Source organism: Pararhizobium sp., assembly GCF_965279435.1.
In the GTDB taxonomy this organism is placed as follows: Bacteria; Pseudomonadota; Alphaproteobacteria; order Rhizobiales; family Rhizobiaceae; genus Pararhizobium.
The window spans coordinates 3,837,144-3,949,928 of record NZ_CBDIHY010000003.1 but is presented as its reverse complement, the minus strand read 5'-3'; the positions used below and the strand labels follow the sequence as shown (position 1 = coordinate 3,949,928).

At 59.3% G+C, this 112,785-nt stretch carries 106 protein-coding genes, 1 pseudogene and 1 riboswitch (2 of these 108 running past the window's edge); of the genes and pseudogenes, 55 read left to right on the top strand and 52 right to left on the bottom strand.

The genetic code is table 11. From position 1 onward, the window contains the following. From ACQY8Q_RS24975 to ACQY8Q_RS24965, 3 genes are all read left to right on the top strand, one after another. Window positions 1-629 carry the 3' portion of an ABC transporter ATP-binding protein gene (locus ACQY8Q_RS24975; protein ID WP_428429870.1) on the top strand. Its footprint begins 1,093 nt before the window's first position, so the window shows 629 of its 1,722 coding nt (coding positions 1,094-1,722); the start codon falls outside the window, past its left edge; it ends in the stop codon at window positions 627-629. Between the two features lie 70 nt (window positions 630-699). Then, the gene (locus ACQY8Q_RS24970) at window positions 700-1,314 is read left to right on the top strand and encodes a DUF1236 domain-containing protein (RefSeq protein ID WP_428429150.1); all 615 of its coding nucleotides are present in this window, start codon (window positions 700-702) and stop codon (window positions 1,312-1,314) included. A 66-nt stretch (window positions 1,315-1,380) separates the two neighbouring features. Then, a complete protein-coding gene (locus tag ACQY8Q_RS24965; protein ID WP_428429149.1) occupies window positions 1,381-1,545 on the top strand; it encodes a hypothetical protein in 165 nt (54 codons plus the stop codon). A 28-nt stretch (window positions 1,546-1,573) separates the two neighbouring features. On the opposite strand, the gene ACQY8Q_RS24960 is transcribed toward ACQY8Q_RS24965, so the two are convergent. Next, the gene (locus tag ACQY8Q_RS24960; protein ID WP_428429148.1) at window positions 1,574-1,975 is read right to left on the bottom strand and encodes a hypothetical protein; all 402 of its coding nucleotides are present in this window, start codon (window positions 1,973-1,975) and stop codon (window positions 1,574-1,576) included. A 29-nt stretch (window positions 1,976-2,004) separates the two neighbouring features. Between ACQY8Q_RS24960 and ACQY8Q_RS24955 the strand changes: the two genes are divergently transcribed. Then, a complete protein-coding gene (locus tag ACQY8Q_RS24955; RefSeq protein WP_428429147.1) occupies window positions 2,005-2,244 on the top strand; it encodes a DUF6894 family protein in 240 nt (79 codons plus the stop codon). Here the strand turns inward: ACQY8Q_RS24955 and ACQY8Q_RS24950 are convergent. From ACQY8Q_RS24950 to ACQY8Q_RS24925, 6 genes are all read right to left on the bottom strand, one after another. Next, window positions 2,234-4,285, bottom strand: coding sequence for an acyltransferase family protein (locus ACQY8Q_RS24950; RefSeq protein ID WP_428429146.1), 2,052 nt, complete (start codon window positions 4,283-4,285; stop codon window positions 2,234-2,236). The genes ACQY8Q_RS24955 and ACQY8Q_RS24950 overlap by 11 nt on opposite strands. Before the next feature lie 227 nt (window positions 4,286-4,512). Beyond that, window positions 4,513-5,550, bottom strand: a complete 1,038-nt coding sequence (locus ACQY8Q_RS24945; protein WP_428429145.1) for a sulfate/molybdate ABC transporter ATP-binding protein — start codon at window positions 5,548-5,550, stop codon at window positions 4,513-4,515. 14 nt (window positions 5,551-5,564) lie between these two features. After that, window positions 5,565-6,449 (bottom strand): sulfate ABC transporter permease subunit CysW, encoded by an 885-nt coding sequence (gene cysW / locus ACQY8Q_RS24940; protein ID WP_428429144.1) that lies wholly within the window; start codon window positions 6,447-6,449, stop codon window positions 5,565-5,567. Next, complete coding sequence (cysT, locus tag ACQY8Q_RS24935) at window positions 6,439-7,296, bottom strand: sulfate ABC transporter permease subunit CysT (protein WP_428429142.1); 858 nt, start codon at window positions 7,294-7,296, stop codon at window positions 6,439-6,441. The genes cysW (ACQY8Q_RS24940) and cysT (ACQY8Q_RS24935) overlap by 11 nt, the downstream gene beginning before the upstream one ends. 6 nt (window positions 7,297-7,302) lie before the next feature. Continuing rightward, window positions 7,303-8,328 (bottom strand): sulfate ABC transporter substrate-binding protein, encoded by a 1,026-nt coding sequence (locus ACQY8Q_RS24930; RefSeq protein ID WP_428429141.1) that lies wholly within the window; start codon window positions 8,326-8,328, stop codon window positions 7,303-7,305. Window positions 8,329-8,523: 195 nt separating this feature from the next. Next, window positions 8,524-8,799 (bottom strand): membrane lipoprotein lipid attachment site-containing protein, encoded by a 276-nt coding sequence (locus ACQY8Q_RS24925; RefSeq protein WP_428429140.1) that lies wholly within the window; start codon window positions 8,797-8,799, stop codon window positions 8,524-8,526. Between the two features lie 326 nt (window positions 8,800-9,125). On the opposite strand from ACQY8Q_RS24925, the gene ACQY8Q_RS24920 reads away from it, so the two are divergent. The 6 genes from ACQY8Q_RS24920 (at window position 9,126) to ACQY8Q_RS24895 (ending at window position 18,329) form a co-directional block, all read left to right on the top strand. Further along, on the top strand, window positions 9,126-9,686 hold the full coding sequence (locus ACQY8Q_RS24920) for a DUF924 family protein (RefSeq protein ID WP_428429869.1): 561 nt from the start codon (window positions 9,126-9,128) through the stop codon (window positions 9,684-9,686). 187 nt (window positions 9,687-9,873) lie between these two features. Continuing rightward, window positions 9,874-12,378: a mechanosensitive ion channel family protein gene (locus tag ACQY8Q_RS24915; protein ID WP_428429868.1), complete on the top strand. Its 2,505-nt coding sequence runs from the start codon at window positions 9,874-9,876 to the stop codon at window positions 12,376-12,378. Window positions 12,379-12,604: 226 nt separating this feature from the next. After that, on the top strand, window positions 12,605-15,166 hold the full coding sequence (locus ACQY8Q_RS24910) for a GcvT family protein (protein ID WP_428429139.1): 2,562 nt from the start codon (window positions 12,605-12,607) through the stop codon (window positions 15,164-15,166). 309 nt (window positions 15,167-15,475) lie between these two features. Beyond that, window positions 15,476-15,739, top strand: coding sequence for a hypothetical protein (locus ACQY8Q_RS24905; protein ID WP_428429138.1), 264 nt, complete (start codon window positions 15,476-15,478; stop codon window positions 15,737-15,739). Between the two features lie 178 nt (window positions 15,740-15,917). Continuing rightward, window positions 15,918-16,751 (top strand): response regulator, encoded by an 834-nt coding sequence (locus ACQY8Q_RS24900; protein ID WP_428429137.1) that lies wholly within the window; start codon window positions 15,918-15,920, stop codon window positions 16,749-16,751. Window positions 16,752-17,084: 333 nt separating this feature from the next. Continuing rightward, window positions 17,085-18,329, top strand: a complete 1,245-nt coding sequence (locus ACQY8Q_RS24895; protein ID WP_428429136.1) for a diguanylate cyclase — start codon at window positions 17,085-17,087, stop codon at window positions 18,327-18,329. Between the two features lie 52 nt (window positions 18,330-18,381). Here the strand turns inward: ACQY8Q_RS24895 and ACQY8Q_RS24890 are convergent, their stop codons facing one another. From ACQY8Q_RS24890 to ACQY8Q_RS24880, 3 genes are all read right to left on the bottom strand, one after another. Beyond that, window positions 18,382-19,386, bottom strand: coding sequence for a GlxA family transcriptional regulator (locus ACQY8Q_RS24890; protein ID WP_426227881.1), 1,005 nt, complete (start codon window positions 19,384-19,386; stop codon window positions 18,382-18,384). Window positions 19,387-19,820: 434 nt separating this feature from the next. Next, a complete protein-coding gene (locus ACQY8Q_RS24885; RefSeq protein ID WP_428429135.1) occupies window positions 19,821-20,024 on the bottom strand; it encodes a hypothetical protein in 204 nt (67 codons plus the stop codon). A gap of 191 nt (window positions 20,025-20,215) precedes the next feature. Beyond that, window positions 20,216-20,410, bottom strand: a complete 195-nt coding sequence (locus tag ACQY8Q_RS24880) for a hypothetical protein (RefSeq protein ID WP_428429133.1) — start codon at window positions 20,408-20,410, stop codon at window positions 20,216-20,218. Between the two features lie 197 nt (window positions 20,411-20,607). On the opposite strand from ACQY8Q_RS24880, the gene ACQY8Q_RS24875 reads away from it, so the two are divergent. Further along, window positions 20,608-20,778 (top strand): hypothetical protein, encoded by a 171-nt coding sequence (locus ACQY8Q_RS24875; protein ID WP_428429132.1) that lies wholly within the window; start codon window positions 20,608-20,610, stop codon window positions 20,776-20,778. A 199-nt stretch (window positions 20,779-20,977) separates the two neighbouring features. On the opposite strand, the gene ACQY8Q_RS24870 is transcribed toward ACQY8Q_RS24875, so the two are convergent. From ACQY8Q_RS24870 to ACQY8Q_RS24845, 6 genes are all read right to left on the bottom strand, one after another. Continuing rightward, complete coding sequence (locus ACQY8Q_RS24870; protein ID WP_428429130.1) at window positions 20,978-22,483, bottom strand: tripartite tricarboxylate transporter permease; 1,506 nt, start codon at window positions 22,481-22,483, stop codon at window positions 20,978-20,980. Window positions 22,484-22,492: 9 nt separating this feature from the next. Beyond that, complete coding sequence (locus ACQY8Q_RS24865) at window positions 22,493-22,954, bottom strand: tripartite tricarboxylate transporter TctB family protein (protein WP_428429129.1); 462 nt, start codon at window positions 22,952-22,954, stop codon at window positions 22,493-22,495. Window positions 22,955-23,089: 135 nt separating this feature from the next. Beyond that, window positions 23,090-24,073, bottom strand: coding sequence for a tripartite tricarboxylate transporter substrate-binding protein (locus tag ACQY8Q_RS24860; protein ID WP_428429128.1), 984 nt, complete (start codon window positions 24,071-24,073; stop codon window positions 23,090-23,092). Window positions 24,074-24,276: 203 nt separating this feature from the next. Beyond that, complete coding sequence (locus ACQY8Q_RS24855; RefSeq protein WP_428429126.1) at window positions 24,277-25,632, bottom strand: sigma-54-dependent transcriptional regulator; 1,356 nt, start codon at window positions 25,630-25,632, stop codon at window positions 24,277-24,279. After that, a complete protein-coding gene (locus tag ACQY8Q_RS24850; RefSeq protein WP_428429125.1) occupies window positions 25,629-27,449 on the bottom strand; it encodes a sensor histidine kinase in 1,821 nt (606 codons plus the stop codon). Before ACQY8Q_RS24850 ends, ACQY8Q_RS24855 begins: the two co-directional genes overlap by 4 nt. A 108-nt stretch (window positions 27,450-27,557) precedes the next feature. Beyond that, window positions 27,558-27,803, bottom strand: a complete 246-nt coding sequence (locus ACQY8Q_RS24845; RefSeq protein WP_428429123.1) for a hypothetical protein — start codon at window positions 27,801-27,803, stop codon at window positions 27,558-27,560. 119 nt (window positions 27,804-27,922) lie between these two features. Between ACQY8Q_RS24845 and ACQY8Q_RS24840 the strand changes: the two genes are divergently transcribed. Continuing rightward, complete coding sequence (locus ACQY8Q_RS24840; RefSeq protein WP_428429122.1) at window positions 27,923-28,807, top strand: LysR family transcriptional regulator; 885 nt, start codon at window positions 27,923-27,925, stop codon at window positions 28,805-28,807. 18 nt (window positions 28,808-28,825) lie between these two features. Here the strand turns inward: ACQY8Q_RS24840 and ACQY8Q_RS24835 are convergent, their stop codons facing one another. From ACQY8Q_RS24835 to ACQY8Q_RS24785, 11 genes are all read right to left on the bottom strand, one after another. Further along, entirely contained in the window at window positions 28,826-29,872 is a 1,047-nt protein-coding gene (locus ACQY8Q_RS24835) for a DNA topoisomerase IB (RefSeq protein WP_428429121.1), read from the bottom strand. A gap of 78 nt (window positions 29,873-29,950) precedes the next feature. Beyond that, entirely contained in the window at window positions 29,951-31,993 is a 2,043-nt protein-coding gene (locus tag ACQY8Q_RS24830; protein WP_428429119.1) for an ASKHA domain-containing protein, read from the bottom strand. 16 nt (window positions 31,994-32,009) lie between these two features. Then, window positions 32,010-32,312: a hypothetical protein gene (locus tag ACQY8Q_RS24825; RefSeq protein WP_428429118.1), complete on the bottom strand. Its 303-nt coding sequence runs from the start codon at window positions 32,310-32,312 to the stop codon at window positions 32,010-32,012. A gap of 8 nt (window positions 32,313-32,320) precedes the next feature. Further along, complete coding sequence (locus ACQY8Q_RS24820) at window positions 32,321-32,656, bottom strand: hypothetical protein (RefSeq protein ID WP_428429117.1); 336 nt, start codon at window positions 32,654-32,656, stop codon at window positions 32,321-32,323. Window positions 32,657-32,672: 16 nt separating this feature from the next. Then, the gene (locus ACQY8Q_RS24815; RefSeq protein WP_428429116.1) at window positions 32,673-33,653 is read right to left on the bottom strand and encodes a methyltetrahydrofolate cobalamin methyltransferase; all 981 of its coding nucleotides are present in this window, start codon (window positions 33,651-33,653) and stop codon (window positions 32,673-32,675) included. A 95-nt stretch (window positions 33,654-33,748) separates the two neighbouring features. Next, window positions 33,749-34,843: a methylenetetrahydrofolate reductase gene (locus ACQY8Q_RS24810; RefSeq protein ID WP_276118049.1), complete on the bottom strand. Its 1,095-nt coding sequence runs from the start codon at window positions 34,841-34,843 to the stop codon at window positions 33,749-33,751. A gap of 2 nt (window positions 34,844-34,845) precedes the next feature. Beyond that, window positions 34,846-35,424 carry a methylenetetrahydrofolate reductase C-terminal domain-containing protein gene (locus ACQY8Q_RS24805; RefSeq protein ID WP_428429115.1) on the bottom strand — a complete coding sequence of 193 codons (579 nt, stop codon included), beginning with the start codon at window positions 35,422-35,424 and terminating at the stop codon, window positions 34,846-34,848. Then, entirely contained in the window at window positions 35,417-35,719 is a 303-nt protein-coding gene (locus tag ACQY8Q_RS24800) for a virulence factor (RefSeq protein ID WP_428429114.1), read from the bottom strand. The genes ACQY8Q_RS24805 and ACQY8Q_RS24800 overlap by 8 nt, the downstream gene beginning before the upstream one ends. A 112-nt stretch (window positions 35,720-35,831) precedes the next feature. Next, window positions 35,832-36,608: a formyl transferase gene (locus ACQY8Q_RS24795; RefSeq protein ID WP_428429113.1), complete on the bottom strand. Its 777-nt coding sequence runs from the start codon at window positions 36,606-36,608 to the stop codon at window positions 35,832-35,834. Between the two features lie 18 nt (window positions 36,609-36,626). Then, on the bottom strand, window positions 36,627-37,271 hold the full coding sequence (locus ACQY8Q_RS24790) for an exopolysaccharide biosynthesis protein (protein ID WP_428429112.1): 645 nt from the start codon (window positions 37,269-37,271) through the stop codon (window positions 36,627-36,629). Window positions 37,272-37,395: 124 nt separating this feature from the next. Continuing rightward, window positions 37,396-38,016, bottom strand: a complete 621-nt coding sequence (locus ACQY8Q_RS24785; RefSeq protein ID WP_428429111.1) for a DUF1638 domain-containing protein — start codon at window positions 38,014-38,016, stop codon at window positions 37,396-37,398. Between the two features lie 39 nt (window positions 38,017-38,055). Between ACQY8Q_RS24785 and ACQY8Q_RS24780 the strand changes: the two genes are divergently transcribed. After that, window positions 38,056-38,214, top strand: coding sequence for an entericidin (locus ACQY8Q_RS24780; protein WP_318411142.1), 159 nt, complete (start codon window positions 38,056-38,058; stop codon window positions 38,212-38,214). 76 nt (window positions 38,215-38,290) lie between these two features. Here the strand turns inward: ACQY8Q_RS24780 and ACQY8Q_RS24775 are convergent, their stop codons facing one another. After that, the gene (locus tag ACQY8Q_RS24775; RefSeq protein ID WP_428429110.1) at window positions 38,291-38,989 is read right to left on the bottom strand and encodes a corrinoid protein; all 699 of its coding nucleotides are present in this window, start codon (window positions 38,987-38,989) and stop codon (window positions 38,291-38,293) included. Between the two features lie 371 nt (window positions 38,990-39,360). Here ACQY8Q_RS24775 and ACQY8Q_RS24770 point away from each other — a divergent pair, with 371 nt between their 5' ends. From ACQY8Q_RS24770 to ACQY8Q_RS24750, 5 genes are all read left to right on the top strand, one after another. Beyond that, window positions 39,361-40,932, top strand: coding sequence for a trimethylamine methyltransferase family protein (locus ACQY8Q_RS24770; protein ID WP_428429108.1), 1,572 nt, complete (start codon window positions 39,361-39,363; stop codon window positions 40,930-40,932). Between the two features lie 107 nt (window positions 40,933-41,039). Continuing rightward, complete coding sequence (locus ACQY8Q_RS24765) at window positions 41,040-41,741, top strand: ferredoxin (protein ID WP_428429107.1); 702 nt, start codon at window positions 41,040-41,042, stop codon at window positions 41,739-41,741. A 64-nt stretch (window positions 41,742-41,805) separates the two neighbouring features. Further along, the gene (locus ACQY8Q_RS24760; RefSeq protein ID WP_428429106.1) at window positions 41,806-42,555 is read left to right on the top strand and encodes a phosphodiester glycosidase family protein; all 750 of its coding nucleotides are present in this window, start codon (window positions 41,806-41,808) and stop codon (window positions 42,553-42,555) included. 79 nt (window positions 42,556-42,634) lie between these two features. After that, entirely contained in the window at window positions 42,635-43,156 is a 522-nt protein-coding gene (locus ACQY8Q_RS24755) for an RNA polymerase sigma factor (protein ID WP_428429105.1), read from the top strand. After that, a complete protein-coding gene (locus tag ACQY8Q_RS24750) occupies window positions 43,156-45,297 on the top strand; it encodes a vWA domain-containing protein (RefSeq protein ID WP_428429104.1) in 2,142 nt (713 codons plus the stop codon). Before ACQY8Q_RS24755 ends, ACQY8Q_RS24750 begins: the two co-directional genes overlap by 1 nt. 86 nt (window positions 45,298-45,383) lie before the next feature. On the opposite strand, the gene ACQY8Q_RS24745 is transcribed toward ACQY8Q_RS24750, so the two are convergent. Continuing rightward, window positions 45,384-45,731, bottom strand: coding sequence for a hypothetical protein (locus ACQY8Q_RS24745; protein WP_428429103.1), 348 nt, complete (start codon window positions 45,729-45,731; stop codon window positions 45,384-45,386). Between the two features lie 194 nt (window positions 45,732-45,925). Between ACQY8Q_RS24745 and ACQY8Q_RS24740 the strand changes: the two genes are divergently transcribed. After that, window positions 45,926-46,945 carry a hypothetical protein gene (locus ACQY8Q_RS24740; protein ID WP_428429102.1) on the top strand — a complete coding sequence of 340 codons (1,020 nt, stop codon included), beginning with the start codon at window positions 45,926-45,928 and terminating at the stop codon, window positions 46,943-46,945. A gap of 63 nt (window positions 46,946-47,008) precedes the next feature. Here ACQY8Q_RS24740 and bmt read toward each other — a convergent pair whose 3' ends face one another. Both bmt and ACQY8Q_RS24730 read right to left on the bottom strand, forming a co-directional pair. Further along, window positions 47,009-48,028, bottom strand: a complete 1,020-nt coding sequence (gene bmt / locus ACQY8Q_RS24735; RefSeq protein ID WP_428429101.1) for a betaine--homocysteine S-methyltransferase — start codon at window positions 48,026-48,028, stop codon at window positions 47,009-47,011. A gap of 78 nt (window positions 48,029-48,106) precedes the next feature. After that, on the bottom strand, window positions 48,107-49,372 hold the full coding sequence (locus ACQY8Q_RS24730; protein ID WP_428429100.1) for an O-antigen ligase family protein: 1,266 nt from the start codon (window positions 49,370-49,372) through the stop codon (window positions 48,107-48,109). Between the two features lie 395 nt (window positions 49,373-49,767). Between ACQY8Q_RS24730 and ACQY8Q_RS24725 the strand changes: the two genes are divergently transcribed. Beyond that, a complete protein-coding gene (locus ACQY8Q_RS24725) occupies window positions 49,768-51,039 on the top strand; it encodes an acyltransferase family protein (protein ID WP_428429099.1) in 1,272 nt (423 codons plus the stop codon). A 12-nt stretch (window positions 51,040-51,051) separates the two neighbouring features. Here ACQY8Q_RS24725 and ACQY8Q_RS24720 read toward each other — a convergent pair whose 3' ends face one another. From ACQY8Q_RS24720 to ACQY8Q_RS24705, 4 genes are all read right to left on the bottom strand, one after another. Then, window positions 51,052-52,095 (bottom strand): quaternary amine ABC transporter ATP-binding protein, encoded by a 1,044-nt coding sequence (locus ACQY8Q_RS24720; RefSeq protein WP_428429097.1) that lies wholly within the window; start codon window positions 52,093-52,095, stop codon window positions 51,052-51,054. After that, window positions 52,088-52,996, bottom strand: a complete 909-nt coding sequence (locus tag ACQY8Q_RS24715) for an ABC transporter permease (protein WP_426130134.1) — start codon at window positions 52,994-52,996, stop codon at window positions 52,088-52,090. Before ACQY8Q_RS24715 ends, ACQY8Q_RS24720 begins: the two co-directional genes overlap by 8 nt. 308 nt (window positions 52,997-53,304) lie before the next feature. Continuing rightward, window positions 53,305-54,303, bottom strand: a complete 999-nt coding sequence (locus ACQY8Q_RS24710; RefSeq protein ID WP_113247812.1) for an ABC transporter substrate-binding protein — start codon at window positions 54,301-54,303, stop codon at window positions 53,305-53,307. Between the two features lie 765 nt (window positions 54,304-55,068). Continuing rightward, entirely contained in the window at window positions 55,069-55,212 is a 144-nt protein-coding gene (locus tag ACQY8Q_RS24705; RefSeq protein ID WP_426130139.1) for a hypothetical protein, read from the bottom strand. Between the two features lie 246 nt (window positions 55,213-55,458). On the opposite strand from ACQY8Q_RS24705, the gene ACQY8Q_RS24700 reads away from it, so the two are divergent. After that, window positions 55,459-56,913 (top strand): cobyric acid synthase, encoded by a 1,455-nt coding sequence (locus ACQY8Q_RS24700; RefSeq protein ID WP_428429095.1) that lies wholly within the window; start codon window positions 55,459-55,461, stop codon window positions 56,911-56,913. Between the two features lie 12 nt (window positions 56,914-56,925). Here the strand turns inward: ACQY8Q_RS24700 and ACQY8Q_RS24695 are convergent, their stop codons facing one another. Beyond that, window positions 56,926-58,716, bottom strand: a complete 1,791-nt coding sequence (locus tag ACQY8Q_RS24695; RefSeq protein ID WP_428429867.1) for a chloride channel protein — start codon at window positions 58,714-58,716, stop codon at window positions 56,926-56,928. A gap of 239 nt (window positions 58,717-58,955) precedes the next feature. After that, window positions 58,956-59,350, top strand: a riboswitch (cobalamin riboswitch). A 173-nt stretch (window positions 59,351-59,523) separates the two neighbouring features. Here ACQY8Q_RS24695 and cobU point away from each other — a divergent pair. The 5 genes from cobU to cobO all read left to right on the top strand — a co-directional run bounded on the left by cobU (window position 59,524) and on the right by cobO (window position 66,680). Further along, a complete protein-coding gene (cobU, locus tag ACQY8Q_RS24690) occupies window positions 59,524-60,048 on the top strand; it encodes a bifunctional adenosylcobinamide kinase/adenosylcobinamide-phosphate guanylyltransferase (RefSeq protein WP_428429094.1) in 525 nt (174 codons plus the stop codon). Between the two features lie 3 nt (window positions 60,049-60,051). Next, window positions 60,052-61,116: a cobalamin biosynthesis protein CobW gene (gene cobW, locus ACQY8Q_RS24685; RefSeq protein WP_428429093.1), complete on the top strand. Its 1,065-nt coding sequence runs from the start codon at window positions 60,052-60,054 to the stop codon at window positions 61,114-61,116. A 193-nt stretch (window positions 61,117-61,309) separates the two neighbouring features. After that, entirely contained in the window at window positions 61,310-65,443 is a 4,134-nt protein-coding gene (cobN, locus tag ACQY8Q_RS24680; protein ID WP_428429092.1) for a cobaltochelatase subunit CobN, read from the top strand. Continuing rightward, on the top strand, window positions 65,443-66,024 hold the full coding sequence (locus ACQY8Q_RS24675; RefSeq protein WP_428429091.1) for a dimethylsulfonioproprionate lyase family protein: 582 nt from the start codon (window positions 65,443-65,445) through the stop codon (window positions 66,022-66,024). Before cobN ends, ACQY8Q_RS24675 begins: the two co-directional genes overlap by 1 nt. A gap of 11 nt (window positions 66,025-66,035) precedes the next feature. Next, entirely contained in the window at window positions 66,036-66,680 is a 645-nt protein-coding gene (gene cobO / locus ACQY8Q_RS24670) for a cob(I)yrinic acid a,c-diamide adenosyltransferase (protein WP_428429090.1), read from the top strand. A gap of 12 nt (window positions 66,681-66,692) precedes the next feature. On the opposite strand, the gene ACQY8Q_RS24665 is transcribed toward cobO, so the two are convergent. The 3 genes from ACQY8Q_RS24665 to ACQY8Q_RS24655 all read right to left on the bottom strand — a co-directional run bounded on the left by ACQY8Q_RS24665 (window position 66,693) and on the right by ACQY8Q_RS24655 (window position 68,080). Beyond that, window positions 66,693-67,478: a TSUP family transporter gene (locus tag ACQY8Q_RS24665; RefSeq protein WP_428429089.1), complete on the bottom strand. Its 786-nt coding sequence runs from the start codon at window positions 67,476-67,478 to the stop codon at window positions 66,693-66,695. 125 nt (window positions 67,479-67,603) lie between these two features. Beyond that, window positions 67,604-67,867, bottom strand: coding sequence for a DUF1488 domain-containing protein (locus tag ACQY8Q_RS24660; protein ID WP_428429088.1), 264 nt, complete (start codon window positions 67,865-67,867; stop codon window positions 67,604-67,606). Between the two features lie 48 nt (window positions 67,868-67,915). Then, window positions 67,916-68,080 (bottom strand): hypothetical protein, encoded by a 165-nt coding sequence (locus ACQY8Q_RS24655; protein ID WP_428429087.1) that lies wholly within the window; start codon window positions 68,078-68,080, stop codon window positions 67,916-67,918. Window positions 68,081-68,604: 524 nt separating this feature from the next. Between ACQY8Q_RS24655 and ACQY8Q_RS24650 the strand changes: the two are divergent. The 6 genes and pseudogenes from ACQY8Q_RS24650 to ACQY8Q_RS24625 form a co-directional block, all read left to right on the top strand. Further along, window positions 68,605-69,006, top strand: a pseudogene (locus tag ACQY8Q_RS24650) (cobalamin biosynthesis protein); the annotation flags it as partial. A gap of 116 nt (window positions 69,007-69,122) precedes the next feature. Further along, complete coding sequence (cobA, locus tag ACQY8Q_RS24645) at window positions 69,123-69,965, top strand: uroporphyrinogen-III C-methyltransferase (protein ID WP_428429086.1); 843 nt, start codon at window positions 69,123-69,125, stop codon at window positions 69,963-69,965. After that, window positions 69,962-71,266, top strand: coding sequence for a cobyrinate a,c-diamide synthase (locus ACQY8Q_RS24640; protein ID WP_428429085.1), 1,305 nt, complete (start codon window positions 69,962-69,964; stop codon window positions 71,264-71,266). The genes cobA and ACQY8Q_RS24640 overlap by 4 nt, the downstream gene beginning before the upstream one ends. Continuing rightward, window positions 71,263-72,267, top strand: coding sequence for a threonine-phosphate decarboxylase CobD (gene cobD, locus ACQY8Q_RS24635; protein ID WP_428429084.1), 1,005 nt, complete (start codon window positions 71,263-71,265; stop codon window positions 72,265-72,267). Before ACQY8Q_RS24640 ends, cobD begins: the two co-directional genes overlap by 4 nt. Window positions 72,268-72,279: 12 nt before the next feature. Further along, window positions 72,280-73,263 carry an adenosylcobinamide-phosphate synthase CbiB gene (gene cbiB / locus ACQY8Q_RS24630; protein WP_428429082.1) on the top strand — a complete coding sequence of 328 codons (984 nt, stop codon included), beginning with the start codon at window positions 72,280-72,282 and terminating at the stop codon, window positions 73,261-73,263. A gap of 149 nt (window positions 73,264-73,412) precedes the next feature. Further along, window positions 73,413-73,841: a L,D-transpeptidase gene (locus ACQY8Q_RS24625; protein ID WP_428429081.1), complete on the top strand. Its 429-nt coding sequence runs from the start codon at window positions 73,413-73,415 to the stop codon at window positions 73,839-73,841. 60 nt (window positions 73,842-73,901) lie between these two features. Here ACQY8Q_RS24625 and ACQY8Q_RS24620 read toward each other — a convergent pair whose 3' ends face one another. Continuing rightward, on the bottom strand, window positions 73,902-74,927 hold the full coding sequence (locus ACQY8Q_RS24620) for a zinc-dependent alcohol dehydrogenase family protein (RefSeq protein ID WP_428429080.1): 1,026 nt from the start codon (window positions 74,925-74,927) through the stop codon (window positions 73,902-73,904). A gap of 115 nt (window positions 74,928-75,042) precedes the next feature. Between ACQY8Q_RS24620 and ACQY8Q_RS24615 the strand changes: the two genes are divergently transcribed. The 8 genes from ACQY8Q_RS24615 to ACQY8Q_RS24580 all read left to right on the top strand — a co-directional run bounded on the left by ACQY8Q_RS24615 (window position 75,043) and on the right by ACQY8Q_RS24580 (window position 82,727). Next, entirely contained in the window at window positions 75,043-75,948 is a 906-nt protein-coding gene (locus ACQY8Q_RS24615; RefSeq protein ID WP_428429079.1) for a LysR substrate-binding domain-containing protein, read from the top strand. A gap of 133 nt (window positions 75,949-76,081) precedes the next feature. Further along, a complete protein-coding gene (locus tag ACQY8Q_RS24610; protein WP_112834592.1) occupies window positions 76,082-76,366 on the top strand; it encodes an acyl carrier protein in 285 nt (94 codons plus the stop codon). Window positions 76,367-76,590: 224 nt separating this feature from the next. Next, window positions 76,591-77,076 (top strand): 3-hydroxyacyl-ACP dehydratase FabZ family protein, encoded by a 486-nt coding sequence (locus tag ACQY8Q_RS24605; protein ID WP_428429078.1) that lies wholly within the window; start codon window positions 76,591-76,593, stop codon window positions 77,074-77,076. A gap of 2 nt (window positions 77,077-77,078) precedes the next feature. Next, the gene (locus tag ACQY8Q_RS24600) at window positions 77,079-78,284 is read left to right on the top strand and encodes a beta-ketoacyl-ACP synthase (protein ID WP_428429077.1); all 1,206 of its coding nucleotides are present in this window, start codon (window positions 77,079-77,081) and stop codon (window positions 78,282-78,284) included. Window positions 78,285-78,296: 12 nt separating this feature from the next. Further along, complete coding sequence (locus tag ACQY8Q_RS24595) at window positions 78,297-79,580, top strand: beta-ketoacyl-ACP synthase (protein ID WP_428429075.1); 1,284 nt, start codon at window positions 78,297-78,299, stop codon at window positions 79,578-79,580. A gap of 53 nt (window positions 79,581-79,633) precedes the next feature. Then, window positions 79,634-80,662 carry a zinc-binding dehydrogenase gene (locus tag ACQY8Q_RS24590; RefSeq protein WP_428429074.1) on the top strand — a complete coding sequence of 343 codons (1,029 nt, stop codon included), beginning with the start codon at window positions 79,634-79,636 and terminating at the stop codon, window positions 80,660-80,662. Window positions 80,663-80,673: 11 nt separating this feature from the next. After that, complete coding sequence (locus ACQY8Q_RS24585; protein ID WP_428429073.1) at window positions 80,674-81,606, top strand: lipid A biosynthesis lauroyl acyltransferase; 933 nt, start codon at window positions 80,674-80,676, stop codon at window positions 81,604-81,606. 407 nt (window positions 81,607-82,013) lie between these two features. After that, window positions 82,014-82,727, top strand: a complete 714-nt coding sequence (locus ACQY8Q_RS24580; RefSeq protein ID WP_428429072.1) for a PAS domain-containing protein — start codon at window positions 82,014-82,016, stop codon at window positions 82,725-82,727. Window positions 82,728-82,774: 47 nt separating this feature from the next. On the opposite strand, the gene ACQY8Q_RS24575 is transcribed toward ACQY8Q_RS24580, so the two are convergent. The 3 genes from ACQY8Q_RS24575 to ACQY8Q_RS24565 all read right to left on the bottom strand — a co-directional run bounded on the left by ACQY8Q_RS24575 (window position 82,775) and on the right by ACQY8Q_RS24565 (window position 84,388). Next, window positions 82,775-83,125: a VOC family protein gene (locus tag ACQY8Q_RS24575; RefSeq protein WP_428429071.1), complete on the bottom strand. Its 351-nt coding sequence runs from the start codon at window positions 83,123-83,125 to the stop codon at window positions 82,775-82,777. Between the two features lie 12 nt (window positions 83,126-83,137). After that, a complete protein-coding gene (locus tag ACQY8Q_RS24570) occupies window positions 83,138-83,536 on the bottom strand; it encodes an SRPBCC family protein (protein WP_428429070.1) in 399 nt (132 codons plus the stop codon). A gap of 72 nt (window positions 83,537-83,608) precedes the next feature. Next, window positions 83,609-84,388, bottom strand: coding sequence for a DUF6597 domain-containing transcriptional factor (locus tag ACQY8Q_RS24565; RefSeq protein ID WP_428429866.1), 780 nt, complete (start codon window positions 84,386-84,388; stop codon window positions 83,609-83,611). Window positions 84,389-84,667: 279 nt separating this feature from the next. Between ACQY8Q_RS24565 and gndA the strand changes: the two genes are divergently transcribed. Then, window positions 84,668-86,098 carry an NADP-dependent phosphogluconate dehydrogenase gene (gene gndA, locus ACQY8Q_RS24560; RefSeq protein WP_428429069.1) on the top strand — a complete coding sequence of 477 codons (1,431 nt, stop codon included), beginning with the start codon at window positions 84,668-84,670 and terminating at the stop codon, window positions 86,096-86,098. An 86-nt stretch (window positions 86,099-86,184) separates the two neighbouring features. Here gndA and ACQY8Q_RS24555 read toward each other — a convergent pair whose 3' ends face one another. Further along, complete coding sequence (locus ACQY8Q_RS24555) at window positions 86,185-87,222, bottom strand: LacI family transcriptional regulator (protein ID WP_428429068.1); 1,038 nt, start codon at window positions 87,220-87,222, stop codon at window positions 86,185-86,187. A 492-nt stretch (window positions 87,223-87,714) separates the two neighbouring features. Here ACQY8Q_RS24555 and ACQY8Q_RS24550 point away from each other — a divergent pair, with 492 nt between their 5' ends. The 9 genes from ACQY8Q_RS24550 to mgrA all read left to right on the top strand — a co-directional run bounded on the left by ACQY8Q_RS24550 (window position 87,715) and on the right by mgrA (window position 98,433). Beyond that, window positions 87,715-88,950 carry an ABC transporter substrate-binding protein gene (locus ACQY8Q_RS24550; protein ID WP_428429067.1) on the top strand — a complete coding sequence of 412 codons (1,236 nt, stop codon included), beginning with the start codon at window positions 87,715-87,717 and terminating at the stop codon, window positions 88,948-88,950. Between the two features lie 123 nt (window positions 88,951-89,073). Then, window positions 89,074-89,976 (top strand): carbohydrate ABC transporter permease, encoded by a 903-nt coding sequence (locus ACQY8Q_RS24545; protein ID WP_428429066.1) that lies wholly within the window; start codon window positions 89,074-89,076, stop codon window positions 89,974-89,976. Continuing rightward, complete coding sequence (locus tag ACQY8Q_RS24540; RefSeq protein ID WP_428429065.1) at window positions 89,969-90,907, top strand: carbohydrate ABC transporter permease; 939 nt, start codon at window positions 89,969-89,971, stop codon at window positions 90,905-90,907. Before ACQY8Q_RS24545 ends, ACQY8Q_RS24540 begins: the two co-directional genes overlap by 8 nt. Before the next feature lie 10 nt (window positions 90,908-90,917). Then, entirely contained in the window at window positions 90,918-91,997 is a 1,080-nt protein-coding gene (locus ACQY8Q_RS24535) for an ABC transporter ATP-binding protein (RefSeq protein WP_428429865.1), read from the top strand. 99 nt (window positions 91,998-92,096) lie between these two features. Continuing rightward, window positions 92,097-94,565, top strand: coding sequence for a beta-mannosidase (locus ACQY8Q_RS24530; RefSeq protein WP_428429064.1), 2,469 nt, complete (start codon window positions 92,097-92,099; stop codon window positions 94,563-94,565). A 9-nt stretch (window positions 94,566-94,574) separates the two neighbouring features. Continuing rightward, window positions 94,575-95,264, top strand: coding sequence for a D-lyxose/D-mannose family sugar isomerase (locus ACQY8Q_RS24525; protein WP_428429063.1), 690 nt, complete (start codon window positions 94,575-94,577; stop codon window positions 95,262-95,264). A 22-nt stretch (window positions 95,265-95,286) separates the two neighbouring features. Continuing rightward, a complete protein-coding gene (locus ACQY8Q_RS24520) occupies window positions 95,287-96,048 on the top strand; it encodes a sugar phosphate isomerase/epimerase family protein (protein WP_428429061.1) in 762 nt (253 codons plus the stop codon). Window positions 96,049-96,078: 30 nt separating this feature from the next. Further along, a complete protein-coding gene (locus ACQY8Q_RS24515; RefSeq protein WP_428429864.1) occupies window positions 96,079-97,212 on the top strand; it encodes a Gfo/Idh/MocA family protein in 1,134 nt (377 codons plus the stop codon). 189 nt (window positions 97,213-97,401) lie between these two features. Then, entirely contained in the window at window positions 97,402-98,433 is a 1,032-nt protein-coding gene (gene mgrA / locus ACQY8Q_RS24510; RefSeq protein ID WP_428429060.1) for an L-glyceraldehyde 3-phosphate reductase, read from the top strand. An 80-nt stretch (window positions 98,434-98,513) separates the two neighbouring features. Here mgrA and ACQY8Q_RS24505 read toward each other — a convergent pair whose 3' ends face one another. From ACQY8Q_RS24505 to ACQY8Q_RS24490, 4 genes are all read right to left on the bottom strand, one after another. After that, entirely contained in the window at window positions 98,514-99,533 is a 1,020-nt protein-coding gene (locus tag ACQY8Q_RS24505; protein ID WP_428429059.1) for a sulfate/molybdate ABC transporter ATP-binding protein, read from the bottom strand. Next, entirely contained in the window at window positions 99,530-100,360 is an 831-nt protein-coding gene (gene cysW / locus ACQY8Q_RS24500; protein ID WP_428429863.1) for a sulfate ABC transporter permease subunit CysW, read from the bottom strand. The genes ACQY8Q_RS24505 and cysW (ACQY8Q_RS24500) overlap by 4 nt, the downstream gene beginning before the upstream one ends. Before the next feature lie 65 nt (window positions 100,361-100,425). Further along, window positions 100,426-101,253, bottom strand: a complete 828-nt coding sequence (cysT, locus tag ACQY8Q_RS24495) for a sulfate ABC transporter permease subunit CysT (protein ID WP_428429058.1) — start codon at window positions 101,251-101,253, stop codon at window positions 100,426-100,428. A 92-nt stretch (window positions 101,254-101,345) separates the two neighbouring features. Then, the gene (locus tag ACQY8Q_RS24490; protein WP_428429057.1) at window positions 101,346-102,323 is read right to left on the bottom strand and encodes a sulfate ABC transporter substrate-binding protein; all 978 of its coding nucleotides are present in this window, start codon (window positions 102,321-102,323) and stop codon (window positions 101,346-101,348) included. Window positions 102,324-102,833: 510 nt separating this feature from the next. On the opposite strand from ACQY8Q_RS24490, the gene ACQY8Q_RS24485 reads away from it, so the two are divergent. Further along, window positions 102,834-103,940 carry a TRAP transporter substrate-binding protein gene (locus ACQY8Q_RS24485; protein WP_428429056.1) on the top strand — a complete coding sequence of 369 codons (1,107 nt, stop codon included), beginning with the start codon at window positions 102,834-102,836 and terminating at the stop codon, window positions 103,938-103,940. Window positions 103,941-104,369: 429 nt separating this feature from the next. On the opposite strand, the gene ACQY8Q_RS24480 is transcribed toward ACQY8Q_RS24485, so the two are convergent. Beyond that, entirely contained in the window at window positions 104,370-106,145 is a 1,776-nt protein-coding gene (locus tag ACQY8Q_RS24480) for a TRAP transporter large permease (RefSeq protein WP_428429055.1), read from the bottom strand. Then, on the bottom strand, window positions 106,142-106,717 hold the full coding sequence (locus ACQY8Q_RS24475; protein ID WP_426130201.1) for a TRAP transporter small permease subunit: 576 nt from the start codon (window positions 106,715-106,717) through the stop codon (window positions 106,142-106,144). The genes ACQY8Q_RS24480 and ACQY8Q_RS24475 overlap by 4 nt, the downstream gene beginning before the upstream one ends. Before the next feature lie 359 nt (window positions 106,718-107,076). On the opposite strand from ACQY8Q_RS24475, the gene ACQY8Q_RS24470 reads away from it, so the two are divergent. After that, a complete protein-coding gene (locus tag ACQY8Q_RS24470; RefSeq protein WP_428429862.1) occupies window positions 107,077-108,687 on the top strand; it encodes a glycoside hydrolase family 43 protein in 1,611 nt (536 codons plus the stop codon). 141 nt (window positions 108,688-108,828) lie between these two features. Further along, a complete protein-coding gene (locus ACQY8Q_RS24465; RefSeq protein WP_428429054.1) occupies window positions 108,829-109,179 on the top strand; it encodes an RcnB family protein in 351 nt (116 codons plus the stop codon). 66 nt (window positions 109,180-109,245) lie between these two features. Here the strand turns inward: ACQY8Q_RS24465 and zigA are convergent, their stop codons facing one another. Both zigA and znuA read right to left on the bottom strand, forming a co-directional pair. Continuing rightward, window positions 109,246-110,451, bottom strand: a complete 1,206-nt coding sequence (gene zigA, locus ACQY8Q_RS24460; protein ID WP_428429053.1) for a zinc metallochaperone GTPase ZigA — start codon at window positions 110,449-110,451, stop codon at window positions 109,246-109,248. Between the two features lie 95 nt (window positions 110,452-110,546). Then, window positions 110,547-111,536: a zinc ABC transporter substrate-binding protein ZnuA gene (gene znuA, locus ACQY8Q_RS24455; RefSeq protein WP_428429052.1), complete on the bottom strand. Its 990-nt coding sequence runs from the start codon at window positions 111,534-111,536 to the stop codon at window positions 110,547-110,549. Window positions 111,537-111,640: 104 nt separating this feature from the next. Here znuA and ACQY8Q_RS24450 point away from each other — a divergent pair, with 104 nt between their 5' ends. Together ACQY8Q_RS24450 and znuB are read left to right on the top strand one after the other, a co-directional pair. Then, window positions 111,641-112,564, top strand: coding sequence for an ATP-binding cassette domain-containing protein (locus tag ACQY8Q_RS24450; protein WP_428429051.1), 924 nt, complete (start codon window positions 111,641-111,643; stop codon window positions 112,562-112,564). Then, window positions 112,557-112,785, top strand: the start of a protein-coding gene (gene znuB / locus ACQY8Q_RS24445) for a zinc ABC transporter permease subunit ZnuB (protein ID WP_426236056.1). It continues 605 nt past the right edge of the window; the window shows 229 of its 834 coding nt (coding positions 1-229); it begins with the start codon at window positions 112,557-112,559; its stop codon lies off the right edge, out of view. Before ACQY8Q_RS24450 ends, znuB begins: the two co-directional genes overlap by 8 nt.

The window sequence follows — 112,785 nt, the reverse complement described above, 5'->3', positions numbered from 1 at the left end:
TTGCTTTCGTCGGTCCTTCAGGTGCCGGCAAGACGACAATCTGCGCTCTCTTGCCGCGTTTCTACGAGGTGACCGGCGGTTCCATCACCATTGACGATATCGACATCCGCGACATGAGCCTGCGGTCGCTACGCAATCATATCGGCATCGTCAGCCAGGATGTTTTCCTGTTCGCAGGGTCGCTGCGCGAAAACATCGCTTATGGAAGGCTGGATGCCAGCGAAGCGGATATTATCGAAGCGGCCAGAAAGGCGCGGCTCGAAAGCGTCATTGCCGACCTGCCGCAGGGGCTGGATACGGTTGTCGGTGAGCGCGGTGTGAAATTGTCGGGCGGACAGAAGCAGCGACTGGCAATTGCCCGCATCTTCCTGAAGAACCCGCCGATCCTGATCCTCGATGAAGCGACATCGGCGCTCGACACCGAAACCGAGCGTGCCATCCAGCAATCTCTTTCGGAATTGTCGAAGGGACGAACGACACTGGTTATCGCCCATCGGCTGGCGACGATCACCCAGGCAGACCGTATTCTCGTCGTCAACGAGGGAGCGATTGTTGAGGATGGGAGTCATGCTGAACTCCTGAGCAAGAACGGTCTCTATAGCCGCCTCAGTCAGTTGCAGTCCGGGTAAGACGCGCGTTGCAAGGGAACCTTGGTGACGGTCGGGCGTTGTGTGTCCACTGTTCAAAAAGGAGAACAACATGCGGTGGATCTCAAAGCCCTTGTTCGCGGGTGCGATGCTTCTGACGGGAGCCGGCTTCGCTTCGGCCGGTATGATGGCAACAACGGCAACGGACCTGACGGTCTATTCCGGACCAGGCGCGGATTACCCCTCCGTCGGTATTGCCACGCGCGGCAGCGCCGCAGCGCTGGATGGTTGCCTTGAGGGCGAAAGCTGGTGCCGCATCGACGTCAACGGTCTGCGCGGTTGGGTATACGCGAAGGAACTGACGGTCGATTACGATGGCGCGCCTGTCATCATTCAGGAGCGCCGCGCTGATCTCGGGGTTCCGGTGGTGACTTATGAAAAGACCGTGGTCGTGGATGGTCCTGCATCTCCGGGGCCTGGCGATGAACTGATTGGCACTGTCGATAGCAGCGGTGCAATCATTCCGCCGCCGGAAGTCCGCACCTATATCGATGGCACACCGATGGATGCCGTTGCCTATGACGGTGAAGTGGTTGTCGGAGCGACACTGCCCGGTGACATGGTGATCACCCAGGTGCCGAATTATCAGTACAGTTATGTGCGCATCAACGACCGGCCAATGCTGGTCGATCCGCAGAGCCGGCGCATTGTCTATGTGTATGAATAAGCTGAATGCAAAGCAGGCCGCGTTAAACGCGGCCTGCTTTGCTGTTATCATGATGCGGAGTGAAGGATGACCTCTCGCACGCTTATGGTCGGGGTCATCGCGCTCATCGTCGGTTCGATCCTGAGCATCCTTGCTGTTCAATATTTCTCACCGGACGAAAGTGCTACGAGCACTGTTCCGCCGGACCCGCTGGTTGTTGCACCGGAAAATGCAGCCGAGCAAACCAAATAGCCGCCGCGCCTCTTTCGCGGCATTATCCTTACCCGGTATGCGCGACTGGAAAATCCTGCCGCAGGGCTGTCTCACATGCTCTGGTCAATACCACAGGGTCCCGTTCTCCGCTCTGATAGAGCCGGACAATAGCGGCGGCGCAAATCTGCATGTCTGCGTCCGAGCCCGTGGTCTGATGCGTCTTGCAAAACTGATCGAAAACCTGCCGCAACGCATCAATATCCTCGGTGCAGAGGGCATCGGCATGCGGATTGAAATATGCCATTGTGGTTCCTCCTTTGAGGATGGACGTTTTGTCCGGGTCCGTATTCGATAGAAAAACGGCCGTTATGGCTGCAGTGTAGCGCGATTTGAATTCGGCGCTATTCACTAAGACATGTGTTGCGGTGCCACGAAAATTCTTTTGATAGGCAACCTTTTGCGTCCTCATGCTTTTTCCCTCTACACGGGGAAAATGCTATGGCCGCTTTCTATTTCAACGTAATCGATAATGACGGCACAATTCCGGCCGATGACGCTTTCGATTTTCCGGATCTGATCGCGGCAATTCGTCAGGCAAAGATCGTGCTGGCCGAAATGGCACTCGATGGGCTGCCGGAGGATCCGGTCAAGGCGCTGGAAATCGAAGTGCTGAATGCCGATCACAGGCCGGTCGTCAGAATGAAGCTCGAATTGCAAATCCAGTGGTCTACCGCGTAACCGGTGCAGTGGCAATATTTCGTACTGCAATGGTCTGAACGGCTTTCAGTATCGCTGGAACAACCAGCCCAGCCCCCGTATCGGACGGGTGATCGTCATCGAAATAAAACACCTTGTCGGCGCTCAGACTGTTGATGCAGCGATCTTTCAGGAAGCTGTTGCAGAAATAATCAGCAGGCCGGACGCGGAAAAGGTTGGGATGGGAGATCGCATCGAAGGCGGCGATGACTGCGTCATTTCGCTGCTGGTACCGGTCATGGCTGGTGCTGAATTCAAGATTCTGAATGCCCGCCATCGCCGTTTTTGCAACGATATCCGGAACGTTCCACCCAGCCTCAGGGATCGGGTAGACCAGCACGACGTTGTGGCCCGAATCGAGATAAGCCCGGATGTCATCAACATATTGCTTCAGCACCCGTGCCTTGCGCGCCGGATCATCCTGTTTGGCGTGTTCGTCCAGTCGGTCGAGCAGATCGACATAGGTGGGCTGCAGCGCTTCAACGCCACCCTCGCCATTGTCGAAGGGCATGCCGTCGATATAGAGGCTCCAGCGGCTGGCCATGATGATGGTCTGCATGCCGCTCGTGCGGATATAATCCTCGATGCCGGTGAAGAACGGGTTGCAACGCAACTTGTATTTCGGATTGGACACATAGAATCCGGAAAAGCCGACACAGGCCGAATGCGCCATCACATAGAGATCGACATTGGCAGCATCAAAGCTGCGCAGCGCCTCGCCACCGAGGGCTCCAGCATGAGAATCGCCGATCAGGATGGTCTTGCTGCTGGCCGAGTGTTTCGTCAGGCAATCCCTGATGGGATGAGGCAGGGAGGCCTCGCCCTTGTCGAACAGGCAGGTATCCATGACGGGATCGTGTCGCTCCTGTTCGGCAAGAGCGGTCAGTGCAGCCTGTGGCAGGCGGAACTGCAGGCCGTTGCTGGACGTGCCATAAAATCCGATGCCGATGAAAAGCAATGCCGTTACGCCGCTGGCGCTGAGAATACGGGCAGGTGTCGGTAGCATCCGTGCGGTGCCGGTCGTGCGGAAAGGTGTTTCGATGAACCGCCAGGACAGATAGGCGAGGCCAGTGGAGGCAAGCGCCAGGATGCTCATCAGCACCAGCGACGGTTCCGTGATGCTGCGGATACGCGCGAAGGCAAAGACCGGCTGGTGCCAGAGATAGAGGCTGTAGCTGATCAATCCGATGCCGACCAACGGGCGGGTCGAGAGCAGCCGGGCGGTCACTGTACCCTGTGATCCGAAGAGGATGATCAGCACGGCGCCCATAACGGGGACGAGCGCGTAGAGGGAGGGGAAGGGCGTCGTTTGGTCGTAGTTGAAGATCGAAAAGACGATGATACCCAGTCCGCCAAGCGACAGGATGTTGCTCTTGTATTGTTTGCCATCCGTCAGCAGGAAGGCGCACAGCGAACCCGCAAGCAGTTCCCAGGCGCGGGTGTTCGGCAGGTAGAAATTGGCGGTCTCGAAATTGACCGAGCCGTATTGGGCAAGCAGCAGGCTGGCCAGCGCCACGGCGGCAATGGCGGCGATCAGCGCCTGCCTTCCGAACCGCCACAGCGCCATGACAAACAGCGGAAACAGCATGTAATACTGTTCCTCGACGGCAAGGCTCCAAGTGTGCAGCAGCGGTTGCTCTTCCGATGCGGCCGCGAAATAGCCGCCGCTTTGGTGCCAGAAAAAGAAATTGGAGGCGAACAGGCAGACGGCGATGATGCTGCGGGCGAAGCTTGCCATCTGCTCCGGCAGCATCCACGCCCAGGCGAACGGCAGGCAGCACAACAGCACGAAGAACAGCACCGGCAGAATGCGGCGGGCCCGGCGCTCGTAGAATTTGAGCAGCGAGAAATGGCCCTTGTCGCGTTCCGCGATGATGATCGAGGTGATCAGGTAACCGCTGATGACGAAGAAAATGTCGACGCCGACGAAGCCGCCGCTGAATTGTTGAAATCCGGCGTGAAACAGCACCACGGGTATAACAGCGACAGATCGGAGGCCGTCGATTTCGCGTCGATAGTTCATGGCTGGCCCCGGCGAGATCCAAATGCTGGATTGCTTCGCAAGGATGCGACGGCTTGATGGCGCGGATCAAGCCTGTCGTTTGAAAAAGAGTGGGAAACCAAGAGCATATGCTGGCGAGCAGATGTTTTTTGGGCGCTAATTGACCTGCTGAAGAAATGCGTACCCTGCGTTAGCCTTAGAAACGGCCGGCGCAGGGTACCGTTATGTCTGTTGAGCGGATGTCGTTCCTAATCCCGGAACAGTTTCCAGCGAGTCGGCCGGAAGGCGATGCGGGACCGGTCGGAAGTGATTTTTTCCGGCGGCAGTTCGATTTCGACCTTATTGTGGGCGGCACCGATGTTGAGTTCGACATGGCGCGTTCCGGCAACGCGGCGTGTCACCGTGACGAGGCCCGTAATGCAGCCGTCGCTGCTATCGAGCAGTTCGATGTCATGGGGGCGGAAATAGAGCTGGCCGGGACCATCGGCTTCTCCCTGTGCGCTGACGCCGATCGGGCGGTCCTCGATCCAGAGCTGGCCGTTTTCGACCCGTACCGGCAGGATGTTGGACTCGCCGATAAAGCCGAAAACAAAGGGAGAGTTTGGCGTGTCGTAGATTTCGTCCGGGGTGCCGATCTGTTCGATCTTGCCCTTGCTCATTACAACAACACGGTCGGCGAGTTCCAGCGCCTCGTCCTGGTCATGGGTAACGAAGACGGTGGTGTGGCCGGTGCGATCATGGATTTCGCGCAGCCAGCGGCGCAGTTCCTTGCGCACCTGCGCATCGAGCGCGCCAAACGGCTCGTCGAGCAGAAGCACGTTCGGCTCTACCGCCATGGCGCGGGCGAGCGCCACGCGCTGCCGCTGCCCACCGGAGAGTTGCGCCGGGTAGCGTTTTTCAAGGCCACTCAGCTGGACGAGATCGAGCAGCTCGAGCGCACGCTTGCGAATGTCGGCCTTGGAGGGCCGGCGGCCGGCCGGGCGGATCGTCAGGCCGAAGGAGACGTTATCGAGCACCGTCATGTGGCGGAACAGCGCGTAATGCTGGAACACGAAGCCGATATTGCGCTGCTGCACCGTCTTGCGTGAGGCATCCTCGTTGCCGAAATAGACTGTGCCTTCGGTCGGGCTTTCAAGGCCTGCAATCAGCCGCAGCAGCGTCGTCTTGCCGGACCCCGAGGGGCCGAGCAGGGCGATCAGCTCGCCGGAGCGAATATCGAGCGAGACGTCGTTCAGCGCCGGAAAGCGGCTGAATTCCTTGCGTATGTTTTGAACGCGAACTTCCATATGGACTTGACCTTTCAGTGCCGGCGGCTGGCTGCGATCTGGGCGCTGTACTTCATTTCAAGCAGCGATTTCAGAACGAGGGTGACGAGAGCCAGCAGGGCGAGAAGCGTTGCAACGGCGAAGGCGGCAACGAAATTATATTCATTGTAGAGGATTTCCACCTGTAGCGGCATGGTGTTGGTCAGTCCGCGGATATGCCCGGAAACGACGGAGACCGCGCCGAATTCGCCCATGGCCCGGGCGTTGCAAAGCAGGACCCCGTAGAGCAGCCCCCATTTGATGTTGGGCAGCGTCACATACCAGAAGGTCTGCCAGCCGCTTGCTCCCAGAGAAAGGGCAGCTTCCTCGTCGCTGGTTCCCTGTTCCTGCATCAGCGGGATCAGTTCGCGGGCAACAAAGGGGAAGGTGACGAAGACAGTCGCCAGCACGATGCCGGGAACGGCAAACAGGATCTGGATGCCGTGGCTCTGCAACCAAGGCCCAAGCAGGCTGTGAGAGCCGAACAGAAGCACGAAGACCAGGCCGGAAATGACCGGCGAAACCGAGAAGGGCAGGTCGATCAGGGTGGTCAGGAACGCCTTGCCCTTGAACTCGAACTTGGCGATCGCCCATGCCGCGGCAATACCGAAAACGAGGTTGAGCGGCACGGCGATGACGGCGACCAGCAGCGTCAATTTGATGGCGGCAAAGGTTTCCGGGTCCGCCAGGACGGTCAGGAATTCGCCGGGGCCATTGCGCATCGCTTCGGTGAACACGGCTGCGAGCGGCAGAACGAGGAACAGAGCCACGAAACAGAGCGCGGTGCCGATCAGGCCGTAGCGTGCAAACCGGCTTTCGGAGGTGGCGACCCGGACCAGTTCGGTGTTTCCGGTGCCGGTTGTTGTGACATCATGAGCCATAGCCGTACCTCCTTCTGCTCCACGCCTGGATCATGTTGATGATCAACAGCATGGTAAACGAGATGATCAGCATGACGGCGGCGATAGCGGTTGCTGCCGGATAGTTGAATTCTTCCAGGCGGATGACGATCAAGAGAGGGGCAATTTCCGAGATATAGGGAAGGTTGCCGGCGATGAAGATGACCGAGCCATACTCGCCAACGCCACGGGCAAAGGCCAGCGCAAAACCGGTCAGCACGGCGGGTGCAAGCCCCGGCAGAAGCACGCGGCTGATGGTCTGGAAGCGATTGGCACCCAGCGTGGCGGCTGCTTCCTCAACTTCCTTGTCGATTTCTTCCATGATCGGTTGCACTGTTCTGACGACGAAGGGTAGGCCGACGAAGACCAGAGCGAAGACGATGCCGATTGGCGTGAAGGCGATCTTGATGCCAAGCGGCGCCAGGAGGCTGCCGATCCAGCCGTTCGGCGCGTAAAGCGTCGTCAGCGCGATACCGGCAACGGCGGTCGGCAAGGCGAAGGGCAAATCGACCATGGCGTCGATGATGCGCTTGCCCGGAAACCGGTAGCGCACCAATACCCAGGCGAGGATAACGCCGAAGACGACATTGATTAGAGCTGCGGCGAAGGCGGTGCCAAAACTGATGCGCAGGGCGTTGACCGTGCGCTGGTCGGTGGCGAGCGTCCAGAATGTGCCCCAGCCCAAGGAGCTCGAGCGCCAGGCGAGACCGGAGAGAGGAATGAGAATGATGAGTATGAGCCATGACAAAGTAACGCCGAGCGCCAATCCGAATCCCGGAATGACGCTCGGCTGTCTGAATTGCCACAGCGAAGCTGTGCGTGTGGTCATAAAGTCTTATTGCCCCGGCTTGTAGATCTGATCGAACAGTCCACCATCTCCAAAATATTTTGGCTGAGCTTCCTTCCATCCGCCGAATTCGTCAATAGTGACGAGCTTTACATCGGCAAATCGCTTGATGTCATTTGGATCGGCGACTTCAGGCTTGAAGGGGCGATAAAAATGTTTGGCGGCGATCTTCTGGCCGACATCCGAATAGAGGTACTGCAGATAGGCTTCCGCCACCTTGCGTGTGCCCTTGGCATCGACATTGCCATCGACCAGCGCCACCGGCGGTTCTGCCTTGATCGAGATTGTCGGGGTGATGATGTCGAATTTGTCGGGGCCGAGTTCTTCAAGCGACAGATAGGCTTCGTTTTCCCAGGCGATCAGGACGTCGCCCAGACCGCGCTGCACGAATGTCGTGGTCGAGCCGCGAGCGCCGGTGTCGAGCACCGGAACATGCTTGAACAGATCAGTGACAAATTCCTGAGCCTTGGTGTCGTCGCCGCCATTGGTTGCGCGGGCCCAGGCCCAGGCGGCCAGGAAGTTCCAGCGTGCGCCGCCCGAGGTTTTCGGGTTTGGCGTGATCACCTGGATATCGTCTTTGACCAGATCACCCCAGTCCTTGATGCCCTTCGGATTGCCCTTGCGGACGAGGAAAACGATCGTCGAGGTGTAGGGAGCGCTGTTGTTTTCGAACTTCGTCTTCCAGTCCGCCGGTATCTTGCCGGTTTCCTTGGCGATCGCGTCGATGTCGGCTTCAAGCGCCAGCGTTACGACGTCGGCTTCGAGCCCATCGATGACCGAGCGGGCCTGCTTGCCGGACCCACCATGTGACGTCTGGATCGTCACCGTCTCGCCCGTATCGGTCTTCCACTTTTCAGCAAAGGCCGCATTGAAATCCTTGTAGAGTTCGCGGGTCGGGTCGTAGGAGACATTGAGGATCGTCGTATCGGCGAACGCAACGCCCAGCCCGCCGATCTGGATGCTGGAGGCGAGAAGCGCCACCGTAAAGAATTTCGTGAGTTGTTTCGCTCGCATGTCTACCTCTCCATTGTTAGCAGGCATACTCTATTCATTAAGTGGGATATTATAACGCAGAACTTTCCCTTTGCGCGTGCAGCCGGAGAAAGTCCTGCTCTTGGCACGGCATTATATCGAAATCATTTGCCTCAGAGCAGCCATGACTGTCCGTTCTTGGGAATAAGTTACCACGCTAACTCTGATGGCGGAACGTCAATCGTACGGGAAACCGATAAACCCGCGGCGGCGCGCAACCAGCTTCAGCGACCGGTCTGGCATGACCATATACGTCTCTTCGATCCGTTCGCCGTAAGGCCCGTAGAAATTGTTGTGAAGGGTACTTCCGACCGGCGCTTTCCGAAGCTTGGTGCGGGGCTGGCCGCCATAGGTGATGCTGCCGGGAATAGGTTCCGGGCCGCGATAGGACTGCGTCTCGACGCAGGAGGTTAGAAACAGGGCGGCAAGGGCCGCAACGATCATTTTTTTCATTGTCGAACTCCCAACCGGGATCACCGGATCCCTTCCATCTTTGACATAACGTCTCTGTGCTGATTTTCCAGCCTTTCGGTGCTTGCCCGGCTATCCTCTTGCGGACCGTTATTCCAGACCCGTTCGGCTGAGTGTTGGGAGCCGTGACGTTGGAGACCGGCGGCGTGAACATCGCTGTTTTCGCAGCGACAGATGTCATGGCAAATGCGTGCGAAACTGCTATCTGCCGTGGTAACGCCGAAATTGCATGTGAAACAGCCCACCGGCCCGATAAACCGTGTGACGATGCCAAGCCTTGCTGGCGCATGAATGAAGAGGAAAGAGCTATGGCGGAAACCGTCGGCATATCTACACCGGAAGATGTTTTGTCGTTCTGGTTCGACGAGTTGCAACCGCAGGATTGGTTCAAGCCGCATCCGGATCTCGATAGCCAATGCGAACAGCGTTTCCGATTGGCGCATCTGCAGTTGGCGCGTGGCGTTCCGCCGGAATGGCGTGCCACACCGATCGCCCGGCTTGCCACCATCGTTCTGTTCGACCAGATGCCGCGTAATATGTATCGCGGTACGCCGCTTGCGTTTGCGACCGACGGCCTGGCTTTGCGGGAGGCGGCTCTTGCGCTCGAAGCGGGAGCGGATACCGGCCTTTCAGTTGATCAGCGCGTCTTTCTTTATCTCCCGTTCGAACATTCTGAAAATCTTGCCGATCAAACGCGCTCCGTGGCGCTTTTCACGGATCTGGGCGATGCCAACTATCTGGATTATGCCATCCGGCACCGCGAGGTCATTCACCAGTTTGGCCGCTTCCCCCATCGCAATGCGATTTTAGGACGTGTTTCTACGCCGGCGGAAATCACGTTTCTCTCTCAACCCGGGTCAAGATTTTAACCTGACCGGTTGCCGTCAGATGGCGGAAAGTCGGAAATCCGATTTTGCATCCGGATGCGGCCCGGCCTATGGAACGCCAAAATATCCGCGCTGCACCCCGATTCTGCTCTAGGGTGCGGTCTGCCGGAAAAGGGATATGTGATTGCCGATGTTGTCGAAGTTCTTTGCCGCCTTGCTGGGTTTGTGGATGTTTGCCGCATCAGGGGCTGTGCTCGCTCAGGAGCCGGCCGCCCAAGCCACACCGCAGCAACCGGTTGCAGCAGTGGCGAGCCCACAGGCGCAGGCCGCCGAGCAGTTGGACGTGGCTCGCAAGAACCTTGCACGGCTTGCCGACCAGACAAAAAATGCCGCAGATGACGATAGCCGTCTCGCCGAACTGAAGGTCGAGGTCGATGCGGCGACCAAGCAGATCATTTCGATATCGGTCGCTACCCGCCCGCGTCTGGATGAAATCAAGGCGCGTCTCGCCGAACTGGGCGACCCGCCAGCCGATGGAGCGCCGCCGGAGACGGATGTCGTTGCGCAGGAACGCAAGCGCCTCCTTGCCGAGCGGGGTGAAATCAATGCCCTGACGGGAACGGCCGAAGACCTGTCGATCCAGGCAACCAAATTGTCCAACGGCATCACCGCCACCCGGCGTGCGCTCTTCAGCAACACGCTTCTTAAGCACACCGATATCAATGGTCCAATGGTGATGGACGCCATGGCATCGCTCACGCTGGAACGGCAGGCCTTTAGCCGCACGGTCGGCAGCTGGTTGACGTTTGCGTGGAATTTCAAGCGTTTGCAGCTGCTCTCGGCCTTGTTTCTGTCGCTCTGCGCAGCCATCGTGCTGCTGGCCGGCACGCGAAAATTGTTTTTCCCGTTGATCCATCGCGAAGCTCTCGGCGAAGAGCCGGGCTATATCACCCGCCTGTCGGTGGCCTTCTGGTCAACGATGATACCGACGGCGGCAATGGCGGTGTTTGCGGCCACGAGTTATTTCTTCCTTCAGGCTTTCAAGGTGCTGCGGCCTGATATCGCACCGATCATATCGATCACGTTGGCAATCTGCGTCGCGCTACTGTTCGTTTCGACCCTGTCGAATGCCGTTCTCGCGCCCAAGCAAAGCGCCTGGCGCCTGGTGCGCGTTTCCAATCGTGGTGCGCGGCTTTTGGCGCTGTCGATCTTTGCCATGGCCGTCGTCAATGGCCTCGACTATCTCGCCGGCACGATCAGCGAGGTCATGGGCTCGCCGGTGGTCCTGACGGTGGTCAAAAGCCTGATTGCCACGATCATCATCGGTGTCATCCTGATGGCGATGTCTCTGATCAAGCCGATAGTTCCGGCTGGGGAGACGCCGGACGGGCAGGGCAAGCCCTGGCCCCGGGCCGTTTCGCTGCTGTTTGTTTCCACTGGCATATTGCTGATCCTTGCGGCGCTGGCGGGTTATGTCGGCCTTGCTCGCTTCATCGCCACCCAGATCGTCATGACCGGTGCCATTCTGGTGACGATGTATATTGGCATCCTGACCGGCAAGGCCGTTGCCAAGCAGAACGCGCTCGCCGACACGGTCGTTGGCCGCTATCTCGAAAAACGTTTCGGGATGGGACAGGTGGCTCTGGACCAAACCGGTCTGGCCGCAGGCCTTGGCATCTACGTGCTGGTGGTCTTGTTCTTCATTCCGCTCATCCTGCTGCAATGGGGTTTCCAGATCGCCGACATCGAGGCGTGGGCGTACCGCATATTCACCGACATCAACATCGGCAGCATCAAGATCTCGATCGTCGGCATATTGGCCGGGATACTGCTTTTTGCAGGCGGCTATGTTGTCACACGCTGGTTCCAGCGCTGGCTCGACGGCAATGTCATGGCGCGCAGCCGCGTCGATACGGGCGTGCGAAATTCCGTCAAAACCGGCATCGGCTATCTCGGCATCGGTCTTGCCGGCCTGATTGGCATTTCTGCGGCAGGGTTTGATCTGTCGAGCCTTGCGCTTGTTGCCGGTGCCCTGTCCCTCGGCGTCGGTTTTGGCCTGCAGAACATCGTTTCCAATTTCGTCTCGGGGCTTATTCTTCTCGTCGAGCGGCCGTTCAAGGTGGGAGACTGGGTGGTTACAGGAACCACCGAAGGTTTCGTCAAGCGCATCTCAGTTCGCGCCACCGAGATCGAAACCTTCCAGCGCCAGACGATCATGGTGCCGAACTCGCTGTTCATCAACGCCTCCGTCGGCAACTGGACGCACAAGAACAAGCTCGGCCGTTCGGATATTCCGGTGATTGTCAGCTATAACAGTGTGCCGCGACAGGTGATGGACACGCTGTTGCAGATCGCCGCTGCCCATCCGCTGGTCTTGAAAAACCCGGAACCGCAGGCTGTCTTCACGGCCTTCGGCGATGCGATCATGACCTTCGAACTGCGGGTCTACCTGGCCGATATCGTCAATGGCAACGGTGTGCGCAACGATCTCCGGTTGGCGATCTACGAACGGTTCAAGGATGAAGGTCTTGGCGCACCGTTCCCCAAGGAAGAACTGGAGCCGGAGCCACTGCCGCCAGGCCCGGAAGCCGATGCGCTGGCCCTGCAGGCAGAGACGGCTGGTCCTCCTGTTCCCGCAGAGGGAGCGCCGCTCCCTGCGGAAGCCTTCAAACGCAGCGGAACGCAACGGCGCCCCCGGCGGGTGAGCGTCGATGGAGCAGCTGACAAGGACTGAGATATTGTTGGTTAGCGATAAGAGCGATGGTTGCCCAGCCAGTCGGCGCAACCATCGTCTGCTATTCCGGTTTTCGCGGTTAAATGCAAACCGAGCGCCGATACTTCCAATCGGCACGCGAAAGGCCTCTGGTCGTGCAGCATGATGATTATGTCGTAGACAGGCTCTAGTCTGAGTGGCGCAAACTCTAAAATCCGTTTTCAGTCTTCAATCAGGGTCGTGGGCAATGGCAGAATTTCCGCAAAAGGCGAAGGTCGTCATCATCGGTTTGGGTGGCATCGTGGGTGCGTCGATCGCCCATCATCTCATCGAGCGCGGATGGGACGATATCGTCGGCATCGACAAGTCGGGTATTCCGACCGACATCGGTTCGACGGCGCATGCCTCGGACTTCTGCTACACGACCAGCCACGACTATCTCTCTGTCTGGACCACCCAGTACTCGATCGATTTCTACGAGAAGATGGGCCACTACGCCCGCATCGGCGGTCTCGAAGTCGCGCGCACCGGCGACGACACCTGGATGGAAGAGATCAAGCGCAAGCTGTCCTCCGCCAAGGCTTTTGGCACCCGCGCCCATTATGTTTCGCCGGCCGAAATCAAGCAGATGTTTCCGCTGATCGAGGAAGATCAGGTGATGGGCGGGCTGTTTGATCCGGATGCTGGCCTCGTCGTTCCGCGTTCGCAGACAGTTGCCGGCAAGCTGGTGGATACTGCGGAAAAATCCGGCAAGCTGCAGGTCTACGGCAACACGCCGGCGAAGTCTCTGATTGTCGAAGGTGGTCGCATCAAGGGCGTCGTCACCCATCGCGGCACGATCATGGCCGATCACGTCATCGTCTGCGCTGGTATCTGGGGCCGTCTGATTGCCGAAATGGTTGGCGAGGATTTGCCAGTCATGCCGGTCGACCATCCACTGACATTCTTCGGTCCCTACAACGAGTTCGAAGGCACAGGCAAGGAAATCGGCTTCCCGCTTCTGCGTGACCAGGGCAACTCCGCCTATATGCGCGACACGGGCGACCCGAAGACCACCGAGGGTGGCCAGATCGAGTGGGGGTACTACGAGACCACCAATCCGCGCCTCTGCCACCCGCGCGACATTCTGGAAAAGCACGAGGCGCGGCTGTCGCCCTCGCAGCGTGATCTCGACATGGAGCAGATCCTCGAGCCGCTTGAGCGCGCCATGGAGTTGACGCCGATCCTAGGCGAACTCGGCTATAATGAAAGCCACTCGTTCAATGGCCTGCTGCAAGTCTCCGCCGGCGGCGGCGCGTCCTGCGGCGAAAGCCAGAAGGTGCGGGGCCTCTGGTATTGCGTTGCCATCTGGGTCAAGGACGGCCCCGGTTACGGCAAGCTGATTGCCGACTGGATGACCGACGGACGCACCGAGATCGATCACAACTCGATCGACTACGCGCGCTTCTATCCGCACCAGCTGGAAGAGAAATTCATCGAGGGCCGCACCTACGAGGCTGCGCAAAAAATCTACTTCCCGGCCGTACACAACCGCGAACCCTATGCCTCCGGTCGCAATATCAAGCGCTCGCCGTTCTACGAGCGTGAGAAGGAGCTTGGCGGTTACTTCATGGAACTCGGTGGCTGGGAGCGTGCGCACGGTTATGCCGCCAACGAGCATCTCCTGGAAAAATACGGCGACAAGGTTCCTGTGCGCGAGAACGAGTGGGACAGCCGCCATTTCTGGCGCGTTTCCAATGCCGAACATCTGGCGATGACCGACGATTGCGGCATCGTCAACCTGTCGCACTTCCACATGGTCGATATCGAGGGGCCGGATCATGTCGAGCTTCTCGAATGGCTGTGCGCTGCAAAAATCGGCGGCGACGGCAATATCGGCAAGGGGATCTATACCCACTTCCTCGATGACGAGGGTATGGTGCGTGCCGACTTCACCGTCATCCGCATGGCCGATCGTGGCCGGCTGATCAACGGTGCCGATGCCGGCCCGCGCGATTTCCACTACATGAAGCGCATTGCTGCGGACCGCGGTCTCGATGTCACCATCACCGATGTGACCGAGAAATTTATCACCATCGGCATCTGGGGGCCGAACGCCCGCGATACGCTGAAGAAGGTCGTTGCTGATCCGGACGGGCTCGACGCGGAAAACTTCGCCTTCGCCGCGATCAAGCAGATAGAGATCGGCGGCAAGCCGGTGACTGCCTTCCGCATCTCCTATGTCGGCGAGCAGGGCTGGGAACTGCACATGGAGTACGAGGACGGCCTTGCTGTCTGGGATGCGCTCAGGGCAACCGGCGTCATGGCCTTCGGCGTCGAGACCTATGCGAACTCACGCCGCATGGAAAAGAGCCTGCGCCTGCAGAATGCCGACCTTCTCACCCAGTACAACCTCATCGAAGCCGACCTTGCCCGCCCAAAGGTCAAGGAAGCCGATTTCCGCGGCAAGGCGAAACACCTCGAGTACAAGGCACGCGAGCACCAGCCCGCCATGCTCTGCACGCTTTTGATGACGGAAAATACCGACAAGACCGGTGTGAAGCGCTACCCGCTCGGCAACCTGCCGGTCATGGACCCCGCAACGGGCGAGGTGCTGATCGACGACCTCGGCCGCCGTTCCTACACGACCTCGATCGCCTTCGGCCCGACCGTCGGCAAGAACATCGCGCTGGCCTATCTGCCGCACGCCTACTGCCAGGTGGGCCGCAAACTGACCATCGAGTATTTTGCTGAGACCTATCCGGTCGAGGTGGTTGGGATTGGTTATAAACCGCTCTACGACCCGGAAAACCTGAAGCCGAAGAGCTGATCTTTATCCGATAGAATGCAAGCAATGCCGGCGCATCCACTCATTCGAGCGGATGCGCCTTTTTTCATATCGGTAGTCCCTACGTATTTTCATCGCGAACTGGCGCCGCATCCCTTTGTCCGGTTGAAGGATGAACGCCGGTTATCCAGACTATTCAGCCTCTATTCAGCCGCCCCGCAATATTTATCATGCAATTTCACTCGTGTGCGTTAGTCTAATGCGGGGTGAAAAGGCCTCTTGTCTTTCCGGGTTTATCATTCGGAGCGGCGGGATGCCCAAAAAGGGGCGGCGCCATAGCGCTGATTGGCAATGAAAACATTCGTAAGTGCATGTGTTCTGACTGTCATGATGGCCCTTCCGGCAGTGTCCGCGACGGTGACCAATAAGGATGCCGATGCTGCGGTGCTTGTCGTTGTAGAGGGTGAAAGCCGGATGGAAGTCGCCATCAGCGCAGGCGGCACGGAATCGATCTGCCCCAGCGGCTGTTTCATCACGACGCCGAGCGGCGACCGCATTGGCTTGCAGGGTGATGAAACCATCGAGATCGTCAACGGCTCGGCCGTCGTCAAATAATACTGTCCGGGCTGCTCTTAAAGGTCGATACAGCCACCTGTTTCTCATCGTGGAGGCGGACTTTTGCCCGCCTTGCTTTTACCGGAACGCAACCTGCTATTTCAGCAGGCAATTAACGACTGCGAAAACCTTTCTGCGTAGCTTGACCCCGGGGACAATCTTTTCAGGTAGGCAATCAATGTCATTTTTTGGCGTGTCCGGAATGTACTATTCCGGTGAATCCTTGCAGCAGCATCGCATCGTGCTGGCCGAGGATTCCAATCTCTTCGCCGCCATGGTCTCCAAGAGACTGAAGGAACTTCTCGATATCGATGTGATCGTCTGCCGCGATTATGACGATCTGCAATTTTCGGTCGAGAACGCCTCCTTTCCAGCGACACTCGCCATTTCCAACATCAACCTGCCCGGTGCCGAAAACGGCGAGGCTCTATCCTATCTGATCGACATGAGTGTGCCGACGATCGTCTTTACCGGCACCTTCCAGGAAAGCACCCGCGAGACCATCCTTGCCAAGGACATTGTCGACTATGTCATCAAGGACAGCGTGTTCGCGGTCGATATGCTGGCAGAATCCGTCTGCCGCTTCCTGACCAATCACAAGCACCATGTCTTGATCGTCGATGACAGCCCGACGGCGCGCGCGCTTTTGACGACGCAGCTGAAGCGTTACAATTTCCGCACCAGCTCTGCCGAAAGCGGCGCTGCCGCGCTTGAACTGCTAAAGAAACACTCGGACATCGGCTTGGTGATCACCGACTACAACATGCCCGATATAGACGGCTTCGAGCTGACCCGCCGTATCCGTGGCGCCTATGGTCCGCATCAGCTGCGCATTATCGGCGTGTCGTCCTCGGCCAACCGGCTGTTGTCTGCGCGCTTCCTGAAGGCGGGCGGCAACGATTTCATGCTGCGTCCGTTCGTCAATGAAGAGTTCTATTGCCGGGTCAACCAGAACCTCGACACGTTGACCAAAATCCAGACTTTAGGCGCAAAAATTGCAAAGAAGGCCTGAATATAATTTATAGTTGCGTAATTAAAAATTAGCGTTGCCGGAAATACGACATTTTTGTGTTTCCGGGGTCAAATCTTGATCATCCAGCTGCGGATTTAACCAAATCGCAAGCGCATGCCGGTTCAATGTACATAAGGGACAAGGGGCTTGCTCTGCTTCAATCAGGGCGATTATCCGCATAACGATAATGTATGAGAGCCGGCGTTCGGTAAACCGAACCCCTTTGGCTCACTATAGGATTGATAGGACGTGAGCTTTCGCAAGGCGCCGGCGCGGGGAAACCATATCCAGAAACATTCGGGTAAACGAATGCTTCTGGTCGAGGATTCCCGTATGTTTGCTACGGTTCTCAAGCATGGCCTGGAGACTGCGCACGGCGTCGAGGTCACCCATTGCGGCTCCCTTGAAGCGCTGCGCCAAGCGGTTGAAGCCGGCGACTGCGATTATTCCGTCGCTGTTCTCGATCTCAATCTGCCGGACGCGCCGAACTGCGAAGCACTAGAATATGTGATTTCCCAGAACATCGCTGCGATCGTCTTCACCGGCTCGTTCAACAGCAGCACCCGCGAGGACATTCTCTGCCGCAAGGTGGTCGATTGCGTCATCAAGAGCCAGCCCGATTCAATCAGTCATGTGATCTCGGTCGTCGACCGGGCACTGACCAATGTTAAGACGAACGTGCTGCTGGTCGATTCCGATCCGGTGTCGCGGGCGGAGCTCTTGAGCCAGTTGCGCCAGCAGCAGTTTTGCGTGACGCCAGCGAGCGGCGGCACCGAAGCATTGCATCTAATTGATACCAATGATTGTTTCGACCTCGTCGTCACCGACTTCGCCCTGTCCGACATGTCGGCCTACACACTGCTTGGTGAACTGCGCCAGCGCTATGGCGAGGATACGCTAAGCGTGATTGCGCTTGCGAGCGCTGACGACCGTCAGCATGCGGCGCGTTTCCTTCAACGTGGCGGGACCGAATTCATCCAGAAGCCATTTCTGGTGGATGAGTTCAACAGCCGGGTGTTTCAGGTTGCCAGCATCCAGAAGCGCATCCAGACCCTGCATGGCATTGCTGCGCGCGACTATCTCACCGACATCTACAACAGGCGCTATTTTTTCCAGCACGGGCCGCGGCTTGTCGAGCAGTGCTTGCGCCGGGGCGAGACGACCTCGATTGCCATCCTTGATATCGATCATTTCAAGCGCTTGAACGATACGTACGGCCACGAGGTTGGCGACCTAGTGCTGAAAGCCGTCGCCAAGCGCCTGCGCGGACTTGTCGGAGAAGAGCATCTGCTTGCTCGTCTCGGCGGCGAAGAATTCGGGGTGCTGTTCAACGGGCTCGATGTGGCGGCCGCCAGTGATTTCTGCGAAATGTTGCGGCTTGATTTGGCGCAGGCAAAGGTGATTGCCGACGATGAGGAATTATCGGTCACGGTGTCGATCGGCCTTGCCACCATCGAAGGGCTTGAAACCTTCGACAACTATTTGAACGCTGCCGACCAGTTTCTCTATATGGCGAAATATGACGGCCGAAACCGCATCGTCTCGGAACTGACCCTGCTCAAATCCATGGCATCGTAAGGGCGGCGCCAGCCTATTACCACCGCGCCGCTGTTGTTTTGAGATGCGATGTCTAGCGCGCTGCCTGCAGCGTCAGCTTGCGCTCGGCGCGCTCCTGCTGGGGCGAGCGATTGTAGAGTTCGCGATAACACTTCGAAAAGTGCGACGCCGAGACGAAGCCGCAGGCGACCGCAACTTCGACCACCGGCATGGCCGACTGCACCAACAGGTGCCGGGCTCGGTCGAGACGGATCTCCAGATAGTAGCGGGCAGGAGAGCGGCCCATCTCCTGGCGAAACAGCCGTTCGATCTGGCGGCGTGACAGGCCGGCGCCATCGGCGATTTCCAGCAGCGATAGCGGTTCGGACAGGTTGCCTTCCATCAGTTCGATGATCGACAGCACCTTCGCATTCTGCACGCCGAGACGGGCGCGAAGCGGCAGACGCTGACGGTCATGCGGGCCACGGACGCGGTCCGTCAGAGCCTGTTCGCAAACGCGGTTGACGAGGTTCTCGCCAAAATCCTGATCAATCAGGTTCAGCATCATGTCGAGTGAGGCTGTGCCGCCGGCGCAGGTGTAGATATTGCTGTCGATCTCATAGAGGTCGGCATAGACATCGACCTGTGGGAAGGTTTCGGCAAAGCCCGGCAGGTTTTCCCAGTGGATAGCGCAGCGCTTGCCCGTCAACAGGCCGGCGGAGGCCAGCACATGGGCGCCCGTACAGAGGCTTCCGACCGAGACACCGCGATTATAGAGTTCGCGCAGCCAGGCATTGACCGACTTGTTGTTGAAATCTTCGACATAGATGCCGGAACAGACCAGCACCATCGACGGGCGGTTTTCTCCGCCGAGGAATTTCCGCTCGTCGGCAAGCGAGGTGTTGACCTCCAGGCCGATACCGCTCGATGAGAGCACCTGGGTGCCGTCGGTCGAGGAAAGCCGCCACGTATAGGCTTCATAGCCCAGCATACGGTTGGCAATGCGCAGCGTCTCGATCGCTGCGGAAAACGGCAGCATCGAGAAGTTGGGCACCAGGAAGAAGACGAGAGATCGCTTTTTGGTCAGTGGCTTGTTCATCGAAGGTCCCATGCGCCGCAGATGTCGCATTTGTCACGTGGAGAAGCGCCATCGAGCTTTCCTGAATGCGACATTGACATGGACGCCAGCGACTGGGAAGAAATAAATAATGGCTCTGATAAGCAACCTGACGCTAGAAGCGGCAAAATGCTCAGAAAACGTCCGAAACCTTCGTTATCAGCGACGGAAATGTCGCATTCGCATCTTGCGCCTCCGGGTTGCAGCCGGAGTATACGACCCGTTTCCGGATGTGTTGCCGACGGTTTGCGACCTAGTATTGGGGCGGCAGACGGTGTCGGAAATAGGCCACACGGATTGTGATGTCCCAAACAAGCAAAAAAGGGCATTCCGCCATCATGGTCGAAATGCCCTTTGCTAAACACGATTGACGGGTTGTCGACACGGCCGATCGTCAGAGGCCATTTTTGCCCGCATCATCTCGTCGATGTGGCAGCATTGGTCCTGTCGGCGGACGGGAAGCCGATATCCTTCAATGTATCGTAGGAGAGGCCTTCCAGAGCCCGCTCGGCACGGCGACGCTTCCACGAGGCGACAGCACGCGCACGCAGGCCGAAAAGGGTCGAAGCGAAGTACGAATGCCTTGGCTTGGAGGTATGTTCTGACGTTAAGAATGCCATTTTTGTGGTTCCTTTTGACTGGGAGGTATCAAAAGGTCGCGACCATGAAAGAGTAATGCCGGATGGCCATTCATCATTCAAGCGAATATAATTGATCTCTTACATCAATAATCATGATGTATCTTGGACGTGGAATGCCTTTGCGGTATGGCTTCAGGCCTTAGCAAATACCGCTGTTTCTGAAGGCATTTCTAGGATTTTTTCGCTGATTTCTGCGAAACATCCATGACCGGCAGGGGGGGCGTTTCGCCGGCGGCCTGCGCGTTCATGGTTGCCTTGACCATATCGAGCGTTGCCTCTGGCGGTGTTCCCTTCGACATTTCGGTCTGAACGCGCCGCAGCCAGAGTTTGAGCTGTGCGTCGCTGAAAATTGGGCCGGATGTCATTTCGGGGTTCTCTGAATCGAATAGAAGACAAGTATGCTCATGATTTTTGCACTGTCAAACCGTGCACATGTACCCTCAAATTCTAGGGGATTTCTAATGATCCACTGGCAATTTTCATTGACGATTATCCACAGTTGAAAATAAGGGCAAAAATAGACCACGATGACGTGTCAATCGTGACAAGGCTGGAGTAACCGATGAAACCACAATCTCATATCGTCGATCTTCTCAGTGCCGCAAAACAGCTGGCCGACAACCAGTGCAACACCCTGTTGAGCTACATTATCAACATGGCGATGATCGAAGCCTCGACAGGGGCAGGCATTCAAAAAAATGAAGGCGGCAAGAACAGTGCCGACGCAGCATAAGCATTGATACCGGTAACGAGCAGGTGGCCATTAAACACCAATAGCCGATGGCTCAAATCATTGGGACTTTTTGAAGGGCTGGTCGAGAGACCGGCCTTTGTTCATTTCTGTGTGGCCCGTCTGTTCGGTGGATCCCCGGCAGGTACTACCTGCCGGGGATAGGTGAAGGTCGTCGACATTCGTGTCGAGCGCTTAGGGATCAATCCTCTTCCTGGAATACCGCTTCGCGCTTGGCCTTGACTGCAGGCAGGAAGACCACGACCAGAACGGCAAGGGCGATGAGCAGCAGGATGGCGCTGATCGGCCGCGTGACGAAGGTCGTTGCATCGCCGCGCGACAGGATCATCGCCCGCCGCAGGTTTTCCTCCAGCAGCGGCCCGAGCACGAAGCCGAGCAGCAGAGGTGCTGGTTCGCAGCGCAGCTTGACCAGCGCATAGCCTGCCAGACCGAAGAATGCGACGGCATAGAGGTCATAGACGTTGGAATTGACGCTGTAGACCCCGATCGAGCAGAAGGCCATGATGATCGGGAAAAGCACGTAGTAGGGGATCGTCAACAGCTTTACCCAGAGGCCGATCAGCGGCAGGTTGAGGATCACTAGCATCAGGTTGCCGATCCACATCGAGGCGATGATGCCCCAGAACAGCGCCGGTTGCTCGACTGCAACGTTCGGGCCAGGCACGATGCCCTGAATGATCATCGCACCGACCATCAGCGCCATCACCGGATTGGCGGGAATGCCGAGCGTCAATAGCGGGATGAACGAGGTCTGCGCACCGGCATTGTTGGCCGATTCGGGGCCGGCGACACCGGCAATCGCGCCATGGCCGAACTCTTCCGGATGCTTCGACATGCGCTTTTCCACCGTATAGGAGGCAAAGGCCGCGAGAATGGCACCGCCACCGGGCAGAATGCCAAGTGCCGAGCCGATGGCCGTGCCGCGCAACACGGGTGCGACCATCTGCTTGAAATCGTCGCGGGTCGGCAGAAGGCCGCTGACCTTGGCCATCAGCACGGTGCGGGTCTTTTCGCCCTCGAGATTGCGCAGAATTTCGGCGACGCCGAAGACACCGACAGCGACGGCGACGAAGTTCAACCCGTCGGCATATTCCCGGATGCCAAGCGTGAAGCGCGGTGTGCCGGTATAGATGTCGGTACCGACCAGACCCAGCAACAGACCGAGCGCCACCATGGCCAATGCCTTGACGATCGAGCCATGGGCCAGCGCAATCGACGAGACAAGGCCGACGATCATCAGCGAGAAATACTCTGCTGCGCCGAATTGCAGGGCAATGGCCGTCAGTGGCAGAGCGAAGATCGCAACCAGAAAGGTCGAGACCGTCCCGGCGAAAAACGATCCGAGCGCTGCGATAGAAAGGGCGGCACCGGCCCGGCCTTTGCGAGCCATCTGGTAGCCGTCGATAGCGGTGACGGCGGACGAGGATTCGCCGGGCATGTTGATCAGGATGGCAGTGGTCGAACCGCCGTATTGCGCACCGTAATAGATGCCGGCGAGCATGATTAGCGAGGAGACGGGCTCAAGCTGAAAGGTGATCGGCAGAAGCATGGCGATGGTTGCGGTGGCGCCGATGCCGGGCAAAACGCCGATCAATGTGCCGAGCAGCACGCCGATCAGGCAAAAGAGCAGATTTTCGGGCGAGCCGGCCGTGGTGAAACCGAGTGCGAGATTGCTGAAAAGATCCATCGTGATGTCCTACAATCTGACCCAGGGGCCGAAGCGCTGAAAGGGCAGGCCGAGCGCGTAGCTGAACACGGCGACTGAAAAGATCGTCAGCGCGACCGACAGCGCCAGCGCCGTCAGCGGCTTCATGCGTTGCGAAGCGAAGCAGGCGATCAGGGCAGTGAAGAACAGCGATGGCACAAAGCCCAGACCGCGCACGGTTAGTCCGAAAAAGATGGGCGCCGGAAGGATGAACAGCATGCCGCGCCAGGCGACCGGCCCGATCGGCTCGCCTTCGACGCGGGTCGATTGAACAATGATGATGACGCCAAGTAGCGTCAGGATGAGTGCGAGGACGAGCGGAAAATAGCCTGGTCCCATCTTGAACGCCGTGCCGAGATCAAGGCCGAGGCTTTGGAAGACGAAGAAGCCGCCCAGTGCGATGAAGAGCGCGCCGCAGAGCGCATTGGTGGTGTCGAAGGATAAGGATTTCATGATGCCTCCTTTGTTTCCGCCCGGTTTTCCTCTGCCCATCGTCTCATCGCCTAGCTGTCGAATGATATTGGGCAGACGCCTTCCTCTTTCAGGAAAGAGGAAGGCGGAAGGGCATATGACCTATCGCGGGCGTGATCAGTCGGCGTACTGGCCGGCGGATTCGATCACCGGCTTCCAGCGGGCGATCTCGGTCTCTAGCTTGGTCTTGAGCGCAGCCGGTGTCGCTTCGGCTTCCGAGGATGGAACCGTGCCGAGTTCGGCGAAACGTGCAACGACATTCGGGTCTTTCAGGGCAACCTGAAGCGCCTTCGACAGGCGTTCGGTGGCTTCTGCCGGTGTACCCTTTGGCGCGTAGACGCCATGCCAGATGCCGACCTGGAAGTCAGCCAGGCCGCCTTCGATCGCTGTTGGAACGTCCGGCAGAACCGGCAGACGTGCAGGCGAGGTGACGGCATAGGCCTTGATGGTGCCGCCAAGGATCTGCTTGGTGGTGTTGGTGGTCTGGTCGCACATGATGTCGACCTGGCCGCCGAGCAGGTCGGTCATCGCCGGGCCGGTTCCCTTGTACGGAACGGTAACGACTGGTGTTTCGATGGCGCTCATGAACATCATGCCGCAGAGATGCGAGGCAGCACCAATGCCGGCATTAGCGACGGTGACCGTGTCCTTGTTGGCCTTGACATAGTCGATCAGGCCCTTGAGGTCCTTTGGCTCAAAATCCTTGCGGGCGACGATCGTCATCGGCACGTCGGTGACAAGACCGACATATTCGAAGGCGTTCAGGGTGTCATAGGCAAGCTTGCGGTAGAGCGTGGCGCTGGTCGCCATGCCGATATGGTGGAGCAGAACCGTGTAGCCATCCGGATCGGCCTGGGCCACGCGGCCGGCACCGAGCGAGCCACCGGCGCCGCCGACGTTCTCGACGACGATCTGCTGACCGAGATCCTTCGACATGGATTCGGCAACGAGGCGCGCAACGGTGTCGGTCGGGCCACCAGCCGAGAAGGGAACGACCATGGTGATCGTGCGATCCGGGTAGGTCTGGGCATGTGCGGAAAGGGAAATAAGCGAAACAGCAGCAAGGGCCGTCATGCCAAAAATGGCTGTCAGGGTTTTCATCGAAGTCCTCCCGGATGAAATATGTTGCCAGCCGGCGAAGCTCCTCCCGCGCCGATTCTGGATGCGTCATTTGTGGAGCAGGACGGCGAAGCGGCAACCATTCAGCGAGCACATTCGCGGAATTTCGCAAGGAGTGCGGTGCAGCATGGGTAAGATCGGGAACATATGCCGCAAAGTGTGGGTGGATATCCACCCACTAGGGATCAGGCAGCGTAGTCGTCATCCCCGATGGACAGCTTTTTGTCGAGCCCGTATTTCTGCATTTTCTCGTAAAGGGTCTTTCGCGATATCCCCAGCAGCTCATAGACGGGCCGCAGTGCACCCCCATGGGCGGACAGGGCGCTAGCGATAATACCGCGTTCGAAGTCGGCGACCTTGTCTGCCAGCCGCTGTTTTTCCGGCCGCGTCTGCGCTTCATCCGGCTTCAGGTCGAGCCCGAGGACCAGCCGGTCGGCAGCGTTGCGCAGCTCGCGGACATTGCCAGGCCAGGCGCGTTCGGCGATCTCGGTGATCAGGCTCGGGTGCACGTCGATATCATTGCGCATGTAACGGGCTGCAGCTTCCCGGACCAATTGCAGGAACAGAAGCGGGATATCGGCCTTTCGTTGCACCAGCGCCGGGACATGCAGTGTTGCAACATTCAGGCGATAGAGAAGATCGGCGCGAAAACGGCCGGCTGCGACTTCCGCTTCGAGATTGACCTTGCTGGTGGCAATAAACCGCACATCGAGCGGTACGACCTCGTTGGAGCCAAGCCGGGTGATCACCCGTTCCTGCAGCACCCGCAGGAACTTGGCTTGCAGATCAAAGGGCAGGGAGCCGATTTCGTCCAGCAGGATGGTGCCGCCACGGGCATGTTCGAATTTGCCGTAGCGTGGCCGCAGCGCTCCTGGAAAAGCACCGGCTTCGTGGCCGAACAGTTCACTCTCGATCAGGTTTTCCGGCAGGGCGGCGCAGTTGATGGCGACGAGCGGCCGGTCGGCGCGGGTGCTGATGTCGTGCAGCGCCCGGGCAACGACTTCCTTGCCGACGCCGGTTTCGCCGATGATCAATGTGTCGGCATCGGTGGCGCCGATGGCGCGCAGGCGGTAGCGCAGCTCGACCATCGTCTGTGTTCGGCCGGGCAATCGTGCCTCGATATCGTCGCGCTTTCCCGCGACTGCGCGCAAGCGGCGATTTTCGAGGACAAGGCTGCGCCGGTCGAGTGCGCGGCGGGCGATGGCTGCCAGATGCTGGGCGGTGAACGGCTTTTCGAGGAAATCATAGACACCTTCGCGCATCGCCTTGACAGCCAGTTGCACATCACCATGACCTGTGACGAGGATGACCGGGATTTCGGCGTCGACCTCGCGGATTCGCTGCAACAGTGTCATGCCATCCATGCCGGGCATGCGGATATCGCTGATGACGACACAGGAAAAGCTGTAGCCGATCAGTTCCAGCACATCCTCGGCGCTGGAGAAGGTATCGACGTCCAGCCCGAACAGGCCAAGCGCCTGCGCGGTGGAGCGGCGCATGTCCTCTTCGTCATCGACCAGCAGCACGCGTGCATCGCTCACTCGGCGGCCTCCTGCGCTGCTGTTGCTGCTTCCAGTTCGATACGGAACACGGCGCCCCCCTCCGGGTGATCTGAGACGGAGAGACTGCCGCCGAAATCCTTGACGATGTTGTAGGAGATCGAGAGACCGAGACCCAGCCCCTTGCCGACGCTTTTGGTGGTGTAAAACGGGTCGAAAATACGCTCGGTGATCGCAGCCGGCACGCCCGGTCCGTGATCCCTGATCGTCAGGACAATCTTTTCATTCTGACGTTCCGTCAGGACATGGATGCGCCGGTCGGCAAGACCTTCGACCGCATCCGCCGCATTGGTGATGATGTTGACGAGGACCTGCTGCAGCCGGACGAAACCGGCGTGGACCATGACGGCATCGCTCCCAAGCTCGATCAAAAGATTGGCATCGGCTGTGTTCAGGCGGGCAGAGACGATCTCCAGGGTATCGGCGATGACGGCGTCGAGCGCGACCGATCCGAGCTTTTCGTTCGGCTTGCGGGCGAAATTACGAAGGTGGCGGCTGATCGAGGCCATGCGGTCGATCAGACCGGAAATGCGCCTGATATTGTCGCGGGCTTCCGGCACACGCTCCAGATCGATCAGCATCGCGGCACTATCGGCATAGGTCTTGGCAGCGGCCAGCGGCTGGTTGAGTTCATGGGAGAGGGCGGCCGACATTTGGCCGAGACCTGCGAGCTTGCCCGCCTGGATCAGATCGGCCTGGGTCTTGCGCAGTTCCAGTTCGGTCAGGCGCCGTTCGGCGATCTCTTCCTCGATGCGTTGATTGACGAGAGCGAGGTCGGCGGTACGTTCCTCGACCCGGTTTTCCAGCTCGTTATGCGCTTCGGTCTGCATGCGCATGCGCTCGGCAAGGCGGGCCCGGCGTTGCATGACGATGGCGAACAAAAGGCTGGCAAGGCCAAGAAAAAGCACGATCGCGATGATAGTAGTGCGCGCCTGGGCGCGAACGGAGGCCGTATCCATCAAGACATTCACGGTCCAGTCGGCTTCGGGCATGTATTGTGATAGGACCAGATACTCCCGGCGCTGCGCCGTGGTCAACGTCATCAGATCATGATTGCCGAGCGTGCTGCGGGTGATTGGCAATGGCGTGATGTCTGTCTCGGCATAGCGCCGCGAAGCCTCGGTGCGTTTCAGGCGTTCGCTGTTCAGCGGCAGGGTGCTGGAATAGAGCCATTCCGGACTGCCGGTCATGAAGACGATGCCCTCAGGATCGGAGACGAAGATCTTGTACTCGCCGCCGCGCCATGAAGCCTCGATGGAGCTGATATCGACCTTGAAGACGATGACGCCGCTAATGCGGCCGTCGATAAGGATTGGCGAGGCGAAAAAGTATCCGCGAACAAACGACGTTGTGCCCAGCGCGTAAAAGCGTGACTGCTTGCCCTTTGCGGCATCCTGGAAATAGGGACGATAGCTGAAGTTCTGGCCGATGAAGCTTGTCTTCAAGTCGTAGTTGCTGGCGGCAATGGTGTCCCCGTCGAGGGTTATGACGTAGATATCGGAGGATTCCAACAGGCCATTGATCTCCTTGAGGTAGACATTTGCCGCATCGCGCAGGGCCTTGTCATCAGGGTGGGCGATCAGTTCCTTGATGTCATCATGATCGGCAATCAAGGCCGGCAGGGGCTCATAGCGGCTGAGATGACCGCTGAGCGCCGAGACCGCGAGGCGCAAAGCCGAGCTTGCCTGCAGCGATGCCTCGTCCATATAGCTGCGCGTTGCCAATGCTCCGCCCTGGAAAACCACGGCAAACAGCAACAGCGGCGCAAGACAGAGGGCAGCAAGCAGGCGGTATTTCACGGATTAAAGGCTCCTCCCTCGTTTCCGGCCAGCGGCGATGCCGCCACCGACTGCGAGTTTAGAGGTCTGCGCGAAAGTTTCCAAGGGCCCTTGTCGGGCCACCGGCGGTTAAGGCTGCTTCACCGGGATGACAGTACCATCGGAAAAAGCCAGATCCTGTTGTAGACTGGCCGGCAGATGGGCTATTTCGCGCCGGGTTGCCTCGCGCGTTTGTGCGATCTTGCGGGTGTGGTGAACGTCGGTCAGTTGCTGGACGAGCGGCGCAAACATTTGGTGCATCGTGAATGCGAAGCCGTCGGCTTGCAGCCGAATAGAGTTTTTTTCAACCGGTGCCGTGTCGTGGTGCAGGGACATTGGAAGCTCCTTTCGTCACGTCTTCGATGTTTGCAACTTGACTATCGGCCTCCGTTGAGGTTCAATCAAACGAAATGAAGTGATGTTGTTGTTCAGAAAATCTGATCCGTGAGGCTCCCATGAATATGATGATGCGGCATGTCCTTCCGCTTCTCGAACTGGACATCCTGAAAACCTTCGTCGCCATCGCCGAGACCGGAAATTTCACCACGGCGGCCGAGACCGTGTACCGCACACCGTCGGCGGTCTCGATGCAGATCAAGAAACTCGAGGAGATTCTCGGCTGCGTTCTGTTCCTGCGTGACGCCCGTTCGGTATCGTTGACGCCGAAGGGCGAGGTGCTGCTCGGGTTTGCCCGGCGTATGCTGGCGCTTAACAACGAGGCCGTGTCGCGCTTTCTTTTGCCGGACATGAATGGTGTCGTGCGGGTTGGTGCGCCGGAAGATATCGGCGAGCGCATCCTGCCGGAAGTGTTGAAGCGGTTTTCCGAATCCTATCCGAATGTCACAGTCGATGTGACCATCGGCACCAGCAGCGTCATGCGCAAGCGGGTCGAAGAACACCGGATGGACATCGCCATCTTCAACAGTATGGCGGGTGAAAACACCGGTGGCGGTGAGATCCTGATTTCCGAAAAGCTGGTCTGGGCCGGCATAAAATGCGGAACGGCGCACACGCGCGAACCGTTGCCGATCTCGATGTGGGAAGACGGCTGTGTCTGGCGCGCCGATGCCGTGGAACAGCTGACGCAGTCCGGCCGAAAATTCCGTGTGGCGTTTCTAAGCGCCCATACGACGGGACAGCGCGCCGCCATTCAGGCCGATCTCGCGATCGCCCCTTTGCCGCGCTATCTCGTCCAGGGTGATCTCGTGGCGCTCGGCGAGGCGGAAGGCCTGCCGGAACTCGGCCATTACAATATCGGCCTGCAGGTGGTCGATAATGCGTCACCGCCGGTTCTGGCCGTGGCCGAGCATGTGCGCACCGCGTTCGTCGGATTGCAATAATCGATCCGAGGGCGGCGCCTATGTGCCGCCCTTCTTCAGCCAGCGCTGCACCCGGATTTCGTCATCATCCATCCAGCGCGTCAGCTTCTCGCTGCGGCTCGGCCGCATTTTCATCAGGCCTGCGAGCGCGCCAATTTCGAAATCCTCAAAGACTTTCGGATGGATATAGGACGAGCGGCAGACGGCGCGGGTGTTGACCAGCCGGGCGGCAACGCTGTCCACCACATCATTGATCTGCCGCTTCAGTTGCCTCTGGCTCTGACCCGGCTCGATTGCCGCCAGAGCCTTTGCCGCCATCCGCGTGGCGCCCCAGGTGCGGAACTGCCGTGACGAGAAATCGGCGCCGGAGGCCTCGCGGATATAGGCGTTGACGTCCTGCGAGCGGATCGCATGTCGCCCACCATCCTCATCGAGATATTGAAACAGCTGTTGGCCGGGCAATTCCTGCAGCATGCGGATTGCCTTGGTAATGCGCGGGTCGCGGTGAGTGAGGCGCCACTCCTTGCCGGATTTTCCCTTGAAGTTGAAGTGGACGCTGGAACCTTCGATCTTCACATGACGATTGCGCAGTGTCGTCAGGCCATAGGAGCCGTTTTCTTCGGCATAAGTGGCATTGCCGACGCGGATATAGAGATTGTCGAGCAGCCAGACGATCGTCGCTAGCGCCTTGCCCATGCCGGGCTTTCGCAAGCGCAGGTCAGTATCGACCTTCTCACGGATTTTCGGTAGCCGCGCGGCGAACTCCGGCAGTTGCGCAAATTTGCTCTTGCCGCGTTCGGCCGACCATTCGGGATGGTAGCGGTATTGCTTGCGCCCACGCGCATCCCGGCCGGTTGCCTGCAGATGTGACTGCGGATCGACAGAAATCAGCACGTCGGTATAGGCGGGCGGAATGGAGAGCGCTGCGATCCGGTCCAGTTCGGCCCGGTCCTCGATCCGCTTTCCGTTGGCATCGTAATAGAGAAAGGCCCGCTTGCCCGGCTTGCGGGTGATGCCGCCGTCGAGATTGGAGAGATAGACGAGCTCGACCGCCGCCTTCTGCATGGCGTCGCGCGAGCGTTGCATCTGTCTTTGCGAGAGCATCTGATCCACGGTCACGCAAAAACGCCGCCGGGATCATTTGGTTCCCGCTGTCTAACGCGGTTATTCGCGGCTGCGGCGCCTGCGGCGGCCGCCGCCGTCACCACCATCGTCGGACATCACCTTGCGCTCCGGCAAAGTCACTGCCGCAGACAGCTTCGGGAAGGTATCGACCTTGTTCGGAAGCGCCATCGCATAGACGAAATGCTCCTGAAATTTTGATTCAAGTGCCGTCTCTATCTTCTCGATTTTGCTGACAGTTTGCTCGATCTCGCGGCGATGGCCGCGGTTGAGCAGCGCCATCAGCGCACCGGTCCCGGCGGCATTGCCGACTGCCTTGACCTCGGAGAGATCGCAATCGGGGATGAGGCCGAGCACCATGGCGTATTTCGGATCGATGAAGGAGCCGAAGGCCCCGGCAAAGCGGATCGTATCGACATGCTCTATCTCGAGCTTTTCCATCAAAAGCTTGATGCCGGCATAAAGGGCAGCCTTAGCAAGCTGGATGGCGCGCACGTCGTTCTGCGTCACCGTAATGCGCTGGTCGCCGTCATGCAGCAAATACGAGAAAGTGCGGCCATTCTGCAGGATACGCGGGCTCTTGGCCGCCATGCTGCCATCGACGACGCCGTCTTCGGATATGATGCCGCAGAGATACATCTCGGCGACGACCTCGATAATTGCGGAGCCGCAGATGCCGGTGATGCCAACGGCCGTGGCTTCCTCGGCAAACCCCTCTTCATCCGACCATTTGTCGACGCCAATGATGCGGAACTTCGGCTCCAGTGTTTCCGGATCGATGCGGACGCGCTCGATGGCACCCGGTGCTGCGCGCTGTCCCGAAGAAATTTCGGCGCCTTCGAAGGCCGGGCCGGTCGGCGAAGATGCGGCGACGACGCGGTCCTTGTTGCCAAGCACGATTTCGGCGTTGGTGCCGACGTCGACCAGCAGCATCATCCGGTCCTGGCGATAGGGGCCTTCCGCCAGTGTTGCGCCTGCGGCATCGGCACCGACATGGCCGGCGATGCAGGGGAGCATGTAGAGACGGGCGCCGCGATTGACGTCGATATCGATCTCATGCGCCCAGTATTGCAACGCGCCGGAAACGGCGAGCGCAAACGGCGCCTGGCCAAGCTCGGTCGGGTCGATGCCGAGGAACAGGTGGTGCATGATCGGGTTGCCGACGAAGACCATGTCGAGAATATCGTGGCGATCGACCTCGCCCTCGGCGCAGACCTTGCCGATCAGGACATTGATCGCCTCGCGAACAGCCTTGGTCATGGCTTCCCGGCCATCCGGGTTCATCATCACGTAGGAAACGCGGCTCATCAGGTCTTCGCCGAAGCGGATTTGCGGGTTGGACGTGCCGGAAGATCCAACGATGCGGCCGGAAAGCAGCGAAACCAGATGCATGGCAATGGTCGTCGAGCCAATATCGCAGGCGATACCATAGGCTTCGTTCTTCAGCCCTGGCCAGAGGCCGACGATGAAGGGGCGCGACGAGTCCATATCGCGGTGGATGGCGGCGGTGACGCCCCAGTTGCCCTTGCGCAGGATGCCTTGGATCTGCGGAATCAGGTGCGGCGCGATCAAGAGATCCTTCCAGCCCCAGTCCTTTTCCAGCATGACCTTCAGCCGGTCGAGATCGCCGAGTGGCTTGTGCATGTCGGGCTCATCGACCTCGACATAGCAGAGCTGCACGGCGGCATTGCGCTCGATCACGCGGTCGGTCGCGGCCTTGCGCACGACCTGCGCGTTGATGACCGTATCCTGCGGCACGTCGATGACGAGATCGCCGAGAATTTGCGACGAACAGGACAGGCGGCGGCCGTCCGGCAGGCCGCGAATGCTCTCGTAGCGCTCTTCCTTTGGTCCCTTGACGGAGATGTGGTCAAGCGAAGAGACGATCTTGTGCTTGGCAAAATTGCCTTCCTGCACCGAGACCTGACAGCGGCCACAGGTTGCCCGGCCGCCGCAGACGCTTTCGACATAGACGCCGAGTGATCGCGCAGCGTCCAGCACCGGCGTGCCGACGGGGAAACGGCCGCGTTTGCCGGATGGCATGAACAAGACGAGAGGATCGGACGAGTTGGAAGTTGTACTCATATTACAAAGATGCTTTCTACGTAGAGAGCTTCGCATAGACGACAGCTGCAACCATGACCGTGCCGACGAAGATCGAGCTGCCCCATGAATAGAGCGTTACAATCTGCTCTTGCCGCGCTGGGGCCACTTTTTGCGAGAGCAGGAAAAGGAGCCCAACAAATGAGAGGACGATCAGCGCAAGCAAGGTGAAGGCCACGTAACTCTGCAAAATCTCATTGAATCGGGAGAATTCACCCGGTTCGTTCAAAACAAGATATCGAGTGGCCAGAGCCAGCGTGACGATGAAAGCCGCCAACCAAACCTTTTGTTTAAAGGTCATTATCGCCTCTAATTGAGGCGCAGCGCATTGGCGCGCACCCGCTTGCCGTAAGGTTTCAGCGCTGCAACTGCAACACGGTCTGAGGCACCAGCCAATCCGGCGCAGGTGCCGGTGGCGAGCGCGGTGGCAGTAATCATGCCCTCATTGATCATCGCGACGCTGACGGCCATGATGCTTTCTGTGGTGGCGGAAAGTTTTTCGGTGATCATCCGGCTGACCTCCGCCGTGCCGCTGGGGGAGCCGCCGGAGAGGGCAAAATCCTGCAGGCGCGAGGATATGACTATCGGGGCCTGGAACCACAGGCTGGCGAATTCGTCGAGAAGGTCGGCACTGAAAAACATCATGTCTCTTTTCTGGCGGTTATTCCGCCTTTGCGTCGGCCGGTTCTTCTGTCCGGGGTCCGGCGCGTCCAGCACGGCCACCACGGCGGCCACTGGAGGCGCCGGGAGCTGCTGCGGCCGGGGCCGCATGGCCACCTGCCGGATTGTGATCGCGATAGGTCATGATCCAGGAACCGCAATTCTGGTCGGTCCCGTTCAAGACGTTGGCCGCGCGAACGGCTTCCATTTCCTGCGGACGGCAGGGGTTCATGATCGCCGACGTCATGCCCGCACCGATAACCATGGGGATGAAGCCGGCATTGATGCCGTGGCGATGCGGCAGGCCGAACGAGATGTTCGACAGGCCGCAGGTGGTGTTGACCTTGAGTTCGTTGCGCAGACGGTAGAGCAGCGCGAAGACCTGACGGCCCGCATCGCCGAGAGCGCCGATCGGCATGACCAGCGGATCAACCACGATGTCGTGCGGCTTGATACCATAATCCATGGCGCGTTCGACAATTTTCTTCGCAACTGCGAAACGAACGTCCGGATCCATCGAAATGCCGGTCTCGTCGTTGGAGATGGCAACGACCGGAACGTCGTATTTCTTGCAGAGCGGCAGGATGGCTTCGAGCTTTTCTTCCTCGCCGGTGACCGAGTTGATCAGCGGCCGGCCCTTGGCAACTTTCAGCGCGGCTTCGATTGCTGCGGTAACCGAACTGTCAATGGACAGTGGTACATCGACCAGTCCCTGGACGATTTCGAGGGTGCGGACCAGCAGGGCAGGCTCGGTCTCGTTCGGATTGACCGAGGTGACACCGGCATTGACGTCGAGCATAGTGGCACCCGCGGCCACCTGCTCCAGCGCATCCTTGATCACCGTGTCGAAATTGCCGACGATCATCTCGGCGGCCAGCTTCTTGCGGCCGGTCGGATTGATGCGTTCACCGATGACGCAGAAGGGCTGGTCGAAGCCGATAATGATTTCGCGGGTGGCGGAAGCAACGATGGTGCGGGTCATGTCTGATCCTTCGGGTCGGTGAGCGCTGCCTGATCGGCGCCGGGATGGTTTTGTCAAAGGCAAGGCCTGGCGGCCGCGCCACAGTTGTCTGGTGTTCAATGCTGGCGGTGTGCCGCGACGTCGGCCATTTCCTCTTGGTTTTCCTGTTTGCCGTCGCGGATCGCATCGAGCCTTTCGGCAACGCGGCTGTCGCCGGGATTGGCTTCGCGGGTCCAAGGCGTGCGTCCCTTGAGAACGCCGGATTCATGGACGATCTCGGCGACATATTCTTCCTGCCGGTAGGCCATGACATGCACGCCGGAAACGCCCTTGATTTCCTTCACCTCGTTGATGATGTCGATGCAGAGCTGCTTGCCTTCCTTCTTCTGATCCTGCGCACCTTCCAGCCGCTTGATGATCGCATCCGGGATATGGATGCCCGGCACGTTGTTGCGGATCCAGTTGGCTGTCTTTGCCGAAGCCAAGGGACCGACGCCGACGAGGATGAAGCACTTTTCATCGAAGCCGAGATCGCGCACCTTGTTCATGTAGTCGCGGAACATCGGCACGTCGAAGCAGTACTGGCTCTGGACGAACTGGGCGCCGGCCTCGATCTTCTTGCCGAGCCGGTAGGGGCGGAAATCATAGGGTGGCGCGAAGGGATTGATCGCTGCACCGAGGAAAACCTGCGGCGGCGTCGTCAGCTTGCGGCCCGAGAGGAACTTCGAATTGTCGCGCATGACGCGCACCGTCTCCAGCAGCGACATGCAGTCGAGGTCGAATACCGGTTTGGCGCCCGGCTGGTCGCCGGCTTGGACGCCGTCGCCTGTCAGGCACATGATATTGGCGACACCCATGGCGGCGGCACCCAGAACGTCGCCCTGGATGGCGATGCGGTTCTTGTCGCGGCAGGCGATCTGCATGATCGGCGCATAACCCATGCGGGTCAAAAGTGCGCAGATGCCGACTGACGACATATGGCAATTGGCGCCGGACGCATCGACGGCGTTGATGCCGTCAACCCAGCCCTCGAAGATCGCAGCGCGCTCATAGACGTCCTCCGGATTGGCGCTGTCGGGCGGATTGAGTTCGGCAGTGACGGCAAACTCCCCACGGCGCAAAACACGCTCTAGGCGACCGCGTGACGAGTGGCCGGGCAGGGGATCGAGTGGAAGGTGGCGGCCGAGCGGATTTTCGTCGATATGGGCCATGCTCAGGCGTCCTTTGCAGCGGCAGCAGTTTCGCGGGCCTCGGCGGCCTGTGCGGTGACGCGCAGCCAGGATGAGGTTTCGCGCAGTGACTGGTTGACGGGTTTCTGCACGTTCAGGATCGCATCTCCCTGCACCATGTTGCGCGAGCCTTCCCAGGCCTTGACCCAGACACAGGGCATGTCGGGCTCGACTTCACAATTGCCGTTGGCGCGAACGCCGCCACACGGACCGTTGCGCAGCTGCTTGGGGCAGTTCATCGGGCAGGACATGCCGGTCGATGACAGGACACACTGGCCGCACATGCGACAGTCAAACAAAAGGCCTTTGACATTGCGTTCGATGAAGGTGACCGGCGTTTCCACGCGGCTGTAGCCGATCGCCTTCCACAGCGGATGAAGCAGCAGGAAGACGTCGGCGAAGCGGTGGTAAAACCATTCTAGGAAACGCGAATGGCGAACGGCCCACAGCCGGATCGTATAACTGCGGCGCGAACGGCGGTTGGGCGAAACACTGGCCGGCGTATAGGCGCCGGTGGCGGCCTTCTTGGCGGGGGCGGCATTGCCGGGTTTTGCGTCAGCCATTGTCGTTGCCGCCGGATTTGACCAGGGCGACCAGCCGCTCCTTGTCGTAGGCGGCTTCCAGTTCGGCTGCGGCCTTGTCGGCCTCCAGCTCGAGATCGTCGGAGACCGGTGTCGGGTCGGCCTTGCGCCATTCCGCCAGATAGTCGCCGCTATCGGCTGCACCGGTGCGCATGGCGCACATGTCGATCGCTTCGGTGAAGCGCAGGGTCAACTCGCGCTTGGCGGTCTTGCGGCCCTGCTTGATGATGACTTGCGCCGGAATATCGCGCCAGTAAACGATAATGCGATCTGCCATATGCCCGAATTCTCCTCTTGCTTGACAATGCGCATCTTGCCACGTCATGGCTCACCTTGGCACGACGCGCGTCATGCTCAAAAGCGACTTGTCACCCGTGTTGACGATATAACTACCAAATACCGCGCGTGACGCCATTCCAGAGCCATGTCCAGATCGGCGGATGGTACCATTGACGCGAATTGCCTTTTGCCGGCAGAGGCTTGAGATTGCCAGACAGCGCATCCTCGACGGCACGGATGGCAATGTCCGTGGAGGCTGCGGTCTGCAGCAGCGGATAGGTGTGCATCGTGTCGCTTTTCGACGGCGTTATGCGGGACTGATACAGTATGTCGCCGGTATCGACGCCCACATCGACCAGGTGCACCGTTGCGCCGAAATTCGCCTCGTCGTTTTCCACGCGCGCCCAATATCCGCCCATCAGGCCGCGATATTGCGGATTGATGCCGGCATGAAAATTGATGACCGGGCAGGGTATGGCTGACAGCGTTGCGGCGGACAGCATGCGGCAGCTGACAAGAAACACGACCGCCGGATTCTTGGCACGGATTTGCTCGATTGCTTCAGGCGTGTTGACGGAATCGACTGCGATCACGGGAACGGCCGGATTTTCGCGGTCATCGACGTCGTATTGGCGCAGAATGTCTGCCGTGCGCTTCCCGGTAAAGCGCTTGCCGAATTTCGATGCCACCATCGTGGCGAATTGGCCAGACGCTGTGATCAGCCCCAGTTTGCGGATGCGGCGTTTCAGAAAGAGTTTCTTCGATTCGGGCTGTTCCAGCAGAACCGTGACATTGCCAAAACGGCTCTCGATCGCATTGATCAGGATCTGCGGATTGCGCCCGCCAGCAGTGACGATGATGATCTGTGGGATGGCTGTCGAGGTCATGCCGGCAATCCGTCTGTCTTAAAAGATGAAGGCGAGGATCGCACCGGCAGCAAGGATGACAGAGGCGGCGACGGCAAGGGAGATGATGCCGATCAGGGCGCCGGCAATGAGACCAAGCCCATCCCGCTCCGTATGGGCAAAACCGATGACGGCAAGCGCAAAGGCCGGCAGCCAGTTGCCAAAGGGAATGGGCAGAAAAATCACCACCGCCAGAACGAGCGCCAGAAGGCCGGTCAGTCGTTCGGCAAACCGGCTACCGAGGAACCAGCCGCGCGGCTTGATCAGGGTTTCGGCGCGCTGCAGCCATGGCGAGATACGGTTGATGAAGACGAAGAAAGTAGCATTGTCAAAAGCATAATCGCCCATGCGCTTCGGCAGCCAGATGCGGGTGCGGCGTGAGGCAAACATCTGCCAGGCAATGAAAATCAGCGGCAGTCCGAGGATGAAAGTCGCGCCGGGTGGCAGCGGGATGAGGTTTGGAAGGGCAAAGACGACGAGGAAGGCACCGAAGGAGCGGTCTTCCATGGCGACGGCGAGATCGCGCAGGGTGATTTTTGGTCCGGCATTGAGCGAGAGATTGCGCAGGAGCTGGGACAGCTGCTGCGGATGATGGCTGTGTGCCGCAGTCCTTGCCGATAGGTCCGTTGCGAAAATGTCCGTCATCCCCGTCACCTTTTATTGTGTTTGTTCGGGCGAGTTTGGCGGCAGGCAGTTACGATGCACTTAAATCAAATGCAGCGCTTGATGCAAAATTGAGAGCAAGGCTAACAGATGGTTTCCGCAGCAATCAGGCGTGCAGAAGTGCTGGCGTCAGGTCGCCGTAACCGGTGAAACGGTATTCGTAGGTCAGCCCCAATATGTCTGCGGCTTTGCGGGCTTTTTCCTGGAGTTTCTCGTCCTCCACCTGCGAGAGGTAGATGAGTTTCTTGTAGTGGCCGAAATACATGTCGCGCAGTTCAGGATGGCGGTCGAGGCCGAGCGGTTCGACGACGAAGGCCTCAAACTGGCGGGCAAGAAAATCCGTCAGGAAGAACGACGTGAAATCCTCGTCCCATCCGGCTTCGAAAGCGGCATTGCCGGCGAAGAAGGAAAAACAGTGCGGCCCGGCAATGCGTTCGACGTTTTCGTCTTCGCACAGCCTGTCGAGCAACCCGCCGGTGCCGCAGTCGGCATAGGCGACGAAGATCCGGCCGAAACCTTCGGCACGGGCCTTGTCGATGGCGTTCTTGATTCCGGGTGTGATTTTGTCGGGGGTGTTGTGCCAAATGGCGGGAAGACAGCTGAGGTCGATATGACCGAGCTTGTTGGCCTCGCAGACGGCGAGAATTTCACGGGCAATCGCGCCGCACGCAATGACGTGAACTTTTTCCGCTTTCGTGCGTTCCATAGCCGAAGATCTTTCTTCCACGTCAATTGAACCTGTCACACATCATAAGGAACCCTAGCCATGACAGCAAAGACAATCGCCACCATCGGTCTCGTGCTCTTCTCGATCACCACGCTCGCCTCGTGCGGTAACACCATTCGTGGCATGGGTCAGGATACGGCCAATACCGTGAATGCGACACAGGATGCCGGCCGCAAGGTCGAGCGCGCTGCCAACTAACGGCTGGGTTGATATAAGAAAACCGGCCGCGCTTTTCATGCGCGCGGCCGGTTTTTGCATGCTTAAATTCGCTTGATCAGGCGCCGGCCAGCTGGTTGTGCTTGCGCTTCATGAATTCCTTGGCGGTTTCGACGGCCACTGCCGCATCGCGGCAATAGGCATCGGCGCCGACAGCCCTGCCGAACTCCTCGTTCAGCGGTGCACCACCAACCAGGACGACGTAATCGTCGCGCATGCCTTTTTCCTTCATCGTGTCGATCACCACCTTCATGTAAGGCATGGTCGTGGTCAGAAGAGCGGACATGCCGAGAATGTCGGGCTTTTCGCGTTCGATGGCGTCGAGGTAGTTCTCGACCGGGTTGTTGATGCCCAGATCGATAACGTCGAAGCCCGCACCTTCCATCATCATGCCGACAAGGTTCTTGCCGATGTCGTGGATATCGCCCTTGACGGTGCCGATAACGACCTTGCCCTGCTTTGGCGCGCCGGTGGCGGCGAGCAGCGGACGCAGGATGAACATGCCGGCCTTCATGGCGTTGGCAGATAGAAGAACTTCAGGAACGAACAGAATGCCATCGCGGAAATCGACGCCGACGATCCGCATGCCTTCGACCAGTGCCTGGGTGAGGATATCGTATGGCACCCAGCCGCGCTTCAGCAGGATATTGGTCGCATCCTCGATCTCTTCCTTCATGCCGTCGTAGAGATCGTCATGCATCTGCTGCACGAGCTCGTCGTCGGAGAGATCCTCGAGAATGATTTCGTCGTCTGCCATGATGGGTTTCCTCGGTTCCTGGCGCTGTCAGGCTCAAACCTCGCCGACGCAGGTACTATACTTAGCTTTGTTGTTTCCAAAAGCTCTTTTCGAAAGCGACGTCGCATGCGATGAAAAACGACGGCGCTACGATCGATGGCAGGTCGCGTTCACTGCATCTTCTGAAAACAGCGTATTTCACAATTTGCCCGCCAGAAAATATGGTATCGGCAATTCAGACCGGCCAAGCGTCCAGAAACGCGGGGCGGGCGCTAGCCGCAATCGTGTTCGAGTTGCGCCACCCGTTGGCGCATTGAGAACCGTTCGGATTCTGGGGCTTGGTAGCATAGGCTCGACATGTGCGCAGACGAGGCGCGGGAGAGGATAGAGAAATGGTAGATGTGACCGAGCAAACGGAAGAAACCGGCGGACGCCGCTCGCGCGGCGAGGGCCGGGGTGCCGCAGCCCGCCGTGCTTCGCGCACCGGTGGTGGCGCACCACCGTCGCTTCCCTATATCACCCGCAAGATCCGCGAATATGAGGTTCTCGACGAGGAAGGCCTGGCACTGATCGAGGCCAATGCCGATCTCATTCTCGAAGAGATCGGCATCGAGTTCCGTGACGATGAAGAAGCGCTGGCGCTTTGGAAACAGGCCGGAGCCGACGTGCGCGGACAGCGGGTACACTTCCCCAAGGGCCTCTGCCGCGAACTTTTGAAGACTGCTCCGTCCACCTTCACCTGGCATGCGCGCAATCCCGAGCGCAACGTCCAGATCGGCGGCAAGGCGACGGTGTTTGCACCGGTTTACGGACCTCCCTTCGTTCGCGACCTCGAAGGCCAGCGCCGCTATGCGACGATCGAGGATTTTCGCAATTTCGTAAAACTCGCCTATATGGCGCCGTCGATGCATTCCTCGGGCGGTACCGTTTGCGAGCCCGTCGATGTGCCGGTCAACAAGCGCCATCTCGACATGGTCTACAGCCATATCAAATATTCCGACAAACCCTTCATGGGCTCGGTGACGGCGCCCGAACGGGCCGAAGACACGATCGCCATGGCAAAGCTGGTGTTCGGCGATGATTTCGTCGAAAACAACTGCGTCACGCTGAACCTGATCAACGCCAACTCGCCGATGGTTTTCGACGAGACCATGGTTGGGGCTTTGAAGGTCTATGCCCGCAACAATCAGGCCTGTGTCGTTTCTCCGTTTATTCTGTCTGGCGCCATGAGCCCGGTGACGGTGGCGGGAACGCTGACGCAGATTCTGGCCGAAGTGCTGGCCGGTGCCGCCTTCACCCAGCTGATCAGGCCGGGCGCACCGGTTCTGTTCGGCACGTTCGCGGCGTCGATCTCGATGCAGTCGGGCGCACCGACCTTCGGAACGCCGGAGCCGTCGCTGGTGTCCTATGGCGCAGCCCAGCTCGCCCGGCGTCTCGGCCTGCCGTTCCGGACCGGTGGTTCGCTCTGTGGATCGAAGGTTCCGGACGCGCAGGCAGCTCATGAATCGGCCAATACGTTGAACATGACGCTGCTCGCGGGCACGAACTTCGTGCTGCACGCCGCCGGCTGGCTTGAGGGTGGCCTGGTATCGTCCTACGAAAAATTCATGATCGATCAGGACCAGCTCGGCATGATGCAGAAGATGGCTGAAGGCATCGATCTCTCCGAAGACGCACAGGCTCTCGGTGCCATCCGCGAAGTCGGTCCCGGTAGCCACTATCTCGGCTGCGCCCATACCCAGGCCAACTTCCAGACGGCGTTTTACCGGTCTGCGCTGGCGGACAACAATTCCTTCGAACAGTGGGAAATCGAGGGCGAAAAGCGCGTCGAGCAGCGTGCCAATGCGCTGGCCCGCAGCTGGCTGGAACATTATGAGCGGCCGCCGCTCGATGCTGCGATCGACGAAGCACTTCTCGACTTCATCGCCAAGAAGAAGGATTCGATGCCCGACGCCTTCACTTGAAGAGAGCCCGAACAAGCCAGGGAGCAAGGCGGAGCGGCGCAGGTAGCAGATTTCATCCAAAATGAAGTCTGGCGTCCACATTACGATAGGCAGGGGCCGAAACCGAAATGACCGGTCCCGTGACATCCAACGATGTTTTGAGTGAACTCCGTGCAGCGCTTGCGCCGCACGGAGTTTTTTTACGCGGTGTCGTCAACTTTGCCGATGGCGAAGCAGCGCCTACCTTGGGCGACGGGAAGGTGGCCCGCAGTGTCGCGCTTCTAGGGAATGTTGGTGGCTCGATCTGGCCGGCCTTTGACCACTGGCGCAATTCCTTGCCCGACCGTGGTGGCGAACATCCGCTCGATGTCTGGTCGAAGGTGGTGATCGAACCGGTCGCCCGAGCTTTCTGCGCCACTGCCTATTTCCCCTCCGATCCGCCCTGGCAGCCGTTCCAGCAATGGGCGATGCGGGCGGAAGGCTTGAAAGCCTCACCGCTTGGGATTCTCATCCATCCGCAATACGGCCTCTGGAATGGATATCGCGGCGCGCTGGGTTTCGCGCAGGCTCTGCCATCGGCGGCGGCCCCCAATCATCGGCATCCCTGCGACCACTGTCCCGGCAAGCCCTGTCTCTCCAGCTGTCCGGCGCAGGCTGTTTTGCCGTCCGGGTTCCAAATCGCGCCGTGCCGCGCGCATCTCAAATCAATGGAGGGGCAGGGCGGCTGCATGGCCGGGGGATGTCTCGCCCGCAATGCCTGCCCGGTCGGCGCCGCGTATCGCTACCCGGCGCAACAGTTGCATTTTCATATGGCTTCCTTGAGTTTATAGAGCTGCTGCCTCCATTTTGCTGTTGTCGCGCGACAGGGTCGGACGCGTGTAAGATGAGGTGGATATGTTTCGTTCTTTAAGCATCGGGTTGGCCATGACCGCATCGATTCTGTCCGCAGAGGAAGCAGAGGCCACCTGCCGCAAGGTGACGCACTTGACGCAAAGCTATGCGGTTTGCAGCTTCGATCCCGCCACCAGTAATATCGGCATTTTTCATCGTGGCCGCGATGGTCAACCATATGGCGGCTTTGAACCTCTGCTGCGGGATCTGCGGCAGGAGGGTGAATATCTGGAATTTGCCATGAATGGCGGCATGTACGAACGTGATTTGACCTCCGTCGGTCTGCTGGTGACCGATGGCATCGAGCGCAAGGCGATCGACCGGGGCTATAGCTGGGGAAATTTCTACCTGAAGCCCAATGGCGTGTTCTTCCTGCAAGGCGGCCGGGCCGGTGTTTTGGAAACCGAGGCCTATGTCGATGCGGCGATCAAGCCGGATTTCGCGACGCAATCCGGGCCGATGCTGGTGATCGACGGTGCTGTGCATCCGGCCTTCCTGCCGCAGAGCGACAGCCTGCAGATCCGCAATGGCGTTGGCGTCGATCAGAAGGGCATGGCGATCTTCGCAATCTCGCTGGAGCCCGTACGCTTCCATGATTTTGCGACGCTGTTTCGTGATCAGCTCGGTTGCGCCAATGCGCTGTTCCTGGATGGATCGATCTCAAGCCTGTTTTCACCGGCTCTGGCGCGCTATGACAATACCCATCCGATGGGGCCGATCATTGCTGTGACACGGAAAATTCCGGGATCGTAAAAATAATTTCGATCCCGACCCAAGGATCGGCCAGGACCGAACGTCTCAGTACCAGTTGCAACAAATCCGGGCGGGTGATTTGGACGAGGATCTTATCGAACGGGCACAGAAGGGCGATCGGAATGCCTTCGGCGTGCTCGTCGAACGGCACTATGATTTCGTCCATGCGGTTGCCTGGCGCTGGTCCGGTAATGTGGCCGATGCCGAGGATATAGCCCAGACGGTGTGCCTGAAGCTCGGGCAGGCGATCCGGGCCTTTCGCGGTGCTAGCCAATTTCGTACCTGGCTCTATACGCTGACCTTGAATGCCACGCGCGATCATCAGCGGAGCCAGTCACGGGAAAGACGCAACGCCGCAAACTTTCTGGCTGACCCTACCAGCGCTGCGGCAAACGACAATCACGCTCAGGTCGAGGCTTTATGGGAGGCCGTGCGGCAACTGCCCGACAAGCAGGGCGATGCCGTTCTGCTTGTCTATGGCGAGGGCCTGTCCCATGCCGCCACCGCCGATGTCATGGGATGTTCGGAGGCAACGGTGTCCTGGCATGTGCATGAAGCCCGCAAACGGTTGAAAATCCTGCTCGGCAGGGAGACGATGTGATGAACGACGATCTGAAAAATCTGGGCCAGATGAGCCCACCAACGCCTTCACCGGCTGCGCGCGCCCGTGCGCTGCCTTTGGCAATGCAGGCTTTCGACGAGGCCGAAAATAATTCGAAAGCCACCCAAGGAACCGCCGGTCCCCGGCGTCAAAGCTCCATATTCAACAGGCTATGGAGCCCCGTCATGAACAGGAAATTTCTCGCAGGTTCGGCACTCGCCACGCTTCTGGTGGTGCCCGCCGCCGCCTTTCTCACGCTGGAACTGACGCGGCAGGGCTTGCCGGTGGATACGGTTAAGTCGACGGGTATCGTGACTGATAACAAGGTGGCGAAAACGGAACAGGCCGAAGCGCCTGCAAATTTAGACAGTGAAGCGCAAGAACCTCATGCGGAAGTGGCTTTGCAGGACCGTCAGCTTGTTCGGCCAGAGCCGCGGCAGAGACAACAGCCAAGCGGCTATTCTGCCGACGAAACTGCGGCGCTTTTGAACCGCCAGGATACGCAAGGGGGCAGCGCAAAGAGGGTTACCTCTGGAACTGCGGCCGCTTCTTCGGTCGAAAAGGCCGATGCCGTCGCCCAGCCGGAAATGGCACCACAAGCTCAGGGAGCGATTGCGGCGGCACCTGCTATTGGGCAAGGGATAGTCAGCGAACGCCTCGCCATGCCATCTCCGATTCCTGTGCCTGTCGATACCCTCTCGCAACCGGAAGAAAATCGCGATCGTTTTAGCTCGGCCGATACCAACCCGGTCAAGTCCGTCGCCACCGACCCCGTTTCCACCTTCTCGGCCGATGTCGATACGGCGTCCTATTCCCTCGTGCGTAGGTCACTGATGGCTGGGCAGATGCCGGACCGCGACAGCGTTCGGGTCGAGGAGATGATCAACTATTTCCCGTATGACTGGCCGGGTCCGGACGGCAAGGACACACCGTTCAAGGCGACGGTCACCGTGCTACCGACGCCGTGGAATGCCAACACGCGGCTGCTACATGTCGGGATCAAGGGATATGATGTTGCCCCGGCTGTGGCACCGCGCGCCAATCTGGTGTTCCTGATCGATGTCTCCGGTTCCATGGACGAACCGGACAAGCTGCCGCTGTTGAAAAGCGCCTTTCGTCTTCTGGTAGAGAAGCTGAAACCCGAAGATACCGTCTCCATCGTTACTTATGCGGGGGATGCCGGTACGGTGCTGGAACCGACAGCCATCAAGGACAAGGCGAAAATCCTGAACGCGATCGATACGTTGCAACCGGGTGGCTCGACAGCGGGCGCGCAGGGGCTGGAGGCCGCTTACGCTCTGGCGCAGCAGGCATTCGTCAAAGGCGGGGTCAACCGGATCATGCTGGCCACCGACGGCGATTTCAATGTCGGTCCGTCCAGTGATGACGAATTGAAGGCAACGATCGAAGCCAAGCGCAAGAGCGGCATCTTTCTGTCCGTGCTCGGCTTTGGCCGTGGCAATTACAATGATGCGCTGATGCAGACGCTGGCGCAGAACGGCAATGGTACAGCCGTCTATATCGACACGCTGGCCGAAGCGCAGAAATCCTTGGTCGAGGAGGCCGGATCGTCGCTCTTCCCGATCGCCAAGGATGTGAAATTCCAGGTGGAGTTCAATCCGCAGCAAATCGCCGAATACCGGCTGATCGGCTATGAGACCCGCGCCCTGAAACGTGAGGATTTCAACAATGACAAGGTCGATGCCGGCGATATCGGCTCCGGCCACCGCGTCACAGCGATCTACGAGATCACTCCGAAGGGAAGCCCGGCCGTCCTCAACGATGACCTGCGCTATGGTGCCGCTGCCCCGGCTGATGAGGTTGATGTCAAGTCATCCGCGGAGCTGGCATTTCTGAAGATCCGCTACAAAAAGCCGGATAGCGATACGAGCCAGTTGATCACCACCCCGGTGACGCAAGCCAACGCCGTGACGACGCTGGAACAGGCCGGCCAGGATATCCGGTTCTCCGTCGCCGTTGCGGCCTTTGGCCAAAAACTGCGGGGAGCGGATGCCGTGTCCACTTACAAATACGGCTCGATCCTTGACCTTGCGTCTGGCGCAAAGGGCGAGGATGGCTATGGCTACCGGGCGGAGTTCCTCAATCTGGTGCGGCTTGCCAAAAGCCTTAGCGGAGAATGATGTACCTGTTTTGACTTGTAACCAAACGCTCTCCGGTGAAACGGAGGGCGTTTGCCCATCTGCCCACAGCCGCACCGTTTGCGCATTCAAGCTTTCGGATAGGCCTTTTCCAGGCCGCCCGAACGAACGAGCCCGACGCGAAATGCCTGATAGGCGGCATGCTGGCTGGATTTGGCCGCTTCCATCAGACGTATTTGTAGCCGGTCAGGGGCATTTGCGCCCATCCACGCGCCGAGCTTTTCAAGCTTGAGGGAATTCAACAGTTTTGCTGCAGAGGCAAGGTCGAGCTGGCGGTATAGACCTTCGATCAGATTCTCATCCTGCGCAGCATTTTCCATCAGCAGCAACAGGTAGGTTTGCTCGCTCTCGCCAAAGGCTGCCAGCTTTTCGGCAACTGTATCGCGGGCGGGAAACGGGGCGGGTGTACCGTTCATCTCGTGGCTCTCTTTTGTCGTCGCGGGTCAATTTCGAAAGAGTTTATCGGCGGAGGCTGGGGCAAAACTGGATTCGGCCGCATTGAGCGGCAAGGCTGGCACATCCTTGCTGGTGCTAATGGAAGAATGTTTTGATGTCATGACCGGCTGGTGGCGCCGACTGGGCGTCGAGCGTCTTTGGGACGGAGATACCAGTGGCCCAGCTTTCGATCTGCATGCCCAGCAACCGGCCATTGACGACGTCGCGCAGTGCGATAGAGAGCGCGCTCGCCTATGCCGAGAAAACCGGCGCGCGGCTGATCGTGTCCGACAATTCCCGTGATCCTGACAAACGCGTATTTCTTCAAAACCGCTCGCCCTATCTGCTCTATCATTCTTCACCGAGCGAGGATGCTTCCGGCAACTGGATGGAGGCCCTGTCACTGGCGGATACGCCGTTCCTGCTGCCGATGGGCGATGACGATCAGATCCATTTCGACGCGGGCGAAACGCCGGTCGATCTGCGTTCGCTACCAGATGACGTTGTCGGTATCCGTCCGCAAACGCAGATCTGGACGGTGGAGACTGGGGTCTGCCAGACGGAGTGTTTTACGATCGATGCGTTGTCACCGGCCGAGCGGTTGCAAGAGTTCTCCCGCAAGGTGATGGGCAATAACAGCATTTTCTATAGCATATACCGGACCAGCACTTTTGTGCCGTTGCTACGGTTCTTCACGCAGGCGCATCCGACCAAGGGTGGCTATTGCGACTGGAGCCTGTCTTTCGCGTTGATCACCGCCGGCCGGATGATCCATGATCCATCGCTGATCTACCGGTACGATCTCGGCGTCTGGGCGTCGGAGAAGGGGATCGCGGCGGCCTCCAGCAATCTCTATCAAAAGGCAGGGCTTCCGGCAGACAGCGAAAAATATGCTGCCCTTTTGCGTTTTCTGGACGTGCACATTTTCGCGCTTCGCGGCTCGCTGCGATTGTCGCCAGCAGAACGCGGCGACGTGCTGCTGATGAACGGCCGGCTCGCCATGGCGGAATTTCTGCAGAGTGTGCGGATCAAGGCTGCCGATTATGATGAGGTGGTGGTCTATCTTGCTGACCTGATGGAACAGGAGCGTGAGATCGAAACGATCTTCCATCTGGCGCTGCTGATGGCCGATTGTATCAGGCCGGGCTTGAAGGACGGCTATATTCGTTTCTTTCAGGCGGCTGCCGCAGCCTGAAATAAGAAGGGCCTGAAAACATTTGATTTTCAGGCCCTTCCATTTTGACAGAAGATGGTCTGCTCAGCCGCGGCGACGGTTGCCGCGTTCACGCGCCGGTGCGGACGGGCCTTCATTGGCGGTCTTGTTGCGCATCGGGCCGATGCGCTCGACGATGGTTTCGACGCTCGGCCGTTCACCCGGTACATAGGTGTCGAGCGCTACGCGCATCGCAGCCAGATGCTCGCAGGATGTGCCGCAGCAGCCGCCGATGATTTTCGCGCCGGCATCGCGGGCAAGGCGGGCATAGTCGGCCATCAGCGGCGGCGTGCCGGAATAGTAGATTTCCGAACCACGGAATTCCGGAATGCCGCAATTGCCTTTGATGATGATGTTTGCTTCGGGATTGGCTTCCGTCATGTCGAGCAGCGAGGAGAGGATGTCGGAAGCGCCGACGCCGCAATTGGCGCCGGTGGCCACCGGGCCGCTGCCGATGTCCTGCGCGACCGCGAACATATCCTTCGGATGCAGGCCCATCATTGTCTTGCCGGCCGTGTCGAACGATCCGGTATAGACGTAAGGCAACCCGACCTTGACGGCAGCTTCTGCTGCAGCGCGGATTTCGTCCGTTGCAGACATCGTCTCGATCCAGGCGACTTCGGCGCCGCCGGCCTTGAGGCCCTCGATCTGCTCGACGAATGCCTCGACAGCATCCTCATAGCTCATGGCGCCAAGCGGGATCAGCAATTCGCCGGTCGGACCGACGGAGCCTGCAGTGATCACCTTGCGCGGTGCCTTGTCGGCCACGGCACGAGCGATTTCAGCGGCGCGCTTGTTGAGGTCGTAAACGCGATCCTGTGCCTGATGCAGTTTCAGGCGATGGCGCGTGCCGCCGAACGAGTTGGTCAGGATGATGTCAGCGCCAGCATCGACGAAATCCTGATGCAGCTTGGTGATGTTTTCAGGCTTGGCCTCGTTCCAGAGTTCCGGTGCTTCGCCCGCTTCCAGTCCCATCGCAAACAACGAAGTGCCGGTCGCACCATCGGCGAGGAGCACGCCCTTTTCGGCGAGCAGGTCGGAAAGCGGATTGGCGTGCACGGTCATGGGGGATCCTGATCTCATCGGGTTTTGCAATCATATAAAGATATCCTTATATGATTGCAAGAGTATGATGCGATGATCTCAATCCGTATCGTGCCGCAGGTTGCAGCGGGCCGCCATGTTCAGCCCGAAAACCGCCAGTGCCAGAAGCATCCACTGTGGATCGGCGCGGTTGAGGATGAAGGATTCCATCATGCCGTTATAAGTCATGAAGATGATGACCATCATGCAGAATTCGGAGAAATTCCGGCTACCGCTGCGCCGGTCGGCGCGGGTATAGTCAAGGAGCGGTTTGACGAAGAGAAGCAGGATGATCACGGCGCCGCCGGGAATACCGAACGTCAGCAGCGCGTCGAGAAAGGTGTTGTGAGCCGATACGATACCGCGCACGTCCCAATCCGCTTCGAAATTGGCTTCCATGCCGCGAATGACCGGCGATTGCCAGAAGCTGGCATAGCCATGGCCGAACCAGGGATGTGCGGCGATGCTGTCTGATGCAAATTGCCAGATCGCATCGCGGCCGGTGAAGGTCGGATCGTCCAGCACGGCTGCGGTCATCGCAAGCAGGCTGGGAGAGTAGATCGTGCCGACGGTGAGGCAGGTGACGAGCACCACGAAACACAGGTGTACAATGACGATGGCGCCGGAACTGCGGATGGCACTGCCACACAGCACGATGCCGATCGCCAGCGGCAGGAAACCGATGGTTGTCTTTGAGCCGGTATGTAGAACGAAAATGACTGCAAGCAGCGTGATCGCCCATCCGCGCATGCGCGCCCCGGATCGAATGCAGTAGATGCCGAACATGGCGAGCACCGAAAAAACCGGGGCAGATACGTTCTTGTGCGAAAGATGGCCGCGCCAGTAGCCGGCGTGCCATGACTCCAGGGCGGACGCTTGATGGATTGCTCTTTCAGGCAAGAGCACGAGGGCGGCATAATTGATGATGAGCAGTAGCAGCACCGCATTGGCACAGGCCTCGACAAAGTCCTTCTCACTGCGCGGCAGGACCAGAACGCCGGCAACCATGAGCATGGCGACAAGACTGAGTGTCACGCCGCGTGCGGAGGCGGTCGGATCGTAGGACTGAATGCAGGAAAAATAGGCGATGGCAAAAATGATCAGCCAGCTGGGTGAGATCAACTTCAGCAATGTGCGGGGAGCAACGGAGGCCAGCATGGCGAAGATGAACAGCGCGCCCAGGCCGAGATAGCCGATCTGGTTGACGACATTCGCCGTCGTTCCAACGTCGCCCTCGGACACCACATCTCCCATGAAGGGATTGAGGGTGAAGATCATGATGAACAGGCCGAAGCCCGACAGGAATGTCGTTGCAGCGCGCATCATCGTCGCGGCCCCTTCGGAGGCCGGCTGCGGTATGATTGTTCTGGCGTCTGCGTTGCGCAAGGCGATGTGTCCGTGATTGACGGCGAGCGTTGCCGTCCATCCATCTTTGGAGAGCCCGTCCCGGTCACGCGACGCGCGCGCCTGAAAGCGGTCTGGGCTGCGTCATCGCACAGTGCCTCGACATGGTTAAATCCTGGTAAAGATCAACCCGTTGGCGCGTACGTGTTTAAACCGGCGCCGATCCCGCCTGCCGAATTCGTTTACCCATTTGCCGGAATTCTACCGCCGCAGCGGTGCGGTTAACGCAAAATTTTGGGCGCGGCGCATAACGCTTTCTCCATCGTCATGCGCGTTGAGCGTGCATGTCTTGCGCCGTGGGTGGAGCCAGCAGGATCATGACCAGTTCCGAAATCCGCAACTATGCCGCCTCCGATCCCGGCGGCACCGGAAGTCCGGCCAGAGTTCGCTTCGCGGTGCTTGATTCCTGGCGGGGGATTTGCGCGCTGCTCGTCGCGATAATGCACTTTCCTGCATCCGGGCCACTGTCGGAAAGTCTTGTCATCCGCAACGCCTATCTGTTCGTGGACTACTTTTTCGTTCTGTCCGGTTTCGTCATCGCTCACCGCTATCGCTCCAGCATTTCGAGCCGCGCCGCCTATCTCCGCTTCGCGATCGTACGGCTCGGCCGTGTTTATCCGCTGCATCTGGCGGTGCTTGCGGTTTTCGTCGCATTCGAACTGCTGAGGCTCACGGTACCGGCACTGCGGGGCGAGGGTGCGCCGCCTTTTTCTGACGGCAACAGTGTCGGTGAACTGGTCAACAGCCTACTGCTTCTGAACGGGGTCGGGATGGACGTGCGCCTGACCTGGAACAGTCCCAGCTGGAGCATTTCGGCGGAGGTCTGGACCTATCTTCTGTTCGGTCAGGCCGTCCTGTCGCTTGGCCGCCGCCACTGGATTGTCTTTATTCCAGTAATCGCAGCCGGGATGGCGGCAATTTATGCCTGGTCGCCGAACCACATGGACACGACCTGGTATCTCGGCCTTGTCCGTTGCCTCTACGGTTTTTCGCTGGGTGCGCTGCTCTATCACTTCCTCGGGGCGCTGCTTGTTGCACGCCATCTGGGCGCGGCCACGCCACGCGTCACATCCCTTGCTGCCACATGCGTCGAACTTCTTGCGCTGGGTGCCATTCTCGGGTTTGTCGCGCTTGCCGGTAAAGGAGCTTGGAATATTCTCGCGCCCTTTGTGTTTGCGCTGGCCATCTGCGTCTTCTCTTACGAGGGTGGCGCGGTCAGCCGCATTCTCAATCGCCGGATTTTCCTGTGGCTGGGGACGTTGTCCTACGGCATCTACATGGTGCACATTTTCGTGCAGGCCCGCATGATCAACGCCGCCAGCGTGATGGAAAAATTGACGGGACAACCCTTCGTCGGCCCGTTCTCGATCGCCCAGGAGGAGTTCTTCGGGTTCGGCGTTCGCGGAGCGGCTTTTGGAGTGGTCATGACCGTTGTGATGGTCATTCTCGTCGTCACCACTGCGCTGCTGGCTCATTTTGCCATCGAAAGACCCGGTATCCGCCTGTCGAAAGCGATTGCGGATCGAGTGGGCGGCGAGGGCAGCAAGAAGGGGACGGGACAGGCCGGGTTATCCGCCCTGTCCCCCTGATAAAGAGAGCCTTCAGGCTGCGTGCAGTTCATGGCCGATGGGCGTTACCATGGCGGAAATGAGCGTGCGGAGATCGAGCGATCCGACCGGTCGGCCATTGGAATCGACGACATGGGCAATATTCTGGTTGGCCAGCGTCATCATCCTTGCAGCGCTTTCCAGTACGGTTCCAATCGTCACCGGCACGCCTTCCGGATTTCCGGATAGCGGTTTCATGATCGTTTCGACATTGATGACGCGGCCGCGGTTCACTTCCTTGACGAAGGCGGTGATGTATTCGTCTGCCGGTTTGAGCACGATCTCCTGGCCGGTTCCCTGCTGGATCACCTTGCCGTCGCGCAGGATGGCGATCTTGTCGCCAAGCCGAAGGGCCTCGTCGAGATCGTGGGTGATGAACACCACGGTCTTTTTCAGCTCCTTCTGCAGGTCGAGCAGAACCGTCTGCATATCGACGCGGATCAGCGGATCGAGCGCCGAATAGGCTTCGTCCATCAACAGGATATCGGCATCGTTGGTCAGTGCCCGGGCAAGCCCGACGCGCTGCTGCATGCCGCCCGAGAGCTGGTTGGGGTAGTGGTTCTCAAAACCCTTGAGGCCAACGCGTTCGATCCAGCCCTGCGCCCGCTTTCGGCTCTCTTCCATCGGCACGCCCTGGATTTCCAGGCCGTAGACGGTGTTTTCGATGATCGTCCGGTGCGGCAGAAGCGCAAATTTCTGGAACACCATCGCCGTCTTGTGGCGCCGGAATTCGCGCAGGTCGTTTTCGTTCATCTTGCAGACATCGACGCCGTCATAGAGCACTTCGCCGGCCGTCGGGTCGATCAGGCGGTTGATGTGGCGGATCAGCGTCGATTTGCCGGAACCCGACAGGCCCATGACCACCATGACGCCACCGGCGGGCATGGAGATATTGATGTCCTGCAGGCCGAGCACATGGCCATGTGTCTCATTGAGTTCGGTCTTGCCGAGCCCGGCCTTGACCTGATCGACATAGTCGCGGCCGCGTGGTCCGAAGATCTTGTAGAGGTTCTTGACCTCGATTGCGTGACTAGCCATGGATCACCTCCGAGTGCTTTTGCAGACGCTTGCCATAGGCCTGGCTGGTGCGGTCAAAAATGATGGCGATCGCAACAAGCGCGAAACCATTGAAGAAGCCGACGGTGAAGAACTGGTTGTTGATCGCCTGCAGCACGTTGCGGCCAAGACCGCCGACGCCGACCATCGATGCAACCACGACCATGGCCAAAGACATCATGATGGTCTGGTTGATGCCGGCCATGATGGTCGGCAGTGCCAGCGGCATCTGAACATTTTTCAGCCGTTGCCAGGACGAAGAACCGAAGGCGTCGGCTGCTTCCAGCACTTCCTTGTCCACCAGCCGTATCCCCAAATTGGTCAGGCGGATCATCGGCGGGACGGCATAGATGACGACGGCGATCAGGCCGGGAACCTTGCCGATTCCGAAGATCATCACCACCGGGATCAGATAGACGAAGCTTGGCATCGTCTGCATGACGTCGAGGATCGGATTGATGATCGACTGGGCGCGCTCGGAGCGGGCCATCAGGATGCCGATCGGAAGGCCGACGATAATGGCGATGAACGTACAGACCGTCACCATGGCCAGGGTGACCATCGTGTCGTTCCACAGGCCGACAAGGCCGATCAGAAACATGGAGACGATCGTCCCGATGGTGATGCGCAGGTCGCGGCTGCCGTAATAGACGATGGCGACCATCACCGCCATGATAACGATCCAGGGCGAGCTGACGAACAGCTTTTCGAGATAGTTCAGAAACCACTGGAGCGGCTGGACGAGGGCATCGATGATATTGACATACTCGCGGACGAGGGCCTTGAAGCCATCATCGACGCTTTTTCGAGCCATTCGTATCGTCGTGTCGTCGATCGCCGGAAATTTACAAAGCAGATCTGGCAAGTAACTGCATATTGCCATGTCGTTCCCCTTTTAACCGGAAGTTTTATAATGCCGGCCGCGTCATCAGTGCCTTTGTTCAGGCCTTCGCGCAGACTTGGGTGGCTTCTTTTCGAACCCCGGCATGTGGAAAATGTGACAGCTTTTCGTCACAAGCGACTATGCCGTTTGCGACGATTTTCGTTTTCATATCCATATCTGATGGAAATACCGGCGGCATTTCGTGTCGTCGGTATCGGGGTCTCGTGTCTTCCGGCGCTGTGGCAGTGTGCCGTGTGATTGGCCGAAAGGCGGCAGCGAAGTCTGCTTCGCTGCCGCAGAACAATCCCTTAGAGGGCTGCCTTAACCTTTTCGGCTACGTCCGGTGCGACCCACTTGGTCCACATGTCCGGATAGGTTTCCAGGAAGTACTTGGCGGCGTCTTCGTTGGTGCCCTGGTTGTCGGTCATCCAGGCGAGAACCTTGTTGACGGTGCCGTTGTCCCACTTGCGGACCTTGACATAGTCCATGGCGACGCCGGCCTTTTCAGAGAAGGCCTTGGTGACGACCGTGTAGACGTCCGATGTCGGGTAGGAGTTTACCTTCGGATCGGCGCAATCCGGAACCGCCGTGCAGGCATCCCAATCGGCCTTGTTGTGCTCGACACCGAAGCTCAGCCGGGTCATCTGATACTTGCCGAGGATGGCTGTTGGCGCCCAGTAGTAGCCGAGCCAGCCCGACTTCTTTTCGAATGCGTTGGAGATCGAGCCATCGAGACCGGCTGCCGAGCCGGTGTCAACCAGTTCGAAACCAAGCTTCTCAGCGCCCAGTGCCTTGTAGAGGTTTGCCGTCGAAACCTGGCAATTCCAGCCTGACGGGCAGTTGATGACGGCGGCCTTCGAAGGGTCTTCCGGTGCCGGGAACAGTTCCGGATGCTTCAGCGCGTCCTGAACGGTCTTGATGTCCGGATGCGCGTCGGCCAGGAATTTCGGAATCCACCAGCCTTCGACGCCACCTTCGCTCAGCAGCGGTGCTGCCTCGATCAGGCGGCCTTCCTTGATGGCGGCATCGAGTGGTGTGCGCACGGCATTGACCCACAATTCGGGCGCCATATCCGGCTGGGCTTTTTCGTTCATGGAGGTGAAGGTCGGCATGGTGTCGCCGGTGACCAGCGTGACCGTGCAGCCGTAGCCGTTTTCAAGAATGTACTTGTCGACATGCGCGGCAACACCGGCCGATGCCCAGTTCATTTCTGCGATGCTGACTTCGCCGCATTCGGCGGCTTGAGCGGAACCGGCAAGCGCATAAAGGCCGGCAGCGAGAATTGTGGAAGCGAGGAGCTTCTTCATGTTTAAGACCTCCCAGTCTTATGCAGCCAAAATCGTGGGGTCCATCGGGATACTGCATCTCCCGGAAACCCAATCGTTCAGGTTGAAGCAGGCCGGGGGGCTCTTGTGGCAAGGCCAATCTTTCATCCCCGCTGCGACGGCGTTGGAGCTTTATTGTCTGGCCGCCGAACTCTGTCGCCAGCCATCTCTCCTTTGTACCGTTAAGGTCAGCGTAAGTATTCCACTGAAGAAATCAACCTCCGGAATCGTCTTAAGCCATGCAGGCGGCGTTTGCGGGGTCTGTAAGGGGCCGCGCAAGCTGTTGAATTTAATGAGCCGGGCAAGATTTTTGTGCAAATGCGCCCCTCTATGGCGCAAAATTAGCGCTGCTTCACACAAGAGTTGCGGAGCGTGTTTTATCCCGGACAAATTCTGTTCCGTATGCGCCTCCTCATTGTTTTTCATCCGGCATGAAAAAAAGTGAAAAAAACACGGAATTCATCTTTGGTTAAGCTCTCACTAACCATCCGGTAACACTGTCAGGCTAATTGTTTTCCTGCGGCGGGGGATACTTGGCCGCCCGGCTGGATTAGGTTTTGCGTCCCGGCCGGAGCGATCTCCGGGTGTATGCCGGAGCGGCCATGTGTAGCTTTGGCAGACCGCACGGTTCCGGAAGGAATGGGTGCGGTTTTCGCGTTTCCGGGATATCGTTTCTATGGCCAGGCACAAAAAAACCGCGCCATTCAAACAAGGGCGCGGTTCGAAGTGTCAGTCTGGGAGAGGGTGTCAGCCGACGCTGCGGGTCCGGATGAAGCCGAGCGGACCGAAGGGGGCGGACATGACCGTGTTGCGCACACGCGACTGGCTTTCGGGAACCTTCGAGTTCCAGGCGATCTGAACGAAATTTGGCTTGCTGAAGATGAACAACATCGGGGTTTGACCTTGGGTGTGGAGCGTCTTTCGCTCCGTGCTTTGATGGTGCTGATATAAGCTCGTTTTGGCCGAATACAACGAGTATTTTTGCCACGCTATGTCGCTTTTTGGACAGTTCCATATCCGTACCGCACAAGCCTCGCAGCAGCCTGAAATATCGCGTGAAAAACCGGCGCCAAACACGGCAGAAATGCGGCGGAATATGGCTTTTCTTGCGGTGTCTGCAGTGCTAGATCAAGCGCCATGACAAAGACGATCATGCTTCAGGGAACCGGCTCCGATGTCGGAAAAACGGTACTCGTGGCAGGCCTATGCCGCATCGCTGCCAATCGCGGCCTGAAGGTCGCTCCGTTCAAGCCGCAGAACATGTCGAACAATGCAGCGGTTTCGGACGACGGCGGCGAAATCGGCCGTGCCCAGTGGCTGCAATCAATGGCCGCGCGCATTCCATCGTCGGTCCACATGAACCCGGTTCTCTTAAAGCCACAGTCGGAAACCGGCAGCCAGATAATCGTCCAGGGCATGGTGGCGGGGCAGGCGAGAGGACGCGATTATCAGGCCTTGAAGCCGAAGCTGATGGGCGCCGTCATGGAAAGCTTCGAAATAGTGCGGTCGGGTGTCGATCTGGTCGTCGTCGAAGGGGCGGGATCGCCCGCCGAAATTAACCTGCGCGCCGGCGATATCGCCAATATGGGCTTTGCCACCCGCGCCAACGTGCCCGTCGTGCTGGTCGGTGATATCGATCGTGGCGGCGTCATCGCCTCGCTGGTCGGCACGCACACCATTCTTTCCGGCGAAGACCGCGCCATGATCCGCGGCTACATCATCAACAAGTTCCGGGGTGACGTGTCGCTGTTTGACGCTGGCATTACCGCGATTAACGGTTTTACCGGCTGGCCCTGTTACGGCGTCGTGCCCTGGCTGAAAAGTGCCGCCCGTCTGCCGGCCGAAGATTCCGTCGTGCTGGAAAAACTGGCGCGCGGGACAGGCAGGGCCTTGAAGGTCGCCGTGCCGGTTCTGTCGCGCATCGCCAATTTCGACGATCTTGATCCTCTGGCTGCTGAACCCGAGGTTGATCTTGTCTTCGTTCGCGCCGGCGAGCGCATTCCCGCTGATGCCGGTCTGGTGGTGATCCCGGGATCGAAGGCGACGATTGCGGATCTTGCCGATTTTCGTGCGCAAGGGTGGGACCGTGATCTGCAGGCGCACGTGCGGCGCGGCGGCCATGTCATCGGCATCTGCGGCGGCTATCAGATGCTCGGAGACCGGGTCACCGATCCGCATGGCATTGAGGGCAATACTAGTGAAATTGAGGGGCTTGGCTTGCTTGCCGTCGAAACGGAGATGGCGCCGGAAAAGACGGTGCGCAACAGCAGCGCCCGCTCGGCGATCTACGATGTTGCGTTGGAAGGCTATGAAATCCACCTCGGCCGGACCACGGGCGCTGACTGCGCCCGCCCTGCCGTGATCATCGACGGCCGGCCGGACGGGGCGGTGTCGGCCAACGGCATGGTCAGCGGAACCTATCTACACGGGCTGTTTGCCAGCGATGCCTATCGCGCGGCGCTGCTCAAAAGTTTTGGCATCGAAGGCGGTGGCGAAAACTACCGGCTCTCGGTTGACCGTGCGCTCGATGATGTCGCAGCTGAGCTGGAAGCGGTGCTGGAGCCGCGCTGGCTGGATGGGCTGATGTCCTAACCGGAGCAGGTTTCAGATTTCTCCCGAAGCTTCGCGGCGCCTTCGATCCAGTTCTTCACTGTAGCGGCGCAGCGTGTGGCTTTCCGTCAGCAGGCCGACGACGCGTCGTTCGATGAGGTTGTTGACCACGGCCAGTGCATCGCTCTCCGTCGTGTCGAACAAAGCGGCTGCCTGCTTGGCATTCATGTTGGGCTGCAGGAAATCGTTAGGGAGGCGGATGAAGCCGGAAAGGCCCTGCTTTTCCTCGCTGGCCTCGATGGGGCTGGCATAGACTTCCGGCACCTGGATGATGCCGGCATATTTCGCGCCATCGACGACGACGACACGCTGCGTCGATCCGAGCGGAAAGTCTCTGCGGAAATCCTCCAATGTTGCCTGCGCATCGATCGTGCGGACATCGGTGCGCATCAGGCGGCCGACGGTGAGGTTGCGGATCCAGCCGACATCATGGGCGCTACGGATGCTCTCACCGCGCAGGTGAAAGCGCCAGGTGGCGAACGAGTAACCGAAGGTGGTGCGCACCACGAGCGACGAGGTGATCACGGCAGCCAGAACAAGCACGGTGATCGGAAAGTCGCCGGTGATTTCCAACGCCAGGAATGTCATCGTCAATGGCCCGCCGATAATGGCGACCGCCAACGAACTCATGCCGACGACGGCATAGATGACCGGGGTCAGCGTCGCGTGGGCAAAGATATAGGGTGCAGAAAAAGCAAAAATCTTGCCGAGAAGCGCGCCCATGAACAGCGACGCAAAGAACAGGCCGCCGCGAAAGCCGGAACCAATCGACACGGCTGATGCGAGTGATTTCATCAGGAACAGGCCGATCAGCATCGGGATCGCTGGTGAACTGGCGAGATTGAGATGCAGGGCACCGTGACCGGCCGAAAGCACCTGCGGCGACACCAGTGCCAGGAGCCCGACGACAATGCCGCCGAGCGCCGGGCGCATGGGAGCAGGGATCGAGCTGCGGCGGGCAAGCCCCTCGATCAGCGAGACGCCCTTCATCAAGAGGATACCCATGCCGGCGCAGAAGCAGCCGAGCAGCAACGCCGGCAGATAGTCGGCCGGAACCACCGCCCCGAACTGGCCGACATCAATGGTGAAATCGCCCGCATACAGCCACCTGGCCACGAGATTTGCGATCAGGGCGGAAACCACGACCGGTGTCAGCGACACGATCGTATAGGTGCCGATGATCAGCTCGAACGCGTAGAAGGCACCGGTCAGCGGCGCATTGAATGCGGCAGCGATCGCACCGGCAGCACCACAGCCGACCAGGGTGCGCAGATCGGAGCGGCGAAGCTGCAGCGAGATGCCGAGCTTGGAGGCGATGCCGGACGCCAGCTGCGTGTAACCGGCCTCAAGCCCCACAGAGGCGCCAAAGCCGTTGGAAATCAGGTTCTGTACCGCGACGATGATACTGTCGGTCAGCGATAATCGCCCGCCATGCAGGGCGTTAGCCTCGATTGGGTCGACCATCGGCTTCTTGCGCCAGGACGCCAGGATCATCATCAGCAGGCCGAGAATGATCCCGCCGGCCACCGGCGCGATCAGCACTGAAATTTCACCCTGGAAATTGCTGGAGCTCAGCCTTTCATTATCGGCAATGCCGAAGATCAGGCTGTGCAGGCGGCTGGAAATGATGCTCATCGCGGTGACGGCAAGGCCCGACGTGACACCAACGATCATGCCCGCGACGACCAGGCCGAGTTCACTGCGCCGCGCAAAGGCGCGCATGCGCCCGAGATCGAAAAGCAGCGAGAGATAGCCGAGCCGCCGCAGGTTAAGTTTCGGAATCATCTTCAGCTTCATTGCCTGGCCATCCTGTCTCTGCGCCGTCCTGGGCATTTCCGCTTTTCTTCGAGTTGCGAAAACGGCCTGTCTTTTCTACGCAATTCCGGACGCAAAACCGCAGCACATCTTCGCTGGAATTGCTCTAGAAGGCATGGTCTGGGAGATCAAGCTTAGTCTTATCGAGGCCGGGTCAAGCCATGGCGGCGGAGGGAGTGCCGCAATTGACTTGATCCGGGCGAGCGCCTAATCATCAGCCATTGGATGGTTCCCGATATGCCGTTGCATGTTGGGAGTAAATGGGAATGCGACGGGCCGGACCCAGACCGGGCGTCCTTATCGCAGCCGACCCCGCGACTGTAGAACGGTCAGGGTTCGCCATCCGGGAAAGCCGATGCTTCCGGACTGTCCGCATTCGCGGCAGCGGCAAGGATTGGCCCAACCGGAAAAGCCACTGGAGTTGCATTACGATCTGCCGGGGCCGGACGCCTCTAAATCTACGAATCGTCCACCTCTTCGTGATGCCGTCGATTGCGGTCACGCAATCTGGCGCAAAAACTCTGGGAAGGCGAGGTGAGCCCGTTCGTCCCTTTTGGGGCGTGGCGCCGTGAGCCAGGAGACCTGCCATCCTCAAGGGCCCCGTCTCGATGGGGTTCGCCCATTCCAGGGAGAGATACTCCCGATGCCAGCACGGAGGTTGTCATGGCTTTATCATCCCGTTCCCGGAACGGCCCGTTTCGCGTTGCAGCGAATGCCTTTCTGCGTGAGCCAGGAATTCTTGTTCTTGCCGGCGCGCGCTGAGGCCGGGATCTTTTTATGACATCGATACAGTCAGGCAGCGTGCTGGTTCTGGGCGGCGCCCGTTCCGGCAAATCCGCTTTCGCCGAAAAACTCGTGACGGCGTCGGGTCTGCGCATGCATTACGTCGCGACCGGAAGGGCCTGGGACGGCGAGATGCAGGCAAGGATTAGCGAGCATCGCGATCGCCGGGGCGCCGATTGGCAGACCCATGAAGAGCCGCTCGACCTTGCCGGGTGCGTGAAGGCGATTGATGCGCCCGATCGCATTATTCTGATCGATTGCCTGACGCTCTGGGTCACCAATCTGATGATGGAACATCGGGATATCGCGGCGGAATTTGAACGGCTTGCGGCCTATATACCGCAGGCCAAGGCCCGGCTGGTCTTTGTGTCGAACGAGGTCGGACTGGGTATCGTGCCGGAAAACCGGATGGCGCGCGACTTTCGCGACCATGCCGGCCGGCTGCACCAGATCATTGCGGAGATTTCCGCAGACGTCTATTTTATCGCGGCTGGATTGCCGCTGAAAATGAAGGGTTGATCCATGACCATTGAAAAAGCCGCTCACGGCAAGATCCCGGCCACCGTTATCACCGGCTTTCTCGGTGCCGGCAAGACGACGATGATCCGCAACATCCTGCAGAATGCCGGCGGCCGGCGCATCGCGCTGATCATCAACGAATTCGGCGATCTCGGCGTCGATGGCGATGTGCTGAAGGGCTGCGGCGCCGAAGCCTGCAGCGAGGACGATATCATCGAGCTGACCAATGGCTGCATCTGCTGCACCGTCGCCGACGATTTCATCCCGACCATGACCAAGCTGCTGGAGCGCGAAAACCGCCCGGACCATATCATCATCGAAACGTCCGGTCTGGCGCTGCCTCAGCCGCTGATCGCCGCCTTCAACTGGCCGGATATCCGCACGCAGGTCACCGTCGATGGTGTCATCACAGTGGTCGATAGTGCTGCGGTTGCAGCTGGCCGTTTTGCCGATGACCACGACAAGGTCGATGCGCTGCGCGTCAACGACGACAATCTTGATCATGAGAGCCCGATCGAGGAATTGTTCGAAGACCAGCTGACCGCTGCCGACCTGATCATTCTCAACAAAACCGACCTGCTCGATTCGACTGGCCTTGCCTTTGTCCGTAACGAGGTTGCGTCGCGCACCAGCCGCAAGCCAACGATGATCGAAGCCAAGAATGGCGAAGTTTCCGCCGCTGTCCTGCTTGGTCTCGGCGTCGGCACCGAAAGCGACATCGCCAACCGCAGGTCCCATCACGAGATGGAGCACGAGGCCGGTGAAGAGCACAGCCATGACGAATTCGACAGCTTCGTCGTCGAACTGGGTTCGATTGCCGATCCGGCGGCTTTCATCGAAAAGCTGAAGCCGATCATTGCCGCGCACGACGTGTTGCGCCTGAAGGGCTTTGCCGATATTCCCGGCAAGCCGATGCGCCTGCTGATCCAGGGCGTCGGCACCCGCATCGACCAGTATTTCGACCGCCCCTGGGCTGCCGGCGAAGTGCGCCGCACCCGCCTGGTCGTCATCGGCCTGCACGACATGGATGAAGCGGCTGTGCGCGCAGCGATCGCTGCGGCGGTTTGACAATGGTGAGCGCGGCGTACCCCCCTCTGTCCTGGCGGACATCTCCCCCACAAGGGGGGAGATCAGCTGTGGCTGCCTCGCGCTCAAACCTCTTAGCGCAAGCGTCCCGGCGCCGCTCGGTCCCGATCTCCCCCCTTGTGGGGGAGATGTCACGGAGTGACAGAGGGGGGTATTGCTGCCCTTGGGGAATACTATGCATCTCCTCCTAGCCCAGAAAGGCACCATCACCGACGGCGAGGAGGCGATCGATCTTGGCCAGTCGCCAGCCGATATCCTGTTCCTGTCGGCCGCCGATACCGAGCTTTCATCGATCGCCGGCGCACATCGCATGCGCGCGGCGAAGTCGAGCCTGCGGGTCGCGAGCCTTCTGACGCTCAAGCACCCGATGTCGGTCGATACCTATGTCGAGCGCACGGCGCGTCATGCCAAGCTGATCATCGTTCGCCCACTCGGCGGCGCCAGCTATTTTCACTATGTGCTGGAGGCGCTGCATGCGGCCGCCGTCACCCATAAATTCCAGATTGCCGTACTGCCCGGTTGCGACAAGCCTGATCCTGGGCTGGAGCCTTTTTCGACCGTCTCCGCTGAAGACCGCAACCGCATGTGGGCCTATTTCACCGAAGGCGGCGCTGACAATATGGCCCGGCTGCTGGCCTACGCCGAGGCGCTGATCGACGGCTCGGAAAGGCCGGAATCGGCCGCACCGCTGATGAAGGCGGGGATCTGGTGGCCGGGTCAAGGTGTGATCGGGGTAGAGGCCTGGAAGAAGGCGGTTGGGTTTAGTGCCGCCGGTAAGATACCCCCCTCTGTCAGTTTTGCTGACATCTCCCCCTCAAGGGGGGAGATCAACGCGCGGCATACACGCCAATCCCAAGCGGAATTTGAGATTGCGGAACCTGATGTGGGAAGGCGGGTGCGTGCTCCAGCGATCTCCCCCCTTGAGGGGGAGATGCCCGACAGGGCAGAGGGGGGTATGCCTCCGAGAAACAAGAGCATCCCATCCCATTCGACGGTGGTAGCGGGAGAGGGGCTCGACCCCCCGACAGTTGCCCTCTGCTTCTACCGCGCGCTTGTTCAAAGCGGTGAGACCAAACCTGTCGAGGCCTTGATTGAAGCACTCAGTGCCGAAGGTTTGACGGTGCTGCCGGTGTTTGTTTCTAGCCTCAAGGATGCCGTGTCGATCGGCACGCTGCAGGCGATCTTTGGTGAGGTACCGCCCACCGTGGTGATGAATGCCACCGGCTTTGCTGTTTCCGCGCCCGGCGCCGACCGCAAGCCGACCGTGCTCGAGTTTTCCGATGCGCCCGTCCTTCAGGTTATCTTTTCAGGTTCGTCGCGGGCGGCCTGGGAAGCCTCGCCGCAGGGCCTGATGGCGCGCGATCTGGCTATGAACGTGGCGCTGCCGGAGGTCGATGGCCGCATTCTGTCGCGGGCCGTTTCGTTCAAGGCGGCGGCTGTCTATGACACCGATGTCGAGGCCAATATTGTCGGCCACGAGCCTCTGGCCGACCGTGTCGCGTTTGCCGCCAAGTTGGCGGCTAACTGGGCCAGGTTGCGCCAGGCGGCACCGGGCGAGCGCCGCGTCGCGATCATCATGGCAAACTATCCCAATCGCGACGGGCGGCTCGGCAATGGCGTCGGCCTCGATACACCGGCCGGGACGATCGAAGTGATGAAGGCGATGGCCGCCGCCGGTTATGCCATCGATTCGATCCCCTCAGACGGCGATGCGCTTATCGCGCATCTGATGGACGGTCCGACCAATTCGGCACGGGTGGATTGCGACGTCCGCGAAACGCTTTCGTTGAATCAATACAATGCCTTCTTTGCGTCTCTTCCCATTCAGATTCAGGCTGAAGTTACCGGTCGATGGGGCGGGCCAGAAAACGACCCGTTCTTCCGCGACGGTTGTTTCGCCCTGCCGCTGACGCGCTTTGGAGAAACGCTGGTCGGCATCCAGCCGGCACGCGGCTACAATATCGATCCGAAGGAAACCTACCACTCGCCGGACCTCGTTCCGCCGCACGGTTACCTCGCCTTCTACGCCTATCTGCGCCGTGACTATGCCGCCCATGCCATCATCCATATGGGCAAGCACGGCAATCTCGAATGGTTGCCTGGCAAGTCACTGGCGCTGTCGGAGACCTGCTACCCGGAAGCGGTCTTCGGTCCGATGCCACATCTCTATCCGTTCATCGTCAATGACCCGGGCGAGGGAACGCAGGCCAAGCGCCGCACCAGTGCCGTCATCATCGATCATCTGACGCCGCCGCTGACGCGGGCGGAATCCTATGGTCCATTGAAAGACCTGGAAGCGCTGGTTGACGAATATTATGATGCGGCCGGCGGCGATCCGCGCCGTCTACGCTTGCTCAGCAAGCAGATCCTCGAGCTGGTGCGCGATATCGGCCTTGATTATGACGCTGGCATTGCCGGTACGGACGGCGAGGACAAAGCGCTGGAAAAGCTCGATGCCTATCTCTGCGACCTCAAGGAACTGCAGATCCGCGATGGCCTGCATATCTTTGGCGTGGCGCCGGAAGGCCGCTTGCTGACGGATCTGACGGTGGCTCTGGCCCGCGTGCCGCGTGGGCAGAGCGAGGGCGGCGACCAGAGCCTGCAGCGGGCGATTGCAGCGGATGCGAGGTTGGGTGTTTCCACGTCGATCTCCCCCATCGTGGGGGAGATGTCCGATAGGACAGAGGGGGAGAAAGCCTCCGCAAATTTTGAACCCGCAACACCCCCCTCTGTCGGCCGGGCCGACATCTCCCCCACAAGGGGGGAGATCAATCCGGAGCGGCCTTTCGACCCCCTCGATTGCATCCTTTCCGATCCCTGGCTTGGACCACAACCGGCCATTCTGGCTGACACCACCGACGCCCCGTGGCGCACTGCCGGCGACACCGTCGAGCGCATCGAGCTGCTGGCCGCCCGGTTCGTCTCGGGCGAATTGCCGTGCCCGGATGACTGGATTGCCACCCGGGCCGTTCTCCACGAGGTCGAAACTCGCCTCAAACCCTCCATCGTCCAGTCCGGTCCCGCCGAAATCGCTGCCTTGATGACCGGTCTCGACGGTCGTTTCGTCGCGCCCGGCCCTTCCGGTGCGCCAACGCGTGGGCGGCCGGATGTGTTGCCGACGGGACGCAATTTCTATTCGGTCGACAGCCGGGCCGTGCCGACGCCAGCGGCGTTCGAGCTCGGCAAGAAATCGGCGGAGCTGTTGATTCGCCGCTATCTGCAGGATCACGGCGACTGGCCGACATCGTTCGGCCTCACCGCCTGGGGCACGTCGAACATGCGCACGGGGGGCGACGATATCGCCCAGGCAATGGCGCTGATCGGCACCAAGCCGGTCTGGGATATGATGTCGCGCCGCGTCACCGGCTACGAGATTGTGCCTCTCGCCATTCTCGGTCGTCCGCGTGTCGATGTCACCTTACGCATTTCCGGCTTTTTCCGTGATGCCTTTCCCGAGCAGATTGCCCTGTTCGATACGGCGATCCGCGCCATCGGCGGGCTCGAAGAGGATGATGCCGACAACATGATTGCCGCCCGCATGCGGGCGGAAACCAAACGGCTGGAGGCTGCCGGCGTTGCGCCGAAGGAAGCATCGCGCCGGGCGTCCTACCGCGTGTTCGGGGCCAAGCCCGGCGCCTATGGGGCCGGGTTGCAGGCGCTGATGGATGAGGGCGGCTGGGACAATCGCGCTGATCTTGCCGACGCCTATCTCACCTGGGGAAGTTATGCCTATGGCGCCGGCGAGAACGGCAAGGCCGAGCGCGGGCTTCTCGAAGCGCAGCTGAAGACCGTCGAGGCCGTCGTCCAGAACCAGGATAATCGCGAGCACGACCTGCTCGACAGCGATGACTATTACCAGTTCGAAGGCGGCATGAGCCTGGCCGTCGAACAGATGGCCGGCACGCGCCCGGTGATCTATCACAACGACCATTCCCGCCCGGAAAAGCCGGTAATCCGCTCACTGGAAGAAGAGATCGGCCGGGTGGTGCGCGGCCGCGTGGTCAATCCGAAATGGATCGATGGCGTCATGCGCCACGGCTACAAGGGCGCCTTCGAGATCGCAGCTACGGTCGATTACATGTTTGCCTTTGCCGCAACGACCGGTGCTGTGCGTAGCCACCATTTCGAGGCGGTCTACCAGGCCTATGTGATGGACGAGCGCGTCCGCAGGTTCATGGAAGAGAAGAACCCGGATGCCTTGCGCGAAATGACCGACAAGCTGATGGAGGCGATCGACCGCGGCCTTTGGTCGCCGCGCTCCAACTCGGCCCGGTTCGAGTTGCAGGGCCTTTCGGCGGCGGCGGAATAATGGCGACGATGGAACACCGCGCACTGCTGGGCACATTTCGGGACCATCTCGTTGCGGTGGATTCGCCGGACGTCCAGCGTTTCCTTGCCGGTTTCGACTGGAATTTGCAGCCACGCGAACTCGTTGTGGAAAGCATTCCCGCTGTTCAGCATCTTCAGTCGGTAAAGCCCGGTCTTGGCGATGATCTTGTGAAGGCGTTGTTACGCCATGCAAACGATTTGCATTGGGGACGCACCTATACCTCGGCTGACTTCAGCGATCATTTCCTGCAGAACTATGGCTGGGTAGAGCTTTTCGGATCACGCGGCCATTTTGTCAGCGGCGAAATGGCGGGTGGGTTTCTCCTGCTCGGGCCGGGTGTGGATTATCCCGATCACCACCATATTGCCGAGGAAATTTATCTGCCGCTGACCGATGGCTCCCTGTGGAGCAGGGATCGCGGGCGTTTCATCGCTCGCAACGCCGGCGACGTTATCCATCATCCATCCGGCGTCAGCCACGCCATGAAAACAACGGACCGGGCGCTTGTCGCACTTTACCTTTGGCGAGGCGGACCGCTGAGCGAAAAACCGAAATTTTGAGGGGACACATCATGACCGAAGACGACGTACAGACAACCGAGACCGGACCCGTCCACGACGAAGCGCGCCATGCCATGAAGATGGCGAAAAAGAAGACCGCGCGCGAAAAGATCATGGCGACGAAGACGGACCAGAAGGGCCTGATCATCGTCAATACCGGCAAGGGCAAGGGCAAGTCGACGGCCGGTTTCGGGATGATCTTCCGCCATATCGCCCATGGCATGCCGTCAGCTGTCGTGCAGTTCATCAAGGGCGCCTGGGAAACCGGCGAGCGCGATCTGATCGAGAAGCATTTTGGCGATGTCTGCCAGTTCTACACGCTGGGCGAAGGCTTTACCTGGGAAACGCAGGACCGCTCGCGCGATATCGCCATGGCGCAAAAGGCCTGGGAAAAGGCCAAGGAGCTGATCCGCGACGAGCGCAATTCCATGGTTCTGCTCGACGAAATCAATATCGCGCTGCGCTATGACTATATCGATGTCGCCGAAGTGGTGCGGTTCCTGAAGGAAGAAAAGCCACACATGACCCATGTGGTGCTGACCGGCCGCAACGCCAAGGAAGAGCTGATCGAGGCTGCCGATCTCGTCACCGAAATGGAACTGATCAAGCATCCGTTCCGCTCCGGCATCAAGGCGCAGGTCGGCGTCGAGTTCTAAGCGGCTCTGCTGTTACCAGCCAAGCCAGATCCGGACCGGATGGCCCGGATCGGCCAGAAGCTTGATCGCGAGTGCGATGCAGGTGACGACGAGAAGCGGCTTGATGATCTTGGCGCCGTTCTTCATCGCAAAACGCGAGCCGACCTGTGCCCCGGCAAACTGGCCGACGCCCATGATAAGGCCGACCTTCCAAAGGATCACGCCGTAAAGACCGAAGACGATGAAGCCGCCGACATTCGAGCCGAAATTCAGGAATTTCGTGTGCGCCGTCGCTTTCAATATGCCGAACCCGGCCAGCGTCACAAAACCCAGCATGAAGAAAGAGCCCGTGCCGGGACCGAAGACGCCGTCGTAAAACCCGATCAGCGGAACGAAAATCAGGCCGAAGAGAAACGGCGTCATCCGGCGTGTCTGGTCGGTGTCGCTGATGTTTGGCTTGAGGCCGAAATAGAGCGCGATAGCGATCAGGAAAAACGGCAGTGCCACCTTGAGGACATCGCCGGGAACGATCGTCGCCAGCACAGCGCCCAGCCCGCCGCCTATCATCGCCAGCGCTGCCATCGGCAATTGTTCGACCAGATTGACATGGCCGCGCCGCGCATAGGCGATGCTGGCGGATCCTGATCCAAACAGCGACTGCAGTTTGTTGGTCCCAAGCGTTTCCAGCGGCGGAATGCCGGCGATCAGCATGGCCGGTATGGTGATCATGCCGCCGCCACCGGCAATGGAATCGATGAAGCCGGCGAGAAACGCTGCGATGAACAGGAAGGCGAGGAGGTGGGGGGCAAGATCGTGCACGGGGAGACTCGGACAGTCGGAGCGGATGGAAATTCAGCCACTGTGTGTCAGAGCTTTGCCCGAAATGCAAAGGCGGCAGCAAGAGCCGGACCGGCCCTTGCTGAAAATCGCGGTGGGTTTGGCCGCTATTTGAAATGTGCCTCGGTCAGCACGTAGCTGTCGCGATGGTCGCGCCCATAGGCCTTGCGGGCAACATCATGCACCGCGTTGCGCGCCGAATCGAAGGCCGCGAGGCAATCAGCTTCGCTCGGAGCGCGCGAGACGATCTTCGGAAGGGCGCCAATTTCGACGAAGAATTTGACCTCGAACATGCCGTCATGGCCAAGAAAGCGGACGCGTCTTGCAGTTTCGTCGTAACTGCGGCTGGTGTTCGGAAACGTCAATGCCATGAAGAAATATGCCTTAAATTATAGAAATAGGAATGCCGAACCGTGTGGTCACAGAAGCCGGTTGTCTTCGACGGTGCGAAGCATGCGGCGGTGCTGACCGTCGCTATCGGACTTTTTCGACGTCTTTATCATGATCTCGGCCGTATGACGCATCGCCTTTGTCGTCGTGGCGATAATCTTGATAACGGCAGGCTTTTTCTTGAAAAACATCATGGGCGGTCCTCCTGCATCGGAACGGCAAGCCGCAGATGCTGTTTGTTTAAATGCCCGCGCGCCGAACGCGCAAAGGTCTGCGGTTCGTGACGTCACTCATGTTGATTGGTATCGCGATGGCAGGGAGCAGAGGGTGCTCTTCATCGTCAGAAATATCCCAAGGCGGAATGCGGTGCTGCAAGCGTATATGTCTTTGGTAGGCACCTTGGCCAGTCGTGCGCGTCAATTGAGGTTTAAATGAGGTCACGCTTTCGATCAGCGGTTGTACGTGCATAAAGCGCCCGTAATCGCCTGTATGACGCGGGCTGTTCTACGAATGACGCAATCCGGTTTGACCGGGCAGGTGGCCTCCGGTAAACAGGAGGAACGTGCGACGGTGCCCATCACGGTGGGCTGAAAGAGCGTCCGGTGCGGCCGACCCAGTCAGGGGGCTTCATCCGGTGCTGTCCAGACCGCTTCGAAGCCTGTGGCTGTCGAAGGCCCCGGCGCATCGTGATCGTGCGGCTCGGGAGGCGCGTTTTGTGATGCATCTGGATATCGGCGATCAGGCAGACCGTAAGCCGCTCGTCTTGGGCCTTGGCTGCGAGCGCGGCACGCCTTGTGAAGAGGTAATCCTGCTTGCCGAAAGAGCAGTGGCCATGGCCGGCCTCGACCGCCGAATGCTGACTGGGATTGCTTCGCTGGATAGTCGTGTGGCAGAACCGGCGATGATTGCGGCTGCTGCGCATTTTTCCGTTCCTTTTGTGGTTTTCGATGTCGGCACATTGGAGGCGCAATCTCCGCAGCTCGAAAACCCATCGGAGATCGTCTTTTCCCTGACCGGCTGTCACGGCGTGGCGGAAGCGGCGGCCCTTGCTGCGTCAGGCAAGTCCGGCGCTCTGATCGTTCCGAAGATCAAGTCGGCCCATGCAACCGCAGCTATTGCGCGTGGAGAGTTTGTCGAATCAAGTCAGCAGGTTGCCGCCGGAAGCTGGCAAAGTGAATCCAAATCTTCACGTCGCGAATCAAGGCTGCCCATGTCCATGGCATCGGGAGCCGCGCCATGAGCGACGCTGTGTTTTCAGGCCTGCCCGAACTGGCGCCGGGCTCGGTCTGGCTGGTCGGCGCGGGTCCCGGCGATCCCGGTCTGTTGACCCTGCATGCCGCCAACGCGCTGCGCCAGGCCGATATCATTGTCCATGATGCGTTGGTGAATGCTGATTGCCTGAGCCTGGCAAAAGCCGGAGCCATTTTGGAATTTGCCGGAAAACGCGGTGGCAAGCCGTCGCCGAAACAGCGTGATATTTCCCTGCGGCTGGTCGAACTGGCGCGCCAGGGCAAGCGCGTGTTGCGGCTGAAGGGCGGCGACCCCTTTGTCTTCGGGCGAGGCGGCGAGGAGGCTTTGACACTGGTCGAACACGGCATCCCGTTCCGCATCGTGCCGGGTATTACCGCCGGCATCGGCGGCCTTGCCTATGCCGGCATTCCGGTCACACACCGCGAGGTCAACCACGCGGTGACGTTCCTGACCGGCCATGATTCTTCCGGCTTGATTCCCGACCGCATCCACTGGGAAGGCATCGCCAAAGGCTCGCCTGTGATCGTCATGTATATGGCGATGAAGCATATTGGCCAGATCGCTGCCAATCTCATTGCCGCGGGCCGCTCGCCGGATGAACCGGTCGCCTTTGTCTGCAACGCCGCCACACCCGAACAGACCGTGCTGGAAACGACGCTGTTGCGCGCCGAGGCTGATGTTGTCGCGTCAGGGCTGGAACCACCCGCCATCGTCGTTGTCGGTGAGGTGGTCCGCCTGCGTGCATCGCTCGACTGGCTCGGTGCGCTCAATGGCCGCGTTCTGACATCTGATCCGCTGTCGAGCCGGGCTTTCAAGGACCCGGCATGAGCGGCCTGCTGATTGCTGCGCCATCGTCCGGTTCCGGCAAGACGACGGTGACGCTCGGATTGATGCGGGCTTTGCGTAATCGCGGAATTTCGCTGGCGCCCGGAAAAGCCGGCCCGGACTATATCGATCCGGCTTTCCATACAGCCGCGAGCGGCAAGATTTGCCTGAACTACGATCCATGGGCAATGCGTCCCGAGTTGCTTCGCGCCCATGCGGCAATATCGACTGCAGGCGGTGAGGCGCTGATCATCGAGGCGATGATGGGGCTCTATGACGGCGCGATCGACGGCACCGGCTCGCCTGCCGATCTGGCCGCGATGCTGGGTCTTTCCGTCGTTCTGGTGGTCGATTGCGGCCGCATGGCGCAATCGGTCGCGGCTCTCGTGCGCGGCTACGCCATGCACCGCGATGACGTGCATGTGTCGGGCGTCATTCTGAACAAGGTCGGCAGCGACCGTCACGAAACGATGCTTCGCAGTTCGCTGGATGCGATCGGCGTACCGGTGCTTGGGGCCTTGCGGCAAAACCATGCGCTGAAACTACCCGAACGCCACCTTGGTCTGGTACAGGCTGGAGAACACGGCGCGCTGGATGCGTTCATCGAGCACGCCGCAATGCAGGTCGAACGAGGCTGTAATCTGGATGCCATTTTGGCTTTGGCCCATTCCGGCCCGGCAACAGATGTCAGCGCGGACGTCCCAACCTTCAAACCGCTTGGCCAGAAAATAGCCATCGCCCGCGATGTCGCCTTTGCCTTTTGCTACGAGCACCTTCTGTCCGGCTGGCAGCGCGCCGGTGTCGAGCTGACATTTTTCTCGCCCCTGGCCGACGAGGCGCCCGCTGACGATGCCGACGCCGTCTATCTGCCGGGCGGCTATCCCGAGTTGCACGCGGGGCTTCTGGCCGATGCCGAACAGTTTAAATCCGGCATGGCCGCAGCGCGGGATTGCGGCGCGCGCATTTTCGGTGAATGCGGCGGCTACATGGTGCTGGGCGAGGGGCTTGTCGCCGCCGATGGCAAGCGTTACGGAATGCTTGGTTTCCTGCCGCTCGCCACCAGTTTTGTCGAGCGTAAACGTCATCTGGGCTACCGGCGGGTCACTCCGCTCGATCCCAGTTTTTTTGATGGTCCGCTGATGGCGCATGAATTTCACTATGCCACAATCCTGTCGGAAGGCGCTGCCGACCGGCTGTTCGATACGGCCGATGCTGCAGGCACACCACTCGGGCCTGCCGGGCTACGGCGCGGAAAGGTTGCCGGTTCCTTCATGCATCTCATCGACACGGCCCGCTCGGTATGACGGCGCCTATCGTGCATGGTGGTGGCGTAACCGAGGCTGCGGCGGTGTATGGCGGCAAGCCAGAGGACTGGCTGGACCTTTCGACCGGTATTAACCCCAATCCTGTGACGTTGCCGAATGTTCCTATGCAGGCCTGGCACCGCCTGCCGGATCGTCATCTGGTGGATAGTGCGCGACACGCAGCTGCCAAATACTATTGCAGTGCTGATATTCTGCCGCTTCCGGTTCCTGGCACTCAGTCAGTGATCCAGCTGTTGCCGCGTCTTGTCACACCGGGCAGGCGCATCGCTATTTTCGGGCCCACCTACGGCGAATATGCACGGGCCGTTATCAGTGCCGGTTTCGTGATCGACGAAATCTCCACGCCCGATCAACTGAGGCCGGATCATGGGCTGGCCGTTCTGGTCAATCCCAACAATCCAACCGGACGAACCTTTTCGCCAACAGATATACTCGGGATGGCGCAGCGCATGAAGGCCAATGGCGGGCTGCTGCTTGTCGATGAAGCGTTTGGCGATACCGAACCGCATCTCAGCGTCGCAGGGCAGGCCGCCGGTCACGATAATCTCATCATTTTCCGGTCCTTCGGAAAGTTTTTCGGTCTGGCGGGGCTGCGGCTCGGTTTTGTCGTTGCAGCCGAACCGGTTCTGTCAGCATTCCAGGAATGGCTCGGCCCCTGGGCAGTGTCAGGGCCGGCGCTGGTGATGGCGACAGAACTGATGGGCGGCGATACGCAAGCGGTTCAGTCGCTGATTCTGGAGCGCAAAGAAGGTCTCGATGCTGTCTTGCGACAGGCCGGGCTGAGGATCACTGGCGGGACGCCGCTTTTTACCCTGATCGAGCAGAGACGGGCTTCAGACCTGCACGAGCATCTCTGCCGCGAGCGGATTCTGACGCGAAAATTCGGCTATGCGCCTTCCTGGTTGAGGATTGGACTTGCACCCGATGCGGCAGGCGATACACGTTTGGCGGATGCCCTGCGCAGCGCGCACCTCGCCTGAACGGATCCTTCGATGTCGACCGGAATTCTGCTTGTCCTGATCGCCGCTCTTCTGCTTGACCGTATCGTCGGCGATCCCGATTGGTTGTGGCGCCGGTTGCCGCATCCGGTGGTGCTGTTCGGTGCGATGATCGGTTGGTGCGACCGGACATTCAACCGCAAGCGCCTGGGGGAGGAGGCCCTGTGGATCAGCGGGGTTCTGGCCATTGCCGGTTTGCTGCTGTGGAGCCTTTTTTGTGGCTGGCTGCTGCACAAGGTGTTCATGCAGATCGGGATTTTTGGCTGGTTCCTGGAAGCAGTCGTCGTTGCGGTATTCCTCGCGCAAAAAAGCCTCGCCGACCATGTATCGCAGGTCGCCACCGGTCTTCGCACCGGCGGGCTGGAGGGTGGCCGCCGGGCGGTGTCGATGATTGTCGGACGCGATCCCGAGACACTGGACGAGCCCGCCGTATGCCGGGCGGCGATCGAAAGCCTGGCTGAGAATTTTTCCGACGGTGTCGTCGCTCCGGCCATCTGGTATGCACTGCTCGGCCTGCCCGGACTACTGGCCTACAAGATGCTCAACACCGCCGATTCGATGATAGGCCACAAGAGCCCGAAATATCTGCATTTCGGCTGGGCTTCGGCCCGTCTCGACGATGTCGCCAATATTCCGGCGGCGCGGCTGTCCATACTTTTGATCGCTGCCGGTGCCGCCATGACCACTGGAAGACGAGCCGCCGGCAATGCCCTTAGTATCGCTTTACGCGACCATGGACTGCATCGCTCGCCCAATTCCGGCTGGCCGGAAGCCGCAATGGCGGGCGCGCTCGACGTGCAACTGGCTGGCCCCAGAATCTATGCCGGTGCATTGGTCAACGAGCCGATGATCAACGGAGCGGGCCGGGCAGTGGCAACCGTGGCCGATGTAGAGACCGGCGTTTCCATATTCTATCGCGCCTGCGGGTCACTTCTAGTCCTGACAGTGATTGCGGCCGTTATCGACAGTATAGTTTGATGTCTCTACTGCTGACAGCAACCTTCATCCGCGCGTATTAACGCAGAATTTTCCAATTGTCTTAAACGTCTATCATTGCAAAGGCTGTAAAGTCTGTGTCGTGTTGGGACACCAGTAAAAAGGTGATTACTTTTCGGAGAGGATTTTTAATGCGTAAATTCTTCGTTGCCTTTTTGGCGATTGTATTGTTGCAATTTCATTCTCCTGCCGCATTCGGTGCCAATCTTGTTGCAAGGATCAGCCTTTCTTCTCAAACCATGACTGTGTCGCAGAATGGTTTTGTCCGCTATCGCTGGAAGGTTTCGACTGCGCGGAAGGGCTATGTCACGCCGCAGGGCAGCTGGAGTGCCAAATGGCTGTCGAGAGACCATCGCTCGCGCAAATATGACAATGCACCAATGCCTTATGCAGTGTTCTTCAACGGCGGTTACGCCGTTCACGCCACCTTCGACCTCAAGCGCCTCGGCCGTCCGGCCTCGCATGGCTGTATCCGCCTGCATCCGGAAAATGCCGCCGAATTTTTCGCACTAGCCAGCCAATATGGTCTGAAGAACACTCAGATCGTCGTCAGCCGCTGATCCAGACGGTTTCGTCTTTGGGGCCGGCGGTGACGCCGGCCCCAAAGACGTTTTATGGCGTCAGTTCAACTCGATGACGATCTTGCCGAAGGCACCGCGATCAAGATGGTCGAGCGCCTGATGCAGGTCTTCCAGCGGATAGCGGGCATCGATGACCGGCTTGATCCCGGTCGAATCGATGCCGCGAACGAAATCCTCCAGTGATCGCCGATGGCCGACGCTGATCCCCTGGATGACTGGCGATTTCAGCAGCAGCGGTCCGGCAGGTCCGGCGACCTCGAAACCTTCGAAAACGCCGATGACCGAAATCTGTCCATGCACGGCAACCGCGCGGATGGATTGCCCGAGATTGGGACCTCCGGCGATTTCCAGAATGTGATGCACCCCTTCGTCGCCGGTAATCCGGTAGACGGCTTCCACCCAGTCTTCCTTGCTGCTGTTGATACCGTGATCAGCGCCGAGCGCCTTGGCCCGTTCCAGTTTGTCGTCGCTGCGGGAGGTGACGACGACATTGGCGCCATGGGCCTTGGCAATTTGTAGTCCGAACAGCGCGACGCCGCCGGTGCCTTGGACGAGCACTGTCATTCCGGCTCTGAGTTTTCCGAGTTCGATCAGTGCAAACCAGGCGGTGAGGCCTGCGACGGGCAGGGTGCTGACTTCGGCATCGTCAAGGCTGTGCGGCGATGCGGCAAACCAGCCTTCCGGAAACACCACATAATCGGCCAGAACACCCTGATAGGCGCCGCCGAGCGTTTTGTAGGCCGCGGTACGGGCAGTGCCATTGTCGCGACCGTCAATCCAGTCCGGCTTGAACGTCGACATCACCCTGTCGCCGTGTTTGAAGCGCGTCACACCGGGTCCGATAGCATCGGCCACGCCCGCCATGTCGGAAGCCGGGACCAACGGTATTGGCAGAGGCAGTCCCATGCCCGTTTCGATCACCAGCTTGTCGCGATAGTTGAGTGAAACGGCCGATACCTTAACCCGGATTTCGCCCGGCCCCGGCTCAGGGATCGCCACGGTCTCCAGTTTCAGGTGGTCGCGGCCGATGGCCGCCATCGACCAGCGCCTCATTGTTTCCGTCATGTTTGTCTCCTGGATGTTGGCTTGGTTCAAGCGATGAGGCAAAGCTATCATTGCGTTTCAGTCGCCAGTGGCGATATGATTTCCGATCATTGTTTCCTTGAGAGCTACAAAGCGCATGAATGATCGTTTGAATGGCGTGTCTGTTTTCGTCGAAGCTGTGGAAGCCGACAGTTTTTCGGCTGCCGCCCAGCGGCTCAACCTGTCACGCTCAGCTGTCGGCAAGACCATTGCCCGGCTGGAAGACCGGTTGGGGGCCCGGCTGTTTCACCGCACCACCCGCAGCCAGACCCTGACCGAGGATGGCCAGGCTTTCTACGAGCGCTGTCTTCGGGCGCTGGAGGAGTTGCGGGCAGGTGAGGCCATGCTCGAATCGGGGCGCAAGGAGGTGGCGGGCCGGTTACGGGTTTCCATGCCCGTCCTATTTGGCCGCCGCTGCGTTGCACCGATCCTGCTCAGGCTTGCTAGCGAACATCCGAAGCTGGAACTCGACCTGAATTTCACCGATAGCCGGATCGATATCCTCGAGGACGGGTTCGATCTCGCCGTCCGGAGTGGCCCTCTCGGTGAGTGGCCGGGGTTAATGGCGCGCCGGCTGGCGCATCAGCGCATGACGGTCTGCGCCTCTCCTGATTACCTGCGCGTTCATGGCACGCCAGAGAGCAGGGACGAATTGCCGGGACATCACGCGATCCTTTATGCCCGTTCCGGGCGGGTCCGCTCATGGCTTTTTCCGGTGGACGGCGGGCCGGATGCCGAAGTTCTGCCGCCCTCGCGCATGCGTTTCGATGATCTGGAGATGATAGCCGATGCGGCGGTCGCGGGGCTCGGCCTTGTCTGGCTGCCCTGCTGGCTTGTCCAGGACAGGGTGCGCGACGGCCGTCTTGTCCGGCTGTTTACGGACGAACGCCGCCTGTCTTTCGATTGTCACGCCGTCTGGCCGAAAACGCCGCATCTGCCGCTACGTGTCAGGCTCGCAATCGACGCCTTGGCTGCCGATCTGCCCGCCGGAACAGACCTTTGAGTGGCTTTATTACAAGGCTTGGCTTGATGTTTGGGCAACACCAAGGGCATAAATGCAACTCTTGCGCCCAAGGCCATTGGCTTTTCAGCCGCATTTACCTATAGGTTCGCCAAAACATGTATTCTAAAGAGGTATGCGCGTGACAGCTACATTCGACAAGGTTGCCGACATTATTGCGGAAACGAGCGAAATCGACCGCGAGACGATTACGCCGGAAAGCCACACCATTGACGATCTCGGCATCGACAGCCTGGACTTCCTCGACATCGTCTTTGCGATCGACAAGGAATTCGGCATCAAGATCCCGCTCGAGCAGTGGACCCAGGAAGTCAACGAAGGCAAGGTTTCGACGGAAGAATATTTCGTCCTGAAAAACCTCTGCGCCAAGATTGACGAACTGAAGGCCGCCAAGGGCTGATGACGATATCGCGCGTTTGACACGCGGGAACACGTGCATGAGTGATATCAATGCCGCCTGTCGCGTGGACCGCGCTTGACAGGCGGCATTTGCGTTTTTACTTGACGGTCGCATGATCGCGACACCGGACCTGTTTCGGGCGGGGTCATGCGCGGATTTGAAATCCGGAATGTTCAAGCGCTGTTCGAAGCGCTGTGCTCCGGGCCAAGCTGGATTTGCTCCTGATGCTCCTTGAATATTTTCAGATGATCGATCGGGTCGAAACGGTCGATCTCAATGCCAAGACGCTGACGGCGCGTTCTGTGGTTCCGGCCAAAAGCCCCGTCTTCGAAGGCCATTTTCCCGGCTACCCGCTGGTTCCCGGCGTGCTTTTGATCGAGACGATGGCGCAGGCCTGTGGTTTTCTGGTGCTGGCCGCCACCGATTTCGCCGCGATGCCATTCCTGATGTCGGTCGATAGCGCCAAGATGCGAACCTTCGTCGAGCCGGAAGCGGTGCTCGATATCGAGGCATTTCTCGAACATGACGGTTCCGGCTTTGCTGTCGTCAAGGCAAAGATCACCTCGCAGGGCAAGAAGGTCTGTGACGCACAGCTAAAACTGCGCACCATGCCGTTCGATCAGGTGCCGCTCGGCCCGATTGTCAAGAAGCGTGCCGAAGAAGTGGGGCTGATGGCTGCAATCGCTGCCTCGGCCACGACGGGGGAATGACGATGAGCAAATCCGCCAATGATGTTGTGATCACCGGTGTCGGCATCGTCACCAGCCAGGGTGTCGGCACCGAGGTGCACACGGCCCTTCTGACTGCCGGTCAGCCGCCGGTGGTGCGTGTCGATACCGAACGTTTTGCACCCTATCCGGTCCATCCGCTGCCGGAAATAGACTGGTCCCAACAGATCGCCAAGCGCGGCGACCAGCGGCAGATGGAAAATTGGCAGCGCCTCGGCGTCTTCAGTGCTGGTCTGGCGCTCGACGATGCCGGCTTCAAGGACGATCTGGACGCCTGTGGCAGCATGGACATGATCGTGGCGGCCGGTGGTGGCGAGCGCGACATCAATGTCGATTCGCTGATTGTCGATGAAGCCCTGAAGCGCAACGACCGCGAACAGTTGCTCAACGAAAAGCTGACGACCGAACTGCGCCCGACACTGTTCCTGGCCCAGCTATCCAATCTGATGGCCGGTAACATTTCCATCGTTCACAAGATCACCGGCTCTTCGCGCACCTTCATGGGCGAAGAGGGCGCCGGTATTTCGGCGATCGAGACCGCCTTTGCCCGGATCAAGGCCGGACAATCGACCCACACGCTGGTCGGTGGCGCGTTTTCGGCTGAGCGTCAGGACATGATCCTGCTGATCGAGGCTGTTCAGGGCCATGCGCTCGGTGAGCATCATCCAATCTGGTCGCGCAAGCCTGAAAATGGCGGCGGCATGATGACCGGGTCGGTCGGCGCGTTCCTGATGCTGGAATCGCGTGAACATGCCGAGGCCCGCGGCGCCCGCATCTATGCAACGATCGATGCCGTCGGCGGCGATCGCGGCAGCCGTGAAGGCGATCGCCTCGAGCAGCGCCTGACGTATCTTTCAGAGCCCGCAGCCGGCGCCGATCCGTCTTCAACGGTGGTGTTTTCTGGGACGACCGGTTTTCATGACCTTGCCGCCCGCGAAAAAGCGTTTCTCGACGCGCAATTCCCGAAGGCTGCCGTGCGGGCCTATGGTGGTCTTGTCGGCCATGGTCTTGAATCGCAGTTTCCGCTCGGCCTGGCTTTTGCCGCGCTGTCGCTCGGGGCTGGTGCCAAGGTGCCGCCATTCGATCCGGCGGGGGAGGCTCCCATGCAAAAGCCTGCAAAGACGGCCATCGTCACGACGGTCGGTCATGCACGTGGCGAAGGCATCGCCGTGCTTTCGGCAGAACAATAAGGAGCGGCAGATATGACCAGCGCTTACAAGGATCATCTCGGCCGCCCGCTGATCGCCGTCACCGGCATGGGCGTGATTACGTCGCTCGGCCAGGGCGTCGAGGACAACTGGAAGGCGCTGACCTCAGGCGTTTCCGGCATTCACAAGATTACCCGTTTTCCGACAGAAGGCCTCTCGACAAGAATCAGCGGAACCGTCGATTTCATTGATGTTCCAGCCGAAAACTCCGTCGAGCGTTCCTACGCTTTCGCGCGTGAGACGACGGCGGAAGCTCTGGCACAGGCCGGCCTGTCCGGTGATTTCAACGGACCGCTGTTCCTGGCAGCGCCGCCGATCGAGCCGGAATGGAGCGCCCGCTTCGAGCTCGCCGACCGTTCGCCGCCATCGCAGAAACCGGGCGACGCCTACGACCGTTTTCTTGCTGCCATGCGTGATCGTGCTGATCCCGTTTTCCATGAAGCTGCCTTGTTCGGCGCCATCTCCGAGCGCCTGTCCGACCGGTTCGGCACGCGCGGCCTGCCTGTCACCCTGTCGACAGCCTGTGCCTCGGGTGCAACCGCGATCCAGCTCGGTGTCGAAGCGATCCGCCAGGGCCGCACAGATCGGGCGCTGACGGTTGCGACGGATGGTTCGGTCAGTGCCGAAGCGCTGATCCGATTCGCGCTTCTATCTGCGCTCTCGACTCAGAACGACCCACCGGAACGGGCGTCAAAACCCTTTTCCAAGGATCGCGACGGCTTCGTCATTGCCGAGGGTGCTGCAACACTGGTGCTGGAATCGCTGGAAGCAGCGGTTGCGCGCGGCGCAAAAATCTACGGCATCCTGAAGGGCTGTGGCGAAAAAGCCGATTCGTTCCACCGCACACGGTCCTCACCGGACGGCGGCCCGGCGATTGCGACGATCCGCGCAGCGCTTGCCGATGCTGGTCTGAGTGAAGGCGATATCGGCTATATCAATGCCCATGGCACATCGACGCCTGAAAACGACAAGATGGAATATGGCGCGATGCTGTCAGTGTTTGGCGAAGCACTGCCGTCCATTCCGGTGTCGTCGAACAAGTCGATGATCGGCCACACGTTGACCGCTGCGGGCGCTGTCGAGGCGGTGTTCTCGTTGCAGACCATCCTCACCGGCACCGTGCCGCCGACGATCAATTATCAAAACCCCGATCCGTCCATTGTTCTCGATGTCGTGCCGAACGTGAAGCGGGATGCGCAGGTTACTGCCGTCCTGTCGAATTCCTTCGGTTTCGGCGGTCAGAACGCCAGCCTTGTCATGGCTGCAGAACCGGCCTAATCGGACATCATGTTTTTTCGAGGAAAACCGCCTCGGGCTTAAGGACTTATATCATGCGCGCTTTGCAACTGGTCGACGACCGCAAGCTGGAAATCACCGATCTTCCCGAGCCGGATGCTCCCGGCCCAGGAGAAGTCACCCTTCGTGTCAAGGCTGTTGCGCTCAACCATATCGACGTCTGGGGCTGGCGCGGCATGGCCTTTGCCAAGCGTAAGATGCCGCTGGTCATCGGCGCTGAAGCGTCCGGCGTGGTCGATCAGATCGGCCCGGGCGTATCCAACGTCCTGCCGGGGCAGCTCGTCTCGATCTACGGTGCCCGCACCTGCGGCCTCTGCCGTGCGTGCCGCGACGGCCGCGACAATCTCTGCGAACATGTCGGCGGCGTGCACGGCTTCCATCTCGATGGCTTTGCGCAAGAGAAGGTCAACCTTCCGGCGCGCCTGTTGGTCCCGGCTCCTCCCGGTGTCGATGCGGTGGCTGCCGCTGTTGCACCGGTCACCTTCGGCACGGTCGAGCATATGCTGTTCGACAATGCCAAGCTTGAACCGGGCGAAACCATCCTTATTCACGCTGGCGGTTCCGGCATCGGCTCGGCGGCGATCCAGCTGGCCAAGAAGATTGGCTGCACGGTCATCACCACAGTCGGCTCCGACGACAAGATCGAGAGGGCCAGGGCGCTTGGCGCCGATCACGTCATCAATTACCGCAAGGACCGTTTCGAGGGTGTGACGCGCAAGCTGACCAAGAAGAAGGGCGTCGATGTCGTCTTCGAACATGTCGGCAAGGATACCTTTGCAGCGTCCATGTTCGTTCTGAAGCGTGGAGGCCGTCTGGTGACCTGCGGCTCGACGTCGGGCGTTTCCACCGAAATGAACCTGATGATGTTGTTCCAGCAGCAGCTGAAACTGTTCGGCTCCTTCGGCTGCCGGATGGAGAACATGGCCAACGCCATGCAGAAGATGGCGCGCGGGCTCGTTCATCCCGTTATCGATACCGAAGTCGGCTTTTCGGAGATCGACAAGGCGCTGGAGCGGATGGAAACGCGCCAGGTCTTCGGCAAAATTATCCTGCGGATGGACTGAACACCGTGCGCATGCTGATCACACGACTGGTTCTGTCGGCGGAGCGTTTTCGCCAGTGGTCGATCGCCCAGTTCGTCTTTTTGCTCTTGGGCACGCTGAAACTGTTTCCCGCCAGAGGCGCCATCGAGTTTTCGGCGCGCTTCACGCGTTGGCTTGGGCCGAAGTTGAAGCATCGTCATAGGCTGACGATGACCAATCTTCGCAACGCTTTTCCGGAAAAGAGCGAGGCGGAGATCGAGGAAATTGCGCTAGAGAGCTGGAGCAGCATCGGCCGGCTCGCGGCTGAATATGTTTTTCTCGATGAAATTTTCGATTTCGATCCCGAAAACCTAAAACCCGGCCGTATCGAGGTCTCCGGTATTCCGCTGTTCCTGGAACTGCGCGACAATCCGCGTCCCTTCATCGTCTTTACCGCCCATACCGGCAATTTCGAGCTGCTACCGGTGGCAAGTGCTGCGTTCGGGCTGGACGTGACGGTACTCTTCCGGCCGCCGAATAACCCGTATGTTGCGAAAAAGGTTTTTGATTTCCGCAAGCAGCGTATGGGCAATCTGGTTCCCTCGCATGCCGGCTCTTCGTTCACGCTGGCACGCAAGCTGGAGGCCGGCGGTGCTGTCGGCGTGCTGGTCGATCAGAAATTCCGCAAGGGGCTGATGACGAAGTTCTTTGGCCGCGATGTGCGCACCAATCCGCTTTTGGCAAAGCTGGTGCGGCAGTTCAATTGCGAAGTCTATCCGGCCCGCTCCATCCGCCTGCCGGATGGGCGCTTTCGGCTGGAGCTGGAGCCGGCGATTGACATTCCGCGCAAGCCCGACGGCAGTGTCGATGTCAATGCAACGGCGCAGGTTCTGAACGACAAGGTCGAAAGCTGGGTGCGCGAGTATCCGGGTCAATGGCTCTGGTACCATGACCGGTGGCACATCAAGAAGAACTTGAAGGACTGACCGTATTTTTTGCCATTTTGAGATACGGGTAGTGGCTCAAACCATCTGCATGGCATCTACAGATGGATGAGTGAGTCTTCACTTTTTTGTGCGTGCGGCTGTTAATTTTTCCGTGTAATGGGTGTCTGCGCGCCGCAGATGCAGCTTTGGTTGCAGAAAACAGCGCGGTATTAGGCTGTAATTTATATTAGTTTCCGAAAATAAGTTCACCGGAAACGTTTCAGGTGATTTTTCCGGTGTTGAACAGCACCATTTTGGGTGTAAACTTCAGGTATTACTATAGGACGATTGCAAGCGCTTCGGGTCTGTAAAAATAGCGCCTTCAATCGATTTGGTTTTTGATTGCGTTCAATTTTCCGAGCTTTTTTGGGCTGAGATGGAGAATTGAGTGGGGAGTGGGGTGGAAATTGAAGGCACTGATCGAGCTCTTCTGGTTCAAATATTCTCAGCTGCAGTATGCGGTCAAATCCGGTGATGATCTGCTGATCAGCATTCTCGATCGCGAGATTGATCCGGTTCTTACAACGATCTACGAAGAGAAGGCCGAGACTGTCGCTGACGCGCGCCTGCAGTTCCAGTTCGTCCTTGATCTGCTGCGCAAGGAAGCTGACGATGTGTCGAGCGTGATGCGTCAGCGCGACGTGCTGCAGATGCTGGCCGATCGTTATTTCGCCGCTGACAGCAATGTTGTCGCCGGAAAGCCTTGGACGTCGGCCCCTCCGACTGTCGCGGCACTCAAGGGCCGGGCCGACGAAGGGTTTCTCAACGAGGCGATCCTCGACTGTTTGCCGGACCGGGTCGCGGTCATCACGCCGGATTACCGTTATCTCTATACCAACCCCGTTAACGCAGCCCGGCTGGACGAGCGCCCGATGGATCTCGTCGGCCGCCATATTGTCGAGTTCGTCGGCATCCAGCGCTTCGAGCAGCGGGTGAAGCCCAATCTCGACAAGTGTTTTTCCGGTGAACTGGTGGATTATACCTTCGCCAAGGATGTTGGAAATCGCACTGTTGTGGTGCGCTGCCGGATGACGCCGTGCATGTCGGGCACGGGCAAGGTCATCGGCGCCATTCTGGTGCTGCAGGAAATTGCCGACCGCCGCCGCGCGATTGCGGCCTGAGCGTGAAAGGCGAGGGTTGGTTGCCCTCGCTCACTGCTTTTCGACGGTTATTTGTCTGACCAGACAGCCAGTTCGTAGCCATCCGGATCCTGGAAGTGGAAACGCTTTCCTCCCGGGAAGGCGAAGGTTTCGACGACGATGCGGGCGCCTTGTGCTTCAAGCCGTGCCTGTGTCTCTGTCAAATCGTCGGCATAGAGGATGATCAACGGGCCGCCGGGTTTTGGTGTCCCCGTGGTCAGGCCGCCGGTCAGCCGGCCATCGGTGAATTCGCAATATTGCGGACCGTAATCCGTGAACGTCCAGCCAAATGCCGCCCCGTAAAAAACCTTTGAGCGCGCAATGTCGGCCACCGCGAACTCGATATTGTCGATCTGGCGGTCGGTGCCCTTCTGTCCCATGATGATGCTCCTTTATGCTTCCAGCCGTTCCTTCAATGCGTTGAGGTCCTTCTGGACCCAATCGGCATCGCTGTCGAATTGTTCGTTGCTCATCCCCGGTTGTTTCAACAGCGTGAACATCACTTCCGCTTGGCTGCCGTTCGGGATGACACGCAAAGCGTTTTGCACCTGAAGCCCCGTTTCCAACGTTACGAGGTGGTCGAGCACGCCAAAATCATTGAAGGGTGTGAAGCGGACGCGCGCATTGCCGAGTGCACCGCGTGCCACCCAATCCTCACCGTCTGGCTCTAAGCCCGAGGCAAGGCCGGATGCCCAGAGCGGCATGTTTTCCGGCTTGGCCGCAAACGCGTAAACCTCACGCCAGTTTCTTTCGATCGTGATGTGGATGATTTTTGCTTCCATCGCAGGCACGCTGTTTCCTCCGTTCAAACCATTGCCGAGTATGCCGCCGTCACGACGCAGAAGATTGAACAAAACGGACAATCAGGCTGCGGCTTGGCGCCTGATCTCTTTGGGAGAAAAGCCGCTCAGCATCTGAACCTCACGGCACATATGTGCCTGATCCGCATATCCGGCATCAACTGCCAGGATGGACAGGGCGCCTTGCCGATTTGTCCTTAATAGCGAAAGAAACCGCTGGAGGCGCAGGATACGCTCGAGTGTCTTGGGGCCATACCCGAAATGCTCAAGGCAGCGCCGTCGGAATGTTCGCTCACCGTAACCAAGCGTCCGCGAGAGAGTTTCCACCGTCGCTAGGCCGCCAGTGTGCGGCTGTGCGAGATGTTCGAATGTGCGGCGCATATCATGGGAGGGCGCCGTCACACCGGCTGCCCGGCTCTCAAGGACGCTCTGCATCAAGACCAGCTTTTCCGCTGCGGACGCTTCGCCGGATAGCCGTTCATGCAGGTCTTCGCCATCGGCTCCCCACAGGTCTGACAGCGCAACCGTTTCCCCAGTAATCTCGGCCATCGAAAGTTTCAGCCAGTGGGCGGCAGCGCCCGGCTGGAAGCGGATACCGATAACGGTTTCGCCTGCCTGCAGGGATGGAAGCGCTGCTGTTCTGTCCGGGCCGGCGATGAAAAATCCTCGTCTTGACCAAAGGATATCGCTACAGCCATCCGGCACGACGGCAACGTGTTTGTCAAAACCCGAGGGCAGGCTGTGCGACCACGTGCAGCGGAAATGAGCCGCCAATGCCGCCACCGTTGGCTGCTCGCTATATGTGCCTGCAGATGAGGCCAGAACGGTCTCTTTTTGCCCCATCTTCAAGGGGCGCCCTCCTTGGTCCTTGCCGTCATCCGCGTGGTTTTCGCAGCGCAACACTCAAGGCGTCAAAGCCTAACCCAAGACACCGGAAAAGTATCACTTTTGACAACAATCACTTGTCGTTAATCGATTTGAATGCCAAAACTCCCTCAGCATCCGCAGGGCGTGTTCAGGCATCCGCAGCCGAACAAAATCACCCTGCAAGTTCAATCTGGTGGAGCCGTGCGCACGCCCAGCCGGGCTTTGGCACCTTCACTGTCCAACGGAGGCACATACGTGGCACAGGCAGAAATCGGCCTTATCGGTCTTGGCGTTATGGGATCGAATCTGGCGCTCAATATTGCCGAAAAAGGCAACAAGATCGCAGTCTTCAACCGCACCGTCGAGGCGACGCGGAAATTCTATGCCGAAGCAGGCTGCCTGCAGAGCCAGATCGTGCCTTGCGAGACCATCGAGGAATTTGTTGCGGCAATCCGCCCGCCACGGCCGATCGTCATCATGATCAAAGCCGGCGAGCCGGTCGATCAGCAGATGGAATTGCTCAAGCCCTATCTTCAGAACAACGACATCATGATCGACGCTGGCAACGCTAATTTCCGCGATACGATGCGCCGCTTCGACAACCTCAAGGACAGCGGCCTGACCTTTATCGGCATGGGCGTCTCGGGTGGCGAGGAGGGCGCGCGTCACGGCCCGTCCATCATGGTCGGCGGCAAGGAAGAGTCCTGGAAGCGCGTTGAAAAGGTGCTGACCTCGATTGCCGCCAAATACAACGACGATCCATGTGTTGCCTGGCTCGGTGAAAATGGCGCAGGCCACTTCGTCAAGACTATCCACAACGGCATCGAATATGCCGACATGCAGATGATTGCCGAAATCTACGGCATCCTGCGCGACGGCCTGAAGATGAGCGCCACCGAAATCGGTGAAGTCTTTGGCGAATGGAACAGGGGCCGCCTCAACTCCTACCTGATCGAAATCACCGAGACGGTTCTGAAAGCCGCCGATCCGATCACCGGCAAGCCGATCGTCGATCTCATCCTCGACAAGGCGGGCCAGAAGGGCACCGGCAAATGGTCCGTGATCGAGGCGCAGAACATGGGCATTCCGGCAACCGCCATCGAAGCCGCCGTTGCTGCCCGCAGCATCTCGTCGGTCAAGGGCGAGCGCGAAGCCGCTGAAAAGGTGCTTGGCCTGCCGAATGTCGGCGAGTTCAAGGTTGCCGACAAGGCTGCGTTCCTGAAGGATCTGGAAAGCGCACTTCTGGCCGCCAAGATCGGTGCCTATGCACAGGGCTTTGCGGTCATGGCGGAAGCTTCGCGCGAGTTCAAATGGAACCTGCCGATGCCGACGATTGCCCGCATCTGGCGCGCCGGCTGCATCATTCGCTCGGCCTTCCTCGACGAAATCACCACGGCCTTCACCAAGGATCCGAACGTTGCCAACCTGATCGTCACACCGGCTTTCTCCGGCATGGTTAAGGAAACCGATGGCGCTCTTCGCCGCGTTGTTTCCGCAGCCGTCCTCGGCGGTCTGCCGGTTCCAGCCCTTGCCTCGGCGCTCGGTTATTTCGACAGCTATCGTCGCGCTCGCGGCACAGCAAACGTCATCCAGGCGCAGCGCGATTTCTTTGGCGCGCACGGTTTCGACCGCACCGATGGTGCCGATTCGCATCACGGCCCGTGGGGCAGTGGCCTCAACGCCTGATAATATCTTCATTAGATAGATAGAAACGGGAACGGCCGCTGATCAACAGCGGCCGTTCTGCTTTTCGTATCAAGGTCTGAAGCATGTCAGTCCTGAAGAACTGGAAAACTCAGGGTCTGCAGCTCGGATGCCGGCTGGCCTTCGATGCGGGCGATCACTGCTTTTGCCAGGTCGCGTCCGGCAAGCCTGAAGTCCTCCCTGAGTGTCATAACCTCAGGTCGAAGCCATTGCAGGAAGTCGTTCGACTGTTTCGAAACCATGTCGACGTCGCGCGCCAGTTTCAGTCCGGCGTCCTCGATGCCGGCAACCAGCGCGACGGCACCGCCGCCGCTGCCGGAAATCACGCCATCGGGCGCACCCGGCGCGCGCATCGCCGCCTCGCAGGCAGCACGGATATCCACCAGGGTGTTGTCGAGATCGACCGTGTTGAACGGAACCGATATCGCCCCAAAGTCCCGCAAACCCCGTTCGAAACCGGTGCGCATGTGCATGTGATAGGTCAGAGACGGCGGCGGATGCAGCAGCATGATCCGGCGCCGGCCGCGCTCCACCAGCATGCGGACGGCATCGTAGGCGAAGCGCTCGTTGTCAAAGTCATGATAGGGATGGACGAGGCCCATTTCCGTGCGCCCGTGTGTTCCAAAGGCAAAGTTGCGTTGCATCATCAGAGCGACGCGTGGATCCTTCGGTTCCGTCCGTGAAATGATGACGCCGTCGGCCGCGCCGGTATCCAGCACATAACGCACCGGATCGAGCGGATCGCTGCGAGCGCTGTAAGGCGTGATGACCAGATGATACTGGGTGGCCGCAAGGATTTCCGAGATGCCGACGACCATGGGGCTCGTCAGGCCGATAAATTCTTCTTCGAGGCTGAGGATCAGACTGATGACGTTCGTCTTGCCTGTGCGCAGGCGCACGCCGGCGCGATTGGGATGATACCCGACCTGGGCTGCGACCAGCCGAACGCGCTCCTTGGTCTCGGCGCCGATATCGGGCGCATCCTTCAAGGCGCGAGACACCGTGGTGATGCCGAGCCCGGTCATGAAGGCAATAGTCTTCAAGGTCGGGCGCTCATTTGGTGAGGGCAGTATTGTTGCCGGCCGGTTCTTGTGTTTCTCGTCCATTCCCCGCCCATCGCCTTCCCATTGTCAGGCCACAACGTCGCAAGGACAGCGTTTGCCTGCTGCAGCCCCAAGGGGCTCGCCGCCTTATATATGATTCATTACGCAGGGGGCACCCATGCCTCGTCCTTCCTTTGAGCTGAAAATCTGTAACGATACAGTAGGCTTGTCGAGTGGTATTTTAAATTTCTCTACAGGGATTCTCGTTTTGATTGTATCGCGCAGTGCATCATGTCCTCTTTGCACCTGCGAGACAGATATCAAAGCGCATTCGAGAAAAATAAGCGAAAATACCGCCAATTATCCGCATTTGTTGGCGATTTTCAACGCTATCGCGGCGCACCAAACCTGTGAGATCGGTCTCAAATCCCACCCTCGCATACCTCCATGGGTTGCTTCGGGTTTTTTACGAGGAATTATGTGTTCTTACGGTTGCGTCGGCTAATCGATTGAACTAAGTTTTTACGGTAACGTTACAGTGAGGGAGGAAAACTCATGAAATTGCGTTTGTTGGCTGCTGCATTGGCGGCGACTGTAGTGCTTCCATTGGGCATCGCTAACGCTGCCGATCTGGAAGTGACGCATTGGTGGACGTCCGGCGGTGAAGCCGCGGCCGTCGCAGAACTCGCCAAGGCATTTGATGCCACTGGCAACAAGTGGGTCGATGGCGCGATCGCCGGTTCCGGCGGCACGGCGCGGCCGATCATGGTCAGCCGTATCACTGGCGGCGATCCGATGGGCGCCACCCAGTTCAACCACGGCCGTCAGGCCGAGGAGCTGGTGCAGGCCGGCCTGATGCGCGATCTGACTGACGTCGCGACGAAAGAACACTGGAAGGACATCATCAAGCCCGCGAGCCTGCTCGATAGCTGCACGATCGACGGCAAGATCTATTGCGCCCCGGTCAATATCCACTCGTGGCAGTGGCTGTGGCTTTCCAATGCCGCCTTCAAGACCGCAGGCGTTGAAGTTCCGAAGAACTGGGATGAATTCGTCACAGCCGCTCCGGCGCTCGAAAAGGCGGGCATCGTTCCGCTCGCCATTGGTGGCCAGCCCTGGCAGGCAAACGGTGCGTTCGGCGTGCTGATGATCGCTATTGGCGGCAAGGATGTCTACCAGAAGGTTTTCTCCGACAAGGATGCCGAAGCTGCCGCAGGCCCGGAAATGGTTAAGGTCTTCAAGGCTGCCGACGATGCCCGCCGCATATCGAAAGGCAGCAATGTTCAGGATTGGAATCAGGCGACCAATCTGGTCATCACCGGAAAAGCCGGCGGCCAGATCATGGGTGACTGGGCGCAGGGCGAATTTCAGCTCGCAGGCCAGAAAGCCGGTACGGACTACACCTGCCTGCCGGGTCTCGGTGTGAATGAAATCATTTCGACCGGCGGTGATGCGTTCTATTTCCCGCTTCTGAAGGATGAGGAAAAGTCGAAGGCACAGGAGGTGCTTGCATCGACGCTTCTGAATCCGGCAACGCAGGTCGCGTTTAACTTGAAGAAGGGCTCGCTGCCGGTACGCGGTGACGTGGACTTGGCCGCCGCAAACGACTGCATGAAGAAGGGTCTTGATATTCTCGCCAAGGGCAATGTCATCGTCAGCACCGACCAACTGCTTTCGGCTGACAGTCAGAAGCAGATGGAAGATCTGTTCTCCGAGTTCTTCGCGACGCCGGCTATGACACCGGACGCTGCGCAGAAGCGCTTCGTCGATATCATCGCCGCAGCTGACTAACAGGGCAGCTTCTGTGGAAGGCCGGCTCCGCTCGGGGGCCGGTCTGAAGCCCTTGGTAATTTCATGCCGGGCTTCAGCCACGTCCTCACAAGAAAAAACGCGATCCAGGGGAAGGGTTGACCTATGACGGGCCAAGCGAACGCCGGCCGGCCAAACCAGTTGCTGCGCAATCTGCAGTCAAAGATTGCCACAATTCCAATGATACTCACCGCCGTCGTCATCTTTCTCGGTGGCACACTCTGGACGGTGTTTTATTCCTTCACCAATTCCAAGCTCCTGCCGCGCCTGTCCTTCGTCGGGCTCGATCAATACGAGCGCCTGTGGTCCGCTCCCCGCTGGATCGTCTCCATCCAGAACCTTGCCATTTACGGTGTGTTTTCGCTGATTTTCAGCCTGGTCATCGGCTTCCTGCTGGCCGCACTGATGGATCAGAAAATCCGTTTCGAAAATACCTTTCGCACGATCTTTCTCTATCCGTTCGCGCTGTCCTTCATCGTCACCGGCCTTGTCTGGCAGTGGATTCTCAATCCGGAATTCGGCATCCAGTCGGTGGTGCGTTCGCTCGGCTGGTCGACATTCAGCTTCGATCCGCTTTATACGCCGAGCATCGTCATCTACGGCATCCTGATCGCAGCACTTTGGCAGGGCACTGGCCTTGTCATGTGCCTGATGCTGGCCGGTCTGCGCGGTATCGACGAGGATATCTGGAAGGCTTCGCGTGTCGATGGCATCCCGATGTGGAAGACCTATCTTTTCATCGTCATTCCGATGATGCGCGCCGTGTTCATCACCACTCTGGTGATCATCGCCAGCGGCATCGTCCGGGTCTACGATCTCGTCGTCGCCCAGACCAGCGGTGGCCCCGGCATCGCATCCGAAGTGCCAGCAAAATATGTCTACGACTACATGTTCCAGGCGCAAAATCTCGGTCAGGGCTTTGCCGCCTCGACCATGATGCTGCTCACCGTCGCCATCATCGTCGTCCCCTGGGCCTATCTCGAATTCGGAGGACGCAAGCGTGGCTGAGGTCGTAACTCTCAACAACCCGTCTGCCAAAGCTGGCACAACGAAGCTTGCTGCTGGGCCACAAGGCAAGAAGCCGCGCCCGATGCTGTCGCCGCGAAACATCATGATCTACGGTGCACTGATCTTTGCTGCTGCCTACTATATGCTGCCGCTCTACGTGATGGTCGTCACCTCATTGAAGGGCATGCCGGAAGTCCGGCTCGGCAATATCTTCTCGCCACCGCTGGAAATTACCTTCGAGCCGTGGGTGAAGGCCTGGTCCAGCGCCTGCACGGGGTTGAATTGCGATGGCCTGTCGCGCGGGTTCTGGAACTCGGTGCGGATCACCATCCCCTCGACGATCGTCTCCATCGCGATTGCTTCGATCAATGGTTATGCGCTGGCCAACTGGCGCTTCAAGGGTGCCGACCTGTTCTTCACCATCCTGATCGTCGGCGCCTTCATTCCTTATCAGGTGATGATCTATCCGATCGTTATCATACTGCGAGAAATGGGTCTTTACGGCTCGCTGACCGGCCTGATCATAGTGCATTCGATTTTCGGCATGCCGATCCTGACGCTGCTGTTCCGCAACTACTTCTCCTCGCTACCGGAGGAATTGTTCAAGGCGGCGCGTGTTGATGGTGCGGGTTTCTGGACGATCTATTTCAAGATCATGCTGCCGATGTCGCTGCCGATCTTCGTCGTTGCGATGATCCTGCAGATCACCGGCATCTGGAACGACTTCCTACTGGGCGTCGTGTTCACCCGGCCGGAATATTATCCGATGACCGTCCAGCTCAACAATATCGTCAATTCGGTCCAAGGCGTGAAAGAATACAACGTCAACATGGCGGCAACCATCCTGACCGGTGCCGTGCCGTTGATCGTCTATTTCGTCTCCGGACGGCTTTTCGTCCGTGGCATCGCCGCCGGCGCAGTGAAAGGGTAATTGAATGACCATTAACAGCGTATCGGTCAGGGATCTGTCGTTGAGTTTTGGCGCGGTTACCGTGCTTGAAACCCTCAATCTCGACGTCAAGGATGGCGAATTCCTGGTGCTTCTTGGCTCGTCCGGCTGCGGGAAATCGACCCTTCTCAATTGCATCGCCGGACTTCTCGACGTGTCGGAAGGCCAGATCTTCATTAAGGACAAGAATGTCACCTGGGAGGAACCGAAGGATCGCGGCATCGGCATGGTGTTCCAGTCCTATGCGCTTTATCCGCAGATGACGGTGGAGGGCAACCTGTCCTTCGGTCTGAAGGTGGCCAAGCTGCCGAAGGCGGAAATCGACAAGCGGGTGGCGCGTGCGTCCGAAATCCTGCAGATTGAGCCGCTGTTGAAGCGCAAGCCATCGGAGCTATCCGGCGGCCAGCGCCAGCGCGTGGCGATCGGCCGGGCCCTGGTGCGGGATGTTGATGTCTTCCTGTTCGACGAACCTCTGTCCAATCTCGACGCCAAGCTGCGCTCCGAACTACGCGTCGAAATCAAGCGGCTGCACCAGTCATTGAAGAACACGATGATCTACGTCACCCATGACCAGATCGAGGCGCTGACGCTGGCAGACCGGATCGCCGTCATGAAAAGCGGCGTCATCCAGCAGCTGGCCGATCCGATGACGATCTACAACATGCCGGAAAACCTGTTCGTCGCCGGTTTCATCGGCTCGCCGTCGATGAACTTCTTCCGGGGCGAGATCAAGGACAAGGGCGGCCGTAAAGTTGTCGAGATCAATGGCGTCGATTTCGCCATGGATGCTTATCCGGCCCGTGGCCCGCTGGAGGCTGGACGCAAGGTCGTTCTCGGGGTCCGCCCCGAACACGTCAAGGTCGATGAGCCCGGCGCGGAAATCCATGACGCGATCGTCGATATCGAGGAGCCAATGGGCGCGGATAATCTGCTGTGGCTGAAGCTGGCCGGGCAGACCATATCGGTGCGTATTGCCGGCGCGCGGCGCTATGCGCCGGGAACGGCGGTCAAACTCAGCTTCGACATGTCGTTGGCGTCGGTCTTCGATGTCGCGACTGAAAACAGGATCTGATCACCCGAACCATCGTCATGGCCGCAAGACTACGCGGCCATGACGCCCGACTGAATGATGCCGGTCCTTTCAAAGGCTGGCTGCGAATGGATTGCTACAATGTCTGCTCTTGCCTTCTCCGCCTCTGCCATCGATCTCTCTGGTGACTGGCAGCTTGCCTCGTCCGACAACAGCCACGCGCTGACCATCGCCATTCCCGGTGATGTCCACAGCGCCCTGCAGGCGGCAGGCGTGATCGTCGACCCCTATGCCGGCCGCAATGAGGATGATGTGCAATGGGTGGCGCATAAGGATTGGGTGCTGCAGCGGCAGTTCCATGTCGATGCCGCCGATCTGACCGGCAACTGGTATCTCGATCTGGAGAGCCTCGACACGATCGCCGAAGTCTATCTCAACGATCAAATCGTACTGGCGTCCGACAATTGCTTCCGCCGCTATCGTCCGGACGTTGGTCCGGCACTGAAGGCGGGCGACAACACGCTGCGTGTCGTCCTGCGCTCGTCGATCGCTGCGGGAGCCAAGAGGCAGGCGGATCAGCCGTTCTACATTCCCTATTCGACCGGCAATTCGCCGATCGCCAACGGCAACATGCTGCGCAAGCCGCAATGCCATTTCGGCTGGGACTGGAACATCGCCATCGCGCCGCTCGGCATTTATGGCACGATCGCGCTCAAGAATCTTGCCACCGCCCGCATCGAGTATGTGACGACGCGGCAGGTGCCGCAGTTGGGCGGTGCCATCGATCTTCAGGTCACCGTGACGCTGTTTGCTCAGGAGCCCGGTGTTGCCGGGGTCGATTTTACGCTTGATGGACAGCATGAGCATCTGGACTGCGCCGTCAACGCGGGCGAAACCCGGATCACGCATGTCTTCACCGTCGAGAACCCGGCGCTCTGGTGGCCGGCTGGAAGCGGCGAACAAGCACTTTCGCAGTTGACTGTCGGACTGCCGGGCGAGACAGTCACCCGCCAGATCGGCTTTCGTTCCGTCGAACTGCTAACCGACAAGGATGCGGCCGGTAGCCGGTTCGCCTTCCGCGTCAACGGCCGCGAAATCTTCTGTCGCGGTGCCAACTGGATCCCGGCCGACGCGCTGGTTTCGCGCGTCACGCCGGAAGGCGTCGAGAACCTGTTGCAGTCAGCCGTCGATGCCAACATGAACATGATCCGCATCTGGGGCGGCGGCTTCTATGAACCCGACTGGTTCTACGATCTCTGCGACCGGCTCGGCATCATGGTCTGGCAGGATTTCATGTTCGCCTGCAACCTCTATCCCTCGACGCCGGATTTCCTCGAAAACGTCGCGGCCGAGGTCGACTATCAGGTCAAGCGCCTGTCATCGCATCCCTCAATTGTTCTCTGGTGCGGCGACAACGAACTGGTTGGCGCGCTGACCTGGTTCGAGGAGAGCCGCAAGGACAGGGACCGTTATCTCGTCTCCTACGACCGGCTGAACCGTGTCATCGAGACCGGCATTAAAGCAGCAGCACCCGAGGCGATCTGGTGGCCATCGAGCCCGTCGGTCGGCCCGCTCAATTTCGGCGATGCCTGGCATGCCGATGGTGCCGGCGATATGCACTATTGGTCCGTCTGGCACGAGAACAAGTCGTTCGATAATTACCGTACCGTGCGGCCGCGCTTCTGCTCGGAATTCGGCTTCCAGTCCTATACCTCGATGTCCGTTGTCCGGCAGTTTGCCGAGCAGAAGGATCTGAACGTTGCATCTCCGGTGATGGAATCACACCAAAAGAATGCCGGTGGCAATGAGCGCATCGCCGCCACCATGTTCCGCTACTTCCGTTTCCCCAAGGATTTTTCCAATTTTGTCTATCTCAGCCAGATCCAGCAGGGGCTGGCGATCCGCACCGCCGTCGATTTCTGGCGGTCGCTGAAACCGCATTGCATGGGAACGCTCTACTGGCAGTTGAACGACACTTGGCCGGTCGCTTCCTGGGCAAGCCTTGATTACGGTGGCAACTGGAAGGCCATGCACTACATGACACGCCGGTTCTTCCAGCCGGTCGCTGTCGCTGCCATCCCGTCCGATGACGGCAAGACCATCAGCTTTTCGATGGTCAACGACACGGCAGCGCCAGTGACGATCGAGTTGCAGACCTTCCTAGTTACGCTCTCGGGCGAGAAACAGCCTCTGATGGCCTCGGCCGGCACCTGCAGTCCCGATCGCGCCGATACGCTGATGACCATTGCCGCGTCTGATATCCCCAAGGGCGCGGTTCTGTTCTGGTCCTTCGAGGCGTCGAATGGCATGCAGGGCGAGGGGCATCATGTTCACAGCACCTACAAGGCGCTCGACCTTGAGCCTTCGGGGCTTTCCATTTCCGCGACACCCGTTGGTGACGGTTCCTTCGGCGTCACCGTCGCAGCAACCGGGCTTGCCTTGCATGTGATGATCGAAGCCGATGTCGAAGGTCGCTATTCCGACAATGCCTTCGACCTGACTGCCGGGCAAAGCCGCGTCATCCGCTTCACGCCCCGGCAGCCGCTGGTGGGAGGCGCTGCACCGGTCTTTACCGGCTACGATCTGCAATCCTGCCAGGGCAATGGATAAGAGGCCATCATGCTGCGAAGCGAAGTCAACGCCATCATCGAGCGAAGCGATGCGTTCATGCGCCAGCATGGTTTCGTCCTGCCGCCGTTCGCCTCCTGGTCGCCGGATGAGCTGAAAACGCGGGTTGCGTCTGACACCCCGTCGATCCGCGACACCCGTCTCGGCTGGGATATCACCGATTACGGCAAGGGACGCTTTAGCGAGTTCGGCCTGGTGCTCTTCACCCTGCGCAACGGTTCGGCCGCAGCGCTCGCCCATGGCCGTGGCATGCTCTATGCCGAAAAGCTGATGATTACCGCCAGGGATCAGGTCAATCCGCTGCACCGGCATGCGGTCAAGACCGAGGACATCATCAATCGCGGCGGCGGCACGCTGGTGCTGCAGATGTACAATTCTCTACCCGATTGCAACGTTGACGAGACCACCGATGTGGTGGTGGCCACCGACGCCCGCCTGCGCACCTTGAAGGCCGGGGCTCTGCTGCGACTGTTGCCCGGCGAAAGCGTCACGCTTCTGCCCGGCAACTGGCATGCCTTCTGGGCCGAGGGCGCGGATGTGCTGATGGGCGAAGTTTCCACCGTCAACGACGATCTCACCGACAACTATTTCCGCGAGCCCGTCGGCCGCTTTTCCACCATCCAGGAAGACACCAAGCCGAGCCATCTGCTGGTGTCCGACTATGACACCTGGCTCCCATAATCGATCCCAAGGAGGAATTCCCATGCAGACCGTCAGCTTCCAGCTTTACAGCGCCCGCAATTTTCCGCCGCTTGCCGATGTCCTGAAGACGGTCGGCGACGCCGGCTACAAACAGGTCGAGGGTTATGGCGCGCTCTACGCTGCCCTCGACGATGCAGCCCTTGCCGCATTGAAAGCCGACATGGACAAGAGCGGCGTCACCATGCCGTCGGCCCATTTCAGCCTCGATCTGCTTGAGACCGATCCGGCGCGGGCGCTGCACATCGCCAAGACGCTCGGCATCAAGTCGATCTATTGCCCTTATCTTGTGGCCGAGGACCGTCCGACGGACGCGAGCGGCTGGAAAGCCTTCGGTGAGCGTCTGGAAAAGGCTGGCAAGCCCTTCCGCGATGCCGGTCTCGATTTCGGCTGGCACAACCATGATTTCGAATTCATCGCGCTACCCGACGGATCGATCCCGCAGGATCATATCTTTGCCGGTGGACCAAACCTGTCCTGGGAAGCGGATATCGCCTGGGTCATCCGCGGCGGTGCCGATCCCTTCGCCTATATCGAGAAATACGGCAAGCGCATCACCGCCGTGCACGTCAAGGACATCGCAAAAGCCGGCGAAAATGCCGATCAGGATGGCTGGGCCGATGTCGGCCATGGCACCGTCGAATGGGCCAAACTGTTCAAGGCGCTGTCTGCGACACCTGCCAAATACTACATCGTCGAGCACGACAATCCCAAGGATTACAAGGCGACGGCCGAGCGCTCGATCGCTTCGATCAAGAGCTACTGAGAGAAAGACAGCATCATGACACAGGAACAAGTGACAGGGGACCTTGGCGTCGGCATCATCGGATGCGGCAACATCTCCACCACCTATTTCACGCTCTCGCCGCTCTTCAAGGGCATCAAGGTTATCGCCTGCGCCGATATCAACCCGGCGGCGGCCGAAGCGCGCGCATCAGAATACGGCGTCAAGGCCCAGACCATTGCGGAACTGCTGGCCAATCCGGAGATCGATATCGTCGTCAACCTGACGATACCGGACGCGCATTTCCCAGTTTCGAAGATGATCCTCGAAGCCGGCAAACACGTCTATTCCGAAAAACCGCTGGTGCTGTCGCTGGAGCAGGGCGAGCAGCTGCGTGGCATCGCCACCGCCAACAATCTTAAGGTCGGCTGCGCCCCGGATACGTTTCTCGGCGGCGCCCACCAGCTGGCGCGCGACTATATCGACCAGGGCAAGATCGGTCGCGTCACGTCCGGCACCTGCCATGTGCTCAGCCCCGGCATGGAGATGTGGCATCCGAACCCGGACTTCTTCTTCCTGCCCGGCGGCGGCCCGATCCTCGATCTCGGCCCTTATTACATCGCCAACCTCATCAACCTGATCGGCCCGGTGAAACGCGTCGCAGCACTCACCTCGATGGCAAGTCCGAACCGCACGATCACCAGCGAGCCGCGCAAGGGCGAAGTCATTCCGGTGGAAACGCCGACGAATATCCATGCGCTGCTCGAATTCCAGAATGGTGCGACGATCACGCTATCGGCCAGCTGGGATGTCTGGTCGCACAACCACGCCAATATGGAGCTTTACGGTACCGAGGGCTCGCTGTTCGTGCCGGATCCGAACTTTTTTGGCGGAACCGTTTCGGCCAGCGGCCGCGACAAGGATATCCAGCCGCTGGAAACCTGGGACCATCCGTTCTCCGTTCCCAATCAGGAACACAAGCAGGGCATGATGGCCAACTATCGCACGGCCGGCCTTGCCGACATGGCACTCGCCATCCTCAGTGGGCGCGATGCGCGTTGCTCGCTGGAGCGCGCTCTGCACGGCGTCGATGTGATGGTGTCGATCCTGAAATCAGGCGAAGAGGGGCGTTTCATCGAACTGACGACGACCTGCACCCAGCCGGCAGCACTCGGGATCGAGGAAGCCAGAGCTCTGCTGCGTTAAGGCTATTCCAGCGAAAGTGCGCAGCGGTTTCGTATCCGGAATAGCGTAAAACAGAGGCCAAATCTGGGGGTGCGAAGCAGTATCGCTTTGCACTGTCATCACAATAAAATATACCGATTTCATCACCATTATTCCCGGAGCGTCGCTGCTTCGGGAATTCCGTTTTCAACGACAGGGCAGGACCAATCAATGAGCTGGCAACCGGCGGACAACCGCTATGAGACGATGAAGTACAATCGCTGCGGCAAGACCGGGCTGAAGCTGCCGGCAGTCTCGCTCGGCCTCTGGCACAATTTCGGCCATGAGACGCCGCATGAGCGCAAGCTCGACATGTGCCGTACGGCGTTCGACCTCGGTATCACCCATTTCGACCTCGCCAACAATTACGGCCCACCTCCGGGGGCTGCCGAAACTGCATTCGGCGAAATCCTGCGCACCGATTTTGCCGGTCTGCGCGACGAGCTGATCATTTCCTCCAAGGCCGGCTACGACATGTGGCCGGGTCCCTATGGCGAGTGGGGCAGCCGCAAGTACATGATCGCCTCCTGCGACCAGAGCCTTGCGCGCATGGGTCTCGACTATGTCGATATCTTCTATTCGCACCGCTTCGATCCCGAAACGCCGCTGGAAGAAACCTGCGGCGCGCTCGATCACATCGTCCGCTCGGGCCGGGCGCTGTATGTCGGCATCTCTTCCTACAATTCGCAACGCACCCGTGAAGCTGCTGCAATCCTGAAGGATCTCGGCACGCCGCTGATCATCCACCAGCCGAGCTATTCGATGCTCAACCGCTGGGTCGAGGATGACGGCCTGGTCGATACACTGGAAGACCTCGGCATGGGTTCGATCGTGTTCTCGCCTCTGGCGCAGGGCATGCTGACGACCAAATATCTCGGCGGTATCCCGACCGATAGCCGCGCGGCGCAGAACCACTTCCTCAAGAAGGATTTCATCCGCCCGTCGATCATCGACAATATCAAAAAACTCAACGAAATCGCCGAAAAGCGCGGCCAGACGCTGGCGCAAATGGCAATTGCCTGGGTCCTGCGTGGCGGCCGCATCACGTCGGCATTGATCGGCGCCAGCCGTTCATCGCAGATCGTCGATTGCGTGGCAGCCCTGAAGAACGACACGTTCACGGCGGAAGAACTGGCCGAGATCGACGTCTACGCCAAGGAAGCCGACATCAACCTGTGGGCCTCGTCGGCCGAGCGCGACTAAGCGTCGGCTAACCTGCTCAGGCACAATAGAAAAAGGCACCGGATCTGTTGATCCGGTGCCTTTCGCATTCAGGGGTAAGCTCAAGCCGGATAAACACGCGGGCGGCGGATATCGAGGAAGCCGCGCGCATCGGTGCGGAACGGAAATTCCGGGGCGGCGTCGAACTCGATGGATTGACCATCCACGGTCAGAGCCAGCACACGCTTGGAATCGGGCCGGTCGATGACGCGGGCGATGGTTGCCTGGATGCCGTGGCCGTCTTCGCGCCAGGTGACGTCGGCCGGGCGGAAATAAAGCTCTGCCGGGCCGTTGGCTATATCGGGCGCATCGAAGGTGACGTTCTGGATCTGCGCTTTTTCACCCGACACCGTCACCTTCAAGCGGTTGGCGTCGCCAAGAAAGTTCATCACGAAGGCGCTAGCCGGTGCGCGGCAGACCTCTTCCGGTGTTCCGGTCTGGACGATCCTGCCCTTGTCGAGAATGACGACGCGGTCGGCAAGGTCGAGGGCTTCGGCTTGGTCATGGGTGACGAACAGGGTGGTGATCCCCAGTTCATCGTGGATCTTGCGCAACCAGCGCCGCAGGTCGCGCCGGACATTGGCATCGAGCGCGCCGAACGGTTCGTCAAGCAGCAGCACCTTCGGATCGACGGCGAGCGCCCGGGCGAGCGCCACGCGCTGCCGTTGTCCGCCGGAAATCTGCGCCGGGAACCGGTCCTCAAGGCCTTCGAGTTGCACAAGACGCAGCAGATGCGCAACCCGGCTGGCAATCTCTGCAGTCGAACGCTTGGTCTTCGAAACCTTCATGCCGAAGGCGATGTTTTCACCGACGGTCATATGCGGAAACAGCGCATAGTGCTGGAAAACGAAACCGACGCCGCGATGGCGCACCTCGATATCGGTGGCGTTTTCATCGCCGAAATAGATGGCGCCGCCATCGGGGAATTCGAGGCCCGCCACCATGCGCAGGATCGTCGTCTTGCCGGAACCGGACGGCCCAAGCAGGGCCACCAGTTCGCCGCTTTCGATATCCAGCGAGACGCCATGCACGGCGCGAAACGTGTCGAATGTCTTGACGACGGTGTCGAGGCGGATTTTCACGGTGTGGTCTCCGAAATATCAGGCGCTGTGCCGGCAAGCGATGGGCGGCGGACGCGGCCGGCGCCCCGGCGCTCCAGCGCCACCTTGGCAATCAGGGTAACAACGGCAAGTGCTGCAAGGATCGATGCGGCGGCAAAGGCGCCGACGGCGTTATAGTCGTGATAGAGCAGTTCGATATGCAGCGGCAGCGTGTTGGTCTGGCCGCGAATGTTGCCGGACACCACAGAGACGGCGCCGAATTCGCCCATCACCCGCGAATTGCAGAGAATGACGCCGTAGAGCAGTGCCCATTTGATATTGGGCAACGTGACAAAAAAGAATGTCCGCCAGCCGCTGGCACCGAGCGAGGTGGCGGCCTCCTCCAGATCGCGGCCCTGCGCCTGCATCAGCGGAATGAGTTCGCGGGCAACAAAGGGGGCGGTGACGAACATGCTGGCGAGCACAATGCCTGGAAGCGCGAAGAGGATTTTGACGTCGGCCGATTGCAGCGTCTCGCCGAACAGTCCCTGCAGGCCATAGACGAACAGATAGGCGACACCGGCGACGATTGGCGACACCGAGAACGGGATCTCGATGACGATCAGTAGCAGGCGGCGGCCGGGAAAGTCGAATTTGGTAATCGCCCAGGCGGCGGCCACGCCGAAGGCGGTGTTGATGGGGACCGCAATCAGCGCCGTCAGTGCCGTCATCAGGATGGCATGGCGGGTGTCGGAATTGGCGATGGTCTTGCCGAAATAGGCGATGCCCCTTGAAAAGGCTTCATAGCCGATGACGGCGAGCGGTGCGATGATGACCAATGCTACCAGTGTCAGCACGACTGCAATCATCGTGTTGCGGAACACAGGCGCATCGCCGATTCGCGGCGGCCGTCTGGACTTACTTTTTGCCACGATCAACCCTTTACCGTGTAGCGCAGGGCGCGGGCCTGCAAGAGGTTGGTGATGGCCAGCATCGTGAAAGCGGCAATGAGCATCACCGAGGCGATCGCCGCCGATGCCGGATAGTCGTATTCTTCCAGCCGGATGAAGGCGAGGAGGGCGGTGATTTCCGTATCAAATGGCTGGTTTCCGGCGATGAAAATGATGGCGCCGAACTCGCCGAGGCTGCGCGCAAACGACAGCGACAATCCGGCCAGCAGCGCGGGCGCCAATTGCGGCAGGATCACCCGCAAAAAGATTTCCAGATCGCTGGCGCCCAGCGTCTGGCCCGCTTCCTCCAGCGCCGGATCAAGCTCTTCCAGCACCGGCTGCACCGTGCGCACGATGAAGGGCAGGCTGGTAAAGGCCATGGCGATAATGATGCCGAGCGGCGTGTAGGCGACCTTGATGCCGATGGCGGCAAGCGGCGCCCCAAACCAGCCATTCGAGGCAAACAGCGTCGTCAACGCGATACCGGCAACGGCGGTCGGCAGCGCAAAAGGCAAATCCACCAGCGCATCGATGAAGCGCCGGCCGGGGAAGCGGTAGCGGACGATGACCCAGGCCAGGGCCATGCCGAACACCAGGTTGAACAGGGTTGCCGCCAAAGCGCACAGAATAGTGACGCGATAACTGGCGATGGCGCGCTCGGATGACACGATCCGCCAATAATCCTCCGGACCAAGGCTCGCGGCCTTGAAAATCAGCGCGCCGAGCGGCAGCACGACAATGATTGCGACATACACGAGTGTAATGCCGAGCGTCAGGGGCAAGCCTGGAAGAATGCGCCGTGCCAAAAACATGCCCTTTGAAAATCGAGTTTAAAAATAACGGGGAGGCCGCGGCGGAATGGGTTTCCGCAGCGGCCTCCGTTTTTCACATTATCGATGTGGGATCAACGATTTCCGTAGATTTTATCCAGTGCGGCGCCTTCGGCGAAATGCTCTTCCTTGATCTTGCCCCAGCCGCCGAAGACATCTTCCACCTTGAGCAGGCGAACTTCGGGGAACTGATCCTTGAATTCGGCAGCGACCGTCGCGTCGTTGACGCGGTTGCCGTTCTCGGCCAGGATTTTCTGGCCTTCCGGCGTGTAGAGGAAATCGAGATAGGATTTGGCCAATTCGCGGGTACCGTTCTTGTCGACGACCTTGTCGACGATGGCGACCGGGAATTCGGCGAGAAGGCTGACCGATGGCGTGACGATATCGAACTTGTCTTCGCCGAATTCCTTGGCAATGCCTTTGGTTTCGGCTTCGAAGGTGATCAGCACGTCGCCGGTTTCGCGCTCGACAAAGGTTGTCGTTGCCGCGCGTCCGCCGGTGTCGAACACCGGAACGTTGTCAAAGATCTTCTTGACGAATTCCTCGATCTTGGCCGGATCGTTGGCGAACTTTTCCTTCGCATAGGCAGTGGCTGCGAGATAGGTATAGCGGGCATTACCCGATGTCTTCGGGTTCGGGAAGATCACCTTGACGTCGTCGCGCGCCAGATCGTTCCAGTCCTTGATACCCTTCGGATTGCCTTCGCGCACCAGGAAGGACGGGAAGGAGTAGAACGGCGACGCATTGTTGGCGAAGTCGCTCTTCCAGTCTTCCGAAACGAAGCCACCCTTCACCAGCGCATCGACGTCAGTCACCTGGTTGAAGGTGACCACGTCGGCCTCAAGACCTTCGAGGATGGCGCGGGCCTGCTTGGACGAGCCACCGTGCGACTGGTCGACCGTGACGCCGGGATGGGCTGCGATGAAGGCTTCGTTGACATGTTCGAACAGTTCGCGGGAAACATCATAGGATGCGTTGAGCAGCTTGTCGGCAGCGGCGGCTGGAGCGGTCAAAGCCGCGAGTGCGACGCCGATGAGCAGTAGACGTTTCATGAAGAACTCCCCGAGATTTGATTTCGTCCGGAGCATAGGGGGGGCACAACGGCATGCCGAGGAACCCTGCTGTGAATGTTCCCGCTGCAGTGGAAAAATATTGCCGGAAAGTCCCCGATGGAGAAACGGACGCCTTCACGAAGCCGAAAATCCGGGCCGCTCCGCGTGTCTTGTATATTAGATATTTTCAATACGTTGGCAGCCTGTCTTCATATTATCTGCACATACTGCCGGGCGTGCCACCCGTTGGGTCAGTTGCCGCAAACATTGGGCGTTGGTGTTAGACAAAAGTCGAAGATCACCCCTTTCCACGCGACTGGACTTGAGGGGGGGAGCGTGTAATCTCGCTGCAGCGGCGCGTGACTTCATGTGAAATCGCCCGCCTGCAAGAGTTGTTTGAAGATTGGGCATATCCGTTTGAACCAGTCGACATCGGCCGGTGCGGTTTGCACTTCGCGGGGAGGAACAGATCCGGCATTGCCGTCTGTCCGCGACAACAGAGGAGAGAACATGGATCGCCGTCTATTCATCAAGCGTGCGGCTCTCGGTGGCGTCGGTGCCGCCGCTGCCACGACGCTCGCAGCGCCAGCCATCGCCCAAAGCAACCCGAAGATCAACTGGCGCCTGGCATCATCGTTCCCGAAGTCGCTCGACACGATCTATGGTGGCGCGGAAGTGCTGTCGAAATACCTGTCCGACGCCACGGACGGCAATTTCAAGATCCAGGTTTTTGCCGCCGGTGAAATCGTTCCGGGTCTTCAGGCTGCTGACGCTGCCGCGGCCGGTACGGTCGAAGCCTGCCACACGGTCTCCTACTACTATTGGGGCAAGGACCCGGTCTGGGCACTGGGCGCCGCCGTGCCTTTCGCGCTCAACGCGCGCGGCATGAACGCTTGGCATTACCATGGCGGCGGCATCGAGATGTTCAACGAATTCCTGGCAACGCAGGGCCTCGTCGGTTATCCCGGCGGCAACACCGGCGTGCAGATGGGGGGCTGGTTCCGCAAGGAAATCAAGACCGTTGCCGATATGCAGGGCCTGAAGATGCGCATCGGCGGTTTTGCCGGCAAGGTCGTCGAGAAGCTGGGCGTCGTGCCGCAGCAGATCGCCGGTGGCGATATCTATCCTGCCTTGGAAAAGGGCACGATCGACGCGGCCGAATGGGTCGGCCCTTATGACGACGAGAAGCTCGGTTTCTACAAGGTGGCACCGTATTACTACTATCCCGGCTGGTGGGAAGGTGGCCCGACGGTCCATGCGATGTTCAACAAGGCAGCCTTCGATGGTCTGCCGAAGAACTATCAGTCGCTGTTGCGCACCGCCTGCCAGGCAACTGACGCCAACATGCTGCAGAAATACGATTACCTGAACCCGTCGGCAATCAAGCGGCTGGTGGCTGCCGGTGCAAAGCTCAGTCCGTTCAGCCCGGAAATCCTGTCGGCCTGCTTCGACAAGGCCAATGAGGTCTATGCCGAGATGGAAGCGACAAACCCGACCTTCAAGAAGATCTGGGACTCGATCAAGGCGTTCCGTGGCGAGTATTACCTCAATGCGCAGATCGCCGAATACAACTACGACACGTTCATGATGATCCAGCAGCGTGGCGGCAAGCTCTAAGCCCTGCCAGCGTCAACATCGCAGAAACGAAAAACCCCGAAGCCGCGCGCTCCGGGGTTTTTCTTTGTTTGCGTTGTAACGCGGAGTGGGCCGTGCTCATCTTGAGCTGGTGATATGTCATTTCCGATTATTGAGCGCCTATTGAAAAAATGAGGCGTCAGCCAAAACCTCCGTCATTCCTGTGCCAGTCACAGGAATCCAGCCACGGCGCGTCGGCGCCGTGAAAAGTGTCTTTTGCGTTAAAGGACTTGAACGCGCTGGATCCTCGCCACTAGCCCTCGGGTTTAACCCGAGGGGAGGATGACTGAGAGTGAGGCGATCAGATCGTCAAACAACCGCTTTCGGCGTTTCGTCAACGGTTTGACCTCGAAGTTTCGTGTTTACAGGGCGATGAAAAAAGGCCGGCCTTTCGACCGGCCCATCTGTTCGTCAATTGAAGGAAGGTGGCGCGCTCAGGTCGTTGGCGGGTTTTTGGTCCGCTGGCTTCTGGGTATTGCCGTCGAGTGGATTGCCGCCGGGTAGCTGCAGGCCGCCTGGTAATCCGAGGCCGCCGCCATTGTCCGGCAGGGTCAGTCCGCCGCCATTTGTTCCAAAGCCCGGCACGACGATGTTGATCGTTGCTGGGTCCACCACAGGGGCATCGCCCTTGTAGTGCATGACCATCTGCGGGAACATGATGGTGAGCCCCACCATGACGATCTGGATGCCGACGAAAGGGACTGCGCCCCAATAGATCTGCCCCGTCGTCACCGGTTGCGTCACCTTGCCGGTGACCTTGTCGAGGTAGGGCACCTTGGCCGCGACCGAGCGCAGGTAGAAGAGCGCGAACCCGAAGGGCGGGTGCATGAAGCTCGTCTGCATGTTGATGCCGAGAAGCACACCGAACCAGATAAGGTCGATGCCCAGAGCATTGGCCGCCGGAACGAGTAGCGGCACGATGATGAAGGCGAGTTCGAAGAAATCCAGGAAGAATGCCAGGAAGAAGACGAGCAGGTTGACCGTGATCAGGAAGCCCGTCTCGCCACCGGGCATGGCGACCAGCAGATGCTCGACCCAGATATGGCCGTTGACGCCGTAGAAGGTCAGCGAGAACACCCGCGCACCGATCAGGATGAACAGCACGAAGGCTGACAGCCGTGTCGTGGCGGCCAGTGCCGAGCGGATCACGTCCATGCTGAGCCGCCCCTTGATCGCCGCCATTACCAGCGCGCCGACCGCACCCATGGCACCGCCTTCGGTCGGCGTGGCAATGCCGAGAAAGATCGTGCCGAGCACCAGGAAGATCAGCGCCAGCGGCGGGATCAGCACGATGATGACCTGCTGGGCAAGCCTCGACATGGCGTTGACCTTCAGGCCCTTGTCGAGAAGGGCGACGATGTAGATGAAACCGATACCGACGGTTGCGCCGAGAATATCGGCATTTTCGCCATGCGTCGGATAGAGGTAGATATGGGCGGCATAGGCAAAGGCTGCTGCAACCACGAGTGCAATGATCAGCGATGTCACGCCGGAGCCCAGCGTGCGGGCCTCTAACGGCAGGGCCGGCATGGAATCGCGCCGGACGAAGGTCATGATCAGGATGTAGAGCATGTAAAGCCCGGTCAGAACCAGGCCAGGGATCAGAGCGCCGGCATACATGTCGCCGACCGAGCGGCCGAGCTGGTCGGCAAGGACGATCAGCACGAGTGATGGCGGGATGATCTGCGCAAGTGTGCCGGACGCGGCGATGACGCCGGAGGCAACGCGCCGGTCATAACCGTAGCGCAGCATGATCGGCAGTGAGATCAGACCCATGGCGATGACCGAAGCGGCCACCACACCGGTGGTCGCTGCCAGCAGTGCGCCGACGAAAATCACGGCATAGGCGAGACCGCCGCGGATTGGTCCGAACAGCTGGCCGATCGTATCGAGCAGATCTTCGGCCATGCCGGATCGTTCGAGCACAATGCCCATGAAGGTAAAGAAGGGAATGGCGAGCAAAGTGTCGTTCGACATCACCCCCCAGAACCGGTCGGGCAGGGCGTTCAGCAGCGGCCAAGACAGATTAATGGACCCGCCGGACAAGGGGGCGAGCTCCACGCCGACGATGAAGAACAGAAGGCCGTTGGCGGCGAGCGAGAAGGCGACGGGATAACCCAGCAAGAGGAAGATGATCAAGGATACGAACATGATCGGCGCGAGATTGACGGCGATAAACTCCATCATGGGCGTGCCTCCGGAGCGGCGACATCGTCAAGCGGCGCGTGGGTGGGCACATAGGGCGTCGGATCGTCCATATTGCCGGTCATAATCGCCACCTTCTTGATGATTTCGGAGACACCCTGCAGCGCAAGCAGCACGAAGCCGAAGAGCAGGATGGCTTTGGCTGGCCAGACGATCAGGCCGCCAGCGCTGGAAGACCCTTCCTGCGAGCGAACCGACATCAGCACATAGGGAATGAGGTAATAGGTCATCAGCAGAACGAACGGCATCAGGAAGAAGACGTGGCCGAACAGGTCGATCCAGTGTTGCGTCCGGCGTGAGAACTTGCCGTAGACGACGTCGATGCGGATATGTTCGTTCTGGCTGAGCGTATAGGCGGCAGCCAGCATAAAGGCGGCACCAAACAGGTACCATTGCGCCTCGAGCCAGGCGTTCGACGACATATTGAAGATTTTTCGGATAATGGCATTGCCGGCGCTGACCAGTACGGCCACCAGGATCAGCCATGAGACTGATTTGCCGATGATCTCCGTGACACGGTCGATGAGCCTGCTGATACCGAGCAGTGCGGCCATAGACGTTCCTCCCCCGCTAAGCTGATTGTCGATGTTTTTTTGCCAAGCATAGCCACAGTGCCGATTTCAAGTTCTGTTTCAAGTCTGCTTCCGGATTTTCCGGTATAGTCCGGCAACGTCATACCAAAGTCGCATATAGACTTTCCGCCTTTGCCTAAAGCTTAGGCAGGAACTGTGGGAAACCTGTGCGACAGGAACGGTAACTTGGAGACGGGGCACTCCTTGCTGGGAGACGAAACAGCGAGCCGAACAGGTTGCGAAGAATGTCGCTTTCAACGTGCGGCAGGGCTTGAAACCGCACCGCCTTTCAGGCCGTATGGCGTTCCGAGAATCCATGAGGTACGTTAATCATGATCGCAATGATCCGCAACCCGATCCTTCCGGGCTTCAATCCCGATCCGTCCATCTGCCGTGTCGGCGACGATTACTATATCGCCACGTCGACGTTCGAATGGTATCCGGGCGTGCAAATCCATCATTCGCGCGATCTGGTGAACTGGACATTGGTGCGCCGGCCGCTGGAGCGGGCGAGCCAGCTCGACATGCGTGGTAATCCCGACAGCTGCGGCGTCTGGGCGCCGTGCCTGTCCTATGCGGATGGGCTGTTCTTTCTGGTCTATACCGATGTCAAACGCTTCGACGGCAACTTCAAGGACGCCCACAATTACATCGTCAAGTCGCCGACGATTGAAGGGGAATGGTCGGAGCCGATCTATGTCAATTCTTCCGGCTTCGATCCGTCGCTGTTTCATGACGATGACGGCCGCAAATGGTTTCTCAACATGCAGTGGAACCACCGCACCGAAAGTTTTGGCGGCGCGCCGAAATCCCCGGCCTTCGATGGCATCCTGCTGCAGGAATGGGATCCTGTCACGAAACAGCTGACCGGCCCGATCCGCAATATCTTTGCCGGCAGCCCACAGGGCCTTGTGGAAGGCCCGCATCTCTTTAAGCGCAACGGCTGGTACTATCTGACGACCGCTGAGGGCGGCACCGGTTATGATCATGTGGTGACCATGGCGCGGGCCAAAAATATCGAAGGTCCCTACGAAATACATCCGCAGACGCATCTGATCACCTCGAAGGATCATCCGGACGCCGTGCTGCAAAGGGCAGGGCACGGCCAGTATGTGGAGACACCGGATGGCCAAGCTTACCACACCCATCTGACCGGCCGGCCGTTGGCACCACAACGGCGCTGTACGCTCGGCCGTGAGACCGCTTTGCAGAAATGCGTCTGGGGCGACGATGGCTGGCTGTATCTGGCGCAGGGCGGCGTCGTGCCGGATGTCGATGTGCCGGCGCCGGGTGAGGCGGTTGTTGTCGAGAAACCGGCACGTATCGAAACCGAGTTCGACGGTTCGCAATTGCCGATGGACTTCCAGTGGCTGCGCACGCCGGTGCCGGAACGGATTTTTTCGCTGACGGAACGGCTGGGACATCTGCGGCTGTTCGGGCGCGAAAGCATCGGCAGCTGGTTCGAACAGGCGCTGGTGGCATGGCGGCAGGAGCATCATTCGTTCCGCGCTGAAACTGTCGTCGAATTCGAACCGGATACCTATCAGCAGGCGGCGGGTCTGACCCATTATTACAATCGCCACAAATTTCATGCGATCGCCGTGACGCTGCATGAACAACTCGGCCGCGTGGTGACGATCTTTTCCTGCAATGGCGATTTTCCCCATAGCCGCATGACATTCCCGGTCGAAAGCGGCGTTGCCGTCCCGCTTGGCCGGGTGCATCTGGCCATGGACATCCGCGACAACGATCTACAGTTCTTCTGGCATCCGGATGGTCCTCACACATGGCGCAAACTCGGGCCTTTGCTCGATGCCGGCGTCGTTTCCGACGAGGGCGGACGCGGCGAACATGGGTCGTTTACCGGGGCCTTTGCCGGGGTCTTTGCCTTCGACACTTCCGGCCGGGCGCGGGCGGCGGATTTCGGCCGGTTTGCCTATGAGACGCTGTAATCCTTGGTTGCAGATTTGTGCGACGTATCAGTTAATCCTTATAATTGACTGATATCATTACAATTTTGTAATCTGCTGTTTCAGTTTCCGTTCATCTTTGCGGTCGTAGGTTCGGGGTGTCAAAAACGAAAGGACACCCCGATGAAACGTCTCCTGATTGCGCTGGTCGCAAGCTCCTTCCTGACGGCGCCGATGGCTTTTGCCCAGCCGGCCAAGCCCTTCGAAGTCGCTCAGATGAAAGAGCGCCATGTCGAGAAGCGTGTCTACCGGCACGGCAACAACAAAATTGTCGAAAAGCGTGTCATCGAGAACAAGCGCTGGGCACGCGGCCACCGCCTGTCACCGTCTGAGCGCCGCCGCATCGCTGCGGTCAACGACTATCGCCGCTACAAGCTTCGTACACCGCAGCGTGGCCAGCAGTGGGTTCGCGCCGGTAACGACTTCCTGCTGATCAGCATCGCCACCGGTGTCATCGTCAATACGGCGCGCTGAACAGGTCGAATACGACAAGGGCGGCATTGAGCCGCCCTTTCTAAACGAGGTTGCCAAACGAGCGGCCTAGCTTGCCTTCGCGGACCACTCTGTAAACGGGTCCGGCAAAGCCTTCCAGCGGTCTGGCGTAAACGCCTTGGCATCGACCAGACACTCGTCGAGTTCCGCTTCTAATGTTGCCTGGTCCATCGGATCGGCGCCGATGAAGACGATTTCCTGACGCCGGTCACCCCAGATAGGATCGAGATAAGGCTTCATCATCGCCAGGAAACCCGGATCATCCGGCCATTGGGTTTTCGGAACTGCCGACCACCACAATCCCATTTTCGAGGTGCGCACCATCGGTCCGGCCTGGCTGAGTTCGCCGGCGTGATGCGGCCGTGTCGCCAGCCAGAAGAAGCCCTTGGCCCGCACCACACCTGGCCATGGCCGGTGGACGAAATCGTGAAAGCGCGACGGATCGAAAGGCCTCTTCGCCCGGTAGACGAACGAGCGGATGCCGTATTCCTCGGTTTCGGGGACATGATCCTTGAAGCCGTGCAGTTCCTTGTACCAGAGCGGATGCTGCTCGGCTTTCTGCATGTCGAACAGGCCGGTGCCGAGAACATCGCGCAAGGCCACCTTGCCGAAATCCGCCTCGATCAGCCGCGCATCGGCATTCAGGCCGGCGATGATTTTTCGCGCGGCATCGCGCTGCTCAGGTGTTGCACTGCCCGTCTTGTTGAGAATGACAACATCGGCAAACTCGATCTGCTCGACCAGCAGGTCGACGAGCGTGCGATTGTCATTGTCTCCGGCAGTATCGCCGCGGTCGGCCAGAAAGTCGGCGGAGGAATAATCGCCCAGCAGGCTGACCGCATCGACCACCGTCACCATCGTATCGAGCCGCGCGACATCGGCGAGGCTATTACCGGCCTCGTCGCGAAACTCGAACGTGGTGGCGACGGGCAGGGGCTCGGCGATCCCGGTCGATTCGATCAGCAGATAGTCGAACCTGTCCTGTTCGGCGAGCTTGCGCACCTCGTTGAGCAGATCGTCGCGCAGGGTGCAGCAGATGCAGCCATTGGTCATCTCGACCAGTTGCTCCTCGGTCCGCGACAGGTTGGCGCCGCCCTCGCGCACCAGTGCCGCATCGATATTGACCTCGCTCATATCGTTGACGATGACGGCAACCCGCAACCCGTCGCGATTGTTGAGGATGTGATTGAGCAGCGTGGTCTTTCCAGCACCAAGGAAGCCGGAGAGGACGGTGACAGGAAGTTTATCGGACATCGGTATATCCTTTAATGTTATATTATTACATTTGATAATCTGAAAAAGGCGGACCTATTCTGGCCCGCCTTTTTCACGGTCTTGGGAGGACCTTGTTAGCTGGCGTTGGAAAGGCAGGTCTTCAGCGATGTGCCGATGTTGTCCATCAGCTGGAAATAGAGGTCGGGACCGGCCTCAAGCGTCGCTGCTTCCGGATCAAGCGTTCCGGACTTTGCCGACGTGCCTTCCAGCACGACATTGACGAGCTTGGGTTCGAACTGCGGTTCGGCAAAAACGCAGGTTGCGCCGAGTTCGACAATCTTTTCATGAATCTGCTTCAGCCGTGCGGCACCGGGCAGAGTCTCGGGGCTGACGGTGATCGATCCCGCCACCTTCACGTGATAGCGATGCTCGAAATACTGATAGGCATCGTGAAAGACGATGAAGGGCTTGTCCTTGATCGGTGCGACAGTTTCGACGAGCTTTTTGTCGAGTGCATCAAGCCGGGTGTTCAGCGCATCGAGATTGGCCTTGTAAGCAGATGCGTTGGCCGGATCGCTTTCAGCAAGCGTCTTTTCGATTTCGGCTGCCATCGCCTTGGCATTGATTGGATCGAGCCAGAGATGCAGGTCGAACTCACCCTCGTCATGGTGATGACCGGCTTCTTCATGAGCCTTGGTGCCTTCAGCACCTGCCTCATGCTCGTCGCCGTCGTCGTGAGCCTCGAAGGCACCGCCCTCGCGGAATTTCAGTTTTTCGAGGCCCGGTGCATCGTCGAGTTCGACAATCTTGGCACCGCTACCAAGCGATTCCAGCGGCTTTTCAAGAAAGGCTTCCAGCCCATGGCCAACCCAGAAGACGATATTGGCCTTTTCCAGGGCTGCGGCGTTGGAGGGCTTCATGCTGTAGGTGTGCGGGGAGGCGGCTCCTTCGACGATCAGCGCCGGCTTGCCGACGCCCTGCATGATCGAGGCGACCAGGGAGTGGATCGGCTTGATCGAGACGACGACATTGGGAACCTCGGCACGGGCCGTGCCCGCCGCCAGAAGCATGGTGGGGGCGAAAAGCAGCGCCGATGTCAAAAGGAGGGAATTTTTCAGGCTCATGCGGGAACTCCTGTCTTGTAAATCGATGTAATGTTATTACATCAATTGCGTTATGCTATAACGTGTGGCATAGCGGCTGGCAACACCCCATCCGGATTTTTTTAATGCTGAATGTCCGCAATACCGATCAGACCCCGCTCGTCTCGCTCAACAATGCCGGCATCCGCCGCAATGGCCGCTGGCTGGTGCGCGGTGTCGAGTTTTCGGTCAGCCGTGGCGAGATCGTCACGCTGATCGGCCCCAACGGCTCCGGCAAATCAACGACGGCCAAGGCCGCCATCGGCGTGCTGAAGCCGGACGAGGGCTGGGTCGAGAAGCTGCCAGGGCTGAAGGTCGGTTATGTGCCGCAGAAACTTTCGATCGACTGGACGCTGCCTTTGACCGTCGAACGGCTGATGACGCTGACCGGACCATTGAAGGGAAGCGAGGTCGAGGAGGCGATGCATTCGACCGGTATCGCGCATCTCGCCCGCGCCGAGGTGCAGCATCTGTCTGGTGGTGAATTCCAGCGCGCGCTGCTTGCCCGCGCCATTGCCCGCAAGCCGGATCTTCTGGTTCTCGACGAGCCTGTGCAGGGCGTCGATTTTTCCGGCGAGATCGCGCTTTACGACCTGATCAAGACCATCCGCAACAAGACAGGCTGCGGTATCCTGCTTATTTCCCACGATCTGCATGTGGTGATGGCGGAGACCGATACGGTGATCTGCCTCAACGGCCATGTCTGCTGCCGTGGCACGCCGCAGATGGTCAGCCAGAGCCCGGAATATCTCAAGCTGTTCGGCAGCCGCGCCGCCAAGTCACTTGCCGTCTATAGTCATGACCACGATCACACCCATCTGCCCGATGGCCGCGTGCTGCATACCGATGGCAGCATTACCGAGCATTGCCATCCGGATGACGGTCACCATCATGGCGACCATACGCATGGGGATCACGGCCCGGAAGAGCACGTGCATGGCCCGGATTGCGGCTGTGGTTACAAGAGCCGCCTGCAAGGCTACGATACCAAGGAGAGCGGCCGTGTTTGATGATTTTTTCACCCGCGCCCTTATTGCCGGCATCGGCCTTGCCATTACGGTTGGTCCTCTTGGCTGTTTCGTCATCTGGCGGCGCATGGCCTATTTCGGCGATACGATGGCGCATTCCGCTTTGCTCGGTGTGGCATTGTCGCTGCTGCTCGATCTCAATCTAATGCTCAGCGTCTTCATCGTCGCCGCTGCCGTGTCGTTGCTGCTGTTGCTGCTGCAGA

What these genes read in the sequence shown, in the direction of transcription:
- ACQY8Q_RS24730 (WP_428429100.1), bottom strand. Translation starts at nt 49,372, where the DNA reads ATGATGCGCGCTGCAACGACATTCCTGTCGGGCTTCGGCCTGTTCATC.
- ACQY8Q_RS24525 (WP_428429063.1), top strand. Translation starts at nt 94,575, where the DNA reads ATGCTGCGAAGCGAAGTCAACGCCATCATCGAGCGAAGCGATGCGTTC.
- ACQY8Q_RS24765 (WP_428429107.1), top strand. Translation starts at nt 41,040, where the DNA reads ATGACCGGTCCCGTGACATCCAACGATGTTTTGAGTGAACTCCGTGCA.
- ACQY8Q_RS24600 (WP_428429077.1), top strand. Translation starts at nt 77,079, where the DNA reads ATGAGCAAATCCGCCAATGATGTTGTGATCACCGGTGTCGGCATCGTC.
- ACQY8Q_RS24910 (WP_428429139.1), top strand. Translation starts at nt 12,605, where the DNA reads ATGGCAGAATTTCCGCAAAAGGCGAAGGTCGTCATCATCGGTTTGGGT.
- cobD (WP_428429084.1), top strand. Translation starts at nt 71,263, where the DNA reads ATGACGGCGCCTATCGTGCATGGTGGTGGCGTAACCGAGGCTGCGGCG.
- ACQY8Q_RS24605 (WP_428429078.1), top strand. Translation starts at nt 76,591, where the DNA reads ATGCTCCTTGAATATTTTCAGATGATCGATCGGGTCGAAACGGTCGAT.
- ACQY8Q_RS24620 (WP_428429080.1), bottom strand. Translation starts at nt 74,927, where the DNA reads ATGACGGAAACAATGAGGCGCTGGTCGATGGCGGCCATCGGCCGCGAC.
- mgrA (WP_428429060.1), top strand. Translation starts at nt 97,402, where the DNA reads ATGAGCTGGCAACCGGCGGACAACCGCTATGAGACGATGAAGTACAAT.
- ACQY8Q_RS24590 (WP_428429074.1), top strand. Translation starts at nt 79,634, where the DNA reads ATGCGCGCTTTGCAACTGGTCGACGACCGCAAGCTGGAAATCACCGAT.
- ACQY8Q_RS24955 (WP_428429147.1), top strand. Translation starts at nt 2,005, where the DNA reads ATGGCCGCTTTCTATTTCAACGTAATCGATAATGACGGCACAATTCCG.
- ACQY8Q_RS24830 (WP_428429119.1), bottom strand. Translation starts at nt 31,993, where the DNA reads ATGAGTACAACTTCCAACTCGTCCGATCCTCTCGTCTTGTTCATGCCA.
- ACQY8Q_RS24885 (WP_428429135.1), bottom strand. Translation starts at nt 20,024, where the DNA reads ATGGCATTCTTAACGTCAGAACATACCTCCAAGCCAAGGCATTCGTAC.
- ACQY8Q_RS24845 (WP_428429123.1), bottom strand. Translation starts at nt 27,803, where the DNA reads ATGTCCCTGCACCACGACACGGCACCGGTTGAAAAAAACTCTATTCGG.
- ACQY8Q_RS24865 (WP_428429129.1), bottom strand. Translation starts at nt 22,954, where the DNA reads ATGAAATCCTTATCCTTCGACACCACCAATGCGCTCTGCGGCGCGCTC.
- ACQY8Q_RS24925 (WP_428429140.1), bottom strand. Translation starts at nt 8,799, where the DNA reads ATGAAAAAAATGATCGTTGCGGCCCTTGCCGCCCTGTTTCTAACCTCC.
- ACQY8Q_RS24700 (WP_428429095.1), top strand. Translation starts at nt 55,459, where the DNA reads ATGACAAAGACGATCATGCTTCAGGGAACCGGCTCCGATGTCGGAAAA.
- znuA (WP_428429052.1), bottom strand. Translation starts at nt 111,536, where the DNA reads ATGAGCCTGAAAAATTCCCTCCTTTTGACATCGGCGCTGCTTTTCGCC.
- ACQY8Q_RS24585 (WP_428429073.1), top strand. Translation starts at nt 80,674, where the DNA reads ATGCTGATCACACGACTGGTTCTGTCGGCGGAGCGTTTTCGCCAGTGG.
- ACQY8Q_RS24815 (WP_428429116.1), bottom strand. Translation starts at nt 33,653, where the DNA reads ATGACCCGCACCATCGTTGCTTCCGCCACCCGCGAAATCATTATCGGC.
- cobN (WP_428429092.1), top strand. Translation starts at nt 61,310, where the DNA reads ATGCATCTCCTCCTAGCCCAGAAAGGCACCATCACCGACGGCGAGGAG.
- bmt (WP_428429101.1), bottom strand. Translation starts at nt 48,028, where the DNA reads ATGACCGTGCACGCCAATCCGCTTTCCGACCTGCTCGCCGAAAAGGGC.
- ACQY8Q_RS24920 (WP_428429869.1), top strand. Translation starts at nt 9,126, where the DNA reads ATGGCGGAAACCGTCGGCATATCTACACCGGAAGATGTTTTGTCGTTC.
- ACQY8Q_RS24745 (WP_428429103.1), bottom strand. Translation starts at nt 45,731, where the DNA reads ATGAACGGTACACCCGCCCCGTTTCCCGCCCGCGATACAGTTGCCGAA.
- ACQY8Q_RS24625 (WP_428429081.1), top strand. Translation starts at nt 73,413, where the DNA reads ATGCGTAAATTCTTCGTTGCCTTTTTGGCGATTGTATTGTTGCAATTT.
- ACQY8Q_RS24835 (WP_428429121.1), bottom strand. Translation starts at nt 29,872, where the DNA reads ATGCAACGCTCGCGCGACGCCATGCAGAAGGCGGCGGTCGAGCTCGTC.
- ACQY8Q_RS24930 (WP_428429141.1), bottom strand. Translation starts at nt 8,328, where the DNA reads ATGCGAGCGAAACAACTCACGAAATTCTTTACGGTGGCGCTTCTCGCC.
- ACQY8Q_RS24860 (WP_428429128.1), bottom strand. Translation starts at nt 24,073, where the DNA reads ATGAAAACCCTGACAGCCATTTTTGGCATGACGGCCCTTGCTGCTGTT.
- ACQY8Q_RS24760 (WP_428429106.1), top strand. Translation starts at nt 41,806, where the DNA reads ATGTTTCGTTCTTTAAGCATCGGGTTGGCCATGACCGCATCGATTCTG.
- ACQY8Q_RS24945 (WP_428429145.1), bottom strand. Translation starts at nt 5,550, where the DNA reads ATGGAAGTTCGCGTTCAAAACATACGCAAGGAATTCAGCCGCTTTCCG.
- cobO (WP_428429090.1), top strand. Translation starts at nt 66,036, where the DNA reads ATGACCGAAGACGACGTACAGACAACCGAGACCGGACCCGTCCACGAC.
- ACQY8Q_RS24880 (WP_428429133.1), bottom strand. Translation starts at nt 20,410, where the DNA reads ATGACATCCGGCCCAATTTTCAGCGACGCACAGCTCAAACTCTGGCTG.
- ACQY8Q_RS24520 (WP_428429061.1), top strand. Translation starts at nt 95,287, where the DNA reads ATGCAGACCGTCAGCTTCCAGCTTTACAGCGCCCGCAATTTTCCGCCG.
- ACQY8Q_RS24575 (WP_428429071.1), bottom strand. Translation starts at nt 83,125, where the DNA reads ATGGGACAGAAGGGCACCGACCGCCAGATCGACAATATCGAGTTCGCG.
- ACQY8Q_RS24965 (WP_428429149.1), top strand. Translation starts at nt 1,381, where the DNA reads ATGACCTCTCGCACGCTTATGGTCGGGGTCATCGCGCTCATCGTCGGT.
- ACQY8Q_RS24480 (WP_428429055.1), bottom strand. Translation starts at nt 106,145, where the DNA reads ATGATGGAGTTTATCGCCGTCAATCTCGCGCCGATCATGTTCGTATCC.
- ACQY8Q_RS24705 (WP_426130139.1), bottom strand. Translation starts at nt 55,212, where the DNA reads ATGTTGTTCATCTTCAGCAAGCCAAATTTCGTTCAGATCGCCTGGAAC.
- cysW (WP_428429144.1), bottom strand. Translation starts at nt 6,449, where the DNA reads ATGGCTCATGATGTCACAACAACCGGCACCGGAAACACCGAACTGGTC.
- cysT (WP_428429058.1), bottom strand. Translation starts at nt 101,253, where the DNA reads ATGTTTTTGGCACGGCGCATTCTTCCAGGCTTGCCCCTGACGCTCGGC.
- ACQY8Q_RS24890 (WP_426227881.1), bottom strand. Translation starts at nt 19,386, where the DNA reads ATGAACAAGCCACTGACCAAAAAGCGATCTCTCGTCTTCTTCCTGGTG.
- ACQY8Q_RS24820 (WP_428429117.1), bottom strand. Translation starts at nt 32,656, where the DNA reads ATGATGTTTTTCAGTGCCGACCTTCTCGACGAATTCGCCAGCCTGTGG.
- ACQY8Q_RS24490 (WP_428429057.1), bottom strand. Translation starts at nt 102,323, where the DNA reads ATGAAACGTCTACTGCTCATCGGCGTCGCACTCGCGGCTTTGACCGCT.
- ACQY8Q_RS24595 (WP_428429075.1), top strand. Translation starts at nt 78,297, where the DNA reads ATGACCAGCGCTTACAAGGATCATCTCGGCCGCCCGCTGATCGCCGTC.
- ACQY8Q_RS24875 (WP_428429132.1), top strand. Translation starts at nt 20,608, where the DNA reads ATGAAACCACAATCTCATATCGTCGATCTTCTCAGTGCCGCAAAACAG.
- ACQY8Q_RS24795 (WP_428429113.1), bottom strand. Translation starts at nt 36,608, where the DNA reads ATGACCTCGACAGCCATCCCACAGATCATCATCGTCACTGCTGGCGGG.
- ACQY8Q_RS24550 (WP_428429067.1), top strand. Translation starts at nt 87,715, where the DNA reads ATGAAATTGCGTTTGTTGGCTGCTGCATTGGCGGCGACTGTAGTGCTT.
- ACQY8Q_RS24790 (WP_428429112.1), bottom strand. Translation starts at nt 37,271, where the DNA reads ATGACGGACATTTTCGCAACGGACCTATCGGCAAGGACTGCGGCACAC.
- ACQY8Q_RS24485 (WP_428429056.1), top strand. Translation starts at nt 102,834, where the DNA reads ATGGATCGCCGTCTATTCATCAAGCGTGCGGCTCTCGGTGGCGTCGGT.
- ACQY8Q_RS24715 (WP_426130134.1), bottom strand. Translation starts at nt 52,996, where the DNA reads ATGGCAATATGCAGTTACTTGCCAGATCTGCTTTGTAAATTTCCGGCG.
- ACQY8Q_RS24915 (WP_428429868.1), top strand. Translation starts at nt 9,874, where the DNA reads ATGTTTGCCGCATCAGGGGCTGTGCTCGCTCAGGAGCCGGCCGCCCAA.
- ACQY8Q_RS24470 (WP_428429862.1), top strand. Translation starts at nt 107,077, where the DNA reads ATGATCCGCAACCCGATCCTTCCGGGCTTCAATCCCGATCCGTCCATC.
- ACQY8Q_RS24615 (WP_428429079.1), top strand. Translation starts at nt 75,043, where the DNA reads ATGAATGATCGTTTGAATGGCGTGTCTGTTTTCGTCGAAGCTGTGGAA.
- ACQY8Q_RS24750 (WP_428429104.1), top strand. Translation starts at nt 43,156, where the DNA reads ATGAACGACGATCTGAAAAATCTGGGCCAGATGAGCCCACCAACGCCT.
- ACQY8Q_RS24695 (WP_428429867.1), bottom strand. Translation starts at nt 58,716, where the DNA reads ATGATTCCGAAACTTAACCTGCGGCGGCTCGGCTATCTCTCGCTGCTT.
- zigA (WP_428429053.1), bottom strand. Translation starts at nt 110,451, where the DNA reads ATGTCCGATAAACTTCCTGTCACCGTCCTCTCCGGCTTCCTTGGTGCT.
- cobW (WP_428429093.1), top strand. Translation starts at nt 60,052, where the DNA reads ATGACCATTGAAAAAGCCGCTCACGGCAAGATCCCGGCCACCGTTATC.
- ACQY8Q_RS24660 (WP_428429088.1), bottom strand. Translation starts at nt 67,867, where the DNA reads ATGGCATTGACGTTTCCGAACACCAGCCGCAGTTACGACGAAACTGCA.
- ACQY8Q_RS24775 (WP_428429110.1), bottom strand. Translation starts at nt 38,989, where the DNA reads ATGGCAGACGACGAAATCATTCTCGAGGATCTCTCCGACGACGAGCTC.
- ACQY8Q_RS24565 (WP_428429866.1), bottom strand. Translation starts at nt 84,388, where the DNA reads ATGGGGCAAAAAGAGACCGTTCTGGCCTCATCTGCAGGCACATATAGC.
- ACQY8Q_RS24825 (WP_428429118.1), bottom strand. Translation starts at nt 32,312, where the DNA reads ATGACCTTTAAACAAAAGGTTTGGTTGGCGGCTTTCATCGTCACGCTG.
- ACQY8Q_RS24870 (WP_428429130.1), bottom strand. Translation starts at nt 22,483, where the DNA reads ATGGATCTTTTCAGCAATCTCGCACTCGGTTTCACCACGGCCGGCTCG.
- ACQY8Q_RS24465 (WP_428429054.1), top strand. Translation starts at nt 108,829, where the DNA reads ATGAAACGTCTCCTGATTGCGCTGGTCGCAAGCTCCTTCCTGACGGCG.
- cobU (WP_428429094.1), top strand. Translation starts at nt 59,524, where the DNA reads ATGACATCGATACAGTCAGGCAGCGTGCTGGTTCTGGGCGGCGCCCGT.
- cobA (WP_428429086.1), top strand. Translation starts at nt 69,123, where the DNA reads ATGAGCGACGCTGTGTTTTCAGGCCTGCCCGAACTGGCGCCGGGCTCG.
- cysT (WP_428429142.1), bottom strand. Translation starts at nt 7,296, where the DNA reads ATGACCACACGCACAGCTTCGCTGTGGCAATTCAGACAGCCGAGCGTC.
- ACQY8Q_RS24450 (WP_428429051.1), top strand. Translation starts at nt 111,641, where the DNA reads ATGCTGAATGTCCGCAATACCGATCAGACCCCGCTCGTCTCGCTCAAC.
- ACQY8Q_RS24530 (WP_428429064.1), top strand. Translation starts at nt 92,097, where the DNA reads ATGTCTGCTCTTGCCTTCTCCGCCTCTGCCATCGATCTCTCTGGTGAC.
- ACQY8Q_RS24840 (WP_428429122.1), top strand. Translation starts at nt 27,923, where the DNA reads ATGAATATGATGATGCGGCATGTCCTTCCGCTTCTCGAACTGGACATC.
- ACQY8Q_RS24800 (WP_428429114.1), bottom strand. Translation starts at nt 35,719, where the DNA reads ATGGCAGATCGCATTATCGTTTACTGGCGCGATATTCCGGCGCAAGTC.
- ACQY8Q_RS24950 (WP_428429146.1), bottom strand. Translation starts at nt 4,285, where the DNA reads ATGAACTATCGACGCGAAATCGACGGCCTCCGATCTGTCGCTGTTATA.
- ACQY8Q_RS24475 (WP_426130201.1), bottom strand. Translation starts at nt 106,717, where the DNA reads ATGGCCGCACTGCTCGGTATCAGCAGGCTCATCGACCGTGTCACGGAG.
- ACQY8Q_RS24770 (WP_428429108.1), top strand. Translation starts at nt 39,361, where the DNA reads ATGGTAGATGTGACCGAGCAAACGGAAGAAACCGGCGGACGCCGCTCG.
- ACQY8Q_RS24655 (WP_428429087.1), bottom strand. Translation starts at nt 68,080, where the DNA reads ATGATGTTTTTCAAGAAAAAGCCTGCCGTTATCAAGATTATCGCCACG.
- ACQY8Q_RS24610 (WP_112834592.1), top strand. Translation starts at nt 76,082, where the DNA reads ATGCGCGTGACAGCTACATTCGACAAGGTTGCCGACATTATTGCGGAA.
- ACQY8Q_RS24905 (WP_428429138.1), top strand. Translation starts at nt 15,476, where the DNA reads ATGAAAACATTCGTAAGTGCATGTGTTCTGACTGTCATGATGGCCCTT.
- ACQY8Q_RS24675 (WP_428429091.1), top strand. Translation starts at nt 65,443, where the DNA reads ATGGCGACGATGGAACACCGCGCACTGCTGGGCACATTTCGGGACCAT.
- ACQY8Q_RS24725 (WP_428429099.1), top strand. Translation starts at nt 49,768, where the DNA reads ATGACCAGTTCCGAAATCCGCAACTATGCCGCCTCCGATCCCGGCGGC.
- ACQY8Q_RS24970 (WP_428429150.1), top strand. Translation starts at nt 700, where the DNA reads ATGCGGTGGATCTCAAAGCCCTTGTTCGCGGGTGCGATGCTTCTGACG.
- ACQY8Q_RS24900 (WP_428429137.1), top strand. Translation starts at nt 15,918, where the DNA reads ATGTCATTTTTTGGCGTGTCCGGAATGTACTATTCCGGTGAATCCTTG.
- ACQY8Q_RS24810 (WP_276118049.1), bottom strand. Translation starts at nt 34,843, where the DNA reads ATGGCCCATATCGACGAAAATCCGCTCGGCCGCCACCTTCCACTCGAT.
- ACQY8Q_RS24895 (WP_428429136.1), top strand. Translation starts at nt 17,085, where the DNA reads ATGTTTGCTACGGTTCTCAAGCATGGCCTGGAGACTGCGCACGGCGTC.
- cysW (WP_428429863.1), bottom strand. Translation starts at nt 100,360, where the DNA reads ATGATTGCAGTCGTGCTGACACTGGTAGCATTGGTCATCATCGCACCG.
- ACQY8Q_RS24555 (WP_428429068.1), bottom strand. Translation starts at nt 87,222, where the DNA reads ATGGACGAGAAACACAAGAACCGGCCGGCAACAATACTGCCCTCACCA.
- ACQY8Q_RS24960 (WP_428429148.1), bottom strand. Translation starts at nt 1,975, where the DNA reads ATGAGGACGCAAAAGGTTGCCTATCAAAAGAATTTTCGTGGCACCGCA.
- ACQY8Q_RS24545 (WP_428429066.1), top strand. Translation starts at nt 89,074, where the DNA reads ATGACGGGCCAAGCGAACGCCGGCCGGCCAAACCAGTTGCTGCGCAAT.
- ACQY8Q_RS24780 (WP_318411142.1), top strand. Translation starts at nt 38,056, where the DNA reads ATGACAGCAAAGACAATCGCCACCATCGGTCTCGTGCTCTTCTCGATC.
- ACQY8Q_RS24640 (WP_428429085.1), top strand. Translation starts at nt 69,962, where the DNA reads ATGAGCGGCCTGCTGATTGCTGCGCCATCGTCCGGTTCCGGCAAGACG.
- ACQY8Q_RS24805 (WP_428429115.1), bottom strand. Translation starts at nt 35,424, where the DNA reads ATGGCTGACGCAAAACCCGGCAATGCCGCCCCCGCCAAGAAGGCCGCC.
- cbiB (WP_428429082.1), top strand. Translation starts at nt 72,280, where the DNA reads ATGTCGACCGGAATTCTGCTTGTCCTGATCGCCGCTCTTCTGCTTGAC.
- ACQY8Q_RS24710 (WP_113247812.1), bottom strand. Translation starts at nt 54,303, where the DNA reads ATGAAGAAGCTCCTCGCTTCCACAATTCTCGCTGCCGGCCTTTATGCG.
- ACQY8Q_RS24720 (WP_428429097.1), bottom strand. Translation starts at nt 52,095, where the DNA reads ATGGCTAGTCACGCAATCGAGGTCAAGAACCTCTACAAGATCTTCGGA.